This is a genomic window from Cohaesibacter marisflavi, assembly GCF_900115225.1.
Lineage (GTDB): Bacteria > Pseudomonadota > Alphaproteobacteria > Rhizobiales > Cohaesibacteraceae > Cohaesibacter > Cohaesibacter marisflavi.
Genome location: NZ_FOVR01000002.1, coordinates 576,716 through 692,058 on the forward strand (window position 1 = coordinate 576,716; position 115,343 = coordinate 692,058).

General features: G+C 54.8%; 94 protein-coding genes, 2 tRNA genes and 1 riboswitch (2 of these 97 running past the window's edge). Of the genes, 54 read left to right on the forward strand and 42 right to left on the reverse strand.

Going from position 1 to position 115,343, the window contains the following annotated elements:
- Together BM258_RS06015 and BM258_RS06020 are read left to right on the forward strand one after the other, a co-directional pair.
- Positions 1–35 carry the 3' end of a cytochrome-c peroxidase gene (locus BM258_RS06015; RefSeq protein WP_090069992.1) on the forward strand. Its footprint begins 1,021 nt before the window's first position, so the window shows 35 of its 1,056 coding nt (coding positions 1,022–1,056); its start codon lies off the left edge, out of view; the stop codon is at positions 33–35.
- A gap of 249 nt (positions 36–284) precedes the next feature.
- Positions 285–1,811, forward strand: a complete 1,527-nt coding sequence (locus BM258_RS06020) for a sensor domain-containing diguanylate cyclase (RefSeq protein ID WP_090069994.1) — start codon at positions 285–287, stop codon at positions 1,809–1,811.
- Here BM258_RS06020 and BM258_RS06025 read toward each other — a convergent pair.
- The 5 genes from BM258_RS06025 to BM258_RS06045 form a co-directional block, all read right to left on the reverse strand.
- The gene (locus BM258_RS06025; RefSeq protein WP_090070437.1) at positions 1,808–2,152 is read right to left on the reverse strand and encodes a Spx/MgsR family RNA polymerase-binding regulatory protein; all 345 of its coding nucleotides are present in this window, start codon (positions 2,150–2,152) and stop codon (positions 1,808–1,810) included. The genes BM258_RS06020 and BM258_RS06025 overlap by 4 nt on opposite strands.
- Before the next feature lie 108 nt (positions 2,153–2,260).
- A complete protein-coding gene (gene msrA, locus BM258_RS06030; protein WP_090069997.1) occupies positions 2,261–2,884 on the reverse strand; it encodes a peptide-methionine (S)-S-oxide reductase MsrA in 624 nt (207 codons plus the stop codon).
- A 194-nt stretch (positions 2,885–3,078) separates the two neighbouring features.
- Positions 3,079–4,227, reverse strand: a complete 1,149-nt coding sequence (locus tag BM258_RS06035) for a GGDEF domain-containing protein (protein ID WP_090069999.1) — start codon at positions 4,225–4,227, stop codon at positions 3,079–3,081.
- A gap of 116 nt (positions 4,228–4,343) precedes the next feature.
- Entirely contained in the window at positions 4,344–6,272 is a 1,929-nt protein-coding gene (gene recQ, locus BM258_RS06040) for a DNA helicase RecQ (protein ID WP_244544607.1), read from the reverse strand.
- Positions 6,273–6,426: 154 nt separating this feature from the next.
- Complete coding sequence (locus tag BM258_RS06045; protein WP_090070002.1) at positions 6,427–9,573, reverse strand: glycosyltransferase; 3,147 nt, start codon at positions 9,571–9,573, stop codon at positions 6,427–6,429.
- A gap of 148 nt (positions 9,574–9,721) precedes the next feature.
- On the opposite strand from BM258_RS06045, the gene BM258_RS06050 reads away from it, so the two are divergent.
- Positions 9,722–10,735, forward strand: a complete 1,014-nt coding sequence (locus BM258_RS06050) for a transporter substrate-binding domain-containing protein (protein WP_175527943.1) — start codon at positions 9,722–9,724, stop codon at positions 10,733–10,735.
- 45 nt (positions 10,736–10,780) lie between these two features.
- Here the strand turns inward: BM258_RS06050 and BM258_RS06055 are convergent, their stop codons facing one another.
- The gene (locus BM258_RS06055) at positions 10,781–11,599 is read right to left on the reverse strand and encodes a sterol desaturase family protein (protein WP_090070008.1); all 819 of its coding nucleotides are present in this window, start codon (positions 11,597–11,599) and stop codon (positions 10,781–10,783) included.
- Between the two features lie 248 nt (positions 11,600–11,847).
- On the opposite strand from BM258_RS06055, the gene BM258_RS06060 reads away from it, so the two are divergent.
- Entirely contained in the window at positions 11,848–12,621 is a 774-nt protein-coding gene (locus BM258_RS06060; RefSeq protein ID WP_175527944.1) for an alpha/beta family hydrolase, read from the forward strand.
- 24 nt (positions 12,622–12,645) lie between these two features.
- On the opposite strand, the gene BM258_RS06065 is transcribed toward BM258_RS06060, so the two are convergent.
- The 4 genes from BM258_RS06065 to BM258_RS06080 all read right to left on the reverse strand — a co-directional run bounded on the left by BM258_RS06065 (position 12,646) and on the right by BM258_RS06080 (position 15,971).
- On the reverse strand, positions 12,646–13,326 hold the full coding sequence (locus BM258_RS06065) for a DUF930 domain-containing protein (RefSeq protein ID WP_090070011.1): 681 nt from the start codon (positions 13,324–13,326) through the stop codon (positions 12,646–12,648).
- A gap of 131 nt (positions 13,327–13,457) precedes the next feature.
- Positions 13,458–14,093 carry a thymidine kinase gene (locus BM258_RS06070; protein ID WP_090070013.1) on the reverse strand — a complete coding sequence of 212 codons (636 nt, stop codon included), beginning with the start codon at positions 14,091–14,093 and terminating at the stop codon, positions 13,458–13,460.
- Between the two features lie 183 nt (positions 14,094–14,276).
- A complete protein-coding gene (locus tag BM258_RS06075; RefSeq protein WP_175527945.1) occupies positions 14,277–15,227 on the reverse strand; it encodes a 1-acyl-sn-glycerol-3-phosphate acyltransferase in 951 nt (316 codons plus the stop codon).
- Between the two features lie 333 nt (positions 15,228–15,560).
- The gene (locus tag BM258_RS06080) at positions 15,561–15,971 is read right to left on the reverse strand and encodes a tellurite resistance TerB family protein (RefSeq protein ID WP_090070019.1); all 411 of its coding nucleotides are present in this window, start codon (positions 15,969–15,971) and stop codon (positions 15,561–15,563) included.
- Positions 15,972–16,361: 390 nt separating this feature from the next.
- Between BM258_RS06080 and BM258_RS06085 the strand changes: the two genes are divergently transcribed.
- The gene (locus BM258_RS06085) at positions 16,362–17,984 is read left to right on the forward strand and encodes a lysine--tRNA ligase (RefSeq protein ID WP_090070022.1); all 1,623 of its coding nucleotides are present in this window, start codon (positions 16,362–16,364) and stop codon (positions 17,982–17,984) included.
- Positions 17,985–18,019: 35 nt separating this feature from the next.
- Entirely contained in the window at positions 18,020–19,513 is a 1,494-nt protein-coding gene (locus BM258_RS06090) for an alpha/beta fold hydrolase (RefSeq protein WP_090070025.1), read from the forward strand.
- A 53-nt stretch (positions 19,514–19,566) separates the two neighbouring features.
- On the opposite strand, the gene BM258_RS06095 is transcribed toward BM258_RS06090, so the two are convergent.
- A complete protein-coding gene (locus BM258_RS06095; protein ID WP_090070028.1) occupies positions 19,567–20,709 on the reverse strand; it encodes a hypothetical protein in 1,143 nt (380 codons plus the stop codon).
- A 171-nt stretch (positions 20,710–20,880) separates the two neighbouring features.
- Positions 20,881–21,600, reverse strand: coding sequence for a helix-turn-helix domain-containing protein (locus BM258_RS06100; protein WP_139229210.1), 720 nt, complete (start codon positions 21,598–21,600; stop codon positions 20,881–20,883).
- A gap of 299 nt (positions 21,601–21,899) precedes the next feature.
- Here BM258_RS06100 and BM258_RS06105 point away from each other — a divergent pair, with 299 nt between their 5' ends.
- Genes BM258_RS06105 through arsC form a run of 3 tightly spaced genes read left to right on the forward strand, consistent with a single transcriptional unit; the run spans position 21,900 to position 23,739 of the window.
- Positions 21,900–22,259: a DUF952 domain-containing protein gene (locus BM258_RS06105; RefSeq protein ID WP_090070035.1), complete on the forward strand. Its 360-nt coding sequence runs from the start codon at positions 21,900–21,902 to the stop codon at positions 22,257–22,259.
- A 17-nt stretch (positions 22,260–22,276) separates the two neighbouring features.
- A complete protein-coding gene (locus tag BM258_RS06110) occupies positions 22,277–23,377 on the forward strand; it encodes a quinone-dependent dihydroorotate dehydrogenase (protein ID WP_090070038.1) in 1,101 nt (366 codons plus the stop codon).
- A gap of 17 nt (positions 23,378–23,394) precedes the next feature.
- A complete protein-coding gene (gene arsC / locus BM258_RS06115) occupies positions 23,395–23,739 on the forward strand; it encodes an arsenate reductase (glutaredoxin) (protein WP_090070041.1) in 345 nt (114 codons plus the stop codon).
- A gap of 130 nt (positions 23,740–23,869) precedes the next feature.
- Here arsC and BM258_RS06120 read toward each other — a convergent pair whose 3' ends face one another.
- Together BM258_RS06120 and BM258_RS06125 are read right to left on the reverse strand one after the other, a co-directional pair.
- Positions 23,870–25,207 (reverse strand): MATE family efflux transporter, encoded by a 1,338-nt coding sequence (locus BM258_RS06120; protein WP_090070043.1) that lies wholly within the window; start codon positions 25,205–25,207, stop codon positions 23,870–23,872.
- A gap of 535 nt (positions 25,208–25,742) precedes the next feature.
- Positions 25,743–26,021 carry a DUF6460 domain-containing protein gene (locus tag BM258_RS06125; protein ID WP_090070046.1) on the reverse strand — a complete coding sequence of 93 codons (279 nt, stop codon included), beginning with the start codon at positions 26,019–26,021 and terminating at the stop codon, positions 25,743–25,745.
- A 288-nt stretch (positions 26,022–26,309) separates the two neighbouring features.
- Between BM258_RS06125 and BM258_RS06130 the strand changes: the two genes are divergently transcribed.
- From BM258_RS06130 to pdeM, 3 genes are read left to right on the forward strand one after another with little or no spacing between them, the layout of a single operon-like run.
- Positions 26,310–27,158, forward strand: a complete 849-nt coding sequence (locus BM258_RS06130) for a GGDEF domain-containing protein (protein ID WP_090070048.1) — start codon at positions 26,310–26,312, stop codon at positions 27,156–27,158.
- A gap of 54 nt (positions 27,159–27,212) precedes the next feature.
- Positions 27,213–29,825, forward strand: a complete 2,613-nt coding sequence (locus BM258_RS06135) for a ligase-associated DNA damage response DEXH box helicase (RefSeq protein WP_090070441.1) — start codon at positions 27,213–27,215, stop codon at positions 29,823–29,825.
- Positions 29,826–29,869: 44 nt separating this feature from the next.
- A complete protein-coding gene (gene pdeM, locus BM258_RS06140) occupies positions 29,870–30,730 on the forward strand; it encodes a ligase-associated DNA damage response endonuclease PdeM (RefSeq protein ID WP_090070051.1) in 861 nt (286 codons plus the stop codon).
- Between the two features lie 45 nt (positions 30,731–30,775).
- On the opposite strand, the gene BM258_RS06145 is transcribed toward pdeM, so the two are convergent.
- The 3 genes from BM258_RS06145 to BM258_RS06155 all read right to left on the reverse strand — a co-directional run bounded on the left by BM258_RS06145 (position 30,776) and on the right by BM258_RS06155 (position 37,613).
- Positions 30,776–31,579: a TIGR02186 family protein gene (locus BM258_RS06145; protein WP_090070054.1), complete on the reverse strand. Its 804-nt coding sequence runs from the start codon at positions 31,577–31,579 to the stop codon at positions 30,776–30,778.
- A complete protein-coding gene (locus tag BM258_RS06150) occupies positions 31,576–32,499 on the reverse strand; it encodes a sulfite exporter TauE/SafE family protein (RefSeq protein ID WP_090070057.1) in 924 nt (307 codons plus the stop codon). Before BM258_RS06150 ends, BM258_RS06145 begins: the two co-directional genes overlap by 4 nt.
- A 455-nt stretch (positions 32,500–32,954) precedes the next feature.
- On the reverse strand, positions 32,955–37,613 hold the full coding sequence (locus tag BM258_RS06155) for a peptidoglycan-binding protein (RefSeq protein ID WP_090070059.1): 4,659 nt from the start codon (positions 37,611–37,613) through the stop codon (positions 32,955–32,957).
- 338 nt (positions 37,614–37,951) lie between these two features.
- Here BM258_RS06155 and BM258_RS06160 point away from each other — a divergent pair, with 338 nt between their 5' ends.
- A complete protein-coding gene (locus BM258_RS06160; RefSeq protein ID WP_407062700.1) occupies positions 37,952–38,428 on the forward strand; it encodes a MerR family transcriptional regulator in 477 nt (158 codons plus the stop codon).
- A gap of 45 nt (positions 38,429–38,473) precedes the next feature.
- Here BM258_RS06160 and BM258_RS06165 read toward each other — a convergent pair whose 3' ends face one another.
- Complete coding sequence (locus BM258_RS06165) at positions 38,474–39,037, reverse strand: NUDIX domain-containing protein (RefSeq protein ID WP_090070063.1); 564 nt, start codon at positions 39,035–39,037, stop codon at positions 38,474–38,476.
- Between the two features lie 380 nt (positions 39,038–39,417).
- Between BM258_RS06165 and BM258_RS06170 the strand changes: the two genes are divergently transcribed.
- Entirely contained in the window at positions 39,418–40,482 is a 1,065-nt protein-coding gene (locus BM258_RS06170; RefSeq protein WP_175527946.1) for a DUF2336 domain-containing protein, read from the forward strand.
- Positions 40,483–40,720: 238 nt separating this feature from the next.
- Positions 40,721–41,344, forward strand: coding sequence for a hypothetical protein (locus BM258_RS06175; protein ID WP_090070069.1), 624 nt, complete (start codon positions 40,721–40,723; stop codon positions 41,342–41,344).
- 63 nt (positions 41,345–41,407) lie between these two features.
- On the opposite strand, the gene BM258_RS06180 is transcribed toward BM258_RS06175, so the two are convergent.
- The gene (locus BM258_RS06180) at positions 41,408–42,430 is read right to left on the reverse strand and encodes an endonuclease/exonuclease/phosphatase family protein (RefSeq protein WP_090070072.1); all 1,023 of its coding nucleotides are present in this window, start codon (positions 42,428–42,430) and stop codon (positions 41,408–41,410) included.
- A gap of 786 nt (positions 42,431–43,216) precedes the next feature.
- Between BM258_RS06180 and BM258_RS06185 the strand changes: the two genes are divergently transcribed.
- A complete protein-coding gene (locus BM258_RS06185; RefSeq protein ID WP_090070075.1) occupies positions 43,217–43,888 on the forward strand; it encodes a response regulator transcription factor in 672 nt (223 codons plus the stop codon).
- A 169-nt stretch (positions 43,889–44,057) separates the two neighbouring features.
- Here the strand turns inward: BM258_RS06185 and BM258_RS06190 are convergent, their stop codons facing one another.
- Positions 44,058–47,615, reverse strand: a complete 3,558-nt coding sequence (locus BM258_RS06190; RefSeq protein ID WP_090070078.1) for a PAS domain-containing hybrid sensor histidine kinase/response regulator — start codon at positions 47,613–47,615, stop codon at positions 44,058–44,060.
- Between the two features lie 423 nt (positions 47,616–48,038).
- Here BM258_RS06190 and BM258_RS06195 point away from each other — a divergent pair, with 423 nt between their 5' ends.
- The 4 genes from BM258_RS06195 (at position 48,039) to BM258_RS06210 (ending at position 52,486) form a co-directional block, all read left to right on the forward strand.
- Positions 48,039–49,250, forward strand: coding sequence for a pyridoxal phosphate-dependent aminotransferase (locus BM258_RS06195; RefSeq protein WP_090070080.1), 1,212 nt, complete (start codon positions 48,039–48,041; stop codon positions 49,248–49,250).
- 82 nt (positions 49,251–49,332) lie between these two features.
- Positions 49,333–50,637 (forward strand): two-component system sensor histidine kinase NtrB, encoded by a 1,305-nt coding sequence (locus BM258_RS06200; protein ID WP_244544608.1) that lies wholly within the window; start codon positions 49,333–49,335, stop codon positions 50,635–50,637.
- 32 nt (positions 50,638–50,669) lie between these two features.
- Positions 50,670–51,287 (forward strand): response regulator transcription factor, encoded by a 618-nt coding sequence (locus BM258_RS06205; protein WP_090070083.1) that lies wholly within the window; start codon positions 50,670–50,672, stop codon positions 51,285–51,287.
- 470 nt (positions 51,288–51,757) lie between these two features.
- The gene (locus BM258_RS06210; RefSeq protein WP_210186671.1) at positions 51,758–52,486 is read left to right on the forward strand and encodes a Crp/Fnr family transcriptional regulator; all 729 of its coding nucleotides are present in this window, start codon (positions 51,758–51,760) and stop codon (positions 52,484–52,486) included.
- A gap of 253 nt (positions 52,487–52,739) precedes the next feature.
- Here the strand turns inward: BM258_RS06210 and hemN are convergent, their stop codons facing one another.
- Both hemN and BM258_RS06220 read right to left on the reverse strand, forming a co-directional pair.
- The gene (hemN, locus tag BM258_RS06215) at positions 52,740–54,089 is read right to left on the reverse strand and encodes an oxygen-independent coproporphyrinogen III oxidase (RefSeq protein ID WP_090070086.1); all 1,350 of its coding nucleotides are present in this window, start codon (positions 54,087–54,089) and stop codon (positions 52,740–52,742) included.
- 143 nt (positions 54,090–54,232) lie between these two features.
- Positions 54,233–55,408 carry an alpha/beta hydrolase gene (locus BM258_RS06220; protein WP_090070089.1) on the reverse strand — a complete coding sequence of 392 codons (1,176 nt, stop codon included), beginning with the start codon at positions 55,406–55,408 and terminating at the stop codon, positions 54,233–54,235.
- A 398-nt stretch (positions 55,409–55,806) separates the two neighbouring features.
- On the opposite strand from BM258_RS06220, the gene BM258_RS06225 reads away from it, so the two are divergent.
- The 14 genes from BM258_RS06225 (at position 55,807) to BM258_RS06290 (ending at position 70,690) form a co-directional block, all read left to right on the forward strand.
- Positions 55,807–56,928 carry an AbrB family transcriptional regulator gene (locus tag BM258_RS06225; RefSeq protein ID WP_090070091.1) on the forward strand — a complete coding sequence of 374 codons (1,122 nt, stop codon included), beginning with the start codon at positions 55,807–55,809 and terminating at the stop codon, positions 56,926–56,928.
- A gap of 517 nt (positions 56,929–57,445) precedes the next feature.
- Entirely contained in the window at positions 57,446–59,077 is a 1,632-nt protein-coding gene (ccoN, locus tag BM258_RS06230; protein WP_090070094.1) for a cytochrome-c oxidase, cbb3-type subunit I, read from the forward strand.
- 12 nt (positions 59,078–59,089) lie between these two features.
- Positions 59,090–59,848, forward strand: a complete 759-nt coding sequence (ccoO, locus tag BM258_RS06235; RefSeq protein ID WP_090070096.1) for a cytochrome-c oxidase, cbb3-type subunit II — start codon at positions 59,090–59,092, stop codon at positions 59,846–59,848.
- An 11-nt stretch (positions 59,849–59,859) separates the two neighbouring features.
- The gene (locus BM258_RS06240; RefSeq protein WP_090070098.1) at positions 59,860–60,012 is read left to right on the forward strand and encodes a cbb3-type cytochrome c oxidase subunit 3; all 153 of its coding nucleotides are present in this window, start codon (positions 59,860–59,862) and stop codon (positions 60,010–60,012) included.
- 2 nt (positions 60,013–60,014) lie between these two features.
- Positions 60,015–60,890 (forward strand): cytochrome-c oxidase, cbb3-type subunit III, encoded by an 876-nt coding sequence (ccoP, locus tag BM258_RS06245; protein ID WP_090070101.1) that lies wholly within the window; start codon positions 60,015–60,017, stop codon positions 60,888–60,890.
- Positions 60,891–61,330: 440 nt separating this feature from the next.
- The gene (ccoG, locus tag BM258_RS06250; RefSeq protein ID WP_090070104.1) at positions 61,331–62,794 is read left to right on the forward strand and encodes a cytochrome c oxidase accessory protein CcoG; all 1,464 of its coding nucleotides are present in this window, start codon (positions 61,331–61,333) and stop codon (positions 62,792–62,794) included.
- Between the two features lie 127 nt (positions 62,795–62,921).
- Positions 62,922–63,422 (forward strand): FixH family protein, encoded by a 501-nt coding sequence (locus tag BM258_RS06255; protein WP_090070107.1) that lies wholly within the window; start codon positions 62,922–62,924, stop codon positions 63,420–63,422.
- Positions 63,423–63,453: 31 nt separating this feature from the next.
- The gene (locus BM258_RS06260; RefSeq protein WP_090070109.1) at positions 63,454–65,721 is read left to right on the forward strand and encodes a heavy metal translocating P-type ATPase; all 2,268 of its coding nucleotides are present in this window, start codon (positions 63,454–63,456) and stop codon (positions 65,719–65,721) included.
- A gap of 105 nt (positions 65,722–65,826) precedes the next feature.
- A complete protein-coding gene (ccoS, locus tag BM258_RS06265) occupies positions 65,827–66,033 on the forward strand; it encodes a cbb3-type cytochrome oxidase assembly protein CcoS (RefSeq protein WP_090070112.1) in 207 nt (68 codons plus the stop codon).
- Positions 66,034–66,099: 66 nt separating this feature from the next.
- Positions 66,100–66,492 carry a hypothetical protein gene (locus tag BM258_RS06270; RefSeq protein WP_090070115.1) on the forward strand — a complete coding sequence of 131 codons (393 nt, stop codon included), beginning with the start codon at positions 66,100–66,102 and terminating at the stop codon, positions 66,490–66,492.
- Positions 66,489–67,154: a DedA family protein gene (locus BM258_RS06275; RefSeq protein WP_090070118.1), complete on the forward strand. Its 666-nt coding sequence runs from the start codon at positions 66,489–66,491 to the stop codon at positions 67,152–67,154. Before BM258_RS06270 ends, BM258_RS06275 begins: the two co-directional genes overlap by 4 nt.
- A gap of 9 nt (positions 67,155–67,163) precedes the next feature.
- Positions 67,164–67,808 (forward strand): LysE family translocator, encoded by a 645-nt coding sequence (locus BM258_RS06280; RefSeq protein WP_090070121.1) that lies wholly within the window; start codon positions 67,164–67,166, stop codon positions 67,806–67,808.
- A gap of 243 nt (positions 67,809–68,051) precedes the next feature.
- The gene (locus tag BM258_RS06285) at positions 68,052–69,734 is read left to right on the forward strand and encodes a methyl-accepting chemotaxis protein (protein ID WP_210186672.1); all 1,683 of its coding nucleotides are present in this window, start codon (positions 68,052–68,054) and stop codon (positions 69,732–69,734) included.
- A gap of 47 nt (positions 69,735–69,781) precedes the next feature.
- Entirely contained in the window at positions 69,782–70,690 is a 909-nt protein-coding gene (locus BM258_RS06290) for a substrate-binding domain-containing protein (protein WP_090070127.1), read from the forward strand.
- A 229-nt stretch (positions 70,691–70,919) separates the two neighbouring features.
- On the opposite strand, the gene hemA is transcribed toward BM258_RS06290, so the two are convergent.
- Entirely contained in the window at positions 70,920–72,197 is a 1,278-nt protein-coding gene (gene hemA, locus BM258_RS06295) for a 5-aminolevulinate synthase (RefSeq protein WP_090070130.1), read from the reverse strand.
- Positions 72,198–72,734: 537 nt separating this feature from the next.
- Between hemA and BM258_RS06300 the strand changes: the two genes are divergently transcribed.
- Both BM258_RS06300 and BM258_RS06305 read left to right on the forward strand, forming a co-directional pair.
- Positions 72,735–74,402, forward strand: coding sequence for a B12-binding domain-containing radical SAM protein (locus tag BM258_RS06300; protein WP_090070133.1), 1,668 nt, complete (start codon positions 72,735–72,737; stop codon positions 74,400–74,402).
- Positions 74,403–74,588: 186 nt separating this feature from the next.
- Positions 74,589–75,107 (forward strand): response regulator, encoded by a 519-nt coding sequence (locus BM258_RS06305; protein ID WP_175527947.1) that lies wholly within the window; start codon positions 74,589–74,591, stop codon positions 75,105–75,107.
- Positions 75,108–75,125: 18 nt separating this feature from the next.
- Here the strand turns inward: BM258_RS06305 and BM258_RS06310 are convergent, their stop codons facing one another.
- From BM258_RS06310 to BM258_RS06325, 4 genes are all read right to left on the reverse strand, one after another.
- Positions 75,126–76,235 (reverse strand): ATP-dependent DNA helicase, encoded by a 1,110-nt coding sequence (locus BM258_RS06310; RefSeq protein ID WP_090070137.1) that lies wholly within the window; start codon positions 76,233–76,235, stop codon positions 75,126–75,128.
- Positions 76,236–76,596: 361 nt separating this feature from the next.
- The gene (locus tag BM258_RS06315) at positions 76,597–77,259 is read right to left on the reverse strand and encodes a TetR family transcriptional regulator (protein WP_090070139.1); all 663 of its coding nucleotides are present in this window, start codon (positions 77,257–77,259) and stop codon (positions 76,597–76,599) included.
- A 313-nt stretch (positions 77,260–77,572) separates the two neighbouring features.
- Positions 77,573–78,745 (reverse strand): DegT/DnrJ/EryC1/StrS family aminotransferase, encoded by a 1,173-nt coding sequence (locus BM258_RS06320; protein WP_090070142.1) that lies wholly within the window; start codon positions 78,743–78,745, stop codon positions 77,573–77,575.
- A gap of 166 nt (positions 78,746–78,911) precedes the next feature.
- Complete coding sequence (locus BM258_RS06325) at positions 78,912–79,826, reverse strand: MurR/RpiR family transcriptional regulator (RefSeq protein WP_175527949.1); 915 nt, start codon at positions 79,824–79,826, stop codon at positions 78,912–78,914.
- A gap of 279 nt (positions 79,827–80,105) precedes the next feature.
- Between BM258_RS06325 and BM258_RS06330 the strand changes: the two genes are divergently transcribed.
- Positions 80,106–80,960 (forward strand): 3-keto-5-aminohexanoate cleavage protein, encoded by an 855-nt coding sequence (locus tag BM258_RS06330; RefSeq protein ID WP_090070147.1) that lies wholly within the window; start codon positions 80,106–80,108, stop codon positions 80,958–80,960.
- A gap of 107 nt (positions 80,961–81,067) precedes the next feature.
- Positions 81,068–81,685, forward strand: coding sequence for an NUDIX domain-containing protein (locus BM258_RS06335; protein ID WP_090070150.1), 618 nt, complete (start codon positions 81,068–81,070; stop codon positions 81,683–81,685).
- A 128-nt stretch (positions 81,686–81,813) separates the two neighbouring features.
- Here BM258_RS06335 and BM258_RS06340 read toward each other — a convergent pair whose 3' ends face one another.
- Positions 81,814–82,782 carry a threonine dehydratase gene (locus BM258_RS06340; RefSeq protein WP_090070152.1) on the reverse strand — a complete coding sequence of 323 codons (969 nt, stop codon included), beginning with the start codon at positions 82,780–82,782 and terminating at the stop codon, positions 81,814–81,816.
- Between the two features lie 326 nt (positions 82,783–83,108).
- On the opposite strand from BM258_RS06340, the gene BM258_RS06345 reads away from it, so the two are divergent.
- Complete coding sequence (locus tag BM258_RS06345) at positions 83,109–84,509, forward strand: aminotransferase-like domain-containing protein (RefSeq protein WP_090070155.1); 1,401 nt, start codon at positions 83,109–83,111, stop codon at positions 84,507–84,509.
- Positions 84,510–84,561: 52 nt separating this feature from the next.
- On the opposite strand, the gene BM258_RS06350 is transcribed toward BM258_RS06345, so the two are convergent.
- The gene (locus BM258_RS06350; protein ID WP_090070157.1) at positions 84,562–89,037 is read right to left on the reverse strand and encodes an ATP-binding protein; all 4,476 of its coding nucleotides are present in this window, start codon (positions 89,035–89,037) and stop codon (positions 84,562–84,564) included.
- A 396-nt stretch (positions 89,038–89,433) separates the two neighbouring features.
- On the opposite strand from BM258_RS06350, the gene BM258_RS06355 reads away from it, so the two are divergent.
- The 3 genes from BM258_RS06355 (at position 89,434) to BM258_RS06365 (ending at position 91,107) form a co-directional block, all read left to right on the forward strand.
- Positions 89,434–89,820 carry a phasin family protein gene (locus tag BM258_RS06355; RefSeq protein ID WP_090070160.1) on the forward strand — a complete coding sequence of 129 codons (387 nt, stop codon included), beginning with the start codon at positions 89,434–89,436 and terminating at the stop codon, positions 89,818–89,820.
- Positions 89,821–90,431: 611 nt separating this feature from the next.
- A tRNA-His gene (locus tag BM258_RS06360) sits at positions 90,432–90,508 on the forward strand.
- A 272-nt stretch (positions 90,509–90,780) separates the two neighbouring features.
- Positions 90,781–91,107 carry a hypothetical protein gene (locus BM258_RS06365; RefSeq protein WP_090070162.1) on the forward strand — a complete coding sequence of 109 codons (327 nt, stop codon included), beginning with the start codon at positions 90,781–90,783 and terminating at the stop codon, positions 91,105–91,107.
- 129 nt (positions 91,108–91,236) lie between these two features.
- Here the strand turns inward: BM258_RS06365 and BM258_RS06370 are convergent, their stop codons facing one another.
- Both BM258_RS06370 and BM258_RS06375 read right to left on the reverse strand, forming a co-directional pair.
- Positions 91,237–92,946, reverse strand: a complete 1,710-nt coding sequence (locus BM258_RS06370) for a tetratricopeptide repeat protein (protein ID WP_090070164.1) — start codon at positions 92,944–92,946, stop codon at positions 91,237–91,239.
- 105 nt (positions 92,947–93,051) lie between these two features.
- The gene (locus BM258_RS06375) at positions 93,052–94,227 is read right to left on the reverse strand and encodes a hypothetical protein (RefSeq protein ID WP_139229213.1); all 1,176 of its coding nucleotides are present in this window, start codon (positions 94,225–94,227) and stop codon (positions 93,052–93,054) included.
- Between the two features lie 382 nt (positions 94,228–94,609).
- Positions 94,610–94,704: riboswitch (TPP riboswitch) on the forward strand.
- A gap of 64 nt (positions 94,705–94,768) precedes the next feature.
- On the opposite strand from BM258_RS06375, the gene thiM reads away from it, so the two are divergent.
- The 7 genes from thiM to BM258_RS06410 all read left to right on the forward strand — a co-directional run bounded on the left by thiM (position 94,769) and on the right by BM258_RS06410 (position 100,525).
- Positions 94,769–95,557, forward strand: a complete 789-nt coding sequence (gene thiM / locus BM258_RS06380) for a hydroxyethylthiazole kinase (protein WP_090070168.1) — start codon at positions 94,769–94,771, stop codon at positions 95,555–95,557.
- On the forward strand, positions 95,554–96,168 hold the full coding sequence (thiE, locus tag BM258_RS06385) for a thiamine phosphate synthase (RefSeq protein ID WP_090070169.1): 615 nt from the start codon (positions 95,554–95,556) through the stop codon (positions 96,166–96,168). Before thiM ends, thiE begins: the two co-directional genes overlap by 4 nt.
- On the forward strand, positions 96,165–96,962 hold the full coding sequence (gene thiD / locus BM258_RS06390; RefSeq protein ID WP_090070171.1) for a bifunctional hydroxymethylpyrimidine kinase/phosphomethylpyrimidine kinase: 798 nt from the start codon (positions 96,165–96,167) through the stop codon (positions 96,960–96,962). Before thiE ends, thiD begins: the two co-directional genes overlap by 4 nt.
- Before the next feature lie 3 nt (positions 96,963–96,965).
- Positions 96,966–97,919: an ABC transporter substrate-binding protein gene (locus BM258_RS06395; protein ID WP_090070174.1), complete on the forward strand. Its 954-nt coding sequence runs from the start codon at positions 96,966–96,968 to the stop codon at positions 97,917–97,919.
- The gene (locus BM258_RS06400) at positions 97,900–98,625 is read left to right on the forward strand and encodes an ABC transporter ATP-binding protein (RefSeq protein WP_090070177.1); all 726 of its coding nucleotides are present in this window, start codon (positions 97,900–97,902) and stop codon (positions 98,623–98,625) included. The genes BM258_RS06395 and BM258_RS06400 overlap by 20 nt, the downstream gene beginning before the upstream one ends.
- 50 nt (positions 98,626–98,675) lie before the next feature.
- Positions 98,676–99,395: an ABC transporter permease gene (locus BM258_RS06405; protein ID WP_090070180.1), complete on the forward strand. Its 720-nt coding sequence runs from the start codon at positions 98,676–98,678 to the stop codon at positions 99,393–99,395.
- Positions 99,396–99,757: 362 nt separating this feature from the next.
- Positions 99,758–100,525: a GGDEF domain-containing protein gene (locus BM258_RS06410; protein WP_090070183.1), complete on the forward strand. Its 768-nt coding sequence runs from the start codon at positions 99,758–99,760 to the stop codon at positions 100,523–100,525.
- Between the two features lie 115 nt (positions 100,526–100,640).
- Here BM258_RS06410 and BM258_RS06415 read toward each other — a convergent pair whose 3' ends face one another.
- Positions 100,641–101,351, reverse strand: a complete 711-nt coding sequence (locus tag BM258_RS06415) for a glutathione S-transferase family protein (protein ID WP_090070186.1) — start codon at positions 101,349–101,351, stop codon at positions 100,641–100,643.
- Between the two features lie 341 nt (positions 101,352–101,692).
- Positions 101,693–101,905: a hypothetical protein gene (locus BM258_RS06420; protein ID WP_090070188.1), complete on the reverse strand. Its 213-nt coding sequence runs from the start codon at positions 101,903–101,905 to the stop codon at positions 101,693–101,695.
- Between the two features lie 435 nt (positions 101,906–102,340).
- On the opposite strand from BM258_RS06420, the gene BM258_RS06425 reads away from it, so the two are divergent.
- On the forward strand, positions 102,341–102,829 hold the full coding sequence (locus BM258_RS06425) for a bacterioferritin (RefSeq protein WP_090070191.1): 489 nt from the start codon (positions 102,341–102,343) through the stop codon (positions 102,827–102,829).
- A gap of 155 nt (positions 102,830–102,984) precedes the next feature.
- On the opposite strand, the gene acuI is transcribed toward BM258_RS06425, so the two are convergent.
- From acuI to BM258_RS06450, 5 genes are all read right to left on the reverse strand, one after another.
- A complete protein-coding gene (acuI, locus tag BM258_RS06430) occupies positions 102,985–103,977 on the reverse strand; it encodes an acrylyl-CoA reductase (NADPH) (RefSeq protein ID WP_090070194.1) in 993 nt (330 codons plus the stop codon).
- Positions 103,970–104,659: an acrylate utilization transcriptional regulator AcuR gene (gene acuR, locus BM258_RS06435; protein ID WP_090070197.1), complete on the reverse strand. Its 690-nt coding sequence runs from the start codon at positions 104,657–104,659 to the stop codon at positions 103,970–103,972. Before acuR ends, acuI begins: the two co-directional genes overlap by 8 nt.
- Positions 104,660–104,982: 323 nt before the next feature.
- A complete protein-coding gene (locus BM258_RS06440) occupies positions 104,983–105,477 on the reverse strand; it encodes a DUF2948 family protein (RefSeq protein WP_090070200.1) in 495 nt (164 codons plus the stop codon).
- A gap of 217 nt (positions 105,478–105,694) precedes the next feature.
- Positions 105,695–106,984, reverse strand: a complete 1,290-nt coding sequence (murA, locus tag BM258_RS06445; RefSeq protein ID WP_090070203.1) for a UDP-N-acetylglucosamine 1-carboxyvinyltransferase — start codon at positions 106,982–106,984, stop codon at positions 105,695–105,697.
- A gap of 200 nt (positions 106,985–107,184) precedes the next feature.
- Positions 107,185–107,373 carry a hypothetical protein gene (locus BM258_RS06450; protein ID WP_090070206.1) on the reverse strand — a complete coding sequence of 63 codons (189 nt, stop codon included), beginning with the start codon at positions 107,371–107,373 and terminating at the stop codon, positions 107,185–107,187.
- A 321-nt stretch (positions 107,374–107,694) separates the two neighbouring features.
- On the opposite strand from BM258_RS06450, the gene BM258_RS06455 reads away from it, so the two are divergent.
- From BM258_RS06455 to BM258_RS24920, 4 genes are all read left to right on the forward strand, one after another.
- Positions 107,695–107,769 (forward strand) — tRNA-Thr (locus BM258_RS06455).
- A 390-nt stretch (positions 107,770–108,159) separates the two neighbouring features.
- Complete coding sequence (locus BM258_RS06460; protein WP_090070208.1) at positions 108,160–109,608, forward strand: class I adenylate-forming enzyme family protein; 1,449 nt, start codon at positions 108,160–108,162, stop codon at positions 109,606–109,608.
- Positions 109,605–111,854: a lysophospholipid acyltransferase family protein gene (locus tag BM258_RS06465; protein WP_090070211.1), complete on the forward strand. Its 2,250-nt coding sequence runs from the start codon at positions 109,605–109,607 to the stop codon at positions 111,852–111,854. The genes BM258_RS06460 and BM258_RS06465 overlap by 4 nt, the downstream gene beginning before the upstream one ends.
- Before the next feature lie 334 nt (positions 111,855–112,188).
- Positions 112,189–112,323, forward strand: a complete 135-nt coding sequence (locus BM258_RS24920; RefSeq protein ID WP_280141751.1) for a hypothetical protein — start codon at positions 112,189–112,191, stop codon at positions 112,321–112,323.
- 174 nt (positions 112,324–112,497) lie between these two features.
- Here the strand turns inward: BM258_RS24920 and BM258_RS06470 are convergent, their stop codons facing one another.
- The 4 genes from BM258_RS06470 to BM258_RS06485 all read right to left on the reverse strand — a co-directional run.
- The gene (locus tag BM258_RS06470; protein ID WP_090070216.1) at positions 112,498–113,253 is read right to left on the reverse strand and encodes an amino acid ABC transporter ATP-binding protein; all 756 of its coding nucleotides are present in this window, start codon (positions 113,251–113,253) and stop codon (positions 112,498–112,500) included.
- A gap of 123 nt (positions 113,254–113,376) precedes the next feature.
- Positions 113,377–114,171 carry a transporter substrate-binding domain-containing protein gene (locus tag BM258_RS06475; RefSeq protein WP_090070219.1) on the reverse strand — a complete coding sequence of 265 codons (795 nt, stop codon included), beginning with the start codon at positions 114,169–114,171 and terminating at the stop codon, positions 113,377–113,379.
- A 22-nt stretch (positions 114,172–114,193) separates the two neighbouring features.
- Positions 114,194–114,844: an amino acid ABC transporter permease gene (locus BM258_RS06480; protein WP_244544610.1), complete on the reverse strand. Its 651-nt coding sequence runs from the start codon at positions 114,842–114,844 to the stop codon at positions 114,194–114,196.
- Between the two features lie 10 nt (positions 114,845–114,854).
- Positions 114,855–115,343, reverse strand: partial view of an amino acid ABC transporter permease gene (locus BM258_RS06485; protein WP_090070221.1) — the 3' portion only. It continues 183 nt past the right edge of the window; the window shows 489 of its 672 coding nt (coding positions 184–672); the start codon falls outside the window, past its right edge; the stop codon is at positions 114,855–114,857.

The following is a 115,343-nucleotide window of genomic DNA, read 5'->3' on the forward strand; positions in this document are numbered from 1 at the left end:
AAACACCAAAGCCAGAGTTGATGGTTGTAAAATAACTCAGTTTTAGTGTGTTTGCAGTAATAGCCTGACCTTTCCGGAGTATTTCGGGAAGGTTATTTTGTATTTATACCACTTAAGAGTTGTGGGTGTATCTGATGTTTTCCAAACTGAGTTTGGATGTAACGAGAAAAATGTGAATTAATGGATTTATTGTTTCTTAAATACTATATTAACTACGATCTATAACCCGCCCTTTAGGCTTTCTAAATAGAATTAACAGCTATTATCAAAGCAAGGGATGATTTATGGGTGTCGCTTCAGGTCGTCAGAAAGTGAATTTTGGGGCCATTGTCATTGTGGCCTGTGTTGGCGTTTTTCTCGCCCTGACCTTCTCCAATGTCTTTTTGCTGAACCGCTCTGGCGAAATCGCCAATACAGTGCGTCATCAACAGGAGCGCAAGCTTGTTGAGCACGAGCTGAATAATTTCCTGATCCTGTTTGCCCATGCCCAATCGCAGATTTCCGATTGGGATGCCTCCTATGATGCCTTCATGGGAGAGATTGATGACGAGTTTGTCTTTGACAATATCACTGACTGGCTGTGGGGGGACTTCGGCATTCTGATGACCTATGTGGTTACCCCGGCCAACAAAACCAAAGTGGCAGTTCTCAAAGAGACGCGGCTCAAGGCGGGGCAGGGTGAATATATCATTGAGGAAAATATTGATCTGGTAGAAGAAGCGCGGGCGAAATTCCAAAAGGAATTCACCACAGACAAGCCCATGCCGGCAGCTCAATTGCTCAAGGACATTCTGGCTGGTCCTGAGGAAGGACGCTTCGCTTGGTCCATTCGCCCCGTCAATGGTCGCCTGTCCTATGTTATCGCTCAGGCTGTCGCGCCAAACCGGGCCGTTGAGTTGGGTAACTATGAACCGGATGTGCTATTTACAGTCAAGCAGATCAACAAGGATTACATTGCGGCAGCCAGTGAAAAGCTGGTTGTTGAAGACTTTCATTTCGACTATCTCGATAGCGTGAAAAATGAAATCGGATATTTACCGCTTGTTACCTTGCCCGATGGGCGTATCGCCCACGCTCGTTGGACGCCAGACGATCCTTCAAGAGCCATTTGGCAGCAGACACTGCCAGTTCTGGCTGTTCCTTTCTTCATCACCGCGCTTGCGCTTGTTGCCATCGCGTGGCGGTTCAGCTTTATGCTGCGCGCGCTGCAGAAAAGCGAGGAACAGAACCGGTTTCTGGCGCTTCATGATGCCTTGACGGGGTTGCCCAACCGCCTGTTCTTTGATCGGGAGCTGGAAGAAACGATCCTGCAGAGAAAACAGAAGCGGTGTGCCATCATCAGCCTTGATCTGGATCGCTTTAAAGCCGTCAATGACAATTATGGGCATCAGGCGGGTGATATGGTTCTGTCTACCGTCTCTGAGCGTATCTCGGAGCGTCTGGGCTCATCGGGCATGGCGTCGCGGGTAGGGGGCGATGAATTCGGCATTCTGCTTTATGATCATCTGGAGCAGGATAAGTTGGAATGTTTGTGCGAGGATCTCATCGTTGCCGTGAACATTCCGGTTCCTGTGCCCGGTGGTGTTGCTGAAGTTGGCGCGTCGATTGGCGTGGCACGCTGGCCCGAGGATGCCTTTACAGTGAAAGCCATTTTGCGCCGTGCCGACGAAGCACTCTATATTTCAAAGCAAAATGGCCGAGGACGGGTTACATTCGTTTCGCAGCAGGAAAAGGCAACCCCGCGCTCCGATCCCGAGGAGGAAGGCCGGCGCATTCAACAGCTCAAGGCCCTGCTCGCCAAAACCGGTTAGCTCTTGAGAAGAGCGTCCTGCTGTGCCTTGCCAAAGCCGACGATGATGGTGTCCGCCGTTTCAATGACAGGACGCTTGATGAGTGTGGGGGAGGCGAGCATCAGCGCGCGCGCCTTGCCTCCATCCAGATCCTGTTTCTCTGTGTCATCCAGCGCGCGCCAAGATGTGGAGCGTCGATTGAGCAGCGCCTCCCAGCCCAAAACAGAAAGCCAACGATCCAGATCTTCGCCAGTAAAATCGCCGCTGCGAAGATCCATAAACGATACCGGCCTGCCGGCGTTTTCCAGTGCTTTGAGCGCCTTGCGGCAGGTGTCGCATGTCTTGATACCGAATAGCTTCATGGTGTCCATATCCTTCTGCCAAGGAGGGAATCAATCAGTCGTCGGCCAGAGCCTAGGCAAAGCCTGAACAAGAAGAAAGGACTATTCGGACTTTGCGACAGGGTGATGCTATTTCTTCTCGATACCCATCATAGCTTCATCGCCCCAAAGCTCTTCTATCCGTGCATCGCGGCCGCAGGCAAAGCGATAATAGGTGTAGCGAATGGGGTTCTTGTTATAATAGTCCTGATGATAGTCCTCGGCGGCAAAAAATGGTGCTGCGGGACTGATTTCCGTTGCAATCGGAGCTCCAAGCTTCCCGCTTTCCTCCAGCGCTTTCTTCGACGCTTCTGCGATTTTGGCCTGTTCGTCATCAAGTGTATAGATAGCGGTGGTGTAGCTATGGCCGCGGTCGCAGAACTGGCCACCTCCATCCGTCGGATCGACCGAGCGCCAGAAAATGTCCAACAACTTGTCGTAGCTGACCTTGTTGCTGTCATAGGTGATGCGCACAACTTCGCGGTGGCCTGCTGCGCTGTGGTTCTTGTAGGTCACATTGTCGGTCGTGCTTCCGCCCGAATAGCCAGACACTGTTTCCAGCACGCCGGGCACATGGTCAAAATCGCTCTCCACGCACCAGAAGCACCCGCCAGCAAAAATGGCGGTCTTGGGCGCCTGCTGCGCTTGACCTAGAGTTGGGGCTGCGATCACACACAAGGCGAGCAGGGCGGACTTAAAAAGGTGAGCAAACATCATATTCCTCCGAAGACGTGAGACGGGATAGGCCCTGGGGGCCTTCCGCCCGAACGGCAAGGAAAAGCCCTGTTCAGACCAGTGTGGCAGCAGATTGCGGCAATGTCTCGCCGCAATGGGCCGTCTCACGGGAGTTTGAGAGGATGTGATGGAGCTGTGCCTGACTCATGGCGCAAATTTGTCAGGAAGCCGGGTCAGGCCGCAACCTTGAAGTCTTCAATTTCAACACGGTCACGGCCCTGATGCTTGGCCTCATAGAGCTTCTTGTCGGCAGCATTGATCAATTCTTGCAGTGTTTCGCATTGCTGATCGGCAATCGCGGCGCCGATGCTCACCGTAATGGAGATTGTTTCATCGCCAGAGACTATGGGCTCGGAGCCAATGGCGTGGCGAATACGTTCACAAACGACTTCAGCCTGCTGTGCGCCTGTGTTTGGCAACAGCACGATGAACTCTTCGCCGCCATACCGCGCCAGTAGATCTTGTGAGCGCATGCAATGTTTGATCCGGCTCGCTACAGTCTTGAGCACCACATCACCAGCAATATGCCCGAAGCGGTCATTGACCTTTTTGAAATGATCAAGGTCGAGCAGCAGCACCACGTCTCCAGGATTGGGAGTCGCGATGAAATGCATGAAAAAGGACCGACGATTGGAGATGCCTGTGAGGTGATCGGTGTCCGCCTGTCGCCTTAGCTTCGTATGGGCCCTGTCCGAAATCATCACTGCGGTGAAGAGCACCAGCGTAAAGTTAAGCACAATAACAAAGAAGAAGACGGACAGCGGAGTGAGAAGCATCAGGCGCGGATCGATAAAGCCGAGCCCGGCTGCAAGCGCGAGCAATCCGGCAAGACCATTGATCGCAATCATCATTTGCCGTGAGCGCAGAGGGTCGTTCTTGAAGTCGATGGCATATTGCACAGCACTGGCAAGGAAAGCCGTTGCGGCCACCAGATTGAAGGTTGCCGCGCGGTAGGCATTGACCTCTTCAAAATGGGTAACAATCGCAACGATGATGATGAGAGTTGCCGGGGCAAGCGAAAGCATGCTCAACCGAGTGAACCGTCGCTGGCTCAATGCCTTTTGTCCCATCCAGATAAAGGCGTAGCCCCACAGGCCGAGTGAGAGGCTACCCAGCTGCCACATTCTTTCCGATATTCTCCCCCATTCGCCTATGCCGGCCAACGTAGAGCCCACAGCCATAATGGCGAAGCCGATGGCTAAAAGAATGAGGGAAGCTTGCTTCGAAGAGGTAAGCCACAGATAAACAAAGGTAACCACGCCAACAATGTAGGCGGTTTTCTGCAGTAGGATTACCGTCGCAAGGTCAAGGTTGTTTGGCATGTTCACTCTATACACAGCGTGCCGCGAGACCGTAAATTTACGGCCAATTCCGCAGAATATTACCACTGTAACTATTAACAATATATATAGCTGAATTAGAGTGCCTTATAGAGCGGCTATATATTCAGCCACGCCTCGATAACGTCGATAAAGGAATCTGCGAATTTTCGTTGTTTTGAACTGCCGACACCGTGAATGAGCAAAAAATCAGGGCGGGTCGTTGGCTTGTGGATGGCCATTTCGGCCAGCGTCTTGTCCGTGAAAATCACATAGGCGGGCACTTTATGCTCGCGAGCCAAGTCCGAGCGGGCGGCACGGAGTGCTTCATAGAGATCCTTGTCCGCCGCATCCAGCTCCGGCAGGCTGGATTTGGTGCGCTTGGGCCGACTAAGCTCGCTTGGTGCCATGACGTCGGTGCGATAGGAAAAGCGGATGTCCCCCTTTTTCAGCGCTTCCGATTTGGCGGTCAGTTTGAGAGCCCCATGGCCCTGAATGTCGAGCCTGAGCATATTGGCTGCCACCATCTGACGCAGAATGGCGCGCCAGTCTTCCTTGGATGTGCCTTTGCCGGAGCCATGGCAGGGAAGCGTATGGTGATTATATTTCTTGATCTTCTCATGGGTGAGCCCACGCAGAATGTCGATCAGCTGCACTGCGCCGAATATCTCGCCCGTCTGCTCGGCTACATCGATAAGGCTTAGTGCTTCAGCCGTGCCTTCTTTCAGTTCGGGTGGGTCAAGGCAGACGTCGCAATTGTTGCAGGGCTCAATCGTCTCGCCGAAATAGGACAGCAGCGATTGCCGACGACAGGTTGGCGCTTCACAATAGGCTATCAGTGCATCAAGCCGCTTGTGCTCGCGGGCGAGATGATCCTCGTCGCCCCCTTCGTTGTCGATGAAACTGCGGCGCATGCGAATATCATCAAGCCCATAAAGCATCATGGCCTCGGAGGGTTCGCCATCGCGGCCTGCACGCCCGATCTCCTGGGAATAGGCTTCCATATTCGAAGGCAGATTGGTGTGAAACACATAGCGTACATCGGGCTTGTCGATGCCCATGCCAAAGGCGATGGTGGCCACCATCACGGTTCCTGATTCCCGCATGAACAGGGCCTGATGAGCGGCCCGTATGCTGCTATCCATGCCCGCATGATAGGCAAAGGCCTTGATGCCGTGCTCCTTTAGAAACTCGGCAGCTTCCTCGGTCTTGCGGCGCGAGAGGCAATAGACGATGCCTGATTGCTCGGCCCGTGCCTCGACAAATTCCAGCAATTGCTTTTTCCAGTCCTTGCGGAGCTGAACCGACAGGCGGATGTTGGGGCGATCGAAACCGGAAACAATGACCTTGCCGTCGCGCTGGCCATCAAGCGTGCGCGGGAAGAGTTTTTCGGCGATGTCTTCACGCGTCGCTTCGTCAGCCGTTGCCGTAAGGGCCGCAATGGGCGCTCCGGGGAAGAAATCCGTCAGCCGTGTCAGCCCTTCATAATCAGGGCGGAAACTTGGCCCCCAGCGCGAAATGCAGTGGGCTTCATCAATCGCGATTAGGCGGATAGGCAGCTTGGCAAGTGCCGCAAGCATGCGTTCGGTCATCAGCCGTTCCGGCGCAATATAGAGCAGGCTCACCTCACCGGCAGCCACGCGTCGCCAGACGGAGACATTCTCTTCGCGCGAGCGGGAACTGTTGATGCTGTCAGCTGCGATGCCCAGAAGCTTGAGCGCCATCACCTGATCTTCCATCAGGGCTACCAGAGGCGAGATGACCAGCGTCAGGCCACCAAACAGCAGGGCAGGGATCTGGAAGCAGACACTCTTGCCCATCCCCGTCGGCATGACTGCAAGCGTGCTTTTGCCTTCCAGCAGGCTATCGATCACTTCGGCTTGTCTGCCACGAAACTGGTCGTAACCATAAACGGTCTTGAGCATCTCCAGCGCTCGCTCGCCCGGACTGGCTTCGCTATCCATAGGCATGGCCTGTGTCGCAGCAATAAGGTCTTGCTCAAGCGGTTCGACATCACTGGCGAGAAGAGGCTGGGCTGGAGGAGGCATAAAGGCGCTGAATTTTCAGTTGAAGAAAGGGTTAACGGGACCGTATCTGATTTGCAGCGCTTTGGTAAACCGAATTGTTGCGCTTGCCGCGATGCTGTGAAGAGCGTTCCTCATAAAGGGGAGGGGGCGAGCCCCTCAACCCGGTTTCTCTGTCCTATTCCTCAAGAGCCCGCACCAGATAGGGCAGGCAGACATCCATGCGATAATCGATGGAGGAATGGTTGTCGGGGAATTCCTCATAAACGTGGTCAACGCCAGCGGCTTCCAGCTTGCTGTGCAAGCGGCGGGCGCCGTAAAGCAGATTATACTGGTCAACATAGCCACATTCTAGCCAAAGGCCCTTCATGGACTTGAGATTGGCAATCACCTCGGGCTGATCGGCCAGAACCACAGGGTCCCATTCCAGCCAGTTTGCCCAGCGCTCTTGGATGAGCGAGCAATCATGCATATTGACCGGCAGCCGGATGCCGAAATAGGAGTCCGGATCAGGATCGTAGCTAGCAGCCATGGCGAGTGTCATCAAAGCATGGATGTCCTTACCGTCATATTTCGGACCTTCTTCAAATTCGGTCAGGAACCGCTCGATGGAATTGTTCTTCTTGGCCAGCGCGCGCAGCAGGTTCGGCATATCGGGCAGATAGCAAAGCTCGAAGGCCATATCGCCGGAGAGGCAGGCCGCAGCCGACCAGAAATCGGCATGTTTCATGGCATGAAGGATAGAGCCATAGCCGCCGGATGATTTGCCAAACAGTCCGCGCTTGCCCGGTCCACCACAGCCGATCTGTGTTTCGATGGCCGGTGTCATGTCTTCGATCAGGAAATCTTCCCAATTGCCCAAAGCTGCGGAATTGACATACTGATTGCCGCCAAGCCGGGTGAAGCAATCGGGGAATGCCACCACGGCAGGGGGCATCTCTCCTGAAGCGATGAGCCGATCCAGCCGTTCGGGCACATTCTCGCCGAAATTCTTCCAGTTCACATGCGCAGGTCCACCAGCAGTGAAGCCGACGAGATCGACCAGCAAGGGCAATCCCGCTCCATCATGGCCATGGGGCGTGTAGATGATAACCTCGCGTTCGCAGCTATCTCCCAGCAGATTGTTTTCCAGTGCTTTGGAAGAAACAGTGATGGTTTGCAGGGTGCCTTTTGGCGTTGAGGGATCGCGGCGCATGGAAAAAGGTCTCCGTTTGAAATGGCTGCCAAGTTTTGGAAAAATTGCCATATTGGATGGCTTTATACCAGAGCTAACCTTGGCATGGGGCAAACGGCTGCGTGTTGAAGATAGGCCGTGGTCGGTTTTCTCCCAATGATGCGGATCATGTATCAGTTGATAGAGCGCGCGCCAGGCCGCCGGTGTCATCAAAAGCCAATAGAGGGGCATTTCCAATATGGCCCGCCAGCCAAAGCCATAGCGTTTGCCCGCCCATTTGCGCCCCAGCACCATGACGCCGCCATACCCCAGTACCAGATTGATGCTGTTAATGGCCAGCAAGACAAAAAACAGCGAGCCGTTCTGGCTGCCATAGAGGGCCAGATTCCAAGCGGATATGCCAAATGTCAAAAAATAGAGCGGATGCACAAGCGTCGACAAAAGCATGCTGCCGATCATGATATGGAACGAGAAAAATCGGTCGCTGCCCAATTTTCTATAAAGATAGCGAGGCCGGCGCATATGCACGATCCATGTCTGCATCCAGCCCTTGAACCAGCGTGTCCTTTGCTTGAGCCAGACAGCGTAGCTTTCCGGCGCTTCCTCCCATGTGTCGCTTCTGATGGTCTCGATGTCATAGCCTAAGCGGGAAAGGCGCAAGCCAAGATCGGCATCTTCCGTCACATTATAGGGGTCCCAGCCGCCGATCTGCTTCAACACGCGGGTTTTGAAATGGTTTGACGTGCCCCCCAGCGGCACCACCAGCCGGTCAAAGGCCAGAAAGGGCAGAAGACCATCAAAGAGCGCTGAATATTCCACGGCAAACTGACGCGTCAAAAAGTTGGTGCGCGCATTGTCAACGGCCAATTGGGCTTGCAGACAGGCAAGGGAAGGGCGCCCGCTTAACATATGCAGCGCAGCGATTTTCAACTGGTGCGGGTCCGGCCTGTCTTCTGCGTCATAAATGACAGTGAGATCGGATTGCACAAAGGAGAGTGCATAATTGAGCGCCTTGGGCTTGGTTTGTGGTCCGCCTTTGGGAATATCAACCAGTTCGATAAATGCAGGTAACGTGATCTTGGCAAGTGCTGCTCTGGTTTCCTCGTCCTCTTCTTCCAGCAGGAGATAACAGGTGAGACGGTCGCGCGGATAATCCAACCGGCAGAGCGACTGGATCAAATCCGGAACCACGCGTCCCTCCCGAAAGAGTGGCACAAAAACCGAGTAGCTTGGCCAGTCTGAAGACGCTTCGGTTTTCTTGGTTGTATTAAGCAGAGAGAGAACGCGGCTTGCCTGCGTTGTGCGGGTGTGGGGCAAGCGGAAAACGGATATGAGCCGCAAGATACTCATTGTCAGGAAGATCATGATGGTAATCAGATTGATCCCGATGCCAATGGACGAGAAGACAAGGCTGCTGCCGATCAGGGCGATAAGAGTAATTGCGAGATAATAGGAATGGAATGGCTTGAACTTGCCGTGTGCGGACAGATCCGGCATTGTCTGCTTGAGTCGGAACACATGATGGTCCATCGCCGCTTTTGAGGCGGAGGCTCGCTGCAGGCGCCGCAATTGTCGCGGAGTGGTTATCCGCACGCGTTGCCTGAATTGCGGGTCCAGTGCCATTTTCTCAGCCAGAGCGTCAAGCTCTTTGCCATGGGGTGCGCACAGATAGAGGCTGTCGGCCACAGGAGGCGCGTGATCCAGCTTGGCAAATGGCCTGATCAAGATCCACGATAGATCACGCAGTTTCTCTAGCGGCCAGTTATCAGGCAGGGGGTAGAGGCCAGAAGTGGATGGCTGCGCGACAAAGGGAACCCCCAGTCTCTTTGCCGCGCATGCAAAATAAAGTGTTTCATCCAGTTTGCCCTCCCGTGTCCAGCGCTCGATCAGAGGATCGCCCGTTTGCGCGGCACTCTTGAGGGCCTGTTGCAGGGAGGGACTTTTGAAAGCCTGTAAGGAATCCAGAATAGAAAGATGAAACGGCAAACGGGATGAAAACTCGGCTTCAGAAGATAGACCGGGTTGAACGGATTTTGCGGACTGTGGTGTTTCCCGCCATTCTCTGCCATGCTCATCATAGGCGACGGCGGCTTGGTCTAAAGCCGCTGCTTCAAGAGCTGCCGGATCTGGGGCTTTGTTCAGAAAGTTCATGACAAAGGTGGATCAATAATTTTATATCAAATAGATGTCGAAAAATAATCTGTTTAGACTAGATCAAAAAGAGTGATCAATGGATTGTGCAACCGTATTAAATCCACTGTTAATTGTTAAAATTGTACGTAATGCGAGCATTTGCCGCATGCGGACAGGTGGAGTTGCAACCCAAGACCGGCTTTCGCAGGGGGGTGGGCTGAGCTGGACATTCTTTTTGGCGATGCTCTCTGCCTTTTGTCTTTTTCTATTGGCCGTGACGGATGGTCTGGCTCAGACGCTCACAGAAGAGGGCCAGAGCGAGGTCGTCGTTGAACAACCAACGAATGTGGAAGCAACCCGCTCGCCCCGGTCTGGTGAGGGCGATGAGCCTGTAACCAGCGAGGATTGGGCCAAGGCAGATTTTTATGGCTTCATCGATATTCACCAGCGCCTGCGTCAACCCAGCGAGACGGTGATGGACAATGGTCTGCGCCTTCTTACCGCGCCGGACTTCCCACCCTTCAACTACCGCAACAAAGCAGGTGCTCCTGTGGGCTATCATGTGGAGTTGGCACGCGCTTTTTGTGAGCAGCTCAACATCGCCTGCACCATGAAGGTGGTGCCGTTTGATGCCATACCTGACCTGCTGGCAAGCGATGAGGCGGACGCAGCGCTTGCCGGTCTGGTGCGCCATCCGGAATTACAGGGCAGGGTCACTTTCTCAAATGTGTTCCTGAAGCGGCCCGGCCGTTTTCTGCATCTCAAAGACGATGGGGTGTCGACGGATAAGGACGCCCTGCAAGGAAAACCGGTCGCCGTTATCGGTGGCTCTGCGCATGAGGCCTTTTTGCGCGCCTATTTCGATGGGGTCAATCGAGTGCCAGTCAACGATCTGCATGCAGCGCGTGAGCTGTTGGAAGAAGGCAAGGTGGTGGCGATCTTCGGCGATGCGTTCCAGCTTCTGCACATTGCCACTCAGCGCAATGGTATCTTCAGCTTTGCCGGTGAGCCTTATTATGACGATCATTTCTTCGGCGATGGCATGGCCTTCGCCTACAAGGCTGGCCGGACAGATATCGGCAATCTGCTCAATTTCGGCCTTCAAAAGCTCGCCCAGAGCGGACGTCTGGCCGAACTCTATGCGCGGCACTTCGCCTTTGATGTTTACGCTTCCTATTGAGGCTGGCTATTGAGGCTGGCTCATCAGCTAAGCACCAAGCTTGATTTAGCGGCGGAAGAAGGGGAGCAGTAGCGACCAGAAAAACTGGTTTGGCTTCTCGTCCTGATACGGGTCAAGACCGATGGTCATGCCCTCATGCCCGTCCTGTGGCTGGGCCACATAGGTGCGGAACATCCTGTCCCAGATGGAGAGATTGAAACCGAAATTGGAGTGGGTTTCCCGTGGCCGGTTGGAATGATGCACCCGATGCATATCCGGGGTGACCACCAGCAGCCGCAACAGCCGATCCACTTTTTCGGGGAGGCGCACATTGGCGTGATTGAACAGCGCCGCCGCATTGAGCACCACTTCAAACAGGAACACGGCAATTGCCGGCGCGCCAAATACCAACACCCAAACAATCTTGTAGAGAAGCGACAAGAGGATCTCGATTGGATGAAAGCGCAAGGCTGTCGAAACATCGATATCCCGGTCGACATGATGCACCTTGTGCAGTTTCCAGAATATCGGAATTCGGTGTGAGAGCAGATGCTGCAGCCAGATGGCAAAATCAAGAATAAGAAAGGCAATGAGAATGGAGAGCCAGGCAGGCAGCGAAACCCAGTTCAGAAGCCCCCACCCCTGATCGGCAGCATAGATGGCCACGCCGATGGGCAGGATCGGCATGACAAGGCGCGTCACCACGCTATCGAGAATGACAATCCCCCAGTTTGTCACCCAGCGCCGCCCTTGCCCCATGGTGCGATCCCGCTTGGGCAGGGCCCATTCGGCCAGTGCCATGATAACAAAGACAGACAGGAATACCCCAAGGCGCAGGCTGCTTTCGCCAAGCCCGAAAAGGGAAAAGAGATCATTATTCTCCATCTTGCACCTTCAAATGCTACCCGCCTTGCCATAGGTCTTGCTGTCGGCTCGGGACATAGTTTCGCTTTTCTGCATCTATAGCCAGAAGCATAGCTTAGCGCAAATTGCAAGTTGGTCGTAGCCTCTCACTTTGTCGTGACGCCAAAAGCGCTCCTGCACAAGCGGGAGGATCTGCAGATTCCCTTTGCCTTTTGCAATGAAACTGATAGAAAGCCCCTCACGCCACCCGAACCAAAGATGATTGCACCATGTCCAGTCCCGCACCGATCACCGCTGACAGCCCATTTGATTTTCTCATCAACGAGCCGGAAGGAACCCCGCGCGCGGTTCTGATGCTGGCCCATGGCGCAGGCGCTCCGATGGATGCTTCCTTCATGGAGCGGATCGCGGCCATGCTCACCGAGAATGGCATTGTCGTTGTGCGGTTTGAGTTTTCCTACATGGCTCGCCGCCGCGTCGATGGCAAACGCCGCCCGGCAGGTCGTGCAGAACGCTGGACGCACCATTATTTCCGCGCCGTGGAAGAATTGCTGCAGGGCGAGAGTTGGAACAGCGCTTGGGATGGTTTGCCATTGTTGATCGGTGGCAAGAGCATGGGCGGCCGCGTGGCGGCGATGCTCGCTTGCGATGAAGATCTCGATCTGGCGGTCAAGGGCGTTGTGGTTCTGGGCTATCCCTTCCATCCGATCGGAAAATCCGAGCCGGAAAACTGGCGCCTTGAGCCTCTTGAAAAGAGCCTGCTGCCGGTGTTGATCTGTCAGGGTGAGCGCGATGATTTCGGCTGGTGGGATGAAGTGGATGCCATTGAGCTTCCCCCACAAGTGACCCTCGAATGGATCGCCAATGGCAGCCACGATCTCGGTCCGACCGGGAAATCCGAAGCGACCATGAAGAGCAACATGCAGCATGCCGCCCGCCTTGCGGCAGACTTCGCGGCCAATCCGCCGATTCTGGAAATGGATTTCGGCCCGGATCAGCCGATTGACGATTTTGATGATGAGGATGACGACGACGAGGCGTAAAGCCCAAGGCGTGAATTAATCGCTCTACTTATACTGGGTGAGATAATAGTCTTCCCAATCGCTCTTGGGCACGATGGTGCCCACCGCGAAGGCAAGATTGAGCACCGTGCTCTGATCATCAGACAGCTCGCAGTCGAATTTCACGCGGTGCCAATTGTCGTGGCTCCAGAAAACAGCCCCGTCCGCGATCATGTGGTTGCCCTCATAGCGCACCTCTTCAAAGGTGTAGGTGACCATGCGTTCGGGCTTATAGGCATCGCTCCAGGCGGCGATCTGCTCAAGGGCTTCCAGCGAGCAGAGCTGCTCGCGCTGTTCATCACCGGTGAGATTGCGATAGTCGTGGAGGGCCTCTTCGTTGCCCGTTCGCGCGAGAACTTTCCCAGAATAAATCTGGCTGGAGCGGATCATTCCGTCGTCCGGTGCCTTTGCTTCCGGACTGGCTTCGGGCTCGGGTGGAATTTCCTCGATAGGCTCCGAGGTGGCGATCGGCTCGGCTGGTGCATTTTGAGCTACAGTTGGTGGTGGTGGCGGTGGCGGAGGGGACGCGATGATCTCTACCGCAATCGGGTCTTCAGGGGGCAGAGATGGCAGTAGCTTGGGAGCGATGGTCATGAGCGCAAACAGGAAGAGCCCGTGCAGGAGAAGGGAGGCAACAACGCCTCCATAGCCGGGATTCTCGGGTCTGTTTGGCTCACATGGTCGCATGGTCCGGCTCGCTGAAGAAGGACGTTCTCCGCAAGGTAAGCCAGAGCGGTGTGGCAATGTCCACGGCTCTTTCCCTCATGGAAAAACGTATCGGTGTGCCTTTACAATCCACCTGTGGCAACAGCATGGCCTTATGCGTCAAATGGCAGGTCTCCTTGTGGATCAGAGCGGTCTGCATCGCCTAGATCCTTCTCGGCCCAGTGCTTGCGACAAAGGGAAACATAGCTTTCCTCTCCGCCAATCACCACCTGATCGCCTTCATCGATGATCTTGCCGTCATGGTCGATACGCACCACCATGGACGCCTTGCGTCCACACCAGCAGATGGTGCGCGCCTCGCGCAGTTCGTCAGCCCATGCCAGAAGGCATTTCGAACCGGGGAACAGATTGCCCTGAAAATCGGTTCTGAGCCCGTAGCACATGACAGGGATGCGCAAGCTATCGGCCACCCGGCAGAGCTGCCAGACCTGATCTTCCGACAGGAACTGCGCCTCATCGAAAAAGATGCAGTCCGGCTTTTTCTCGCCCGTTTCCACGTTGAACTGCTTTGAAATATGGTCGAACAGATCCGTTTCCAGCGTGAACACGAAGGCCTCGGCCCCAAGCCCGATACGTGAGGAAATCTCACCCACCTTGGTGCGATTGTCGAGCGCTGCGGTATAAAGCAAGGTTCGCATGCCCCGTTCGACATAGTTATAGGATGCCTGCAACAGCAAGGTGGACTTGCCTGCATTCATTGCCGAATAGGTGAAATAGAGCTTGGCCATGCGGGAATCGTCTTTTCGCAAACAAATGGGATTGTCTGTTGCTAAATCCGCTTGTGCCAATATGCAAGGGTGCTGCTCATCCCGCAACGCGATATGTGGATGAGGCGGCATGAGGCAGGCATGAGGAAGGGTAGGGGCAGAGCGTATGCTGGTTCCGGGCGGAAAAGGAGACGGTTGAAGAAATTACGCTTTCGGATCAAAGGCCCGTTCCGGCTGTTTGGGCAGGACTCGCTCCACATAGGTCTGCATCTTTGTCGCCATTTCATCCTGATCGCCCAGCAGGCTGTCCGGATCAATCGGCTCACCAAAGGTGATATGGAACTTGGCGCCATACTTATTCTGCAGCTCGCGTATCGACTGGATATCCCGCAATTCTGTCGAAATCTGGCTGAGGGCATAAAAGGCGAGCGAGTTGCGTGCCCTTATATGTCCCGGAATGATGGGGATCTTGTGCTTTTTGGCCATACGCAGAAAGCTCGAATTCCATGGCCGCTCCTTGAGGCGCACACCATTCCAGTAGGAAAGCCGCCCCGAGGGAAAGATACCCACGCAGCGATCATCCCGAAAGGCCTGAGCCGCGATCGACATCGTGCGCCGCATGGCCGAGCGGTCGCGCAGATTGGGCCGCCATTCGACGGGGATCATCAGATCGGCAGCGTTGGGATTGATCGAAAGCAGATCGGCAAAGACAAACAGGGCTAGATCCTGCCGTACATGGCGCACCTGATCAAACAGTGCCAGTCCATCGGGTAGGCCCGTGGGATGGTTGGTGGCTACCAGGCATCCCCCATTTTGGGGCAGTTTTTCCAAGCCGGTCGTCGTCACCCGAGGCTGCATCAAATCCAGCATGGCTTCGGCCATCTCATAGCCGGATTCATTATAGCGCCAGCCGGAGACCAGCCTGCAGAGATTGTCGTAGCGTACGGCCTTGCGGATCAATGGCGCATAGGCCTTGCCGAAGCGACCGGTTACCAGATGGCGGGCGCGGACTTCGATATACCAGTCCACCAACTCCCTCACATCGTCAGAGATATGGGCTGTGCGTTCCATTTGGCGGCGGGTTTGGCGGTCTGCAAGGGAAGACTGGGCCTTGCTCACCCTGTCATATATGACGCGCATGGACTTCTGTGTCATAGTTTCCCCCATAGCTCATCGTTCCCTTGATACGCTTTTGCGCATCTCTGCTCACCATTTCAGGTCTTGTCAGAGGCCAACCATAAAATGGACAAATCTGTCATCATCAAGGCTGATTGAATTTATCAAGCTTGCAACAAATAGATGACATGGAGGCCAAATTGGCGCCAGATGAACAAAGGTAGTGCCAAAAAGGCCCAGTTATTCAGATCTAATCCAAACAAATGTCGGATAGTGAGCCCGAACGTATCTAGCAAGATTGGGAGCCATCACGCCGCTCGCGCAGAGGCTTGCTGGCGGGCGGAGTGATGTGACCTGTGCCGCAAGGGCCTTCTAGATGCGGCGATAGCGAACGCGAGCGCTGTGTTCGATGGCACCGACATGCAACCGGTCAAGCTCCAGTTCATCGCGCAGCAGCAGCAGAAACTGCAATTCATCCTGCTCTACCTGCAAGTCGGCCGCAGCCACTTCGATGGCCAGCGCATAGGCTGTCTCGCGCAGTTTGATCGGCAGGCTGGCACGGACAACCTTGAGGACGAGATCGACACCGCCCTCGGCAAGCAGGTCCGAGCAATCGCGAGAAACCGTCACGAGGCGTTCATGGTCGAAATCCGAGAAGACAGGCAGCGTCTGCACTTCTTCTCCGATTTTCATGAGTTCTGAGTCCGTCATGGTCCGGTCCGCAGCAGATGTGGACACCATCACATAGATCAGGGCTTCTTCCGGCGAGACGATCTTGGTCATTCTTCTTTTCCTGTTTCGGGCGCAAAAGTTGCGCAAAAGGGCACAGTTGCCCGACTTTTCATCAAGTCATTTGAACTTATGCATCAAAGACGTTCGGATCAAGCTCTGCTTCTGGCCTTTCTTGCGGGATGGGGGCATATGAGCGGGCTTTCATCCCAGCCAATAGCAAACTCCATTGGGAATGGCTGGGTGCGAGGCCAAAAAGTCCCTTTTCTTGGGCTTGTCTATCAGCTAGAACAGCGCTGACGGCCTGCCCGGACGGCGGGCCGTCAGCTGTTTATTGTCGTAACTTCATCTGGCCGCATGGGATGCTGCCAATCTGGGATCTGGCAGAATGCTTGCCGTTGGTGGCGCCTGCCTGATTATCAAGGACACTCAAGGAACCTGACTATGACTTCGCAAACCGCCCTTCCGCTCGCGCTCTCCGATGACCTCGTCGAAGCAGCTGCAACGTCCAAGGCCTGGCCGTTTGAAGAGGCGCGAAAGCTGGTCAAACGGTATCAGAAGTCTGGCATGCCCGATGAGGTGCTGTTCGAAACCGGCTACGGCCCTTCTGGTCTGCCCCATATTGGCACCTTCGGTGAAGTGGCGCGCACGTCCATGGTCCGTACGGCCTTCCGCGCCCTCACCAAGGATGAAGTGAAGACCCGTATGCTGTGCTTCTCTGATGATATGGACGGTTTCCGCAAGGTGCCGACCAATCTGCCCAATCAGGAGATGCTGGCCCAGCATTTGGGCCTGCCGCTTACGCAAGTGCCAGATCCATTCGGCACTCATGAAGGCTTCGCCCAGCATAACAATGCCCGTCTGTGCAATTTCCTTGATCAGTTCGGCTTCGACTATGAGTTCGCGTCCTCGACCGACTATTATACCTCCGGCCGGTTCGATGAGACCCTTTTGAAAATGCTGGACGTCTATGACAAGGTCATGGACATTATCCTGCCGACGCTGGGCAAGGAACGTCAGGCGACCTATTCGCCCTTCCTGCCGGTTTGCCCGCGCACCGGCAAGGTGCTGCAAGTGCCAATGATTGAGCGGAATGTCTCCAAGGGCACCGTGGTCTATGTGGACCCGGAAACCAATGAGAAAGTGGAAGTGCCGGTCACCGGTGGTGCCGTCAAATGCCAGTGGAAGGCCGACTGGGCCATGCGCTGGGCAGCCCTTGATGTGGCCTATGAAATGAGCGGCAAGGATCTGATCGACAGCGTCAAGCTCTCCACCAAGATTTGCCGCGCCCTTGGCAAGCCGCAGCCGGAAAGCCTGTCCTACGAGCTGTTCCTTGACGATGAGGGCGCCAAGATTTCCAAATCCAAGGGCAATGGCCTCACCATTGAGGAATGGCTGACCTATGCCTCGCCGGAAAGCCTGTCGCTTTATATGTATCAGAAGCCCAAGACGGCCAAGAAGCTCTATTTCGATGTGATCCCGAAGGCGGTGGACGAGTATTTCACCTTCCTTGGCAATATCGAAAAGGAAGATCTGCCCAAGCAGCTCAACAACCCGACATGGCATATTCACTCTGGCAATCCGCCAAAAGCCAATATGCCCATCAGCTTTGCTCTGTTGCTCAATCTGGTTAGCGCAGCCAACGCTCAGGACAAGGATGTCCTGTGGGGCTTCATCTCGCGCTATGTGCCCGGCGCCAACGCCGAAACCCATCCAAAACTGGATGAACTGGTCGGCTATGCCATCCGCTATTTCGAGGATTTCGTCAAACCCAAGAAGGTGTTCCGCGCAGCAACCGAGATGGAAGCAACCGCCATGCAGGATCTGGCAACCCGCCTTGCCGGCATGACCGATGTAACCGACGCCGAAGAGTTGCAGACGGAAGTCTTCGCGGTGGGCAATTCCTACGAGTTTGGCAATTTGCGCGACTGGTTCAAGGCGCTCTATCAGGTTCTGCTGGGGCAGGATCAGGGCCCGCGCTTTGGCTCCTTCATCGCCCTTTACGGGGTTGAGAATACCATCGCCCTGATTGAAAAAGGTTTGAAGGGCGAATTGCTGAACGTGTAATCAGCCCTCATTCACCGTGATCGGGAGCCAAATAGATGAAAACCGGCAGCAAGAGACAGAGACGCCTTCTTCTGCCGGTTTTTCTTATGGCTGTGTGGGCTGTGCTGGCTTACGCCAGCAGTTATGTCCTCCCGACTGGGGTGCCTGAAGCACTGGCTGAAGACAGCCATGTGCCGCTTGAACCCATTGATTGTCCCGCCGAGGCCTCTGAAGGGCAGGACGTGGTCTGCTTCCTCTTCCATGTGCCGTCTGACTGGAATGACATAGCCAATCGCCCCATGGAATTGCCGGTCATGCGCTTTGCCCCGTTGGGGCCGGAGGCGAGCAAGCCGCCGCTGCTCATATTGGCTGGCGGGCCGGGGCAATCGGCCATCACCCTTCAGAAAAACATCGTCAAGAATCTCCAATATCTGCGTGAGGACCGTGAGATCATTCTTATGGATCAGCGCGGCACCGGTCCTCTGGCTGAAGATATGCTGTGCCCTGAGGCGCTGGGCGAGGGAGAAGCCATCGATGTTGATGCACTGGTTGCCTGCGTCAAAACCGCAGATGCCGACGGAGTGCGGCTTTCCGATTATCGCACGGCCTTTGCTGTCGAGGATTATCGAGCCCTGCGCTATGCGCTCAGAATAGGCAAATGGGCCATCATCGCCAGCTCCTATGGCGCGCGGGTAGCACAAGGGCTGGTGCGTCGGGATAATGAGGGCATTGACCGTATCCTTTTCAACGGTCCGCTCTTTCTGGCAACCCGCCTGTTTGACTGGAAGCCGGAAGGAAAAATAGACGATCTCATCGACGCATGTAACGAAGATGATGACTGCCGGAATGCCTTTCCAGATCTCTATTGGGACTATCAGCGCCTTCCCTTTGCCATGCGCAAGGTGAAGCTGGCTGAAGATGCGGTTTACCCAGCAGAAGCTCAGCCCTATTTCTATCAGAACAGGCTCAACGCCCTTCTAGCGCGCAACAAGGCCGCGCTCGTTCCTGCTGATATTGCCGCCACAGTGACCAGCGTCGACAAGGCTCTGGCGGAGGATGCCATCTGGACGCCACCTGATCCGTTGCCTCAATCCATGAAGCGCATCAGCCTGTTGATGCATTTCGCGGTTGCTTGCGCCGAAGAGATTGCACCGCTTGCCGACCAGTCGGAGATCGATTTTCAGCAACCTCTGACCATGCGATTTTACCGCAAGGCCTGTGACCGCATCGCGGAGGTGACATCTCACACGGTAAAACTTGAAAAAGGATGGGACAAGGCGAGCAAAACGGCGCGCCCAACGCTCATTCTGAATGGTGCGTTCGACACCATCGTTTATCCGGATGCCGTCGCAGACAGCTTGCCATTCTTCACCGACGCCTCATGGGTGACTTTGCCGTTTGGTGGCCATGATGTGCTTAGCGTCAATCCGTGCGCCCGAACGCTGGCGGGTGCGTTCCTTGCTGGCACCGAGCCTGAAAAGCTGGATACCGCCTGCGCTCAGAATGCGGATCTCTCATTTCTGCTGACCCCGCAACTGGCCAGAAAATAGCGCCTTGCCTATTGGGCGCATCATGACTGCTGGCTAGCTCCCACAACGCAGAATTAGCGCATTTCAAAGCCGGGCGGGAGCGGCAACTCCTTTTCCTCTTCCGGCTCGGAAGGGGGCGTCATGATGGACAGCGCACCGGCATTGGCTCCGGCCAACAGATCCGGCGCGGTAATCGGCCCGATATCCTGTGACTGGGCATTAAGCGAGGAAGAAAGCGCGTCGGCTTCCTTCTGCCTCGCCATGATGTCGCTGCCGCTTGCGGTGGCCTTGGTGGCAAACAGGCCGCGCTTGGCCTGTTTGGCTTCAAAATATTCGTCCTGATAATAGCCCTCTTCGGGTATGGCCCAACCAAGGCGCACAATATAGCTGGCCAGGTCGGTCACATTGACCGGCGGCTCCCCTGCCTTGAACTGCTTGATGCCCGGCCCCAGATAGCAGGTCGCGCTATCCGACCCCTCTTTGGCTTTCTCGTCATTGGTGGCCCCGTCTGCCCCGATCCAGTCACAGCGTACAGAGCGGGCGCGGATGAAGCGTTTGAGCGCCGTGGCACCCAGCTTGTCGCATTTGGCCGCCCTGCCAGCCATCCAGCATTCTTTCGCGCTATCGGAAGCCTGAAGATGGGCGAGATTGACATCCACCTCGCGATATTTGCTGACCATCAAGGTGAGCTTGGTGGGCGCTTGCACGGCAACCCGTCGGAAAATCTCCGGCAGAGGTTCCGGTTCTGGCTCGGGCGGAAGAGGCATGCCTTGCTCGCGCTCGAGGGGAGCGGCCTGATAATAAGGGGAAAGCGCAAAGCCCGGTGTCACATTGCGCTTGGGTGGAGCCACAAGCTTGCCGGCCTGCGGTCCCTGCAACAACACTTGCATGTTGGATGAGGCTTCATCGTCAGACTTGGCGTCACGGGGCGGGGCGGTCTGTTGCTGTCCGGTTTGGGGTCTCTTCGCGGTCTCGGACGCGCTTTGTTCGTCTGCCTTCTTGCGCTCTTGCGTTGAGAGATAGGCATCCTGCGGCGCGGAAGGGGAGCCCTGCCAATACCAGAAAAGATAAAAGACCAGAGCCGTCAACGCAAAGGCTGAGCCGACCAGCATGACATTGCCCAGAAGCCTGTCCAGCCATGAACGCTCGGGAGCCGGTTGCCGAGCGGCATAGTGATCGTCCGCCGGTGTGCCAATTGTTCGCCTTTTTCTGCCCATGACCTGACTATACTCAACACCCTGGTTTTAACTCGGCTTGTTGCCGCGCCTGCAAAGGAGAGCCTCGAACGCAGACATGGGGAGAATATAACCTCAAAAACAGAGAATTAAAGGCAGCAGTTCTGACAAGGGTCTTTTCCCTTGCCACGCATGCTCAAACCCTGCTGGGAGTCATTGGCTGGCCCAAAGGATTTTGGCCAAGCGTACCTTATTGTCGTCTGTCACTGGCAGCGCAGATTGGGCTTGGTCCAGAGGGGCGAGATAAAATGCCCCGTCATGATCGGCAGATATATCACCCACGATGATACTGCTTTCCTGTTCGTCACAACAGAAGAAGACCACGCGATCTCCCTCTGTAATCGGACAACAAAGGCCCAGCAGAAGGGATGCTCCCTCCTTGTAGAAAGGAGTGAAGCGGTCGTCCTCGACTTTGAACAGGAAGACCCGCTCATCTGGTGATAACGCCACATTTTCTGGGGCTGTTTGCGGGGGATCTCCTTGCAGGGAGGAGATCCTATCAAGGGAGGGAGTATGGCGCATGTGAGCGCTTTCACCCCAACAAAATTGGGAAGGAAGGGGAACGGCATGATTAAGAACAGGGATCTCCGCTGCCGCGGTTTGATCAAGGATGTTCTGATAGGACCAGACGACACACCGTCGCTCGCCGAGCAATTCCACGAAAAAGGATTCCACTGACACCTGTGTTGCATCCAGAATGCGGGCGATCGACTCTGTGGATGGCCAGCGGGGACGCCCATTGGGCTGGAACCGCTTGGAGCGGTTGAATATGCTGGCATCCAACCCCGCCATACGAGCCAGGGAGGTGGTTGATACCCCCTCCCTGGCCGCTAGCGCATCTATGGCTTGCCATAGGCGTTTGTGAGATAGCATTGGTGATTCTCAATAAACTCATATGAATGCTTAAACCATAGGGGGAAAAATAATAAATACAATCAATAGTTGTGTTTTGCACAAGGTAATCGGATCTGTTGTTGACAATCCCGCATCCAGACAGAATGCCGTTAAGCCTTTTTCGCATAGCTGCGAGCGACGGGATTTTGCCACTTTCAACCTGGGCGACCGGCTGCTATTAGAAATCCGACGAGTTCGCCTTCAGATATCTGCCAGCAATAAGGGGCGCGAGGCGGTGGCGAGCGGAGCGGACGACCTTTCTCGGAGCATGTTGCCCTATGGCAAAACGGATCTATAAACTGGTTACCAAAGACCAATGGAACGAGGCAAAGGCCAAGGGTGTCTTCGAAGGGGCGCCTGTCGACCTGGCCGATGGCTTCATTCATTTTTCGACCAAAGAGCAGGTGGAAGAGACTGCCAGAAAGCATTTCAAGGGCATTGATGATCTTCTGCTGCTTGGTGTCTCCGTTGAGAAGCTGGAGCGCTGTGCCGGTCCGGTGACATGGGAACCTTCGCGTGGTGGCGCCCTGTTCCCGCATCTATATCACTCCATGCCCCTGGAGGCCGTAAGCGAAGAGAGCGTTTTGCCCATGACGCCTGACGGACATCATCGCTTCCCACAGTTGCAAGAAGAATAGAACAAGAGCAAACGACCATGTCTAACCCCTTTCTCGATACGCTGGCGCGCAAGGCCCTCTTCACCCTGAACCCCGAGCTGGCTCACAAGATAAGCATTCAGTTGCTCAAGACAGGGCTCGTGCGTGGCCCCAGATTGCCGGACGACCCTGCGCTGAAAATCAAGCTTTGGGATCTGGAATTTCCCAACCCGTTGGGGATGGCTGCTGGGTTTGACAAAAATGCCGAGGTACCTGATGCAACCCTCGCTCTCGGTTTTGGTGCAACGGAAATCGGCACCATCACGCCGCTCCCGCAAGGAGGAAATCCCAAGCCGCGTCTCTTTCGTCTGATCGAGGACGATGCGGTCATCAATCGCATGGGCTTCAATAATGAGGGGCATGCTGCAGCCCATGCGCGATTGGCTGCGCGCAAGGCCAAAAATGGCATTATCGGTGTGAATGTGGGCGCCAACAAGGACAGCAAGGATCGTATGCAGGATTATGTGAAGGGCATCGCCGCCTTTGCGGATCTGGCGTCTTTCTTCACAATCAATATTTCTTCGCCCAACACGCCGGGGTTGCGCGACTTGCAGGCGCGGGAAGCGCTGGACACTCTGCTGGCCCGCGTTCTGGAAGAACGCAACACCCAGACCAAATGGGTCGGCCGCTCGGTTCCGGTTCTGCTGAAGATCGCGCCGGATGTGGATGAATTCGGCCTTGATGATATTTGCGCGGTGGCTGTCGCCCGTGGCGTTGATGGCATGGTGGTTTCCAACACCACCCTCGACCGACCCAATCATCTCGCCTGCCAGAAGCAATTGTCAGAAGCCGGTGGGCTATCCGGTAAACCGCTGTTTGACAAGTCGACCATCGCATTGGCCAAAACCCGCAAGCGCGTCGGGCCGACCATGCCTCTGGTGGGCGTTGGCGGCATCACGGACGCCATCTCCGCTATCGAGAAGATCCGGGCTGGTGCCAATCTTGTGCAATTCTACACCTCCATGGTCTATGGCGGTGTTTCCATGGTCAGCCTTATGGTGATGGAAATGTCGGCCATCCTTGCCGAACGTGGTGTTTCACATCTGGATCAAATCCGCGGCGAAAGCTGCGATGACTGGGCCAAGCATCCGTTGGCCTGAAGATTAGGGGAATAATCATGAGCACAACCATCTGGCACAATCCGCGCTGCTCGAAATCGCGTGAGACTCTGTCTCTCATCGAAGAAAAAGGCGAACAGCCAACCATTCGCAAATACCTCGAAGATGCGCCAAGCATCGAGGAAATTCGGGACATTCTGGAGCTCTTGGGCATTGAACCGCGTGCGCTGATGCGCACCAAGGAGGCGCTCTACAAGGAGTTGGGCCTTGCCGATGTGGCCGATGATGAAACGCTGATCAAGGCGATGGCGGACAATCCCAAGCTAATCGAACGCCCGGTTGTGATCAAGAATGGCAAGGCGCGTCTGGGCCGTCCGCCAGAAGCCGTGCTTGAGATTCTCTAAGCTAGCCAGGGTGCCCCTCCTTTTGAGGGGCCGTAGCCTGAAGCCGCAAAGAAATGAGCCAAACCAAAAGGGGGCGCATGGAGTGCGGCCCCGTTTTTGTATCAGGACGGTGCTTAAGGGCGCCTCATTTTCAAGAAAAGGTGCGCGCCATCCGCCGGGGTAGCATCAGACCAAGGCTGATACCGCGCGCCGCCAGAAAGCACATAAGTCCCAGCCACAGCCCGTGATTGCCCAGATGGGGCATTGCCACATATTGCACAACGAAGAAAACGCTGGTGGCAAGAATGGACACATTGCGCATGGTCGACGACCATGTCGCGCCCACATAGATGCCATCCAACTGGAAGGCAAAAGTTGCAATGAAGGGCGTGAGGGCAGCCCAGAATAGATAGACCCTTGCCAACTCGCGCACGGCAGGCGCCGTGGTCAGTGCATCGATGATCATTGGGCCAAGCAGTAGCATGATCAGGCTGAGGCCGATGCCAAGGCCCAATCCCCAGACGAGGGTCAGCTTGACGGTGCGCTCGAAGGCCGGACGATAACGAGCACCGATGGCCCGCCCACCCAGCTGTTCGGCGGCCGTGGCGATGCCATCCAGAAAGAATCCGCCGAACATGAAGAATTTCATCAGCAGTTCGTTGGCGGCCAGAATTGCGTCGGTCTGGCGGGCGCTCAACGCAGTGAATAGGGTGAAAGAAAACAGCATCACCATGGATCGAATGAAGATGTCGCTGTTCACCGCCAGAAAACGGGCAAAGGCTTCTTTATGGAAAAGCCTTGGCAGTGGCACCCGCCAATCGGCCCGCAGATGGTGGGCCATCATGCCAAGCCCGACAAACGTTGCCACAGCCTCTGCGGCAACCGAGCCAAAGGCCGCTCCGGCAACACCCAGATCAAGTCCGAGCACGAACCAGACCGTCAAAATGACATTGATGCTGTTTTGAAGGATCAGCAAGGCCATCCCCTTGCGTGATTTGCCGAGGCCGAAAAGCCAGCCGAAAATGGCAAAGTTGCCCAAGCTGAAGGGCATCGCAAAAAGCCGGATGAGCAGATAGGTTTGCGCCGCTTCATTCACCGCGTCAGATCCGCCCATTGCCGCCAGCGCCCAAGGGGTGACCAATGGGCCAATGACAATCGTCATCAGGCCAAGCAAGAGTGCAATCATCAAAGCGCGATAGGCGACGGCTCGCTGGGAGATCGTGTCTCCTGCTCCGAGCGCCTGCGCGGTGAGCCCTGTGGTTCCCATGCGCAGAAAATTGAACGAGGAGGCCACGATGTCAAACAGCGATGAGCCGATGGCGATGCCGCCCATCAGGGAAGCGCTCCCCAATTGTCCGATGACCGCCATGTCGACGATCCCCACCAAAGGCACCGTGATAAGCCCAAGGGTCATGGGCACAGCAATCCCCAGAACCAGCTTATGGGTGACGGAAAAAGAGCGCTTGTTCTCTGAAGGCGCAATGTCCATTGAAAGCAATCCAGTGAGGCCGGAATGACCGGAAGAGATAGGAAGGGACTACGTCAGGCGTAGCTCGGAGCCTTCTTCCTCTAGCATCGCTCGCCAAGCAAGGAAAGCGCAAAGATACCCCTTGCGTCAGCAGGAAGAGGCCACGCCGGACGCAAACAGAAGAAAAAGAAGGCGACTGAAGGATTGGATCTGACACGGAAGGCATTGGGCAAGGCCATAAAAACAATCAACCGCCGCACGGGGACCATTCGCGCGACGGTTGATTTGCAGTGTCAAATCTCAGGTCCTACCAATAAAAGGTACTGGGGACGGACCGGAGACAGGCACTCTGGCTAGAGAGTTGGTTTGACCGGAGAAACCACCTCTCATTCAATCCCGAAACGCTGCCTGAAAGATCAGTCAGCTTCCTGTGTTTCAGGATCATTGCTGTTGAGTTGAGTATTGCTCAGCCACCTTGTCATGTCATCTTAAACATATGTAATGTCTTGGAAAGGTTTGCCAAGTGGAACGACAAGAGGGGAGGCAAAGGGGCTTGTCAGTCGTCCCGGCGGCCAACCTTGAGAAGGCGCATGATCAACCAGATAGGGAAGACGATCAGCGCGCCAAGCAGGAAATATTCCACCGCCCAATGCACTGCATCAAAGCCCATATAATAAATATGCTGTACAAGACTCGTAAGATACGTAAGCACCTGCCGAGGATGGAGGTTGAGTGCGCTGAGCACAATGCCGACCACGACGGAAAGGCCGATCAACCGTAAGATCACAGGGCCGGGCGAGCCGCCGAAAAAGCGCGAAAGTTTCGAATCGGTCACAATGTTTCTCCCTGTATTCTGAAACCGGCATGATTGACAATTCTTCCAAGGGTATTCGTTCCCGCAAGGACATCATAAACGAGCATGTAGTCAACTTGGAAGGTGGCATCAACCTTTGATTAAGCATATAGCTTGAATTCGGGCGATAAGAGGGCGTATATATGCGTACAAACTACCGCTATACGGGTGTAATTTCCTCTCTCAAGAGTCATAAGGCTGAGCACAGACATCAGCATGAGATCGTTCCGCATCTTTGGAGCGCGCTGAAGAGCAGGGGTACTGGGCACAATGATGAGTGAAGAGTATCTGGATAGCTTTTGCCGCTATCTTGGAAGGATCAAAACCACACGCCACATGTTGCTTGTCGCTGGACTGTTTGCTGCCGTTTGCAGTCTGCTCTCCTTGTTCAGCACGCATTTCATTTTGGTGTTTGTTGGCTCGCCCATTGAGCCTCTGGTCAAATTCTTGTCTTACATCCTGCCATTCTCTCTGGTTTTTGCGTCCAGTTTTCTGCTCATTCGTGGCTTTTCTGCTGTGCATACCAAAAACGAATATCTCTGGGAGATTGCCGAGCGGGATGATTTAACCCGACTGGTCAACCGAGCCGGTTTCCTGCGCAGGGGGCGAAATCTTGCCATGAAAGCTGAACGCGACATGTCTTCCTTGTCCATGATCATGTTCGATGTCGATCATTTCAAGACAATCAATGACACGCGCGGGCATTCCGCTGGCGATATGGCCCTCAGGCATCTGTCGGACCTTTTGCGCCAGATCTGCCGCGATGGCGATGTGGTTGCCCGTTGGGGCGGGGAAGAGTTTGCGATCATCTTGCCCAATGCCAACGCCCAGGGTGCGACCATCTGGGGGGAACGCTTGCGTGAGAAGATCGCCAAGACGCCATTCATCTGGAAAGACAGGGCCATGTGCCTGACCATCAGCGCCGGTGTGACAGAATGGACGCATGAGGGCGATAGTCTGGAAGCCATGGTCGAGCGCGCAGACAAAGGGCTCTATCTGGCCAAGGCCGCCGGGCGCAATCGGGTCCATCTTCTGCGAAACCATCTGGAGACCGTGCCTGCTTTCGAACAGGATGTCATGTTTAGTGATGAACAGGGTACTCCGGGACATGTCGCGTAAAGCAAACGGATAGACAACGCCCGGCCTCTGTCCCATAGTCTTTATATGATTGAGATGCCACCCAACCCAGAAATCTCCAAACATCCAGACGACGACCGACTCTCCAATCCTGCAGGGCGGTTGGTGACGCGCTTTGCCTTTTCTTGCGACGATAAAGACAGCCCGCTTCTTCCTGCCGTCTTTGATGATTGGCTCAAGAACAAGGGCTGGCAATTGCGTCCGCATCAAAGAGCGATGTTGATGGCGCAGGTAGAGGGGCAGCCGACCCTGCTCATCGCGCCCACAGGCGCTGGCAAGACGCTGTCCGGCTTTCTGCCCTCGTTGATCGAGCTGGAAAGGGATCGGCGCGAAGGGGGAGGTGAGCGCTGGCACGAACAGTTACACACCCTCTATATCTCTCCCCTCAAGGCTCTGGCGGTGGATATTGCGCGCAATCTGGAAACGCCCATTGCCGAGATGGGGCTCGATATAACGGTCGAAACCCGCACCGGCGACACGCCTGCTCACAAACGCCAGAGACAAAAACAGCGTCCGCCAAATTTTCTGCTGACAACGCCGGAGCAATTGGCGCTGCTGCTGGCCTCACGGGAGGCCGAAACCCTGTTTGCCTCTCTCAAGACCATCGTGCTGGACGAGCTGCATGCTCTGGTCACCTCCAAAAGGGGGGAGCTACTGAGCCTTGGTTTGTCCCGTCTGCGCAGCCTTGCGCCGGATGCTCGCCCTGTGGGCCTCTCGGCGACGGTGGCCGATCCGCTGGAGCTCGGGCATTGGTTGGTGCCTCATGCTGAAGGGAAACCGCAGCGCGAACCACAGATCATCCAGTTGAAAGGAGGCACAAGCCCGGATATCGAGGTTCTGGAATCTGAAGAACCGATCCCGTGGGCTGGCCATAGTGCCCGCTATTCTCTGCCCGATCTCTATGTCCTGATTAAGGCTCACAAGACCACATTGCTGTTTGTGAATACCCGCTCGCAGGCTGAATTCCTGTTCCAGTCCCTCTGGACCATCAATGAGGATACCCTGCCCATTGCCCTTCATCATGGCTCGCTGGATGTAAGCCAGCGCCGCAAGGTGGAAGCGGCCATGGCGGCGGGCAGCCTGAGGGCTGTGGTCTGTACCTCGACCCTTGATCTGGGTATCGACTGGGGCGATGTGGATCTGGTGATCAATATCGGCGCGCCGAAAGGCGCTAGCCGCCTGGCCCAGCGCATCGGACGGGCAAACCATCGCCTTGATGAGCCTTCCAAAGCCATTCTCGTGCCTTCCAACTGCTTCGAGCTTCTGGAATGCCGTGCAGCACTTGACGCCAACTATATTGGCGATCAGGACACGCCACCGGTGCGCAAGGGCGGGCTTGATGTGCTTGCCCAGCATATTCTAGGCCGCGCCTGTGCCGGTCCCTTTAACCCGCTCGATCTCTATCGTGAGGTTACCGCCTCCTATCCCTATCGGGCCCTGCCGGGGGAGCTGTTTGAGCAGGCTATCGATTTCGTCGCAACGGGTGGCTATGCCATGCGGGCTTATGAGCAATTTGCCAAGCTCAAACCCATGAAGGACAAGGAGACAGGTCAAATCCTCTGGCGCCTGTCTCATCCGAAGCGGGCGCAGCAATATCGGCTCAATATCGGCACCATCGTCGAGGAAGCGATGATCAAGGTGCGTCTTACCTCATGGAAGGGTGGCAGCGGCGAGCAGAAGCGGCTGGGGCGCTTTGGGCGCGTGTTGGGGGAAGTGGAAGAGGGCTTTATCGAGGGGCTTGCGCCGGGGGACAGTTTTCTCTTTGCCGGTCAGGTCTTGCGCTTTGAGCGGTTGGAAGAGAATTCTGCGCTGGTAACAAGAACCCAGCATCGCGAGCCAAAGGTGCCAGCCTATAATGGCGGCAAGTTTCCCCTCTCGACCTATCTGGCCTCGCGGGTCAGGGCCATGTTGGCCGATCCTGAGAGCTGGTCAAGATTACCCGAGCAGGTCCAGCATTGGCTGGCGCTGCAAAAGCAGCATTCGATCATTCCCTCTGCAGATCAGATGCTGATCGAGACCTTCCCGCGATCGGGCAAATTCTATCTCACACTCTATGCCTTCGAGGGTCGGTTGGCGCTGCAGACGCTGGGTATGCTGCTGACGCGCCGTCTGGAAAGGGCAGGGGCACGGCCCCTTGGCTTTGTGGCATCTGATTATGCCCTGATGATCTGGGGCCTGAGGGATCTGGCCAAGTTGGAAGAGGAGCTCGGTTGGAGCTTTGCGCAGCTTTTTGACGAAGACATGCTCGGGGATGATCTGGAAAGCTGGCTGGCCGAATCCGCCATGCTCAAGCGCACCTTCCGCAATTGCGCCGTCATTTCCGGCATGATCGAGCGGCGGCATCCGGGAATGGAAAAGTCTGGTCGCCAGATCACCATGTCCTCTGATCTCATCTATAATGTGCTCAAGGATCACGAGCCCGATCACCTGTTGCTGAAAGCCACATGGGATGATGCAGCCAGTGGTCTGTTGGATATTGCCCGCCTTGGGGCTATGCTCCAGCGCATCAAGGGCCGAATCGTCCACGCGCCTCTGGACAGTCCGTCCCCGCTTGCCATTCCGGTGTTGCTGGAAATCGGCAGAGAGCCCATCTATGGTGAGGCGGAGGACGAAATGCTGCTCGAAGCGGCCGAGGAAATGGGGCTGTGATGTCCCGGATTGAGTGAGCCAACGCGCATCAGGAGGCCCGTATCATGGGGTGGCAAAAACGTCTGCAGCAATGCTCCCTTTCATCAAGCTTGCCCGAGGGCTTTGAAGAGCGACAGCCGGACGGTGAAACCCCGACGTCATCCGATCCTGAGCCTGCCAGCCCAGTCGAATATGCCTTCTCTCATGCCGGTGAAGCCTTTGTTGCCAGCCTTTCCGGCGCGCTTTACTGGCCTGAGCAGAAAACCCTGCTCGTCGCCGATCTGCATCTGGAAAAGGGGTCTTCCTTTGCGAGGCTCGGACAGTTCCTGCCCCCTTATGACAGCCAACGTACACTGGCCCTGTTGGCGCTCGATATTGCCCATTTCAAGCCTGATACCGTCATCTGCCTTGGGGACTCTTTCCATGATGTTGATGGCCCCAAACGGTTGCCTACCAGCGTTGCCGATCGGTTGCAGGCATTGACCTCTGCGCATCAATGGATTTGGCTGACCGGCAACCATGATCCGCTCAGTTCTATCGATCTGGGAGGGGAGATTTGCGATATCCGGCAGATGGAGGGTGCTGGACGCGCCGTCATCCTTTGCCATGAACCCGGAGAGAGTGCCGGTCTTGAGGTGTCAGGGCAACCGGATATGCCCTGTCTGGAGATTTGCGGCCATCTGCATCCGGTGGCCAGAATTCCCGGGCGTGGCCGCACCTTGCGTCGCAAATGTTTCGTGCTGGCCAAGGATCGCATCATCATGCCCGCCTATGGCAGTTATACCGGTGGTTTGGAGCTGTGTGAAGAAGCCTTCGCGCCTTATATGTCCGAGGATGCCAAATTGCTAGTCATCGGCCGCCAGACCCTTGCGATGCATGGCGCAAGCATCTCTGTACCCAGATCCTCTTCAAGACGCAGGCGCTAGCGCTGGCGGCGACAAAAGAGCTCTAAAGGCCGAAAGAGCGAAAGATCAGTTCTTGCGGAAGACCACTCCGGTGAGCCAGCCGGTGAATAGAGCGATCAACACACAGGCCAGACCGTAGAAGAATTCATGATCCCGCGCCAGCGTGAAGGCGTGTTGCTCAAAGCCCGTTTTGGCGACATGCAGCTTTTGCGTTGACGAATGCAGCAATGCGCCGCCACGCAGCAGATGAACCGTCACTTCATATTCTCCCACCTCCACGTTGGAAGGAATGGGGATCGTGCTGCGGAAAAGGGATTTGCTGAGAAATGTAACCGAGGACGGATCGTCCGTATAAAGCCCTTTTTCCCGCATTTGCCTCAAGGCAGCCACGCGGAACGGGTCGTAGGTCGCAAATCTGTCCTGCGGCTTGAAGGTCGGGGGCAACAACAGGTAACGTGTGCCGATCTGCAATTTGGCCAACAGCGAAGGATGGGCGATATCAACCAGCTTTCGCGTTGTCGACATGGCATAGAAATTGGGCGCATTGCTATAGAGCCTGCGGTCCTGATTGATCCAGATGCCAAAGGTGCGCGCCTTGCGACGGGAGACCAGCGTCTGGTCCCAGCCTCTTACGACAACAACCAGATCATAGGGCTCGCCGCGGGACACCGTTGCCCGATCACGCTCAATCGTTCCGAAGATTACGATGTCCGATCCGGTGAAATTGGAAGAGATCTTGATGACCCGCTCGGAAAGATCAGCCACGATGCGTTCACTATGGGCGGCGCTTATGGTTCCTCCCATGCATACGCCAAGCCAGAGCAGCAATCTGGCCCCGAAGATCGCTCTTGAGAGGCGCGACAGGATCATCTGCTCACCTCCATCACCTCGGTGCTGTAATGGTCCGTCGGTTCGAGGATGAGATCCACAGCGAAGCGCATACCAACCATGAGCACGAGAATGCCCAATAGGGCACGCAATTGTTCGCCCTTCATCTTCTGGCCGATCTGGGCGCCAAACTGGGCGCCAATGGTGCCGCCAACCATCAGAATGAGAGCCAGCACGATATCGACGGAATGGTTGGTCGTGGCATGCAGAATGGTAGCAACGCCCATCGTCACCAGAATCTGGTAGAGCGATGTGCCGATCACAACGGCGGTGGGCACGCGCAGCAGATAGATCAGGGCTGGCACCAGCATGAAGCCGCCGCCGATACCCAGAACGGTTCCCAGAAAGCCGATGCTGCCGCCAATGGCAATCACCGGCAGGATGCTGACATAGATTTTGGACTTCTTGAAGCGCATCTTGAGCGGTAGCCCGTGAATCCAGTTATGCTGGCCCGGTTTGCGTGTCGTGACGATGCCTTTGCGGGCCTTGACGATGGCACGGACACTTTCCATGACCATGAGTGTGCCCACGGCACCAAGAAAGGTCACGTAGGAAACGGAGATGATCAGGTCCAACTGCCCAAGCGCGCGCAGCTGCTTGAACACAAAGACCCCGATTGTCGACCCCGTTATGCCAGCGGAAAAGAGCACCGTTCCCAGTTTGAGGTCGAGATTGCCGGTTCGAAGATAGGCCAGGGCGCCGGTCGTGGAAGAAGCCGTGATCTGGGCTGTTACCGAAGCAACAGCAACCGCGGGGGAAATTCCATAGAAGATCAATAGAGGCGTGAGCAAAAAACCGCCGCCAACCCCGAAAATGCCCGAGAGAAACCCGACCGTGCCTCCCATGCCAAGGATGACAAAGATGTTGACAGGCATTTCAGCGATAGGCAGGTAGAGCTCCACGCGCTACTCCTGTTTTCCAGCCGCCAGTTCTGCCGTTTGTCAGGAAACTCACTCCCTGACGACTGCGGCAGCATGCTCAAGAACAAATTGCCTCAAGCCTTGCCCGCTCAAGGTGTGGCCCGATAGGCTATTTGTGATTTGGTCTGTTTCAAAGCGCCGTTCATGCGTCGCTCCAAACACGAGATACATGTCTTCATGCATCCCATATAGAGCGCCCCGGTGTCAACGAAACATCTCGCAAATAACGTTAAATTGCACTGCCTTGCCAGAAAGAGTCGCGTTTGAGGCGCTTGCTCGGTGTTTATCCCGATAAGGGTCTATACGTGCGAGGCGGGCATGCGGATCAGGGCATGCCGCAGCTATAGGCATTCGCAGCCACAATGGGGGTGCGAATGCGTGTCAGGACCAGTTGGTCTCCTCATATGCCGCAGTGCCGGCGGCGTCGCTAGAGCGGATCAGATGACCCGCTGTGCCAGCGCTTCAAGGAGAGGCGCATCGATTTCGCCCGTAACCTTCAATCCTGCAATTTCCTGGAAATTACGGATCGCGGTGCGCGTGCGCGGGCCCATCTGTCCATCTGCCGGTCCGGCATTGTAACCAAGAGCGCCAAGCATTGACTGGGCTTTGGCAATCACTCTCGGGTCTGCACCGAGACGTTTGTTGGCCTTGGCCAGTTGCTCGGGCGTTGTGGCGACCCATTCAGGCGGCAGTGCGGACAGTTGGTTCACGGAGGCCTTGGCCACTTTGGGAACCCAGGCAGCAACCAGCGCTTTGGCGGCCTTCTGCTGTGGCCCCTTGAGCACGCTCAGGATTTCGTCGCGTTTGGCTTCAGCGCCCTTGTCGCCCTGCTTGGCTGCAATGGCAAACCATTTGTAGCTCTGCAGCAGGTCTTGCTTGACGCCCATGCCCCGGGCAAACAGGATGGCGAGATTATACTGGCTATCTTTGAGGCCATGGTCAGCTGCCTTAAGGAACCATTGGACAGCCTGCTTGAAATCGGGCTTGCCCAGACCACCCTCGGCATACAGCACTGCCAGATTATGCATGGACTTCACATTGCCTTGATCAGCTGCGCGTTGATACCAAAGCCGCGCCACTTGCAGGTCTTTTTTGACGCCATGGCCTTTCTCGTACAGATTGGCCAGACTATATTGCGCCTGCGGCATGTTGAGGTTGGCGGCCTTTTCGAACCATTTGGCTGCTTCCTTGAGATCAACCTCTACGCCTTCGCCCACGGTAAAGCGGCGGCCCAGCTCAAACTGCGCCAGTACATTGCCACTGGTCGCAGCCTGCATGATCGGCGTTTGCTCTTGAGTGCCGCTATCGCTGCCCAGATTGGCGCTGGACTGATTATCATCCCCGCCGGAGACGACCGGAGGCATCGGCTGTGACTTCGCTTGCTCTTGCAAGGCGTCATAGTTGCCAAGTTTGGTGTCCTTGGGGATGGAACTTGTTGGCGTCAGGTCAATGCCCTGATTGCCTGGCTGATTGAGCATGGCCTTGGCTTTTGCCATGGCTGCATCATGAGAAAGAGGCTGTGCGGCTGGCTTGCTGACGCGTGGACCAGCCAGCTTGTCCTGAGCTAGGGTCGGCTGCGAGAAGGCAATCGCGCGTGTAGCCTCTTCATCACTCATGCTCGGAGCAACGCTGCCCGAGGACGGCGTGATGCTGGATTGCGGGCCCGCAGATGCCGGCTCGGAAGCAACGGGAGCTTCCGGCAAGTCTGGAGTGCTTTGAGCCGGTGCAGACGAACCAGCCGGGGCCACGGTCTCACCACTGTCTCCAAAGCCTGGTACAGAGTCATCGGATTGCGTTTGTGCCGTATCGGTATTGAACAGGCCATAGAGGCTTGAATCCGGATTTTTCACCAACTGGATCGTCGTGATGGCGAGCAGAATGGCTGCCGCTGCCATGAGCAACGGGCGACTATGGCGCGAGAAGGTCTGACCCAGTTTGGCGAACAGACTGTTGCTGGCCTCTTCATTCTCAAGCAGATGAACCGCGCTTTCCTCAATAGCCGCAGCATCAGCGGAGCCATTTGCGGTCTCCTTCTGCATCTTCTTGGCCATGCGGGCGGCTTCTTTGATGGCTGCCCGGCGCTCTTTGCGGCTCATGCCTTTGGCTTTGTCTTCTTCGTTCGTTACAGGTGCCTGCGCTTCAACCTCGGTCGCAGGCTTTTTGCTGCCCTTGAAGCGGGAGAGGAAGCTTCCGCCTGCTCCCTGTTCCTTTTCGACCTGAGCGCTCTCCTGTGCGGCGGCCTGTGCTGCACGTCGAGCGGCTGCAATGAAGTCGGCTTTGGACTGCCCCTGATCGCGCTGAGAGCCGCTTCTGGCACTCTGGCTGCTCTGTGCTGCCTGTGAGCCCGGTGCGCCTTGCACGATACGGGCGGTTCTCGGCTTGGCTGCAGGGGCTTCCTGCTCGGCATTCTTGAGGGCAACGTTGCCCGTCACCTGCGGCTGCGCCTGAGCGCTTTCGCCAGGCTGGCGCGCTGTTGCGCTATCGGTCTGTGCCTTGGAAACACTGACCGCCTTGCCTGAGAGGTAAATACCCGGCTGTCTGCTTTCACCAGAAGAAACTTGCGGAGCGGAGGATCCGGCTGAGGCTGCGGCGGGCATTCCCTGTTGCGGCCCAACTGATGCACCAGCGCGGCTGCGGGTTGGCGCAGACGTTGCACTGGCGTCGCTCTGTTGCCTGCGCGAAGGCTGTCTACCACGATTTTGCAGCAGCTCGCTGGCGCTGAGGGGCTGGCCCTGTTGCCCTTGCGGGGCTGCCTCGGCTGCATCCGGCGCACTCTTTGCCTTGCGGCGGCGCAGAATATTGCCGAGACCGCGACTTTTCGGCTCTTCAGAGGCAGGCTCTGCGATTGGCTCTAGCGGCGCGTCAGGCAGTGCAGCCTGCTGCGGTTTCAGTTCTTCTGCGCGCACCTGCTCTTCGAGCTTGCCGAGACGATCGACAATTGCATTGAGCATGGAGCTGACGCCATTAAGGCTTTGCTGGGTCGAGGTTTCGCTTGTCTCTGCGAAACGGCGCAAGCCGTGCAGATCGTCCTTGAGCCCATCAATAATGGCTTCAAGCGCGGCGTCGCTGCCACCTCCGGCAATCGGGCCAACCTGTTGGAGAGCCTTGATCGCGGCCTGTTCGGCCACCTGAGCAGCGTTGGCGCCGCCAGAGGCACCAGAGCTGCTGTTCGCAGCGAGCTTGCGAATATCTTCGCCAATACGATCAACGGCGTCAAAGCGGGTCTGCGTGCGCGAAAATTCAGCGGCCAGCGTATCCAGCCGTTCCGTCAGCATCTCGAAAAACTGATGGTCGTCAGAAACCTGACTGGCATTGTCAAGGCGCTGGGCAAGATCGATGATCTGGCGTTCAAGCTGCGAAATCGCACCGCTGGAAAGAGCCGAGCCATCTGTTGCGGAAGCGGTTTGCGGTGCGCTGCGCAAAATATCTTCCTGCGCTTCCATACGGTCGGCAAGACGCGACAGGCTGCGCTCGAGTGCCCCCAGATCAGAGCTTTCCATCTTGTTGGCGAGCATGTCATCGATGCGCGCAAGCGTCTGCTCCACCTGCTCAAAGCGGCGTTCAGAAACGGCCGGGGCTTGTTCCGTGCGGACAAACTGGTCCAGATTGGTTACCCGTTCGGCCAATGTGGCCAGAATATCGAGCTGATCGCGATGGGTGCCCTGATCGGTCAATTCCACAAGGCTTTCCACTTGACGGGCAAGAGCCTCAAGGGGCTTGTGAATGCTGGCGTGGTCGGAGCCATTCTCCAGGCGGTCAGCCAGAGCCGACAGTTGGTTCTCCAGATTGATCAACCGGTCATTCGGATCAAGCCGCTCGATCAGCGCCTGCATTTGGGAAAGGCGCTGCTCAAGGCCATTCTGTTCCGCAAAATTCGGATCAGATGCGTTGGCGCGCTTGACGTCATTCTCCAGCGTGGCAAGCCGCTCGATCAATTCGTTTATCTGACCGGAGATGCTCGAAAGATGCTGCATATCGGGCTGCGTGGCGAGAATTTCGCGCAAATGGTCCATCTGTTCGGACAATTTGGCGAAGTCTTCCTCATGCCCACCGGCATCCATATCATCAAGCTTGGCCAGAATGCGGTCGAACTGTGCGTTGATGGACGGATCCTGCGCGGAACGGTCAAGCAAGGCGCGCACATCGCGCATTGTCTCGAGAATGGCGGGATCTTCACGGGTTTCGGAAATGGCGGTCGACAATTGTTCAATACGACCCGAGAGACTGGCGATCTCGCGCAGAACCTGATCGGAGGCTCCTGTCAGATTGGCTTCTTCAATCAGCTTGCGCAGGGACGTTACATCGTCTCGCAGCATGGCGAGACTGTCGTCCTGAGCTTGCAATTTGGCCAGCTTGTCAAGGGCATCACGATAGGTGCCTTGCGAATCCTGTGCTGCGCTCAAGGCATCCTGCGCTGTGCGCGTTACCTGGGAAACGGAGGCTTCCGCCTTGCGGGCGACCTGTTCATTCAATGTCTGGCTGCGATCGAACATTTGGCGCATCGCCGAATCAAGAGAGACAGACGGGCCTGTCGTTCCTGTCTGGGCAGATAGACGGTCCTGATAGGAGGGCATATGTTCGCGGGCCACAGGATGGTCAGAGACGGTGCCCGTAGAATAGGCTGACCGCGCCGGTGTACGCTCTGGCCGCAGGCTGGAACGGGGCCGCGCCATCTGGCTGCCCCCTTTTCTTTCCAATGCCTGATCCACACGCTGCAACTGGGCTTCAATGCGTTCAAGAGCGTTGCCATAATTGGCCTGATCCAGAGTGGAGGGGACACCACGTGCTCTGCCGCGACGGGGAGACGAGCCAAAGTCTCCTCTTGTGTCCCGTCGGGTACGGGAGGCGCGATAGTCTTGTGGGGTATCTTCGCGTTCAAAGGGCATGTCGGGGGACTGAGCCGCTTCACCCGCCAATGCATGAAGCTGGGCTTCGATATCCTCAATAGCATCCAGAAGAGCCGAATTCTGACGAGGCCGACCTTTGGGCGCGGTTGCACGGAGGCTGTCATGCGCACCTCTGTTACGATCCGTACCTCGAAGACCTTCTATATACTCGCCTACATCGCGATCGGTGTGATATGTGTCATCAATCATAGTACTGGCTCAACTCTTTGCGGTTCTCGGCATCCGCTGCGCAATGCGGGCACCCGACGCCCCGCGAAAACGGTCTTTTCCCAGAGTACTGTGATAAGTTAGGGTAAATAACGCGTTAATCCTGATGCGTATTGCGAAAAATACTGACCGCTTTAATCATTTGCTCACCATATTCTTCCGATTTCTGCTGGTTGTTTAGTGTCTCACCCTTCAATCAAGGGGCGTATATGCGAAGGGAGCGTTGACAGGCGGCATACAGGGTGGTTTACCCACGGGTAAGCTCACGACAGGCAATGGAAATAGACCACATTGCCAACAAACGGTCTGGGGAGACGGTTTTGAAAGAGGAAAAAACGCCCGTACCTGCTGCAGAGGCCGGCAAGGACGAAGGCAACGATGTGCTCAGCGCGGCCACCAACCAGTCTGGCCCGCTCTCCTATTCCATCGGGGATCTTGCCAAGGAATTTGGTGTTACGTTGCGCACTTTGCGCTTTTATGAAGACAAGAACCTGCTTAATCCGCGCCGGGACGGCGTCAATAGGGTGTATAGCCGGCGAGACCGGGCACGCCTGAAGCTAGTTTTGATGGGTAAAAAGGTCGGCTTTTCACTGACCGAAATCAAGGAAATGCTCGATCTGTATGATCTGCGCGATGGACAGGTGCCTCAGTTGCGTTCTGCTCTGGATCGCTTCAGCCTGCATATCACTATCCTGCGCCAACAAAGGGCCGATGTGGATCAGGCCATTGCCGATCTGGAACGGACGGTGGAAGTCGTCTCCGGCATGCTGCGCGAAAAGGAAAAGAAGGAAGGCTAAAAAAGCCCTCAATCGCCTTTAGCCACAAGCAAGGCAGGGACTGGCTTAGTCGCCAAGCCCAGCTTTCAACTTCCAATAGCCCAGAGCGGCCATGGAATTGGCATCCGGCATGGCGCCTTTCTCGAACATGGCCATTATCTCGTCCATGCTGAAGGCAGCTGTTTCCATGTCGGTTTCGGTTGCTTCGCGGCTGGTTGCGCCTTCTGTCAAATCATGCGCCAGAAATATGTGGCACAGTTGGTTGAGAAGGCCGCCTGCGGGGAACATTTCTCCGATCTTTTCCATGCGTCCGGCGCGATAGCCTGTTTCTTCGGCCAGTTCTCCGCGCGCGAGTGTTTCCGGATCGCTATCAGGCGTGTCTTCCCACGTCCCTTGTGGCAACTCCCAGCAGCGCCGGCCGATGGGATAGCGAAATTGCTGAACCATCTGGATGCGGCCGTCGGAATGGACGGGAATGATGATGGCAAAGGGAGGTTTTTCGACTACACCATAAATGCCTTCGAAGCCTGCGGGGAAAAGCACCTTGTCTTCATTCACCTGCATCCAACGGTTCTGATAGACCGTGCGTCGGGAAAGCTGGATGATTTCCTTGTCGTTCTTTATTTCCATCGGATCAGTCAACTCGATTTCTAAAACATTATTGCCAAGTTTATGGCAACCAAAATAAGATTTTCAGTCAGGCTCCAGATCATGATGCTCTAATATGGCAGAAAAACAACCATGTCCAAAAATTGCGAAAATCCGCCATGTCTGATCCCGCCGGACACCGGAGCCAAAGACTTGGAAATATTCTGAAGACCGGAAAAAAGGGCAAAGAGTAACAACAATTTAACTGAATATGGAGATCTCCTTAAGAATTTAATCCTATTCTCAAGTTGCGCGCATTTCTTGCGCGTTGTGTTATTGGTGAAATGGGCAAGTCTGAGCTTCGTGCTTTAACAAAAAAGGGTGCATGCTCTTTGGCTGCAGTCGTGCTTTTTGGGGAATTCATGACGGACGATATCGTCGATCAGTTTCAGTCTCTGGCTCGGGAAAAAGACCCCTCGGCCCGCTCCTTGCTGGTGCGTAAGGTGGCCGCTGAATATGTGCGCCGTACAGGGCACGAGCCGACGGATGCCGAACGGGAACTATTCTCGTCGCTCGTGCTGGATCTGTATGACCAGATCGACCTTTCCGTGCGTCGTGACATCATCACCTTGCTGGCTCGCACCAGGCATATCTCCACGCCGCTCGCCGAAAAGCTTGCAGGCGAGAATGATGAGCTGGTTACGACCCTTTATGAATATTCTCCCATGCTCAGTCAGGAAACATTGCTACAGGCAGCAAGGGAGCGTAGCGAAAGCGTGTTGCGCGCCATTGCTCGCCGCCAGCGGGTGCCAGAGCCGGTGGTGGATGCTCTGATGTCTCGCGGGCAAAATGAAGTGGTGTGCGAATTGCTGCGCAATCTGGGCAGTGACTTCTCCAGTAATGCCCTTTTGCTGTGCGCCATCATTTGCCAGACCTCTCTTGAAATCCAGTCGCTCATGGCAGCTCGTGGTTTGGCTGATCAGGTCTTCCAGCAACGCATGCGTCGCCATGCCGAACAGGGCTGCCCGTTCCTGCCAGATCCGCTCTCTCGCGCCACCCTTGATGGCACGCTTGAACAGCTGGTCGCCGATATGGAAGCAAGGCTTTTCCAAACGGACGAGTTGAGCGACGATCCGACGCGCGATGAACTGCTGGTCAAAATCAATCTCGGTGAACTGACCTTCGACAATCTGCTGGAAACCCTGATCTCCAAGGAAGGCAAGGAGGATGTGATTTGGCTGCTGAAGGATGCCCCGGGCCTGTCGACCAATGCCATGGAGCATCTGCTGGCCAGTGAAACCAACCGTATTCTCACCCGATTGTTGCTAGAGCAGGATGTTTCGGTCAAAACCTTTGCGGCCCTTACCAAATGGCGGGTCGAGCATGTGGGCTTTCCTACCCGGCATGTGCATCGCGAGGTAGAGAATTACCGACAATCGATGTCCCAGAAGCGCAAGAGCGAAAAACAGATGCACGGCGCGATCTGATTTTCATCACAATTTTCCCACCTAATCTGATAAAATTCACCCGGACCGTTGGTTTGCGGGAAGATTCGGCTTTGTGTCAAAAGCCCATGCAGAGGGCCACAAAAGGTTGTTTGACTCCTGTATCTTGATGGTTTGACGCCCAAAAGACTGTGGCTGCCAGTGATGCCCATGGGGAGCGTGTCATGGCGCGTATGTCATGGCCTGCGTAAATTGCCTGCTCCGGATAAAGGATACGCTCATGTGTGATGCCTTCTCTTGCCCGCTTTTCTCAAGGAACGCTGTTTTTGCAGGATTGGGGGCTGTCTGCCTCGTTGGTGGCGTGGTGCCATCCGCGCCGGTGCACGCGCAAAGTGCCACTCCAAATGTTTCTCAACAGCAGACGTCAGACAAAGAGACGGAGGCCCCGACGGTCGTCTCTGAAGATGCGGGCAACTGGCGCGCGCCACTGCTCGCGGAGATGGGGCGCATCGCCAATGATCTTGATGCCCAGCGTCGGCTGAATATTCTGCTTGAAGACAAGGTCGACTATATGACCCAACGTCTCGATACGCTGGAGCAGCGCAGCTTGCTGCAGGCCAAACGCATTGAAAGCCTACAGGACGCCCTGCGTCAGGCATCTGAAGATCAATCCTCCGGCAAGGCCGCGCATGAAAAGTCTTCCGAACAAGCAGAAATGGCTCCGTCCGAAAATGATGTGGCCCCTGAAAGCGAAGGCAAAAGGCCTTCGTCCCCCTCTGCTGACGAAGATGAGGAAATGGCAAGTGACTTTGAACGCTTCCTTGATATGGGGGAAGCCATGATGCGGCGCTTCTTTGGCGTTGTGAAAGAGTTCCGCAAGGATTTTGACGACAATCGCGTTTGAGGACATGTCCGCCGGACATTGATGGGAAACGGGGCGCTGCCGTAATCAGTGTATCTTCGCGCTTTAGGCGCGTTCAAATCGACCCATGATGATTTCATGATCGGAGAGGGAGCTGCCAATGTCATTGACGGCGGGCAGGATATACGCCCCGTGGCAGGAAAAGCCTCTTGTGCAGAACCAGTCCAGCTTGCATGGCGGCCGGGGCTTGTAGGTTAAAAGGCTTGAGCGGGTTGTTGTGCCCTGAGCATTATTCTCCCAGCTGTAGCCATGACGTTCCGCCGCCCTAAAAAGAGGCTCTTGCAGTGCGGCACCATTTTCAGGGGTGAAAGCAGTGTTCAGATCCCCCGCGATGATAGTGGGAAGAGAAGGGGCAAAGACATCCAGCGCTGCGATCAGGCGCTCCATCTGGGCAAGCCGAATGGAGGGATCATCAAGGCTTTCAAGATGCACCGACGCAACACAAACGTCGCCCGCTTGCGTCGGCAGGATCGCCGCAACAGCGCAACGTCCGCCAATGCGCGGTTGTTTTGAAACGCTGCTATTGCTCAAGCCGTCGTCGGGACAGAACCAGAGCCCGGATGCATCAAGGCGGATGAGAGCCTGGGCAACCGGAGGCACTCTGAAGAGGATGGCGTTTCCGTGCCAGCCTTTTTCATTGTGATCATCGGCAGCCAGCCGCCTTTCAAGATCATTGCCTAGCCCAAGCTCGAAAAATTCAAGCCCGAATGCATAGCGCATACCCAGACAGTCAGCGAGCGCGCGTGTTGTGTTGCGCTGATGGGTCCGGGCCATGCCGCAATCCATTTCAGATAGTACGATGACATCGGGCGCATGGGGCCGGAGCAATTCCGCACTCTGTTCGGGATAAAGGCAGCGCTGCATGTTCCAGCCCATGACGCAGAGGGAGTCGGAAAGGGACGTCTCCTCAAGCACCTCGCCCCCTGTTTCGAGCAAATGCAGGGCTTCCACTTTATCAAAGAGCGTCTTATGCATCGGGTATGTGCGCTCTGACTGCAAGATGTCTTGTTTGAGTGTGTCGTCAACCGGGGGTAAATTGGCGCGGGTCGCCATTTCGAACAGTTTCATGATCAGATTTCCCCTCGTCTTGGTCGCTTTGGCGTGCTCATGGCTTGATGACACCCATGACAGCGGACATGGGCAGGCTGCAGGGGAGAAATGACGGCAAGGTGACGGCTAACCGATACACGCCCCAAATGCGCGGGCAATGTAAGGGTGCAATGTTACGACCAGATGTCTTTGTTTCATGACAAGAAAGCGCTGATGCACTGGTGCTTTATGCTGCAGGCCCTCATGGTGGCGCCTCCGATCTCCCAACAAGGGGCAGGTGATTCCTGTGGTGTAAAACAACCTAACCGGGATGCAATACGGCAAAATGCTGCCGCTTGGAACAATTTCCCCAAAGAGCCAACTGATTAGAGCGTTTCCAGCAGAAATATCTGATTAAATGGACTAAATTTTCAATATATCGCAGCTATCACTTGCCAACCGCAATGCAACCGCTCATAGTTTGAACTAAAGTAGCCGAAGTTTATCTTGGCAACTTATTCGTGTGTTGGGTTTTGTGACACTTTGACAAAACTTGACATGAAGACAGGGACTGCTTGCTTGGCAGTATCGTCAACAGGAAACAGGGTGTTGGGCCTTGACTTGTTCTGTTGTCTGTCTTCAAAACCTCTTGTAGAGGGGTCGCTTCATCTGCTGTGAGATGAAGATGACAATAATGGTTGCGCGTATTCAAGCAGACAGAAGGCCAGTGGGCTTGAGGACCTGAGAATACGCATCGTGGAATGATAAAGTCTTGTCCTTTGTGAGGTGCCAATCATTCCGTTCAGTCGCTGGGGAGGACCGAAAGTGCAACAGGCTTCGCTTAACATCATTATCGCGGACGATCACCCTTTGTTTCGTGGGGCGCTACGCCAGACACTGGAAACAATTTTTGATCAGATAGCCATCCATGAAGCCGGAACGCTGGAAGAGGTGGGCGAGAAGCTCGAACAATTCGAAGATATGGACCTTGTGCTCCTGGATCTATCCATGCCGGGCGTACGCGGATTTTCCGGACTGCTCTATTTGAGAGCGCAATATCCGGCCATTCCGGTTGTTATTGTCTCTGCCAGTGAGGATGTGCCGACCATTCGCCGCTGCATGGAGTTCGGCGCGTCGGGCTTCATTCCGAAATCCTTGCCGATTGACGATATCGCCCAAGGCATCCGCGCCGTTCTGAACGGTGAAACCTGGGTCCCTGAAAGCATCGATCTCAGCGCTCCTTATAGCGATGAAATCACCGATCTTGTAGAACGTCTGAATACTTTGACGCCGCAACAGGTTCGCGTTTTGATGATGCTCTCCGAAGGGCTTCTGAACAAGCAGATCGCCTATGAGCTTTCCGTTTCCGAAGCCACCGTCAAGGCGCACGTTTCGGCCATCCTGCAAAAGCTCAATGTAGACAGCCGCACGCAGGCCGTGATTGCTGCCGCCAAGATCGAAGCCGGCCAGTGGCAGGCTATTGGCGCCAAGAGCTAGAGCGCTCTGTTGGCCCTCTTGAAGCCTTGATGAGGCTTCAAGGAAACCTGAATTATAAAACCCGCGCCAGTTCGGCTGCGGGTTTTTTATTGTTGGATATATATCTTACCCATCCTGTGCCACTTCTTGGCTGGCCGACACTCCACACGACTCTATTCAAGCGGTGCTTCTACTGCCCGCGTTTGCGGATGGCGGTCATGTTCCAGGTATTGAGCAGAGCTCGCAGCTGGGCCGGTTTGACCGGCTTGTTGAGAATGGCCATGTCTTTGGATTTGGCTTCATCGCGCACCTCTGTGGTGCGGTCCGCCGTAATCAGACTGGCAGCGATTTCCTGTCCGAATTTGGCGCGGAGCTTTTCGCAAGCCTCAGTACCGAGCATCTCATCAAGATGATAGTCGATGAGAATACCATCCGGCACCTTCTCGCTTTCCTCAAGCACCTTTTCCGCCTCTTCTAGAGACGAGGCGATCATGACATCACATCCCCAGCCTTCCAGCATCACTTTCATGCCATCCTGAATGACCGGTTCGTTATCCACGCACAGAATGCGAAGATCGCTGAGCGGCTGGTTGGCCATGGAACGCGGTGCCTCTGCGCGGCTGGCGCTGTGGAGCAGGCGGAAGGCTGGCAGCTTGATGGCAAAGGCAGAGCCTTGTCCGGGCGTGGACATCAACCGGATCGGATGGTCGAGCACCTTGGAAATACGATCCACGATGGAGAGGCCGAGCCCGAGCCCGCTCGCAATACGAGCGCCTTCATCGAGCCGCTGGAATTCGAGGAAAATTTCTTCCTGCTGTTCGGGCGGAATGCCAACTCCAGTATCATGCACCTGCACTTCAATGGCGCTGTCAAGGCGGCGACAGCCGACCAGAACCGTGCCTTCAGTGGTGTATTTGATGGCGTTGGAAATGAGATTCTGCAAAAGCCGCCGAAGCAGATGCTTGTCGGAGCGCACATGCAGCCCGCAAGAGACGATCCTGAGCTTGAGCCCCTTCTCTTGGGCCAGTGGCTCAAAATCTATACGCATTCGGTCGAGCATCTCGTCTATCGGGAAAGCAGAAAGCTGCGGCTTCATGGCGCCAGAATCCAACCGCGCGATATCGAGCAGGGCGGCCAGAATGTCTTCCACCGCCTCAAGCGAGCTATCGATGTTGGTCGACATGACGGCGCTCTCTGCCAGCCCCGCATTGTCTTCATCGGCTTTTGAGAGTGCTTCAAGGCGGTTGACTAGTGCCGTCGTATAAAGGCGCGCCGCATTCATGGGCTGCATGATGTCGTGCCCAGCTGCGGCAAGGAAGCGGGTCTTGGAGACGCTGGCTTCTTCTGCGGCCTGTTTGGCGCTGCGCAAGGCATCGTTCAGATGCATCAGCTCGCGGGTGCGATCCTTCACGCGTCGTTCAAGGGATTCATTGGCCGCTTCCAGCGCCCGCTCGGCGCGCACCCGCTCGGAAACATCGGTGAAGGTGATGACGATACCGCCATCGGGCATGGAATTGGCCCGAATATCCAGCGTCAGGCCCGAACTTGCCATGCTTTCCTGATAGGGGGCTTGCTGCACAACGATCAGGTCAAGGCGATGGCTGACAAGATCTTCCACCGAGCCTTCGCCCAGATCGCCACGCGCCGCAATATGGCTAAGGACCGAAGAGAGTGGCGTGCCGACCTGCCCAAAATCGGCAGGAATGCGCAACAGGTCACGGAACGGGCGGTTCCAGAGAGTGAGCCGCAAGTCCGCATCAAACACGGCGATGCCCTGACGCACATGGTTGAGCGCCGTTTGCAGCAGGTCGCGGTTATAATGCAGCGCTTCGGACGCATCATCCAGCAGCTTCATCGTGCCCTTGGGGGCACTTTCCCGCTTCTTGATCAACAGGCTCATCAAAAGTCGGGAGGAGGCCGCCCCAATGGCGCTGGCCAGCAACTGCTCGGCAAAGCGCATGAAGAGCGGGTCCACCTCCATATTGCGGTCATAGAGGATGTCCCGCTGCTGGGCATGGGAGCGGAAGCTGCGCTGCGTGCGCTCGGCCCCCAGATAGCGCGCGACCATGTCTTCCAGGTCGCCGACAGACAGCATGGAGCGCCAAAGACGCAAGCTTGGGGAGGGGCGCAATTCATCCGGCACGAACAGGTTCGCCTGCAAACGCTCGATCAATTCTGGCCGACGGGAAACCGAGCCAGCCGAATAGGCGATGATGTTGAACAGGATGCTCCAGAAAACACCATGCAGCAAAGGCGGCAGATCCGTCCCCAACAGCGCCTGCGGCTTGAGAAATTCGATCCCGAAGGGGCCTTGGGTCATGAAGCTGGTCGGGAACAGCCCCGACTGGGCAAACATTGGCAGAAGCAATGTATAGCCCCAGATAATGAAGCCCGTCACCAGACCGGCAATCGCGCCGCGCGCATTGGCCCGCTTCCAGATGAGCCCTCCGGCAAGGGCCGGCAGAAACTGCGCCATGGCGGCAAAGGCAATCAGCCCTATCTGAGCCAGAGAGCTGTTGTTGACCGCCAGTCGATAGAAGGCATAGGCCAGAGTGAACAGCACAAGAATCGAGATACGTCTCACATTGAGGAGCAATCGTCCCATATCTGGTGCATCGATGGCGGTATCAGCATGCCGCCTCAGAATGAACGGAATAACCAGATCATTGGAGATCATGATGGCTAGCGCAACCGAGGATATGATGACCATCGCGGTGGCAGCCGAAAGGCCGCCCAGAAAGGCGATCAGCGTGATCGCATCCGCATTGACGGCCATCGGCAGGCTCAGCACATAGCTATCTGCATCCACCCCGGGCCCAAGTACAAGCTGGCCAGCCAGTGTAATGGGAATGACAAACAGGTTGATGCCGACCAGATAAAGCGGAAACAGCCATGTGGCCCGAACCAGAGATTTCTTGGAGGTATTCTCGACTACGGCGACATGAAATTGGCGCGGCAGAAGCAGCGCCGCGCTGGCCGAGAGCATGGACAACACAATCCAGTGGATCGCATCCGGCCCATCTTCCACCCCATGGATGGAGATGCCCGCTTCGGCAGCCTTGGCAAACAGGTCAAACGGTCCATCGAAAATCCAGAAGGTGACAAACAGTCCAACGGTCAGAAAGGCAAACAGTTTGACGACGCTTTCCGCCGCAACGGCCAAAATCAGCCCGCCCTGATGCTCGGTGGCATCCGCATGGCGCGTGCCGAACAGAATGGCAAAGACAGCCATGGCAAGGGCGACAAAGAAGGCAATATCGGCCAACACGGGCACGGACCCGGTGGGGAAGGCGATATTCATATGCTGGATTAGCGTGGCAACCGAGGTGGCGACAGCTTTGAGCTGCAGTGCGATATAGGGCATTGTGCCCACCACCGCGATAATGGTTGCAACGGCTGCGACTTGCTGGTTCTTGCCATAGCGGGCGCCCAGAAAGTCGGCGATCGAGGTGATGCGCTCGGTTTTGGAAAGCCGGATGATGCGCCAGACAAGGGGATAGCCCAGCGTGAAGACGATGACAGGGCCGATATAGATCGTTAGGAAATCAAGCCCGCTGGCCTTTGCCATGCCAACAGACCCGAAGAAGGTCCAGCTGGTGCAATAGACCGCCAGAGAGAGCGCATAAAGGCTAGGATGGCGTTGAGCCGCTGTCTTGTTTCGCGCCCGATGGTCTCCGTATGACGCAATGGCAAACAGAAGCCCGATATAGAGAAGGGTTGTGAGAACAACCATCCAGCCCTGAAGCATGAAGCCTGCTCCTTGTTTAGAGTCTTCAAAGATATAGCATAAGAAATTTCAAAGGCACCAGAAAGAGCGCCTTGGCCGCAGAAATTTAGACCAATTTTTAAGGACAGATCTGAACAATTGGGGGTAACAAGTGCAAGCGACTGGCCGAAAGGCCCGGATTGGCGCGACTTGTCGCCATCGCGGGAGGCCGTGCCCGAGCTGTGCTGCGGGGTCATTTTGGTGGAAAACCGTCCCCCTGACAGCAAACATGGGACGGAAAAGCGCACCCTCTTTGTTGCACTCTTGGGGGAAAAACCGCAAAGATATTTATTCTTTATACTTAGATCCCCGATAGCACTATTCGGGACAGTAAACTTTTGCGCGCCGTTCCATTCCCTTTGCTGAATAAAACCAAAAACAGCACCAGTCCTTTCAGAGCAGACCATGACCGATCCAATGTCGACCCCATCTTCCTTACCCGCAAGCACCGACCTGTTGGCGCATCTCAGTCCGGAAGCCCGTAACGCCCCTGACAGTGGCATTACCGGCATCAGATCTTACGCGGCAGGTCGGGAAGACGTCATTCCCCTCTGGATCGGGGAAGGCGCTCTGCCTACGCCGGATTTCATCTGCAAGGCGGCTGAAGATGCTCTGAAGGCGGGCGAAACCTTCTACACCTATGATAATGGTATCCCCGAGCTGCGCGAAGCCATCGCACGCTATCATGAGCGCCTCTATGGGCGCCCCTTCGATGCCAACCGCTTTTCGGTGACCGGTTCGGGCATGCAGGCAATCCAACTGGCGGTGCGCCTGGTCATGAGTGCTGGCGAGGAGGTCATTGTCCCGTCTCCGGCCTGGCCGAATATCGGCTCTGCTGTGCTCGTCGCGGGGGGCAAGCCCGTCGATCTGCCGCTGCATTTCCACCCCGAAGGCTGGAAGCTGGATATTGACGAGCTGTTTGATGCCTGCACGGACAAGACACGGGCCCTTTTTATCAACACCCCGAACAACCCGACCGGCTGGGTGGCGACGCTTGATGAGTTGAAGGCGATTCTTGATTTTGCGCGTGAACGAGACATCTGGATCATCGCCGACGAAATCTACACCCGCTTCTATTTCGGCGACGACAGGGAGACAGCGCCGTCCTTTTATGAGATCGCGGAAGAGGACGACAAGATCCTTTATGTGAACAGCATGTCGAAAAACTGGGCCATGACCGGCTGGCGCGTCGGCTGGCTGGCGGCGCCGGTTTCCTTGATTCCCACTATCGGCAACCTGACGCAATGCTCTACGTCCGGCGTAGCACCATTCATGCAGAAGGCTGCGAGCGTTGCGCTCAATGATGGTGAATTGTTCATTGCAGAGCAAATAGAGCGAGCCCGTTCTGGCCGCGAGAAGCTGCTTGCCGCCTTTCAGGGACATAATGCCATTCGCTTTGCTCCGCCCATGGGCAGTTTCTATTTCTTTTTCGGGCTCGAAGGGGAGGCAGACGCTTCCATCATTGCAAAACGGCTGGTTGATGAAGCAAATGTTGGTTTGGCGCCCGGGTTTGCGTTTGGTCAAAGCGGGTCCGCATTTATGCGACTATGTTTCGCGACAAATCCGGACAAATTGGATCAGGCAATTTACCGACTGAACCAATGGCTAAGCCGGTGAAATACGCTATACTTCGGAAAAACACCTAGAATCAGCAGGACTTCCTTTTCAGGTCAGACTCTTGTCAACAGAAGAAGAAAGAATGAACGGATCTGTGACCATCAATGGCCCCAAAAGAATGCAAACGCGAGCCTATGACGGGCCAGAGCGTCCATTCCGACCGATCGGTGAACTCGATTCGCGCCTCACATCCTTGCTGGATGTGGCGGCTGATTCGGTCTGCCTCATTGACGAGCAGTCCCGTATCCTTCTGTTTAACAAGGCTTCAGAAGTCATGTTTGGATATAGCGCAGATGAGGTGATCGGAAAATCCGTTGATATCCTGATGCCCGAGCAATATGCCCAGCATCATGATGGCTGGGTCGGACGCTACTTGCGCACAGGCGAGCATTCGATCATCGGTATCGGGCGCGAAGTCGTCGGTCGTCACAAGGATGGATCAACATTTCCGTTTGATCTCTCCGTTGGCGTTGCGGAAACCGAAGATGGAAAGCAGTTCATCGGCGTGATGCGCGATTTGCGCGGTCGCAAGCAGGCTGAAGAGCATTTGCGCAATCTTCAGACCGAACTCAATCAGCTCACGCGGATCAACGCGATGGACGAGATGGGCGCAACCGTTGCCCACGAGCTCAACCAGCCGCTGACCGCGATCATCCTCTATTTGCAGGCCATCGAGCGCAAGCTGCAATCCTATGATGAGCAGAAGCCTTGTAGCCGTGAGGAAATCGATAAACTTGTTGATCTCTGCGGTCGGTGCGTGCGCGAAGCCCAGCGTTCGTCTTCTCTGCTTCAGCGCATCCGCTCCATCATCGAGAAGAAGGAACCGGAGCGTAGCGCCTGCGACATCGTGGATATCATCCGCAAATCCCACGAACTGGCTCTGGTCGGGTTCGCAGCAACGGATGTGCAGGTGGATCTCATCGCCCCTGATGACGTGCCCGTGGTCTGGGTAGATCCGGTTCAGATCGAACAGATTTTCCTCAATCTCCTGCGCAATGCCTTTCAGGCTCTGCACGAAATCGAGAATAAGGCGATCACGATTACCCTATCCCTTGAGAGGACCTCTGATTCCGAGGAAAAGGAACGGCTGGTCGTACGCTTCAAGGATAACGGCCCGGGTGTGCCGGAAACACACCGCAGCAATCTTTTCAAAGCCTTCGATTCGGAACGGCGCAATGGTATGGGCCTCGGCCTGGCGATTGCTCGCTCCATTGCTCAGAGCCATGGCGGCAGCCTGGAACTGGCACCCTTTGATGACAAGCAGCCGGGAGCCTGCTTTGTTTTGACCCTGCCCATCGCTTCCCGGTCTTCTATTCGAACTTCCCCGCAAGCTGGAAATGAAGAAGAACCCTCGGGCAGTCACCAACAAAGTTCACCGGCCCCTTAAGAGCGTGAATAGAGCCAAGAGGCGAAGACAACATGACAACTGACTTACATCCTTCTATCCATATTGTTGATGACGATCCCGCTGTGAGGGACGCTTTGTCGGTTCTGTTTGAACTGGAAGGGTATCACGTCGAGACATTCTCGAATGGAGAGGATTTCCTTGCAAACCTGCGCGATTCCATCCCGTCGATCATTTTGCTCGACGTTCATATGCCGGGCCGCTCCGGTATGGAAGTGCTCGAAGAGCTGGCCGCCCGCCATATCTCTGCTCCGGTCATGATCATTTCCGGTCAAGGCGACATTCAGATGGCCGTCGCAGCCATCAAACAGGGCGCGCACGACTTTATCGAAAAACCTTTCGATGGCACGCAGGTCGTTGATCGTATCGAGAAAATTCTGGCAACCGCCAACAAGGCTCCGGATCCGGGTCAGTCGGCACTAACCAACTGGAGCTTCCCGCGTGCAGAAACCTTGACGCCGCGCGAACGTGATGTATTGTTGCAGATAACGCAAGGGGCTTCCAACAAGGAAGCTGGCCAGCATCTGGCGATTTCGCCCCGCACAATTGAAGTGCATCGGGCGCGCATCATGGAAAAACTGAAAGCACGCAATACGGCTGACCTCGTTCGTATTGTACTGACCGGCCATTGATAGGCCAACCTGCCGCCGTCGAGCATCTATTTGTAGAGAGCCGAAGGGTGGACAGGGGCCAAACAGGAGGACACTCTCTCCCGCAGGCACACAGGATGTGCAGCAGGATGAGGGGCAATGGCCAATGGGACCGGGAGTAATCCCGGTCCTTTTATTTTGTTCCCACGTCGGTTTGTAAATGACGGCGTCTGATTTTCGAAACCGTCTTAAAATGCCTCTTTCCCACGCTATCTTTGTCTGATCGCATAGCTTTGAGCGCCCCGGCGCATGCTCTCCAGCTGTCAAGCGTCATCGTTTCACCATGTTTTGATTGCATTTATTGATGCGGTAAGTGAAAATACGTGTAATAAGTATTTTCAGTTGGACAGATTGCTACGGCGGTCAACATGTCGTATAGCTGCTGACAGTCTTCTGAAAATAATTATATTGGTTCAAAGGCCGTGGCGGTCTGAATCGGGAGAAAACGAGTGATGCCGGAAGAACGAATTGTCAGAATGCCAAAAGCCGAGTTTGATACCGGTGCGGCGCGTTGTCGATCCAACTTCCCCATCGAATCTGAATTTAAAGGCATTATGTCAAGCGATCAGAGCCGACACAAAACCTTCCCCGCACATGGCGTCGTCTTCTTTGAAGGCGATCCTGCCAACAACATCTATGAAGTCGCGGACGGCTCAGTGATGCTTTACAAGCTCCTGCCGGATGGCCGCAGACAGGTTGTTGAAATTCTCGGTCCCGGTGACCTGTTTGGCGTTCCAGCCGGTGAAGTTTATGATACTTCAGCAGAAACCCTGACAGAAACCCTCGTGCACATGATCTCGCGCAAGGATGCCGAAGGGTCTGACGAAATCCAGCAGCACATGAAGAAATGCCTGATTTCCCAGGTTCAGAATTTGCATGACCATGCAGTTCTGCTTGGCCGGAAATCCGCACATGAGCGCGTTGCATCCTTCCTCATGCGCTTTGTTCCCAACCGCGGCGGCTTTGCCTGCTCCGGCCCGCAGTCTGAAACCGAAGACGAGTCCGTGGTTACATTATATATGACGCGTCAGGAAATCGCCGACTATCTGGGCCTGACCATTGAGACCGTGAGCCGTGTTCTTTCCGATATGAAGAGACGCAAGGTCATCACGATGGAGAAACAGGACCGCATTCGCGTGATGAATGTGTGTGGCCTATGCCATTTGACTGGCAAATTCTAGTTAGGTGAAACTAACTACTCTCTGAGAGATATCCACAAAACAAGCGCTAGGTTATGCGTGTTAAAACCTATCCGAATGGGTAGGTTTTTGTGTTTGGGACGGACATTCGGCAGATTTTCAAACCAATGTCGTATGCGTTTTCGCGTGCGTGTTTCGCGGTATGGTCGCAAGTTGAAAACGCCCCTTCTTTTGATTGATTCAAAGAAGGATGGCTCCCAAACCGGTCGGTGGATCGGGAGCCGGAATTGGGCATCTAGACGGCGACGGAGTGTCTGGCCTTGCCGGTCTGTAGATACGCGTCGAAGACGGCTGACACCAACCGCACAAGCGGGCGACCCGTTTGTGTTACGTGCACAATGTCTCCTTTGCGCTCGGCGATGCCATCTGCTTCCAGTTCTTCCAGATGCGGATAGCAGGCACGCAAGGGCGCAAGATCAACATCAAACGCTTCGGCCACAGCAGCCACATCGACCTCATAGGCGGTCATCAGGCTCATGATGATCGCGGCGCGTGCCCGGTCATCCTGATCCAGTTCAATACCGCGTGCGATGGGCAGGGTGCCTGCATCAACAGCCCGCTCCCAGCCGCCGAAGTCAGGACTGTTCTGGATATAGCCTTGGGGCATCTTGCCGATAGATGATGCGCCAATGCCAATCAGGATCTCGGCTTCATCGGTGGTATAGCCCTGGAAATTGCGCCGCATGGTGCCTGCGCGGGCCGCCACGGCCAACGGGTCATCCGCCTTGGCAAAATGATCCAGTCCGATTTTTTCATAGCCATTCTGTTCCAGTGCATGGGTTGCCGCGTCAAACAGCGCAATGCGTTCTTCCGCATCCGGTAGCTTGTCTTCCGGAATGAGGCGCTGATGCTTTTTCATCCATGGCACATGGGCATAGCCAAACAGTGCCAACCGGGAGGGATCAAGGCTTACGGTCAACGCGACCGCCTCTCGGACGGTCTCCAGCGTCTGGAAGGGCAGTCCATACATCAGATCAAGGTTGATCTTCTCGATGCCGACGGCCCTCAAAGCGTCCACCGATGCCCTGACCTGCTCATAGGGTTGGACGCGTCCGACCGTTTCCTGCACCTTGAGATCAAAATCCTGCACACCGAGGCTGGCGCGCGTAATGCCCGCCAGTTGCAAGGTTTCTGCCAGCTCTGGCGTCACCGTGCGTGGGTCTAGCTCGATGGCATGCTCCATATCGTCTATGAAGCTGAAATGTGATCGGACCGCATTCACGACCTTTAGAAAACAATCGTGCGGCAAAATGGATGGTGTGCCGCCACCCCAGTGAATATGGCTGACGGGTTGGTTGGCTGGCAGCTTGCTGGCCACGAGCGCCACTTCCTTCACCAGATGATCAGTATAGTCCCGAAGCGGCTTTTCCTGCTTGGTCACCTTGGTGTAGCAGCCACAATAATGGCACATGGAATCGCAGAAGGGCACATGCAGATAGAGAGAGATCGGCGTTTGTGGATCAACCGCCTGCAGCCATTGCTCGTAGGTCTCGGCTCCCACGGCATTGGAAAAATGCGGGGCGGTGGGATAGGAGGTATAACGCGGCACTGAGCGCGTTGCGTATTTCAAGGTCACATTGGTCATTGTGGCATTTAGATCTCTGGTCAGGGAAAGTACTTTGAGCCTTGTCAATTCTTACCAAATTGTCATCACAGGCTTTCGTATAGAGTCAGACGGCGAGGCAGACGTCGGCTTCGGTCAAAACAGCTTTGCGCGGCAACGCGGGACTATTGGTTCAAGATAGCACTTGTCGTTTTCACTACAAGGGTCAATGGCAAGGTGGCTGTGTCGACGACAACATCGGAGAAGGTCTGGGTTTGCCCCGGCGCGTTGAGGAATACCTGCTGGTTGCTTGCTGTCATGCCCTTGAGCAGCGCAACGAGGCTGGGTGAGGTAACAGCCGTCATATGGTTCATACCGTCTCCACCGGTAAATTCGGACACGTCGATCACCGTGATGCCTTCCCGGCGGATCTTGGTTTCATCGATATTGTTGCCAACCCTGTTCCGGTCACCTGCAAGGAAACTGGAGAGTTGCAACGCCCTGTCTTTTTGTGAAGCAAAAATGGCAAATTCTCTCGGCAGCACCTTGATGGCACTTAGCTGTGCATTGAACACATCGATGTCCAGATCCGGCGAAATCAGAATGATGGAATGGATCTTGGAGGGCAGGGCGCCATGATTGGCCAGTGCTATCTGCCGCAGGGTTTCCATCAGCAATTCCGAACCCAGAGAATGGGCAATTAAGACGATGTCATCAAGCTGCGAGGAAGCCATTAATTTGATCACTGAGGCCAGTTGATCGCGTGATGTCTTCACGCTGTCTCGATCATAAATATAAAGGCCCGCTTCGCCAGCGGATGGCCAGCTAAACAGCGTCAACGGCATGGCCAGATCAAAATCGTGGCGCAACTGAGCAGCGCGATAGAGGCTTTCGGAAAAATCGGTGTTATAGCCATGCACGAACAAGGCGGCCGAACGAGGGGCGTTTTCCAGTTTAGCGCTGGCCTCAGCAGCCATTGTGCCAAGTCGGGCCTGATAGGCTTTGGGATCATCGAATGGATCAACCGAGGCGACGGCAAAATGACGCTTGGGATCAGGCTTGTTGCGCGGCCATTCTATCTGTCCCACCTTGTGACTTTTGGGAATGGATACCTGATAGGAGGCCAAGTGCAATTTAGCATCACGATCGCCACTATAGTCAGCATTCTGCATCGGTGAGCGACTGGTTGCGACCAGAACCGGCTCGATGCTCTGGACATCCGTGGGCGATGGCGTGAATTTGACGCCCGTTGGCGTGGAGCAGGCAGCAAGAAGCGCTGTGGCAAAAACAATGGCCACACCACGATGCGCGCTGATCATGCGCGGCATCCGGGGCTGAATTTGGCTCCAAATGATTTTCATGGGTGTTCTTGCTCTTTATCTGTCAACGCAACCTGCGAGTGGTGCAGGCTCGATATTTAGCAGTTTTTGCGCCAATAGCAAAGCGGGCGAATTCTGCCAGCTTGTGCAATGGATATAGCACGGGGTGTGTGGCGCCCTTATGTCGGCTCGGACCATAAACCTGTCTTGACGGGGGCTGCCCTTCCGGGCGGATTGCAGGGACTGACAGCTTGCCAAGAGAATATAGGGATGCTACCTGATAATGCCCCGCTTGCCTTGGTCCCTCCAGGTTGGTACAGCACATCAAAGCCCAGTATTTATCTCTCTATTGCCAACGCTCCAGCCGGGTCGGCCGCTTCTGGTCGGCATAGTGATCTGGCTCTTTTACTCCCCTGATATCCTGTTTGCGGTGATCGCCAATGCCTTCGGAAAAAGATGACAAAGCTTCAAGCAAGGGAGGCGTGCACGGATTGGGCAAAGGCTTTGGCACAAAGGTGCTTCATGTCATCGGACTCTATCTGATTGCAATGGCAGGGGGCGCGCTTGCTCATTGGGTGCAGTTTCCTGCCGCCTGGCTGACCGGTTCTCTTCTGGCTGTCGCCATCACGTCGTTGGCGGGGGTACATCTGAACCTTCCAACACTTTTGCGGGATCTGGGCTTCGCGCAAGTGGGGCTCATTCTCGGGTCCGGCTTTTCTCCCGAAATGCTGCATGCCATCGCCGCCTGGCCCCTCAGCATTCTCATGCTGGCCGTGACTGTGGTGGTCATTGCGGCCTCGGCCTACTGGGTCTTGCGCAAGGTGGGCGGATGGGACCATGCCACGGCCCTCTTTTCCTCGCTGCCCGGGGCGCTCAGCTACATCATGGTCATCGCCGAAGAATCCAAAGCAGACATGACCAGGGTGGCAATCGCCCAGAGCTTGCGCGTGTTTGTGCTGGTCTCGATTCTGCCAATCATTCTGATGCCCTTTACCGATGGCGTGACCAGTCGCGTGACCGCAGATACCGTGACGCTTGATGTCTTGCATTTGGCAATGATGGTGGCAGGCGTCGCATTGCTGGTGCCCATCATGCTGCGTTTGCGCGTTCCTTCAGGCCTCATGTTGTCAGGCATTGCCGTTTCGGGAACGCTCTATCTGACAGGTTTTTATCATGAGCCTTTTCCGAACTGGTTCACCATACCGGGCTATCTGACCGTCGGCATCAATATCGGCGGACGCTTTGCTGCCATTTCTGTCAGGGATCTTGTCCGCTTGTCGGGTATCTCTATGTTATCCTTGATGGTTTCCGCTGGCGTTTCGGGGGCGGCGGCTGTTCTGTGCGCCACTTTGCTCGATTTCCCCATGGGGCAGGTGATCCTTGCCTTCGCGCCGGGTGGGTTTGACACGATGGTGCTGCTATCTTTCCTGATCAATCTCAACCCAGCCTATGTCACCGGTCACCATCTGGTGCGCTATCTCGGGTTGGTCTTGCTCACCCCGATGATTACCTCGCGCCTGACCCGATCAAAGCGGGCAAAAGACGACCGGATCCATCCGTGAACGCAGGTGATTGCGTTTAAAAGAAGTATTTTATCTGCTGTTTATCTATTTGAGACTAAACGGAAATCGTGATTCTACATAAGTCTTTAGAGGCGCGTGGCGGGGCAATTTTCTCTGTATAGACAAAATCGCTTGGTCAGCCTTTGGGATATCCGTGTATAAAGTGCATCGGGCATGAATATTTTTGTGCCACTTAAGCAGCATGCGACCATAGAGATCTGGATCAGGGTGGAACATTAAGGCATTGTAATGATTGGCAGATATGCTGATTTTGCAGATCTGTAAGTCTTTTGACTGCGACAACCAGTCGCACAATCGATAGGGTGCCCCCCCTTTTCGTTGACATGAGTCAAAGCGTAAAAATAGGGCGATCCCTAGGGTTTCTGGACCCGTTTGGGGGAAGTGTGCTCAAAGATCAACCTGAAATTGTCGGCATCCGGGTGTCGATAGGGTGACTTTACAATGGTGCTGTAGCCCGACTTCATGGGGAGGTTCGGGCCACAGATGGGACTGAAAGATGGCTCACACAGCGAAACGACTTTCTTTAGAAGAAGGCCTGTTTGCAGGATTCCTGACTGCATTGGCTTTCATTTGCCTCGTTATCGCCGGCAAAGCGGTAGATGGCGTCATGGCATTTCACGCAGGGCTCGGATTGCTGTTCTCGGCAATCGGGGTTTTCCTGATTTTCAATTCATACTTCAAGCGTCCTGCGGATGCCGTGGAGAGCGGATATAACCTAGGACCGATCAAATTCGGTGCCGTTGCCGCCGTCTTCTGGGGTATCGCAGGGTTTCTTGTCGGCGACATCATCGCCTGGCAGTTGACCTTCCCGATCCTGAACTTCGATCTGGAATGGACCAGCTTCGGCCGTTTGCGTCCGCTGCATACGTCTGCAGTGATTTTCGCTTTCGGTGGCAACGTGCTGCTTGCGACATCCTTCTATGTCGTGCAGCGCACCAGCCACGCGCGGCTGCCGGGGCGTGTTGCGCCATGGTTCGTTATTCTTGGCTATAACGCCTTCATCGTGATTGCCGGGACCGGCTATCTTTTTGGCGCGACCCAGTCCAAGGAATATGCCGAACCGGAATGGTATGCAGACCTTTGGCTGACCATCGTATGGGTGGCCTATCTGCTTGTCTTTCTGGCAACCCTCTGGCGACGCAAGGAACCCCACATCTATGTGGCAAACTGGTTCTATCTTGCCTTTATCGTCACCATTGCCATGCTGCATATCGGTAACAACCTGTCGATCCCCGTTTCCATCTTCGGCATCAAATCCTATCAGGTCTTCTCCGGCGTGCAGGATGCGATGGTGCAGTGGTGGTATGGCCATAACGCAGTGGGCTTCTTCCTGACGGCAGGCTTCCTGGCCATCATGTATTATTTCATCCCCAAACGTGCAGAGCGCCCGGTTTATTCCTACCGGTTGTCCATCGTGCACTTCTGGGCGCTGATCTTTATCTACATCTGGGCTGGCCCGCACCATCTGCACTATACGGCTCTGCCGGATTGGGCGCAGACGCTGGGCATGACCTTCTCGGTCATTCTCTGGATGCCGTCCTGGGGTGGCATGATCAACGGTCTGATGACGCTTTCGGGCGCATGGGACAAGCTGCGCACTGACCCGGTTCTGCGCATGATGGTTGTTTCCGTTGCTTTCTATGGCATGTCGACCTTCGAAGGGCCACTGATGTCTGTCAAGTCCGTGAACTCCCTCTCGCACTATACCGATTGGACCATCGGTCACGTGCATTCAGGCGCTCTGGGCTGGGTTGGCTACATCTCGTTTGGCGCAATCTACTGCCTCATCCCGTGGCTTTGGAACCGCAAGAGCCTTTATTCAACCAAGCTGGTTGAATGGCACTTCTGGATTTCCACGCTGGGTATCGTGCTCTACATCACCTCGATGTGGGTATCCGGTATCATGCAGGGCCTGATGTGGCGTGCTTATGACAAGCTCGGCTTCCTTGAATATTCCTTCATCGAAACCGTAGAAGCCATGCACCCCTTCTATATGATCCGTGCAATTGGTGGCCTTCTCTTCGTCACCGGCGCCGTGATCATGGCCTATAATATCTGGATGACCATTCGCGCGGGCGAGAAAGCGGAACAAGATGCCGCCGATCCTGCGCTGGTACCGGCAGAATAAGGAGCGTTTGGCATGTCTTTGATGAATAAACACGGCATTCTCGAACGCCACTCCATGCTTCTGCTCGTTGGCATCCTGATTGTGGTTGCCATCGGTGGTATGGTCGAGATCATCCCGCTCTTCTATCTCAAGAGCACCATCGAGAAGGTTGAGGGCATGCGCCCTTATACCCCGCTCGAACTCGCTGGCCGCAACATCTATATCCGCGAAGGCTGCTATCTGTGTCACTCACAGATGATCCGCCCGATGCGCGACGAAATCGAGCGTTACGGCCATTATTCTCTCGCAGCCGAGTCCATGTACGATCACCCATTCCAGTGGGGCTCAAAGCGTACTGGTCCTGATCTCGCGCGCGTGGGCAACAAATATTCTGATCTGTGGCACGTCAATCACCTGACAGATCCGCGTTCGGTCGTTCCCGAATCCGTCATGCCCGGCTATCCATTCCTGGCCAAGACGGATCTCAAGGTGCCTGACATTTCTGCTGACCTGAAGGTCAACAGGATTGTGGGTGTGCCTTACACCGACGAACAGATCGCCAATGCCAAGGCCGATATGATGGCTCAGGCAAATCCTGATGACGACAATGTCGACGACTTCCTCGATCGCTATACCCAGACTCTGGGGGAAGAGGACAGAGAACCGACCATTCGGGATTTCGATGGCAATCCGGACCGGGTGACGGAAATGGACGCGCTTGTTGCCTATTTGCAGATGCTTGGCACCTTGGTCGATTTCTCGATCTATGATGACAAGGCGGACCTTCGCTAGGGAGCAGGCTCATGTCGACCTATGAAACTTTGGCTAACTTCGCGCAGACCTGGGGCTTGCTCTATTTCGTGCTGATTTTTGCTGGTGTGCTGGTTTATACCTTCTGGCCCACCAACAAGAAGCGGTTCGATGATGCAGCCCGGATGCCACTGCGGGAGGACTGAGAATGAGTGACCACAAAAAAGAAATAGACCACATTACCGGGGTAGAAACGACCGGTCATGAATGGGATGGCCTGAAGGAACTCAACAACCCGCTGCCGCGCTGGTGGCTGTGGACCTGGTATGCCTGTATCGTCTGGGCGATTGGCTATTGGGTGTTGTTTCCGGCTTGGCCAATGGTATCCAGCTACACCAAGGGGTATCTGGGCCATACAAACCGTGAAGACGGCATCAAGGCTTATGAAAGCCTGATTGCTCAGCGTATGGAGCAGGGTGCTGGCCTGCAGACCGCATCCGTCGAGGAAATCCTCGGCAATGACGACCTGCGTCAGTTCGCCGTTGCGCAAGGGTCTGCGGCCTTTGGTGACAACTGTGCGGCTTGCCATGGATCTGGCGCAGCCGGAGCCACGGGTTACCCGAACCTGCTCGACGACGATTGGCTCTGGGGTGGTACCATCGAGGATATCCATACGACCTTGCTCTATGGCATCCGCTCTACCCATGAGGATACCAGACTGAACAACATGACCGCATTTGGTCGTGACGAGATTCTGGAATCAGACGAGATCGAAACGCTGGCAGATTATGTCCTGTCCATTTCCGGTCAGGAGCCTTCTGAAGGCGCCGATCTGGAAGCAGGGGCAACCCTGTTTGCAGACAATTGTACCTCCTGTCATGGTGAAGATGCCAAGGGTATGCAGGAACTGGGGGCGCCCAACTTGACAGATGCCATCTGGCTTTATGGTGGAGATCGGGAGACAATCATCGAAACCATCACCAATGGTCGCCAGGGCGTCATGCCGAGCTGGGAAGCGCGTCTTGACCCGGTAACGATCAAATCGCTCGCGGTTTATGTGCATACCCGTGGTGGTGGCCAGTAAGCAGCTTATGCATCAGGGGCGGGGAAGGCGTATGCTTTCTCCGCTTCTTCTCTGGTCGAGGCTATATGTCTCGACGTGGTTTCGATTTGGCGTGAAGATGATTGCGTCAATATGTCTCAGTAAAATTCCTAAAAATCGACGCCGCTCTTCTGTAAACAGGAATGACTGGCGATTTTTTTGACCCAATACTGGTAAATAATATGCGGATTACTGCGAGCTCGTCAGACTAGAAAGTTTGCTTGCAGTATTGCGCCGCCATTTCGGACGGCGGTAAAGAATTGGAGAGTTTTTCCTGAGACTCTTGCTACACCTATGCTCAGGAACATGTTGCCTCAAGTCCTTCCACTTGTGGGCAATCGGGATGATCAAGAGAGGACACCGGCTTTACTGGGCTGGATCGTGATGCGATCATCTTAGGGACCATTTCGAGGAGACGATAGATGACGGTTGATGCCCCGCAGACCAGCTCGGACAACAACCCCGGCGATTTGCAGCTCTATGCCAAGGCCAAGAAGGTCTACCCGCAAAGCGTCAAGGGCCGGTTCAGGAATTTCAAATGGGCATTTATGATCTTTGCCCTCGGGCTTTACTATTTTCTGCCTTTCGTGAGATGGGATCGTGGCCCCAATGCGCCTGATCAGGCCGTTCTGATCGACTTTCCCGCGCGCCGTTTCTACTTCTTCTTTATCGAGATCTGGCCGCAGGAGATCTATTATCTCACCGGTCTATTGATCCTTGCTGCGCTGACTCTGTTTCTAATGAATGCGTTGGCAGGGCGCGTCTGGTGTGGCTATATGTGCTTCCAGACAGTCTGGACGGATCTTTTCATGCTGGTCGAGCGCTGGATTGAGGGCGATCGCCGCGAACGCATCAAGGCCGACAAGCAACCCATGACATTACCGCGCGTGGGTAAACTGATTTCAAAACATATCGTATGGCTTCTTATCGCTTGGTGGACCGGCGGTGCCTGGGTTCTCTATTTCGCCGATGCGCCGACGCTGGTTGAAGAGCTGGCCTTCGGACAAGCTCCCATGGTGGCCTATGTCTGGATTGGCATCCTCACGGCAACGACCTACATCATGGCCGGTCACATGCGCGAGCAGGTCTGCGTCTATATGTGCCCATGGCCGCGCATTCAGGCGGCTCTTACAGATGAATGGGCGCTCAACGTCACCTACCGCAAGGACCGGGGTGAGCCGCGTGGGTCGCTCAAGAAAATGAAGGCCCGCGCCGAAGAGGGCCTGCCTGCGGGTGACTGCGTTGATTGCGGCCAGTGCGTGGCGGTGTGCCCCACCGGCATCGATATTCGCGACGGGGCGCAGCTGGCCTGCATCCAGTGTGGTCTTTGCATCGATGCCTGCGACAATGTCATGGAGAAGATCGGCAAGCCTCGTGGTTTGGTTGACTATGATACAGACATCAACATCCAGCGTCATCTGGAAGGCAAGGACAGCGTCTATCGCTTCATCCGCCCACGCACGATCATCTATATCGTCATGATCTCGCTGGTCAGTGGCCTGATGCTCTATACGCTGGCCAACCGTCAGCTGGTGGACCTCAATGTGCTGCATGATCGCAATCCATTGTTCGTCACCTTGTCAGATGGTTCTATCCGCAATGGCTACACCATCCGCCTGATCAACAAGGCATCGACCCATCGGGATTTCGAAATGTCGCTGGTCGGCGTGCCGGAAGGCTTCTCGATGAAAGCGGTGGGCATTGAAAGCGATGATCCTCGCTCAATGGTCATCCCGATTGATCAGGACATCACCAAGGAACTGCGTGTTCAGGTCTTCGCACCGCCACAGGCAGATCTGGATAAGTCTCAGTCAATCGGCTTCAACGTCAGAGACACTGAAACGGGTGAAGCTCAGTTGGTGACGGATTATTTCAAGGCCCCTTGAGAGCTTTGGAAAGAAAGACACCGGGAGGCTTTGGATCTCGCTCTAAAGCCTCTCTTTATTTCTGGCAAGATACGCGCATAATGGCGAAGGGTTACCCCGAAGCCAGAGGGATCAAAAGGCAGGATAAATGGCAGTTACGACCGACAAGGCAGAGAAGAAATTCACCGGCAAGCATATGCTTTTATGGTTGTTTGGCTTCTTTGGCGTGATGTTCATCGCCAACGGCTTTTTCGTATACTATGCCCGCACGTCATGGCCCGGCGTTGTGGAAGAAAGCCCTTATCAGGCAAGCCAGAATTACAACAAGACATTGGCCGAAGCCGCCGCGCAAAATGAACGCGACTGGCATATGCAACTGGCGCTCAAGCGCAGCCAGCAGAAGGCTTTTCTGGTGATCGATGCCAAGGATAAAGACGGGCAGCCGCTGACGGATTTGACCATTAACGCCACCGTGGGGCGGCAGGTTACCGAAGAGTTCGACCATGTATTGACTCTTTCTCCTTCGGGGGATGGCATCTATCAGGGGGAAATCGGAATGCTTGATCCGGGCCGCTGGCGCGTCGAATTCGAAGCATTGCAGCAAGGGCAGAAACTGTTCCAGACCCATGAAGTCATCGCTTTGAAGTGATCAACACAGCGCTTGGCAGTGGGGCTTCATTATGACCGCACATCAACCGATTGAACGGGATTGGTCCGCTTTCTCCGAAAGCTTGCCCGATGGCAGCGAAAAGCTGGCGCTGGCAGTGGAGGGGATCTATTGCCCTGCCTGCATGACGCGCATCGAAAAGGGTCTGATGGATCTTGAGGGCGTCTGCAACGCACGCGTCAATCTCTCTTCTCACAGGCTTGCGGTGACATGGAAGCCGGAGGAGACCGACCCCGAACATTTGCTCAAGCGTTTGGCTGATCTGGGCTATGGTGCGCATCCCTTTGACCCCGGACGGGTAAAGACGGAAGAAAAGAAAGAGAGCCAACGCCTGTTGCGCGCGCTGGCAGTGGCCGGCTTTGCCTCCATGAATGTGATGCTGCTCTCCATCTCTGTCTGGTCGGGCAATGTCTCCGACATAACGCCGGAAACCCGTGACTTCTTCCACTGGCTGTCGGCTGTGATCACGCTGCCCGCCGCCGCCTATGCAGGGCAACCTTTCTTTAGTTCTGCATGGCGCGTTTTGCGCAAGGGGCATCTTAATATGGATGTGCCTATCTCCATCGGGGTCATTCTGGCGCTGTTCCTGTCGGTGCTGCAAACCGTGCAGCATCAAGCCGAGGCCTATTTCGAGAGCGCCCTGATGCTGCTCTTCTTCCTGCTAGTCGGGCGCTGGCTTGACCAGATGATGCGGCTGAAGACCCGTTCCTTTGCTGAGAATCTGACTGCGCTCAAGGCTGAGACGGCCATGAAACTATTTGCCGATGGTTCCTTGCGCGAAGTGCCACTCTCCAAGGTCGAGCCCGGCGACAGGGTACTGGTGCGCCCCGGCGAGCGGGTGTCTGTGGATGGTACGGTATTGTCAGGAAGCTCGCAGATTGATCAAAGTCTGGTGACGGGCGAAACACTTCTGGTCGAGGTGACCGACGGAGACCCTGTCTATGCCGGCACCCTTAATGGCGAGAATGCGCTGACCATCTCGGTCACGGCAGCGGCCAAAGGCACCTTGCTTGATGAAGTCAACCGCCTCATTGATGAGGCTATGGAAGCCAAGTCCCGCTATCGCCACTTGGCCGATCGCGCCGCCGAATGGTACGCGCCCATCGTTCATACCGCCTCGGCGGTAACCTTTGCGGGCTGGTGGCTCTATGGCATCGGCTGGCAACCGTCACTGGTGATTGCCATCTCGGTGCTGATCATCACATGCCCCTGCGCCTTGGGGCTGGCGATCCCTGCTGTGCAGGTGGTCGCTTCCGGGTCTCTTTTCCGCAATCAGGTTTTGCTCAACCGATCCGACGCACTGGAACGCTTTGCCAAGGTGGATACCGTGGTGTTCGACAAGACCGGCACCTTGACGCGCCCCGCCGTCGGGCTGGTCAATCCTGATGCTTGTGACGCAGAAAGCCTAAGGCTTGCCATCGCCCTAGCCAAGGCATCGAGCCATCCATTGTCTGCCGCGCTGGCGGGTATGGACCGGCGTGTCCAGCCTCTTGAAGAAGCCGCAGAGCAAAAGGGCAAGGGGCTCGAGGTGCTTCACGCTGGCGAGCGGTTACGGCTGGGGTCCATCGATTTTTGCAATGCGCATGAAGAAGCGGAGATCATCCGGCAGGCCCATCCAACGGCATCGCTTATCGCCTTCCGGCGTGAGGAAAAGCACCCAGTGGTCTTTGCGCTGGAGCAGCAATTGCGCTCTGACGCAAAAGACGTGATTGATAGCCTCAAGGCACGCGGGCTGTCCCTGATGATCCTCTCCGGCGATCAGCCGCGCGCGGTTGAAACCATCGCGCAAGAGCTTGGCATCGACCAGTTTCATGCGGGCATTTCCCCCACCGACAAGATCGCTCTGATCGAAGCGGAAAAAGCCAAGGGCAACCGTGTGATGATGGTGGGCGATGGCCTCAACGATGCCCCTGCGCTCGCCAGTGCTCATGTGTCTCTCTCACCTGTGACTGCGGCCCATGTCAGTCAGGCGGCTGCGGACGCTCTGTTCCTTGGTGAAAAGCTCGCACCGGTGCTGCATATTCTGGATATAAGCAAACGTGCACGCCGCATCATGGAGCAGAATCTGTCGCTGGCGACCCTCTATAATGTCGTCGCCGTTCCTTTTGCTATTGCGGGCTTCGTTACGCCATTGATTGCGGCTCTGGCCATGTCTGGCTCTTCTCTCGTGGTGACCATCAATGCCTTGCGCGCCCGTGCCAAAAGTGACCCCTGGTTTACTGACAATGGCGGATTTGAGGAAAACCTTGCCGACAGGAGCCCATCACAGGCTGAGGGATAAGGTTCGTTACAAAAATCTCGTTTCATTGGATCTGCCCCTTTGCTACCAATTAAAAATCGCAAATCATCGACGTCCGGGCAGGCATAAGACAGGAGCTGGCACAGCATGAACGTTCTGTTCTTCCTTATTCCCATCGCACTGGGGCTTGGTGCGCTTGGCCTGATTGCTTTTCTTTGGTCTTTGAAAAGCAATCAGTATGAAGATTTGCAGGGCGCTGCCTATCGTATTCTGGATGATTCCGATCTGGAGCCCGAGGAGCAGGCCAAAATCCACGCCGGTCCTCAGGATCAGGCCAAAAAAGCCAGCCGATAACAAGACAGATTGAACAGGTGCTGGCGGGTATAGCAGCCAGCGAAGATACAGATAAAAGGCAAAAGCATGCGCAAGGCTCTGAGATATTTCTGGAAGGAACAGCCGATTGCCTTGTCGGTTTTTGCCTTGGCGCTTGTGTTGCTTGTCTTTTTCGGTATCCGCTTCGTGGACCGCTTTATGTATTTTCATGATCCTGCCCACCGCAATCAGGCGCTAGAGCCATGGATGACGCCGCGCTATGTTGGCATGAGCTATAAGCTGCCACGGGATGTCATCTTCGACGTCATGGATCTTGAAAATACGGAAGGGCGCCGGATGCGCGTTGGCGAGATCGCTGACCGCATGGGCATTTCTCTCTCCGAGTTGGAGGCTCGGGTTCGCAAGGCCAAGGTTGCCTTCATGGCGCAGGGAGAGGGAGCGAAAAGCCCCCTGGGGCAAAAAGGCGGGTCGGACAAATGACCGAAACGATCCTTGCGCTTATCCCTTCCTATGGCCTCTGGGTTATCTTCCTTACACTGCTTCTGTGTGCATTGGCAGTTCCCTTGCCTGGTTCTATGCTCATGATCGCGGCTGGCTCCTTTGCGTCCACTGGCGACATTGATCTGTATCTGGCCATGACTGTTGCCTATGCTGGCTTTATCGCAGGGGACCAGACCGCCTATGGCATCGCGCATGCCCTCGGGCCAAGACTGATGGACCGCTTTCGTAAATCCAACAAGGTAGCCCCCATGGTTGGGCGCGCCGAGCGCCTGCTGGACAGGCGCGGTGTTCTGGCCGTTTTCCTGTCGCACACGATTGTCAGCCCGGTTGGGCCTTGGGTGAATTATCTATGTGGCGCGGCACGCATGAAATGGGTGCATTTCTCCGCAGCTTCAGTTGTCGGTGCGGCCTGTTGGGTTGCTGCTTATGGTCTGGTTGGCTATTACTTTGCTGACCGTTTGGCAGAGCTTGCCCAGCTCGCCAATGATGGTATGGGCTTCATTGCCGCATTTGCCGTAGCTGCAGGCGCAGGTTGGTGGCTCTGGGCCAGTTGGCGGCGCTATCGCGAACGGATTGTTGCCGAGGAAACGGCTGAAGGCCGGCCACTGCAAGAGATGGAAGAAAAAGGGCAGAAGATCTGAGGAGCTGAAATGTTGTTTTCGCTGGATACCATGGGCTTGTTCATAATGACTTCTGTTGTGCTTGGTCTGGCTCCCGGCCCGGACAATATATTCATCCTCACCCAATCGGCTCTGACTGGGCGCAAGACAGGTCTTGTTGTTACGTTGGGGCTGTGCACCGGCATTCTCGTTCACACCGTGCTTGTGGCCGTGGGCGTGTCGGTCATTTTCCGCACCTCGGAAATCGCCTTCACTCTGCTCAAGCTGGCCGGGGCGAGCTATCTGGCCTATCTGGCCTGGCAGGCTTTCAGGTCCAAGGCCAGCTCTCTTGACGAGAAGGATGCTTCCGCGCCCAAACTGAAGATGCATCGTCTTTATATGCGTGGCATCATCATGAATGTGACCAACCCAAAGGTGGCCATCTTCTTTCTGGCCTTCCTGCCGCAGTTTGCTGATCCGGCGCATGGCTCCATGACCCTGCAGCTGCTTCTGCTCGGCTTCATTTTTGATATCGTCACGCTGTTTGTTTTTGCATTGATTGCGCTCGGAGCCGGATATCTGGGAGACTGGCTGAGAAAAAGACGGTTCGCACAACGTATGATCAACTATATCGCCGGCACCATTTTTCTGGCGCTTGCTGTTCGCCTCGTTACGACGAAATTCGCCAACAGCTAAGAATACAATCAAAAATATAGATAGTATTAGACAAAACAAAGTATATATAATTTTTGCATTTGTTATGTTCAATTGTGTTTAAAATTATATATACTTTTGGTATTGGTTGAATATGTAAAGTCTAGGAAAAAACAAATAAGGACATAGTGAAGAAATACTAATTTAATACATTGAGTGGAGGCTGTTGACCTGAGAGTTTAGGTATTTGCGTTCGAAAGGTCCCCCCCCGTGATGTCCCTCGGAATGAACAGTCTTTCCATCAGGATCCGTCTTTTCCTCACATTTGGTGTCATACTGGCATTCTCTGCTGTGCTGGGCTTGTTTGCGCTCGATCGCATCAACAATATGAGCGCAATGACACAGGACCTGGCTGAAGAGTTGACCGGGGTTGAGACGCTGGGCGAGATGGCCAAACTCAGCCAGCATCTTCGGGCTCATGATCTCTTGCGCCAATTCACAGAAAGTGAGACCGAGCGTGCCACCCTGACGGTGGAAATTCGCGAGGCTCAGGTGGCTTTCTCGCGCGCATGGAGCAGCTTTGCCCCGACCATCCAACCCGGCGAAGACGAAACTCGCGCCAATGAACTCTTCTCCGCATGGCAACATTTTCTTGCTGTTGAAGAAGAAGTCTCCGGCCTTCAAGCCGTCGGGCAGAATGAGCTGGCAGAAGAAGTCTTGCTCAATGACCTCAAGAATGACGCCGAGATCTTCAACACGGCGGTCAGCCGCATGTTGCAATATCGCAACGAGCAGGCAGCCGCAACCGCTGCTCTGGCTGAAGACATGAGCGACAGTTCCAGCCTGAGCGTAACCATCGCATTGGCGGTCATCATTCTGGTTGGCATGATCGTTGTCTGGCTGATCGTGCGCAATGTATCCGGACCGATCGTCAATCTGGCTCAGGTCATGCGCTCTCTTGCGGATAACCACATGGACACCGATGTGCCCGGCGTGGAGCGTAAGGATGAAATTGGCCGAATGGCGTCTGCTGTGCTGGTGTTCAAGAAAAATATGATTGCGGCAACCAATATGCGGCAGGAAAAGGAAGAGCAGGAGCGCCTGTCGGCCCAGAAACGCCATCAGGAAATGATGGACCTGGCAGACCGCTTCGAAACCGCCGTCGGGCAGGTCGTCGAACGCGTGGCCTCCGAGGCCCAGGAGCTGCAAACCAACGTGGGCACCCTGACCGCAGCATCGGAAGAAACCAATGCCCAGTGTGCGGCAGTGGCCGCCGCTGCCGAACAGGCCTCCAGCAATGTCGAAACCGTCGCAGCGGCCATTGAAGAGCTGTCGGCCTCCTCACAGGAAATCGGCCAGCAAGTGTCGCATTCCACGCAGGTGGCAAATCGCGCCGTGTCCGAAGCCCAACAGACCAACACCCGCATGTCCGGTCTGCAGACAGATGCCGAGCGGATTGGCACCATTATCGGCCTGATCGACGAAATTGCCTCCCAGACCAACCTTCTGGCGCTCAATGCCACCATCGAAGCGGCGCGTGCAGGCGAAGCCGGCAAGGGCTTTGCTGTCGTGGCCTCCGAGGTTAAGGGTCTCGCCGAGCAAACGGCCAAGGCCACCGCCGAGATTGCCGCGCAAATCAAGAGCATGCAGACCTCCAGTACCGATGCCAGCAATGCCATCAACGCGATTGGTGATACGATTGGCGAGATGAGCGATATCTCTACCTCCATCGTCGATGCCGTGCAGGAGCAGGGCCAGACAACGTCTGAAGTGGCGACCAACGTGCAGCAGGCGTCGGTGGGCACCAGAGAAGTGACTGCTAACATTGAAGGTGTTTCACACGCGGCTCAGGAATCAGCCAGTGCGTCTGCTCAGGTGCTGTCCTCTGCCCAGCAGCTTGCTAATCAGGCCGAGACCCTCAGAACGGAAATGCAGAATTTCCTCCAAACTGTCCGCGCAGCCTCATAACGGGCATAGGTGACACACATATTTCGGGATTGAAGAAAGGTCCTAACATGAAACGCTTTTCGATCTTTTTGATGTCAACCGCGTTGATGGTTAATGCAGCCGCCGCGGTTACAATCGGCACCACCATGTCCAAGAAAGATGCGTTCGTCTCCATTCTGACGGACAACATCAAGGCCGCCGCCAGCGGGACCAGCGGTGTAGACCTCGAACTTGTCATTGCCAACATGGACAAGGACACCCAGATCAATCAGGTAAAGACATTCATCGAGAAAAAGGTGGATGCGATTATCATCAACGCCGTCGCGGATGAGCATAACGAAGCGATGCAAAAGATGGCCGCCGAAGCCAATATCCCTCTGGTTTATGTCAACCGACAGCCACCGCAAAGCCGATTCCCCGGCCCGGTTTCCGTCGTTTCCTGCAATGAACTGGTTGCCGGTCGCCTTCAGATGCGCCTGATGGCAAATGAGGTCGGTGGCAAGGGCAATGTGGTCATTCTCAACGGGGCACTCTCGCATCCGGCAGCCAAGGCGCGGACCGAGGGTGTTAAGGAAGTGCTTAAACAGTATCCGGGCCTGTCAGTTGTTCATGAAGAAGATGCGGACTGGAACAGAGACAACGCAGAACAGATTATAACCGGCCTGCTGAACAAGGGCACCAAGATCGACATTATCGCTGCCAACAATGACGAAATGGCCATCGGCGCCGTACGTGCAATTGAGAAGGCAGGCCTTAGCTTTGATGATGTGATGATTGGCGGCGTGGACGCCACTCCGAGCGCCATTGCAGAGATGGAAGCTGGCAAGATCAAGGTCACCGTATTGCAGAACGCAGCGGCGCAAGGTCAGCAATCCATCAAGAATGCCATCGCCATGGCCGAAGGTGGCTATGCGCAGGAGTTTGATTGGATTCCGTGGGAAGTGGTCGTGCCTTCTAATATGGAAAAATACAAGTAAGCGCCTTTCTATCTCCCAAGCGGCTTGCCCTCTCCGAGCCGCTCCGACCGCCACCTCTTCTCCTGGCGGTAAAAAGGAAACCCCGCCACTGGCGGGGTTTTGTTTGTCTCATCACAAGGAGCCATTTACGGGGCCGGGTCTAAGCTGGAGGCTGGGTAAAAAAAGGCACCAACCGCATGACTGCGGAAGGTGCTCTAGGAACCAAGCTGAAAAAAGCTTGCAAAATAACTTAGCCGCCGACGGCTTGGAAAACCTGCTGCTCGGGCTGCTTGGTCAGGTCGTGAAAGGTGCCCGGCTCGATATGGGGCAGCTTCAAACGCTCCCAAACATCCTTGAGCGCTTCGCACAGACCGTCAACCAGCGTGTCATCATGGAAAGGCGTCGGCGTGATGCGCAGACGCTCCGTGCCGCGAGGTACGGTCGGATAGTTGATCGGCTGTATATAGATACCGTGGGTATCCAGAAGAATATCTGAAGCCTGTTTGCACAGATCTGGATCGCCCACGAAAAGCGGCACGATGTGTGTATCAGATGGCATCACGGGCAAGCCGGCGTTGGACAGCACTTCTTTGGTGCGTGCTGCTTGACGCTGCTGTCCATCGCGCTCGCTCTGGCTTTCTTTTAGATGGCGAACGGAACAGCAGGCGGCAGCCGCAATGGCTGGCGGCATAGCGGTGGTGAAAATGAAGCCCGGCGCATAAGACCGCACAGCATCCACAATGGGAGCCTTGGCGGTGATATAGCCGCCAAGCGTACCAAAGGCCTTGGCTAGGGTGCCCTCGATGATATCGATGCGATCCATTAGCCCTTCGCGCTCGGCAATGCCAGCTCCGCGTGGGCCATACATGCCAACCGCATGTACTTCGTCGATATAGGTCATCGCGCTATATTTGTCGGCCAGATCACAGATTTCCTTGATCGGCGCCACGTCGCCATCCATGGAATAGACGGATTCAAACACGATCAGCTTGGCGCGATCCTTACCAGCTGCGGCCAGCAATTCTTCTAGATGCTCCATGTCATTGTGGCGGAAGACCTGCTTCTGCATGCCGGAATTCTTGACGCCGGCAATCATGGACGCATGGTTGAGTTCATCGGACAGGATAAGGCAGTTTGGCAGCAGCTTGGCAATGGTGGAAATGGCAGCTTCATTCGACACAAACCCGGAGGTAAAGACCAGAGATGCCTCCTTGTGGTGCAGATCGGCCAGTTCGGCTTCAAGCTGGACCAGCGGATGGTTGGTGCCGGAAATGTTGCGTGTGCCGCCAGCGCCAGTGCCCATCTTCTGGGCAGTGTCGCTCATGGCTTCGATTACGTCGGGATGCTGCCCCATGCCTAGATAGTCATTGGAGCACCAGACGAGGATTTCGCGTTCCAATCCATTGTCGGCGCGCCAGATGGCGTGCGGAAATCGTCCTGCCTGCCGCTCCAAGTCGGCAAAGATACGGTAGCGTTTCTCTTCCTTGAGGGAAGATACGGCGCTTTCGAAAAAATCAAGATACTGCATTATCACTGATATCCGCTTGTTTCTGGTCCAAAGTAAGCGAACCGGTCGGTCTTTTAGAGCTTGGCATTGCTTGCTGGTCGGAATGGGCCATTTGTTGGGTCTTGTATCAGGCCCTGATCCTCATTTCTACAGGTCTGACTTAGAACGACACTTTGCGCTGAGACGTTGAGATTTGTCAATTGTTGCGCAGCTTACAAATTGTTAAGGCGTCCGTAAGCTAACGGTCATCTTGGTCTTTGCTTTGAGAGCGCCTAGGGCCTTGGTATGACTTACCATCTTTACGATCCTTTGAATGGCTCCAAAGATCACTTTTCCCTTATCCAAAAGAGGTAAACAAATAGATTGCGGCCTCCCCGGTGAGGCAGGCCCCAAGACTCAGTTCTTAAAATGTTATGTAATACGAACGTATAATATCAAAAATATTTTGCAGAATTTGACAATGATTGGATTTGATGAACAATAGGCATAGGTATTATCATCTATTTTGATAATATAAGTATGTAAAATTCTTGTTTTATCTTTCTTGGGGGGAAGTAAATGGCGCTTCACATCGCTCTTATAACGCCTTCGCGCTACGATACCGACGGCTATGTTCAGCAATGGAAGCGTCCGGTGATGGTCACTCAGGCGCAGGCCGCCATCAAGGCCCTTCTGAAGAATTGCAATGATCGCGAGGTGCTGGGCGAAGACAAAGAGATATCTTGCGAAGACCATTACGAGATTTTCGGCCCTGTGCCGATTGAGGGCATTGTCGCCCGGATCAGGGAGGCAGGCAACGGTGCGGTCTTTTTGACCGGTGTCCTGAGTGCCTTTTTCCCGCGAGCGCTTGATCTGGCCCGCATGTTCCGCGCCCATGATATTCCGGTGGTCATCGGCGGCGTGCATATCAACGGCATCAAGGCCCTTTTCAAGGACAATGACTATGGCTTGCAGGATGCTCTGGATATGGGAGCTTCGCTCTTTGTCGGGCAAGCTGAAGGGCACCTGGATGATCTCTTGAAAGACCTCAACGCCAATGAGCTCAAACCGGTTTACGACTATCTCAGGGATCTGCCGGATCTGAGCTCGGCGCCGATGCCAGCCTATGATGTCGACACGATCAAGAAGAGTTTTACTGGCGTCGTGCCGATCGAAACCAGCCGAGGCTGTCCGTTCCGCTGCACCTTCTGCTGCATTCCCAACACGCAAGGGGTGGAAATGCAGATGCGAGACCCGCAGGTGATTGCGGACTATGTGCTCGAATATGCGCGCAAGGGCGTGAAGACGTTTTTCCTGTCCGATGACAACATCGCCCGCAACAAGCGTTGGGAAGAGGTCTTTGACAAACTGATCGAAATGCGCCGCAAGCACAAAGTGGGCTATGAACTCATTATCGAAGCCGACACCGTCGCCTACAAGATTCCCCGTTTCATCGAAAAGGCAACCGCTGCCGGGGTAACGGATGTATTCCTTGGTTTGGAATCTATCGATCCGGAAACCATCAAGGCCGCAGGCAAGAAGCACAATCGTGCTGCCAATGTGCGGGACATGTTCGGTTCATGGTATCAGGCCGGAGCTGTCACTATTTCGGGCTTCATCATCGGATTCCCCGGCGAAACGGAAGACAGAATATTGAGCAATGTTGACACGCTTGTAAGCGAATATTCAGGCGAAATCTTCACGCTCTCGGTGCTGACGCCGTTGCCGGGCTCGGTGGATCACAAGCGCCTGCACGAGAAGGGGACCTATATGGACCCTGACCTGAATAATTATGATCTGGGCCATTTCGTTTTCAATCACGATACTCTGGATGAAACGTCGGTCGAGCGCCTGACGCCACGCATCGTGCCCAAGGTCTATTCCTTGCGCCGCGCCTGGACCATCATGCTGCAGGGCTTGCGCAATCCAACCAAGGCGGTTACCAATTTTGCTTGGACGGTCGGCCTCACCCTTGGTTATCGCGTAGGCGGCACCGGCGTTTACGAGGTCGGGTCGGGACGTTACCGCAACCGACATCTGCGCCGTCCGGGGTTGCCCAAGGAGCCTTTGCTAATCTTTTACCCGAAATATTTCTTAAAGGATGTTTGGGGTATCTTGCATGCCGGTTTCTATCTGGCTGCGCTGCGGAGCATGCTGTTTGTTGCCAAACGTAAAGTGGCGCGAGAGCGGGCTGCAGCTGAGAAGGCGCAGGGCAGTATCGCCGCAGGGGCCAAGCAGACGGTTTGAGAACCCGCTGCCCGACTGGTCTAGAGGCTATCGTGCTATCATGCCGTTCTCCATGCGACAAAATCGCATATGGGTATATGCGCATGTGCGCCCTAGTAAAGATTCATAAACGCTTTGCATTTACACTTTTAGCACTGTTGATCTATCCACATATCCATGCGGAAGGTCGCTGGTGCGGAGTTGTGTATGCCTGTAACTGTTCTTTCGGCTTTGAGAGTACTGGTCATCGAAGATAGTGCGTATATGCGCACGATCATTCGTACCATTTTGCAGGGGCTTGGAGTCCGCGAAATCTTCGAAGCAGAAGATGGTGGTGTCGGCCTTGAAAAGCTCGAGCAGCTCTCTCCTGATCTGTTGATCATCGATTGGGTCCTGCCCATTCTGGATGGGCCGGAACTGGTGCGCCTTGTGCGCAACCCGAACCACCCCATGGGAACCGTTCCGATTATCATGATTTCGTCCTACGCCGAGAAGCATCGCATCATGGAGGCCAAGCAGCTTGGGGTGCATGAATTCCTGCGCAAGCCATTCTCTGCCAAGGATATGTATCTCAGGATCGTGGCCGCCACATCGATGGATCGTCCCTTTGTGCGCACCGACAATTATTACGGACCTGCACCACGGGAATCCGTCACGCGACGGGCTGGCGATGGAACCACCGATCTTGGACAGTCCGGAGTTTCCGTACCAACTGCCTTTGCTTGAAGCGGCGCTACATCCAGCTTATCGAACGATTGTCAGACTTTCTGCTGCGCGTGTCACGCCGGTATAGAGCCAACGTGTCCTATGGTCACGAAAGGCCCAGCTTTCGTCAAACAGCATCACATTGTTCCATTGGGAGCCCTGTGCCTTGTGAACGGTCAGCGCATAGCCATAGTCAAAGGCATCGCCCTTCTTGCGCACGGTCCAGGGGATTTCCCCCTCATGGTCTTCAAACAGCATCTTGGGAATCTTCAGCGGGACACGGCCGGACAACTCATGCCCCAGCTCGGGTGAGACACGCAGCTTGAGATCTTTGCCCGTGCGGCTCGTGACCTTGTCGACAATCCAGATGCCGCCATTCAAAAGGCCCTTCTGGTGATTGTTGCGCAAGCATACAAGCTTGTCGCCAACGCGAGGATAGGGCCCCTCGAATTCCTTCAGCTCGCGCAGGCGTTTGTTATATTTCTGACGGGTCAGATTGCGCCCGACGAGCACCTGATCGGCTTCCAGCACTTGTTCGGTTTCAAGGCCGCGGCGACCGATCACTTGCACGGCACCATAGTCGCCATAGTCCGGCGTCTTGCCTTCGCGCACGTCCTGCGCCAGACGGATAATCGGATTGTCTCGTGCCTGCCGGTGAATTTCCGTCAGCATGATATCTGGCTCGTCTTCGGTGAAGTAGCCGCCGCCCGAAACCGGTGGCAGCTGTGCCGGATCGCCCAACACGAGCACGGGCTTGCCGAAGGAAAGCAGGTCCGAACCGAGCATTTCATCGACCATGGAGCATTCATCAATGATAATCAGATCGGCATCATGGGCCGGACTGTCGCGATTGATAACAAAGGCAGGCACGTCTTCATCGCGCTCCTCGTCATCGCTGGTGTCCGGTCGGTAGATCATCGCATGAATGGTGCTGGCGCCTGCGCATCCCTTCTGGCGCAAAACCTGCGCAGCCTTGCCCGTAAAGGCTCCAAACAGAACGCTGCCGTCGATCCCCTCTGCAAGATGGCGTGCCAGCGTGGTCTTGCCTGTTCCTGCGTAACCAAAGAGGCGAAAGATCGGTTCATCGCCGCGCTTGATCCAGTTGTCGACTGCTTTGAGCGCCGCATCCTGCTGTGGTGACCAGTCCATTCTTGCCTCGCAACAAACGCAAAGCTGCCGCTGGTGCCTGTTCTCCGGCGCGGCAGCTTCGTTCTTCATGGAATCCGATGATGGAATCACTTTGACGGATTCGTGTTTGGTTGGGCCAAGACTGTCCAAGCACGGCCAAAATATCAAGTCGATTGCTCGACTTTGTATTGATCTATGGAAAGATTGCCATGGAGACACGGCCCAGAAGACACGGCCCAGAAGAGACGAGAAGGGCGTTGCTCAAGGAACATGGTACCTGAAACGTGCAGAGGGATCTTATAGGGCTGGCAATGTCAAAAGCCCCTTGGCGCTCACTTGGCGTACAAGGGGCGTTTGGTTGTGACTAGAAACCGGTTCTGTATCAGGCTCTTAGGCGCATGCGATCTTCTGTATCCCTGGAGCGGACCTCTCGGTCGATCAGGGTGGCAAAGTGAGGTGACAAACCCGACAACTGGTCAAGCCCGATTGTCGCAAGCCGGTTTTCTGAAGGATCCAGTTTGGAATAGTGGGCAAGGCCTGTCAGGATGGTCATCACATGATGCAGGCTCAACCGTCCCAGATCTTCTTCACTGGCGCTTTCCTGTTTGATGCGCTCGATCAGCCGAGAGAGACCTGCCGTCAGGCTGGCATATTGATCCTGAAAGATTTCGTAGGATTGTGCGTCCTCTGCATTCAGTTCACTCAGACCGTTAAAAATCAAGCAGCCGCGCCCCCGACCTTGGTCGGCAAGAAAATGGCTGAAATCGAGAATGAGGTCCACCAACACAAGGTCTGGTTGCTGATCATCCTCAACCGGACCGCTCTTCATCAGTTCTTTCAATGGAGAGCTTTCAAGATATCTTTCAAGCACAGTGGTAAGAATACCTTCGCGCGATCCGAAGCTATTGTAGAAGCTGGATCGTTGTATTTTCATCGCGTCTACCAAAGAACTGATAGATGTACGCACGATGCCGTCGGCCCAAAAGCAATTAGTTGCCGCTTCAAGTACAGTTTCTGAGTCGAATTCTTTAGGTCGGCCCATCATACCCCCCTAGGTCATGCGTTTCGACAGATTGGAACTACTATAACTATAAAAGTTACCTCTCAATTCGAGATCTAGCAATGATATTGACCAATAAAATGTAAAATCTGTCGTACTAATACATTAGTAGACGATGGATGATAGGAAAATTTGTCAGGTCAAAAATTAGATTAATCCTATGCATAATATTATTAAATCTATGCAATTGGATTGACATGTCCAGAATGGAGGAATGCTAAAATGTCTGCCAGACATTTGAAGTTATTGATACATTACAGAGTAAAAGTTTTTCGTTAAGTATATTCACTTAGCACTTTTAGGCTGGTCCTGTTGCAGCGATCATAAAACGCTCAATTGTGGCGATCATTTGTTTTTGCTCGCGACCAGACAAGTGGTTGCCTGTGGGTAAACTGATTGCACCGTCGCTCCAGCTCGCTGCATTCGGGAAATTACCAACTGATTCTTGTGAAAAAAAGAATTTCAACTGACCAAGGTGGCGGTAACTCTGGCATATCTGGAACCCCTCATTATAGAGACTATCGAATAAGGATGTTTTTTGGAACGGCTCCAGACATATCGGATAACTCTGCAATATTCGAACACATTCTTCAGAAGTGGTGAGTATCTGAAGCCCCATCTGGATGAGGGCAACATCATAATTTGCCACCTGCTTTTCGATCGCAGATCGTGTGTTGAGGCTATAACTAATGCAATTTTGAAAATACTGATCCTGATCGTCTGTGAGCTGCCCCACCAGATCGACATAAGGGGCCTCTTCGGCTTCTGGTGAGACGGTCTGGAACAGCCGTTCAGCGATGTCATGCTGTGCAGTCCAGTAGGATAGGCGTGCATGATGATCCTGATTGCGTGTGGCAATGAAAGCCGGAAGCTCTCCCTCGACATCGCGCCAGCCTGGCAGGCAGGCAACCAACAGATCGCAGTGGGATGCCGGGCTGTTGCTTTGCCCAAGAGAAAGAAAGGCGTCTGATCCATCTTCGATCAAGGCAATGGAGCGGGCTCTCAATTGCTCGTGCAAGGCCTGATGGGAGGCAACTTGTCCATAGAGATGGCACAGGACGACACAGCGTGTCCGCTCGGTTATTGCCTCCATCACCGCATCATGGTCAATGAGATAGGAACCCGCACGCACATCAACCAGAACGGGGCTGGCCTTGGCAAGCAGAATGGCGTGAATGATGCCCGCCGGAGCCAATGCAGGAAGAATGACTTCGTCACCTGGCGCAACATGGCAAGAGAGCAGGGCCGTATAGAACGCACTGGACCAACCGACGCCGTAATGAATATGAGCATCCTTGAAATGGCGCTGCAACATTGTGCGCGCCGTCTCGCTGTTGCTGGTCTCCATTCGGGTTGACCGGCTGGTCTCTCGAATCGCATCGGTGGAGACATGTGTCTGCCCTGCCATCAGGGGAGCTTCACGGTGGGGAGAGGACGTCTGTTCATCCTGCGAGGGTATCTTGTTCATCATGTCGGCGCCTGACTTTTGCTTCTATCCCTTCAGACTAAGAGACAGGCGGGCAACAAGCGGTTAATCGGGTTCCGGAAGGCGGATGGAGTCCACCCTCTAACCCCAGTCTTTTTCCTGTTTGGTTAAGAAAATATTGTTTGCCGAAAGGGACTAGCCCTGCGCACCCTCAGGTGTCAAAAAGTGCGTCGTCTTCGATATCTTCAGCAGTCTCCAGTGGACTGAGATAGCCTTCCACCGCGTGCACCTGATCGCGGAAACGGCGCAGATTGTCCACCACCACAGACCCTCCAAGGCGGGTGCATTCGGCCAGAATAAGCTCGCAAGCCGATGCTGCAGGCACCAGCGAGGGCAGCAACTGCGGCCCCGTCATGGGAACAAACAGCCCCATATTGGCGAAGGGCACTGCAGGAGAGGACATGGTGTCGGTTATGGCAACGATCTTACAGCCGCGTTTCTTGGCGACCGTCAGCAAGCGCCCACCCTCGGATGCATAAGGGGCAAAGGTGAAGAGGATGATGAGATCCTTTTCGTTCGCCTGTCCCAGAACATCAAAATGCGAGCCGTCAGGGCTTTCCAGAAGCTGGATCTTGGGCATGGCGATCTGCCCTGCATAAGCAAGATAATGGGCAAAGGCGAAGGATGAGCGATAGCCGGACACATAAACACGGTTGGCATCCAGAATGGCCTTGGCGATGCGTTGCACAGCCTTTTGCGTGTCTGGCTGGAACAGGCTGGTCAGGTTGCCAAGAGTCGCTTTGCCGATTTCAAAGAAGATGTCAGACTCTCCGTCCCAGCGGCCGTCTTTCTGAAGCGCAGCAGCACGGTCTTCAAAGCGCACGTCACGCGCTTGCACACCCTGCTGGAACACGGCGCGGAAAGGCTCGAAGGTGGAGAAGCCGACCACCTGTGCCAGACGCACCACCGTCGAGGGATGGACATCGGCAGCCTTTGCCAACTGGCGCACCGACTTGAAGGCAACGTCGGCCGGATTTTCCAAAATATAGGAGGCTGCAACCTTCATCTGGGGAGAGAGGTCTGCATAGGACTCCCAAATCTCTTGGCGAAGGTCATCCAGTGTCATGGTGGCTCTCATCATTCGGCATCATGGGCAGGCGAGGCAGGGCCGGATCAGGATATCCGGGCTCGCCGAGTGGGTCTCTGGCTTCTTATTACATAAGATGGCCCGGTTTGGCAAAAACAGCAGCGTTCCTCTTTTAAGCAGCAGAAGAGTTGGGGTGCAAGCCTTCGCTTGTTAATAGTTAAAAATGGTTTCTCATTTGCTGCATTCTGGTGTTAAGCTTCTGATATTTAATAATGGTTTGAAGACATGTTTCTTCGTTGATTGCTGGAACACCCCTTAATGCTCGGAATACCGAAACCCCTGATTATCGCGATGTCTGCCAATGGTCCGAAACGGACAAAGCGCGACCATCTTTTCCTGCCTGTTAAATTGGCTGAACTGAAGGCTTCTGCCCTTGAGGCACGCGCGTCCGGTGCAGCCCTTTTTTCCTGTGCGCCACGCGATGAGCGTGGACTGGCATCTCTGGACAAGGCCGTTTGTAAAGAGACAGTCGCAGCGCTGCGAGAAACTCTGGAGGAGAGCGCCCTTGTTCAGTTGGAGTTGGATTTGAGTGACATTGGTGCAGTGGAGAGCTGCGCGCGCCTTTTGAGCGATGTGAAGCCTGACGCCTGCCTCTTGCCTTTCAGCCAGCTTTTTCCGCGTGATGGCGACGAAAATGATGAGGACAGCGCAAGGGATCTGCTTGATGTGTGTGAAGAATTGGGGATCGGCGTCCAGTTCTCCATGACAGATCCGACCGATGTCGATTGGTATTATGCATTTCGCCAATATGGCGTTATCCCGGAAAGCCAGCGGGCTCTTTTGTTCATTCTGGGCGAAGATGGCGAGGAGCCGACCAGCAATGTGCATGGCTTGCGCCAATATCTTGCCGGGCTGGACAAGCTTCACTTGCTGGAGACCGTCCGCTGGTCGGTGGCTGCATACGGCTCTCAAGAGGCGGTGTCTCTGGCCGCTGCCATAGCCATGGGTGGACAGATTGCTCCGGGTTGGGCATATAATGTCCACACAGTGGATGGAGAACCCTATAGCAGCCAACAGCAGCAGGTTGCCTTGTTCGGACAGTTGGGCATGAGTCTTGGTCGTCCTCAGGCCAGCGCCTTTGAAGCCCGCACCTTGCTGTTTGGTCCCCGCTGAAAGCTGCCAGTCTGTCCATACCAGGGCTGTCAGAGAACAACCGCCCAAACAATCACTGCCCACACAAAAGCTGGCAGAGCAACCCAAATTCAATAAAGGCACATGAAATGTCGGATCGCTTCCTTCCTCGGCGTGACAAGACGGACGCTGAGCTCACCAACTGCGAACTCCAATATGATGGTTTCATCAAGCTTTCCACCTGTACGCTCTCCTTCACCAAGAGCGATGGCGAAAAGGTAACGCTCACGCGGGAAATTCATGACCATGGTGAGGCGATTTGCGTGTTGCCCGTCGATCGCGAGCGCCGTGTCGCCCTGTTAGTGCGCCAGCTGCGCGCCGGTGCGCTCTATAACAAAGAAAAGGATCCCATGATCCTCGAGGTTGCTGCCGGTCTGATCGATCCAGGCGAAGAGCCCGAACAGGCGACGTTGCGCGAAGCCGAGGAAGAGCTGGGCTTTCGCATTTCCGATCTTCAGAAAGTGTCCAGTTTCTATATTTCGCCGGGCACGCTGACCGAACGCCTCTATGCCTATCTGGCTTCCTACAGCCTCACGGATCGCGTCAGCGAAGGCGGCGGGCTGGCCGAAGAGGGAGAGGATATCATCGTTGAGGAAATCGCGCTGGACGAGCTGGGCGAAGCGGTACTGCAAGGCAATCTCAGGGACGCCAAGACCATCCTTCTCATCCAGCATCTGATGTTGAGTGAGCCCGAGTTGTTCTTCTAACGCTCTGTCTGGCTTCAGGGGTGAGACATGAAAAGGCCGGCGATGCATCATCGTCGGCCCTTGGTCTTTGAGGCTTGTGAAATTCTTTGAAGATCTTCTATTCAGATGGTCAGGCCAAACAGTTGGCGTCAAACCGTCGGAGTCTGTCCGGCAAGGATGGAAGCCATCCAGTCGGTATCGATATTCTGGCCGCTAAGGACCACACCGACCTTCTTTCCGGCCATCTTGTCTTTTTCGCTCATCAGCGCGGCCAGCGCAGCAGCACCGGCGCCTTCGGCAATATTGTGCGTTGCGCGGTAAATGAGCCGGATTGCGTCGGCAACGGTGTCTTCTTCAACCCGCACGATGCGCTCTGCATTCTTCATGATGATATCCAGAGAGTCTGGATCAGGTACGCGCACGGCGAGGCCATCAGCAAAGGTATCGCTGCGGTCGGCGGGTGTCAGAATGCCTGACTCAAAGGACTTGGCATAGCCATCGACGCGGGCTGTAACAACGCCAACAATCTTGGTCTTGAGGTTCAAGGCATTGCGCGCTTCGATCATGCCACAAATACCAGAGCCCTTGCCGATTGGCACATAGACCGTATCCAGATCCGGATTCTGCTGCAGCATTTCATAGGAATAGGTGCCAACGCCTGCAACAAGATCTTCATGGTAGGAGGGAACCATGTGGAGGTCTTCTTCTGCGGCCATTGCTTTTGCCTTGGCAACAGCTTCGTCAAAATCCTCACCCGCTTCAATAACAGTCGCCCCGAATGCGCGCATGGCGGCGTTTTTCTCAGGCGAATTGCCCTTGGGAACGATGATGGTGGCCTTCAGCCCTTCAATGCGTGCGGCAAAGGCAAGGCTCTGGCCATGGTTGCCGCGCGTAGCAGAAATGAGGCCTGCGCCACCGGGAAAGCGCTTTTTATAGCGATTGGCATAGACCAGACCACCGCGCACCTTGAAAGCGCCAGTCGGCGTGTGGTTCTCATGCTTCATCCAGACGTCAACGCCAAGCTCGTCGGCCAAGAGGGGCCAGTTGTAACAGGGGGTCGGGGCGAGAACCTTGTAAATGAGTTCTTCGGCTTTTTCAAAATCGAGACAGCTAAGCATTGCAGGTATCCTTCGGTTATCAAAAATGGATCAGCAGTCATCTGGTTTTGGCGGTCTGGGCACCGGGCTCCAAGACGCCCTCCTTCAAACCGGTTTCCAGAGGGGGCTATGGAACGGGCGGGAGAAGGCGGGTTTGCTGATTGCGTAAAATTCTGTTGTGAAAAATCATGGCAAAGGATATTGTATGGTTCAAATCTTATATTGTATGGGATGCAAGATTATTGCCTTCCATACAATTTTTTGAGCCCGTTTTTTCGCTGTTTGATCCATAAAGAGGGCGAGGGTGGAATGGCTGGTCTTTTTGCAAGACGGTGCGGAAGGGTAAAATGAAAGACAAAAAGGTAAGTTGGTGTCCGGATCTGACCGGATATACCGGTCCGCTCTACCGTGCCATCGTAGATGCCATGCAGACGGATATCCGCAGCGGAGCCTTGCCTGTGGGGGCTCGGTTGCCCACTCAACGTGATCTTGCATGGGCTCTTCAGGTCAATCTCTCCACGGTGACGGAAGCCTTCAAGGAGGCCACGCGTCTGCGTCTCATCGCCGGGGAAGTGGGGCGCGGAACCTATGTTCTACCCGTCAATACGGCCACCCAGCTTTACGCCATTGATCGACCCCATGCGGAAAATGCCATCGACTTGTCCACCATCAAGCCCGCGCATGCCTTTTCCAATGAGGATGTTCGCAGCCTCTTTTCCGCGATGCTGGAGCGAGAGGATCTGGCCGAGGTCATGGAATATCACGCGCCGAGCCTGATTGCGCGCTGTCGGGATGCTGTGGTCACATTGTGCAGGGCGCGCGGGTTCCATCCGCGTCAGAGCAACATCTTTCCTTGTGCCGGAGCGCAGGCGGCGCTGTTTGCTGCCTTGCAGATGATCGCCAAACCCGATCTGCCGGTGCTGGTTGAGGAATTGACCTTTCCGGGCATGAAGGTTGCCGCCAAGCAAATGGGGTTGCGGCTGGTTCCCGTGGCCATGGACAAACATGGCATCTTGCCCGAAGATCTGGACAGGGCCTCCAGGGCCAGTGGTGCCAAGACACTCGTGGTCAGCCCGATCCTGCAAAACCCGACCGGGGCCACCATGGATCGCAAGCGCCGCGCCGATATTGTCGAAATGGCCGAAAAGCTTGATCTGCTGGTGATTGAAGAGGATGTCTATGGCGGTTTTTCCAACCAGCCCCCGCTCAGCCTTCAGCTGGCCGGGCGGTCGATACTGGTCGGTGGCCTCTCCAAACTCGTCGCGCCGGGGCTGCGCTTTGGCTATATCGTCGTGACCTTTGATGAGGCTAGATCCAAGGCGCTCAATCTCAATTTCGCCGCCGACGAACTGGTGCATGTGACAAGCTGGATGACTGCGCCGGTCATGCTTGAACTTGCGTGCGACTGGATCGAAAGTGGCGCTGTGCAGCAGCATATGGATTGGCAACGGCAGGAAGCGCGTGCCCGCCAGTCACTCGTCCGTCGACGCCTTAACCTGCCCGCACTGGGGCGAGACCCCGCAGCGCCGCATCTCTGGATTTCAACAGCAGAAGGAAGCCCCTATAGCAACAAAACCGGTGAACAGCTCGCTTCGCTGGCGCGAGCTGCCGGGGTGGATCTGGTGCCAGCATCCACCTTTTGTGCCGGACGCATGTTGTCAGACGGTGTCCGCATATGCGTTACAGCCCCGCGCGATCGCGCAGATCTGACGGAAGCCTGCAAGCGCCTGTTGCAGGTTTGGGAGTAGCCCAGCCTCTTCGTGGACAAGGAGCAGGACGAGCAAACCGGGGCGGGCTTGCCTAACTGGCTGGTTCCGCTTCCACTGGATTTTCCGGCTCTGGCTCCACCACACGCTCTTCAGGGAAAGTGATTTCCACCAACGTGCCATGATCACTCTCGCTTGAGATGCTCAAACGGGCCCGGTTTGCTTCGGTCAGTGCCTTGGTTAGCGGCAAGCCAAGACCTGTGCCTTCAGCGGCAGTGCGGGTTGTCGAAGAAATCTGCCGGAACGGTTCGAGCGCCCGTTTCATTTCCTCTTTGCTCATTCCGATGCCCGTGTCGCGGATGCGCAGCACCACGTCGCCATTTTCCTGCTCTGTCGTGGAAACAATGACCTGACCTCCGGCATGGTTGAACTTCACCGCATTGGAAAGCACATTGAGAATGATCTGGCGCAGCGAGCGGCAATCAGCCACCACATCGGGCAGTCTGGATGCCGTGGATGTGCGAATAATGATCTGGCTACGATTGGCCTGTGGCTGCATGATGCCGACGCATTCGGCGACAAGGCCATTGAGCCCGACTGCCTCAAACTGCAGATCCATCTTACCGGCCTCGACCTTGGAGAGGTCCAGCAGATCATTCAGCAAGCTCATGATATGCGTGCCTGAAAGCTTGATATCCTTGAGATAGTCCTTGTAGCGCTCCTGTCCAATAGAGCCGAACCGCTCTTCCATCATCACTTCGGAAAACCCGATAATTGCGTTGAGCGGGGTGCGAATCTCGTGGCTGACCTTGGCCAGAAACTCCGACTTCTTCTTGCTGGCATCTTCTGCGCGCAGCTTCTGGGTCAGAAGCTCTTCCTGCGTGCGCTTCCAGTCGGTGACATCACGCAGCACGGCGCAGAAACGGTTCGTTCCGGGAATGGAGACCCGCCCCATGGTCATGACCAGCGGGATGAGACCGCCCGAGCGCAATTGCCCGATGACTTCCTGTCCGCCATTGAGCAGGCTGGCAAGGCCGCTGTTGCGTAGCCGTTCCAGATAGGCGAGGGCATCTTTGTGGCTCTCGTCGGCCAGCAGCGAGACGAAGCGCTCACCGGCCACCTTGTGACGATCCACTTCAAACAGCGCCTCGGCGGAATGGTTCATCCGCAGGATGCAGCCATCGCGGTCCAGCACCAGAACTCCGTCTGTTGCCGTATCCAGAATGGCTTCCAGTTCGGCAATCTTCTCGTCTTCCTCAGAGACACCAACAGAAGGCGGTGTTGCCGGTGTCTCTTCAAAGCAGAGCATGGCAGCGGGCTGCTCGCCCCAATTGATGGACGAGATATTGGCCTCAACGGAAATCGGGCTGCCATCTTCGGTGCGCAAGGTTGTGCGGCCATTGGTCTTGGTCAGCCAATCTCCGGGACGACCTGAAAAGAGCCCTTCCATGCCCCCCATCGCCTGCAAGGCTTCAGGGCTTTCATAACCAAGAAGCGTGAGCGCGGTTTTCGACGCAAACAGAACTGTTCCCTGCGCAGACACAATGATTGCCGTGGGCAACTTGTTCAGCATATCGATGAGCGGGGAAGATTTATCCCCCTTGTCCCAGAGGGTTCCAATGCTGAGGGCAGCCACGCCGGCAACGGTTGCCGCTGTCAAATCAGCAGAACTCTCGGATGGAGTCTCTCCGTCTTCAGGGATGTCATTTCCCAGAGACGGAAGAGCAGGGGGCTCGGGCAGGCTATCCTCGTCATCGCCAGACGCAGAAATGACAAAGTGGCTCGACGATACCACAGGCTCCTCGAAAGGGTCATCCTGCAGAGCATTGTCAACATCCTGAGAACCATCTTCTACCCAGGCTTGCGATATATCCTCCTGCGAAGCGTCCAACTGCTTGGCAGCATCTGGTGTGAGACTATCCTCTGGCTTAGACTGCTCAAGGCTTGCGTCCTGCTCTGAGGCGAATGCTTCGCCGTCACTCGTCACGTCGGCTTCCTTGAGAGGCTCGGCCAAAGTATCCCCTTGAGAGGGCTGCTGCGCAAGACCGGCCTGCTCATGCAAGGATTTCAGCTTTGGATCGATAGAGAAAATATCAAGCAAAGCTTTGCTGGTGGCTGACTTGTGAGCATCATCCTTGCGTTCTCGCGCAGCCAGCAAGTCACCCAGTGAGCCTTCTGATGAACGCCATGGCAGAGCAGGTTCTTCTTCATTCTTTAGGCGCTTCTTGATGAGAGCAGCAAGAGGCCGTCGCGTGATGGTCGGACGCGCAGGTTTGTCCTCGGCCGCGTCAGAGGTTTCGACAGGCTTGCTTGGCGCAGCTTCGCGGTCAGCTTTTTCTACCTCGCTGGCGATCTGCTGCACGATCTCGTCGGTTGGGAAAATGGAGGCTTGTGGTGCGGCTTTAAGCGCATCGCTCTCTTCTTCGTCCTCCAGCTCTTCTTCACCGAAGGCTTCAAATTCCTCGTAATCGTCATCGAGATCTTCCGCAGGCAAACGGCTTTCGAAGCTTTCGTCAGACAAGGCCTCGGCGATCTCCTGAAAGGCATGCTCCTCGCCTGCACTCAGTTTGGCTTCACGCGCAGTTTCTTCCTTGATGGATGCATCCTGCGTCGTTTCCTTCACTCCGTCCGGATTGCCGCTGAGCAGCGAGCCCACAAGCTCGAAAGTCTGTTTATGCGCAATGGTTTCTGTGTCTTCATTCGGTTGAGATGCCTCAACAGATGGGTTCTCAGGCTCGCTCTGGTTGTTATTGTTATTTTCGTAGCTCTGGTCTTCCGTTCCCTTCTTGCTATCGTCACACACGGCGATTACCCCGCTCGTTTCGTCAGTGTCCTGAGGAGACTGTCCCCTGTCCCCTGCGGTTTCTGGCGAAATCAGTTCTGTCGTGGATGCTACGGCATTTTGCGCCGCTTTGAGTAGGTCTGCAGATATTAGCTCTTCAATTTGTGCAATCTGAAGCTGAAGCCCGTGGCTTTCGCTCCGCTCTTGCTCTGTGTCTTGCGTCTGGTCTTCTGGCTTAGTCTGGTCTGCGTCAAGTGCACCCTGATGGGCTAGTGAGCCGGGCATATCCTGTCGCTCATCCGGCTTGCACAGCCCGAATCCCCGAAAGCCCTGAAAACCATGCAGGTGGCCATAAATAGGAAGCCCGGTCAGTTCCACTGCGATGCGGTAGGGTTTGTCCGCAACCGGCCACCAGACATCAAGGCTCGCCCATGTATCGCGGGAGTCAAAGCCACTTGCGACAGCCCCGTCTTCATCCATTTCGAAGCGGGCGGCTACGTCACTCCAAGTCAAACCGCCAATATCGGCGTTTCTAGGGCCGACACCGTTTGCCAATTCTTCCGAGACAAACTTGAAGCGGCCTGTTTCATCGCTCTCCCAAACGAAATGGTAAGCGCCTTTGGCATGAAAATCATCGGACATGCCATTCAACGCGGACTGATCTGATGATCCGTTGCCCCGCTGCGGAAATTGTAGGCGATAGACATTATCGTCTTTGGCCTGCTGCTTTTGGCGAAGATGCGAATCAAGAACCGTGATGGATGCTTCCGAAGTGGGCCGATCCTTGCCGTCCTTTATCAGGTCTTCTCTGGACAGCTCCCGCCCGGTGACAGGGTCTGTGAAAGGCAAGGAAGAGTAGGGTCGGCCTTCGTCGGTAAGGAAGGGCTGCAAGTCCCGATCCTTGAGTCGGTCCGGTCCCTTGATGAGGCGCTCTTCCAACTCTGACAATTCGTTGATGCCAAAAGGATCTTCAAAAATGTCAGCCTCTTCTTCAGCCAGAGCTCTCTCGATCTCGTCCTGATTGTCGTCTTCCAGTTCGGCAAACGGATTGTCCGACCCAGTGGGCGCATTATCGACTGCGATGGCAGGATTGTGCACGAGGAGAAGATAGCCGATATCAGGCTCATCTGAAATACGGGCCACGGCTGCGCTGGTCTGGCTATCGAAAAAGGGCAAAGACCCCTCGGCATAGCGCGCATCATCAGCCAGCTTTGCGAGCAACTTGTCGAGTGCAACAGCATTGTTGCCAAAGGGCACAAACCCATCGGAGGCGGCGATCACCTTTCCATGATCATCCAATAGCGCTGAGTGCAAGGTTCCATCGCAGGAAAGGGCGGAAAGCAGGGATGTCTTCGGGTCGGCATTTTCTGGCCAGTCCGGCGTCTGATCAGGCGCTTCGATGGCGTCCAAAGGCTCTGAAGAGAGCACCAGAAGCACCGTCTCGCCCTCAACCTTGATTTTCTTGCATAGGCACGAAAGCGTCACAAAAGAGAGCCCGAGAAAGAATCGCAAGGTATCCAGTGTTGGCGAATCCGGACGCGCATTGCGGGCTAGGCGCGCCAAATGACGGCGTGCCGGATGGACATCGCCAAAACTGCGCTCCAGCAAGGAGTCCATGCTTGTTTCGCCAAAGAAGGCCAATCCGGCTGCGTTGGCCCACAGAATGCGGTTCCCCTCATCATTCCATACCCAGGCCGGGCGGGAATCCAGCAATACGGCGCCGATGGTCGGATGGGCCGACAGCGTCAGATAGGGGCTCGCCAAAGAGGCAGGTTGGAATGAGGGCATGGGGTCTCAAATATCTTGCTTTATGGGTGTATCGGATTTCAAACCCGGTTTGAAGAACCGCTTTTGTTAATAAAGTGTTATTACATTTTTCGTCCCACGAGGTCCAATAATTCGAGACATTTCGACCCGTCAAAGAGGTAGCATGGTTAATCTACCCAAGCTGGACCCGTTAACGAATTATAAATCAATCGCCCCGTTCCTGCATAGTTGTTTCTACAAATAAAAATGTCCGATTTGGCGGCCTACGGAGGCGGATTTCTGGGATGCCGAGATAACTTTCTCAGGACAATTCATGCTAAATAGAGGGCTATAAGCTGATGTTGCGTTGCGAAGAGTTTGTTGATATGTTGCGGTGCACAATATTTGTTCCAATCCCCCAAATCAGGAGACAGACCCATGAGCTCAGCCTCTGGCTTCTTTGAGATCCCCGAAGAATTCCGTACCCTGACAGAACGGGGCATTGAACACTCCTTTCAGGCCTACGAGAGCTTTCGGGATGCTGCAAGTGACACTGCCGAGCGATTTGAGAAACCGGCAAGAGCCATTAATAGTGCACTGGTTGACGCCAACAAAAAGGCATTTTCCGCGGCTGATGAGGGCATGAAGGCCTCATTCGAGCTGGCCACAGACCTGGCGCGGGCAACATCTGTTCAGGAAGCCATGATGTTACAGACCAAATATATGCAATCCCAGATGATGCGTTTTGGCGAAGTGGCAAGCGCCATGGCAGAGATGGCAACCAGAATGTCTGTAGGTGCGACACCGCAGAACAAGAGCGAATAGGCTCTGATGCCCTCAGGGAGCACTCGCTGCCAAGAGGGGGAGGAAAACTGTGCATTGCAAAATATTCGAGGCAGAGGCGCGAAACGTGAAATAGGTGCCATGCTAATGAGTGTCGGTGCTTTTGCGGGCTGGCTCAGACCATGTGCTTTGGTGAGTTTCTGATCACTGAATTTTGAGAGGACTGTTGCATTTTGCAAGACCGATCATGGGCACAAAATCACCCGCATTTTCGAGGGAATCGGAAGGGCTAAGTCTCCACTTTGGCCCAAATCCCGGTTTGCGGGCCTTGTGTCAGAATGGGACGCCCCTCTGAAAGCTTTACGGCCGATTACCTGATGAATAGAGCCCGGAGTTTTAGGAGGCTGTCTAGGCTCTGAACCATGGGGGCTGGGGCAAGAGACTCACGCCAAGAAGCTGAAACGGGGCTGGCTGAACCGTCATGCAGAGCCTTTTCAAACAGGAATCCACAAGCAACGGTCGCATAAAGGCGTGAAAAGGGCGTGAAACGGCTTCTGATGACGTTTTTTTGACAAGCTGTGGGAAGTCTCTACATCTGCTCTTGCATTTTGCGCCAAGCTTCCCTAAAAAACAGCGCACTACAGGGAACCCATGCAGTCGTAGCTCAGTTGGTTAGAGCGTCGGATTGTGGCTCCGAAGGCCGGTGGTTCAAATCCACCCGACTGTACCACCTGTAAGCTTTAAAACTCCCCGAAAATATAATGAAAAGAACACATTGTTAGATGTGTCGGATTTTCATGTTGTTCGTTCTCCGGACAGCACTATGCAGGTTCTCACCGGAGGCATTCGATTTATGGGATTGGGCTCGGATACCTTAATTGAGCTTGAATGTGAACATTTTTTAAGGGGTAAATCAGGGATCTCTTAGTGAATATGACTAAGTCAGGTGATATGAGATGGTAAGTTAAAGCCAAATTTTGGCACCCAATAGAGGAAGGTATAATGAAACAAATCAGCAAACTCCTTCTGACCTCTGCGTTCTTATTCAGCACGCAAGCCGCTTTCGCTGCTGAACGCGTATGGAGCCCCCAATATAGCTGTCAAACCATGAAACAAATGGTCATTGATCGTGGATCTCTTCTTGTTAGCTATCCTTTGAGAATCAACCGTGGATTTGAGCTTGTATTCAGCAAAAATCAACGTCAGCAATGCGAAGAGAATGCGAGCTATAACGATTGCAAGCTTTTCCGTGTGCAAACATCTGACGTGGATGAATGCCCCGTTGGCTATATTGAATCTCAGCCGCCAGAGATAAAACGCTTTCGTTGATAAAAGGCTTTCAGCGCTTTAACGCAGTGGTTCATCCGATCGTTAGGGCGCCAAGAGTTTCGGAAACAGAAAACCCCGCTTACTGGCGGGGTTTTCTGTTTTCTTAAGCCAAATGATTACAAGCCCTTTCTATGTGCCGCTGCTCTGAGCCGCGCCCCAGTGGCTTGATGGGCTGGGGTGTATCTTCATTGCTCGCTCGAGCGTTGTCTGCAGTTTGCCTTTTTGCATCAGGTGCAACACGCTGTGGTGGACGCGACAGCCCGGCAATGCTTCAAGGGTTACACAATCCAGCTTGGCCAGAAGTTGAGCGAACTGTAAATCTCTCTCTTTATCAGCTCCGTAGAAGAGCTTCACGTCAGGCGGTTTCTGTGCCCTGGCGAGTGCCTGTTTGGCGTCCAGAAGGGACGGATCGATCGTCTTGGCCAATCTGTGGGCAAGTGCAGTCGGTCTGCGACCCGTATAGAGCTTGGCAACGGTGGGTACTTCAAAATTGGTGATCGCGCTGAAGCCAACAACAATATCTGCTTCAAGAGCAATGCCATATTGAATGGCAGTCAGGCCATAGCCGGAAAAACCCACCACTATGAGTCGCTTTGCGCCGAGCTGATCGATGATAGGGCGTAACAAGGCAATGGACTCGTCAAAGGAATTGGAAAAGCCATTGATTCCCGAAAGTCCCCAGTTCAATCCTTCCTGAGCGGGGACATGGATGTGCGAGCAGGGATACTGGGCCAGCAATGCATCAAGAACAGGAAGCTCCATACCTGTCCGGAACGTAAGGATCACATTTTCGGCGTTAGGGGTTTCTGCGACGAACAGTTTGCTTTCGCTCGACCAGATCTTGCGATCTTGCCGGTTGGTCCCATCTTTTAGTGTTTCAACGAATGACAACACATTCCCGATGTCCCTTCCTCCAATGGAGCGGCTGGCCGTGTGGGCATAGGTGGTACAGATTGCATCCAGACGCTCTTCGAGCTTCTCATTCCCCTGCTCAAGCGCTTCTGTGACTTTCTGGAGGATCTCTTCGCTCAGCGCCATCTTGCATTCATCATAGTCTTCTATATGCGCCTCAAAGGCAGCGGGTAGAGTGCGCCGGAGCTTGCTGAAACGCTTGAGCGCCAGTACGTGATTGCCTTTTCTGCTCGGGATCATGGCGAGTATGGCGTGAGCGCGCACATTGTTGGCGTCTTCTTGCAGGATCGCGCGACACACGGTTGCCGATCCGGCATAGCGCTTCAGGTCCATGAGTGACGTGGCTATTTCTACACGGACTTCCAGACTGTCTGGATGAGCCTTTCTGGCTCTGCGCAGCCATTCAAGGGCTTGCCGGTGGATGTTCTTGCTGCGGGCGATTAAGCCAAGCGTCATGAGAGCCTGATAGTTCTTGGCGTCCCACCCGATAACATCCTTGCACAAGGCCTCAGCTTCATCATTTCTTTTAAGAGCAAATAGCTCGGATGCGAGAGCCGTGCGGGCGTGGGAGAAAAACGGATGGCCCTCTGTTGCCTGCAGAAACCATGATGCAGCCTGTTCGTGGTCGCCAAGTTGACTGGCGACATGCCCAAGTGTCATCAGGGCCTGTTTATCTTCAGGGTGCGTGGATAGCACCTTACGCGACAAGGATAGGGCGTCATCCATGACTCCTTCTGCAAAAAGGGCCCGGAGCAAGCTGTTGCGAGCCGGTCGGAATTCCGGCCAGACATCCAGAATGGCACGAAATGTCTCAATGGTTTGTTTCTGGTCACCATTCCGGAGAGCCTTGATTCCCTGCCGATAGAGGGCGAGGGGTCTGGAGCCCTTGTCGAAGACAAATGCGCTCAGTCGTCGTATGTGACGCATGATTGGATTCACTGGCGCTCCTCCCGGCTATGGTGCAGGAATAAAGCAGGAGCGACAGTGCGTTGGTGCGAGACCGTCGTTCGGAGGGGAAGACGTGACTTCATTTCAGTAGACAAATATATCAGACAGAACACTGATCATTTCCATCCAGTCGCAAAAGCTGTTTCTGGATTGCAGGTCTTTCAAGCTTGGTTCGAATTTGCTTGACCAGCCTGCGGAATACATGCGGCAGTGCTGACAATCGATTTCATGTGTGCAGCATTTCACGCCGACCTTTTCAAGGGCTGATGTATAATAGTTCATAGGGTCTCTGATGCGTGAGTGACAATCCTCAGCGATGCCTGTTCGCTCATCAATGCTGTATAATGGCCCCGGTGATGTGGACCATTTGTTGTAGGCGTGGGAGTAAACGACGGTCTCCGGATAAGCATCGATCAGGCGGGCCAGGGTATTCCTTATCGGCTTGAGATGTTCGGCCTCGATACATGGGTTCTTCTCCGGTCGGCTGACTCTGAAAAACTCATTGTCATTGGGAGCCGCCTCGCCCAGTTTGTGGAGCAGAGACTTGGTTGGCGAAAACAGATTGAAGGTAATGGGAACACCGGCATCCTGACATAATTGGACTGCGGTTTCACATTGATCGAAATTCCATGCATTCACTGTAAATAAAAAAATTGCGCGCGGGTCTTCGGCATAATTTTTCAGAGCCTTGCGAAAGACGCTGGCTCCCCGCATGCGACGGTCCATAGCGTCGTCGCTTCCCCACAGGGCAATACCGATCTTGAAGGGGATCTCGCGGGAGATGAACACGCTTCCGTTTGTCCCCACATTGCCATATCTGATGTAACGCGCGGCCACTTTCAGGCGTTCTTGCTCAAGGGAAGGTTCTGCCCCCACGAAGTAGCCCATGGAGACGCCTCGCTCTGCTTCTGCTGCGAAAAAACTGTCCCAGACCGAAAGATCTTGTTCTTCATCATGTGGGTTCTGCTGTTCTCTGTCGAAGAAATAACATCCCTCGCAGCGCAAGTTACAGCGTGTCGACATTTCATAGAAAGCGGGTCGTCGAAAGACTCGTACAATTTTCTTGGCCTGCTCATACTGTTCGACAAGATCAGGATTTTGCGTCAAAAGCTGCTTGAGCACGCGAATCTTGGTGCGTTGCATATCGTCTAGGGGAATTTTATCGGTATGCTTCATGCGTGTGTTTTGCCTTGCAAAAATAAATAGTGTTACGAGTGAATAGTATTTTTTTACCCGTAAAATATTCTTGAGTACTTTCAAAAATTTCCGTCAATATTTTAAAAAACAGAATTATTATAAAGTAGCGAAGTATAAAGACAACATTATTTTGTTATTGATGATATGGAAAGTGGCTTGGTACATTTATTTCGGAAATCTCACAGAGCCTGTAACTCTCGTCAAATAAACAGAAGGGTGCATGCTCATAGCTCACCTCCCCTGAGAGAGCTTGTACACAAGAGAGATTTTATTGAACGGTAAGTCGTCTCATAAATGAATTTATATTTTATTTCAATACGATGGGTGGTGGAAAATCCGGTTTTTGCAGTGTGTCTGGGCCTCTGGTACGCAGGTTTTTCTTGCTGGCATAAGGGGGAATGTGCAGGTGGCCACTGGTAATCGATCGCAAATTACGTTTAAATCGAGCGTGTAACAGGGGCGTCCGGGAGACCGGGCTGAGATGAACCCTTCGAACCTGAACCAGATCATACTGGCGGAGGAAGTTGCGCTTTAGGTCCCAAGGGAGCCCGATGGTTTCCACTCAGACCCGATGTCAATTCTTCCGCCTCAGTAGGAGCGAAGAATGACCGACTGGGGCCACTATCTCTCTCATATGCGCGCCAATGCGCCGCTTATCCAGAATATCACCAACTATGTCGCCATGAATGTCATGGCCAACGCGCTGCTCGCGTCGGGTGCGTCACCGGCCATGCTTCATGCAGAAGAGGAGGCAGGGGAGTTCGCTGCGCTTGCGTCCGCTTTGACGATCAATATCGGCACGCTCTCCACTGACTGGGTGCGCGGGATGATCGTTGCCGCTGAAAGCGCCAATGAAAACGATACCCCTTGGGTGCTTGACCCGGTCGCGGCGGGCGCAACGGCCTTTCGCCGGGAAACCTCCTCGGCTCTTCTGGCACTGAAACCCTCCGTCATTCGCGGCAATGCCTCTGAGATTCTCGCCGTTTGTGGCGAAATGACCAAAGGCAAAGGCGCCGATAGCGCTGACAGCGTAACCGAAGCAGAAGCCGGTGCCCGTGCACTGGCCGCGTCTACCGGTGGCATCGTGGCCGTAACCGGCCCACAAGATTTGATCACCGATGGTACACGCGCCTATCGAGTGGACAATGGCCATGCCATGATGCCACTCGTCACCGCGCTTGGCTGCACGCTCAATGGCGTGATCGCCTCCTTCATTGTGGGCAAGCCTCATCTGGAAGCCACGACTGCGGCCATCGCCTATTACGGGCTCGCCGGACAGCTCGCCGCAGAAACCACCTCCGCGCCGGGGTCTTTTGCCACTGCCTTCATTGACGCGCTTTACACCATCACCCCCGATCAGCTTTCCGATGCTGCAAGGATACAGGAATCATGAATCTCTCCGTCTATTTCGTAACCCCTCACAATCCTGACGATTCCCTCGTGCTCGCTGCGTTAAAGGGTGGGGCGTCCATCATTCAGCTGCGCGACAAGACTGCGCCTGATGACGTTTTGATCGCGCAGGCTACGCGCCTTAACAAGCTGGCTCAAGACTATGGCGTGCCCTTCATCATCAATGATCGCATCAATGTGGCGCTCGAGAGCGGAGCCGCTGGCCTGCATATGGGCCAGTCCGACGGTGATCCTGTCGCCATGCGCAAGGCGCTGGGGCCGGACAAGATTTTGGGGCTGTCCATCGAGAATGAAGACCAGCTGGCCATCGCGGCAGCACTACCTGAAGGCACGCTCGATTATATCGGCTGCGGGCCGGTTCGTGCGACGCTTTCCAAGAAAAACCATGCCACTCCGATCGGGCTGGAAACCATGGGGCGGATTGCGCGCGCCGCACCATTCCCATGTGTTGGCATCGGTGGCGTCAAACTGGCAGACATTCCTCGCGTCAAGGCGGAAGGCTGCGCCGGTCTTGCCATCGTCTCAGCTATTTCGCAAGCGCCAGACCCTGAAGCGGCAACTCTTGAACTGGTCGACGCCTGGGAGGCCGCATGATCCCGAATATTCTCTCGATTGCCGGTTCCGATCCGTCGGGCGGGGCGGGCATTCAGGCTGACCTTAAGGCCATATCGGCCAATGGTGGCTATGCCATGGCGGTGATCGCCGCCATGACGGCACAAAATACCCAAGGGGTGAGCGGCTGGGTGCCGAGCGAGCCGGATTTCATCGTCGCGCAGATCGAGGCCATTCTGTCAGATATTCGCGTCGATGCCATCAAGATCGGCATGCTGGGCACGTCCAAGGCGGTCGAGGCCGTTGGTCAAGTCCTCAAGGATTGTTCCGCGCCCATCGTGCTCGATCCCGTGATGGTCGCCAAGGGCGGCTCTCGCCTGCTCAATGAGGAAGCCGTTGACGCTGTGCGACGTGTTCTCGTGCCCATGGCAACGCTCATCACGCCGAATTTGCCTGAAGCGGCGGATCTTCTGGGCACGATGGAGGCGCGCAATGCTGATGACATGCAGGATCAGGCAGAAGCGCTCATCGCTCTCGGACCTAAGGTGGTTTACCTCAAGGGCGGTCATTTGATGGCCAAAGACAGCCCGGATCTGTTCTTGTCTGCCGATCAGCGCGAATGGATTTCTGCCCCGCGCATCGAAACCAAAAACACCCACGGCACTGGCTGCTCCCTGTCCTCTGCGCTGGCCACCCAACTGGCGCTCACCGGGGATAGTTTTGCTGCTGCCAAAGCCGCCAAAGCCTACATCTCCAAAGCGATTGAAGGCAGTGCCAATCTCGATGTCGGATCAGGTCATGGCCCGACAGATCACTTTTTCATGCTGAGGACGTAACCCATGTCTCGTTTTCCGATCAAAAGCTTCGCAGCGGCCCTTATGCTTGCTGGCCTCACTCTGCCCGCATCCGCCGGTACTCCTTTCTCGGTTATGCTCGACTGGTTTGTAAACCCCGATCACGGCCCGATCATCGTTGCCAAGCAACGGGGATATTTCAAGGAAGCCGGGCTGGATGTTGAAATCATCGCCCCCGCCGATCCGTCTGATCCTCCAAAGATGGCTGCAGCCGGTGAAGTTGATCTGGGGGTCTCCTACCAGCCCCAGCTCTATCTGCAGCATAAGGAAGGCCTGCCTGTGGTGCGGGTTGGTTCGCTGATCGATAGCCCGCTCTACTGCATCATGGTGGATGCAGATGGGCCGGTTAAAAGCCTTGCCGATCTCAAGGGGGGGCGTGTCGGCTTTTCCGTTCCCGGCATCGAGGAAGCCCTGATGCATCGCATGTTGCGCACCAACGGTGTCGAGCCCGATGAGGTGGAACAGGTCAATGTCAATTTCGCCCTGACGTCTGCGTTGGCCGCAGGCAAGGTGGACGCCGTTGGCGGTGCCTTCCGCAATTTCGAACTGCACCAGATGGCCATGGTCGGGCGCAAGGGAAAATGCTTCTTCCCAGAGGAGCATGGCGTACCGGTCTATGAAGAGCTGATCTATGAAACCGCTGCAGACCGCACGGATTTCAGCGCGATCAAGACCTTCCTCAAGGTGACGGCCCGTGCTGCTGAAGAGATCGCCAAAGACCCCGAAGGCACCTGGGAAGAATTCAAAGGCTATGCGGCCGAGTTGGATGATCAGCTCAATCATGATGCATGGTTTGATACCTATCCCAAATTCTCGGTCAAGCCGATGGCGTTGGACAAGGCTCGGTATGAAGCCTTTGGCGCTTATCTCAATGAAATCGGTATGATTGAGGCCACTCCACCGCTCGATGGCATCACCCATGATCTATCCGGCGAATAGTGTGGCCGAAGTGGATCCTTACGGCCTGTCTGGAACGATCCTGCTGGATGGGGAAACGTTGATTGCCCCTTTCACGCTGTCGCTTCAGGCAGGCTGGACAGCCTTGCTCGGCCCTTCCGGGTCGGGCAAGTCGACGCTTTTGCGGCTTCTGGGTGGGCTCGACTGTGAAGCCGAGCTTAAAGGTACCCGAAGGGGAGCCGAGCGTATCGGCTGGATGGCGCAATCCGATCTCATGCAGCCGCGCCTCTCGGTTCTGCAGAATGTCATGCTGATTGAAATGCTGGCAGGACGCAAGCCAGATCGCAATCGCGCCCGCGACCTGCTGGCCGCCGTTGGGCTTTCGGGCTTGGAGAGCCGCAAGCCATCGGCCCTTTCCGGCGGACAGAGACAGCGGGTTGCCCTTGCGCGCACGCTGATGAGCGATGCCGAATTGATTCTGCTGGATGAACCCTTCTCGGCGCTTGACCCGGCCACGCGGGCGACTATGCAGGATCTGGCCTTCGATCAGTTTGCTGGACGCACGGTTGTGCTTGTCACCCACGATCCGGCAGAGGCCCTGCGTCTTTGCCAGACCATCTGGGGTCTTGAAGACCACCAGTTGCAGCCGCTCGAGCCCTTGGCAGGAACCAAACCTCATGATCTGGCTGATCCTGCTCTGCTGGCAACAACAGCCCGCCTTCTGGACGACATCAGGGAAAGCGCCTGACCATGAATTGGTTCACCTGCACAAATGTCAGCAAGAGAGAGAATGTGTGAATGAGAAAGCTGATGATTCCTCTGGCGCTGATTGCACTCTGGCAGGGGGGCGTCTCTGCCGGGTTGCAGCCTGCCTTTATCCTGCCCGGTCCACTCGAAGTCGCTGGTACCCTATGGACCGATCGGGCCTTACTGCTCACTCACAGTCTGATAACGCTGGAAGAGGTGGCCTATGGCTTTGTCATAGGAGCGCTTCTCGGTGTTGGCACTGCGATACTCATGATGCTGTCGCCGATTGTGCGCCTTAATCTCAGGCCGGTGCTCAATGCTTCTCAGGCCATTCCGGTGTTTGTGCTGGCCCCCATTCTGACCCTGTGGTTCGGCTACGGGTTGGCGCCCAAGATCATCATGACCATTCTGCTGGTGTTCTTCCCGATTGCCTCGGGCCTGCTGGACGGGATGCTGGCAACACCACAGCAAAGCCTTGATATGGCCCGCATAGCCAAGGCAAGCCGCTGGCGTGAACTCATCTGGTTGCGCTTCCCCCATGCTTTGCCGCAGCTCGCAGCAAGCATACGCATTGCCATAACCTATGCCCCCACGGGAGCCGTGATCGGAGAGTGGATCGGCGCATCCAAGGGACTGGGCTATCTGATGCTCATGGCAAATGCGCGCTCGCGCATCGCCCTGATGTTCGCTGCTCTGGTTGTCATCGTAGCCATGACATTGCTATTGCATCGCCTTGCGGACCGCCTGCTGCGTCGATGGCTATCAGCCTAGCTATCTTTCCCGCTTTTCATTGCTGCATAATCTGACATTTCCGATGCGTTCCCCAAAACAGCATTTTATGTGGCTTCTTAATAACCTTTGATTCACGGCCTCGGGTTAGAAGTTTAGAACAAATATAAAAACGATAGTTTTTATAAATGAATTATCCAGTTGTCTATATAGGTATGGTTTTGAGTTTCTAAGCTTGCATCTTGCAACCTGTCGGCGAGTGCGCATCTTACGGATACTGTCAGAGTTTAGGGTCATCGTGAATATTTATGGTTCTGGACGGTTTTGTTCGTTTGCGTTAATACGTCTTTATACCAATTTGCTTAAAATAGCGCGCAATAGTTCTTGGGGGAACTCTGTTTGAAATGAAAAAGCGTCTGTTGCGTCTGTGCGTTATTACACTTGCTTCGATCGTGGTTTCCGTGCTTTCAACCGCCATCCTGATGCATTTCATGTTTGGCAATATACCGCGCGCCGGTTTGATTATCGCAGCGCTTGTTCCCATTCTCGCCGGTCTGCCGATTACCTTCTTCATTGATAGCCAGAGGCGTAAGCTCAACGTGGCCCTGGCTGATCTCAAAGAGGCGCACGGCCAGCTTGAAACGCTGAATGGAGAATTGGAAAAGCAGGCGCGTTTCGATTTCATGACCGGGTTCCTGAACCGACGCTATTTTGTGCAGGCGGTCAACGAGCAATGCGAACGGACCGATAAAGGGGCCATCCTGTGCATCGACGTCGATAATTTCAAACAAATCAATGACAGCTTTGGGCATCTGGTCGGGGATGAAGCCCTTAAGATGATTGCCGAAACCATCTCTAGCGCCACGCCGCAAGATGCCTTGCTTGCACGCATGGGGGGCGAGGAATTCTCGGTCTTTCTTCAGCCGACAGATCTCAAAACGGCCCGCTCGGTTGCGGAATGTATCCGCACTGCCGTTGAAGCGATGACCTTTAAGCCCCGAGAAGGCGTTACCCATGACCTATCGGTGAGCATCGGGCTAGCCTTCACCAGCAGTGCTCATGATTTTCAGGCCCTGTTCGGTCAGGCGGATCTGCATATGTATGCAGCCAAGCAGCAGGGCAAGAACCGGGTTATCCTGCCAGACAATGACGATCTGGAGCAGGTCGCCTAACCCTGAGCGGGCCTCTCTTAAACAGGAAAAATCCGCCAGACCCAAAAGACCTAAGGTCTATGAGAGCTGGCGGATAGAAAAAATGGACGTGGGCCAAAAGCCCTCGCGGCGCGGGTTAGTCCCGAGACGGAATATTGATGCCTTTTTGCACTGCCGGACGATCCATGAAACGCTTGAGATAATCAACCACATTGGTGTAGCTGTCGAAATCGACCAGATCTGTAGCTTCATAAATGCCGCCGATCGGGCGCAGCCAAGGGGCAATCGCGATGTCGGCAATGGAATAGTCACCAGCGATCCAGTCGCGGTCAGCCAGCACACCATCGAGGACATTCAACAGGCGTTTGGTTTCTGCAATATAGCGCTCGCGCGGGCGTGGATCTTCAATTTCGGCGCCCTTGAACTTCACGAAGAAACCGAGCTGGCCGAACATTGGGCCAATACCGCCCATCTGGAACATCAGCCACTGGATGATCTTGGCGCGATCCCGCTCTGTTGCGCCGATGAACTTACCTGTCTTGTCTGATAGATAAAGCAGAATGGCGCCTGTTTCGAACAGGCCGATGGGATCACCGTCCGGGCCGACCGGATCGATGATGGCCGGGATCTTGTTGTTGGGGTTCAGAGACAGGAATTCTTCGCTTTTCACATCCGCGTCTGAAAGCGTCACCTTGTGCGCTTCATAGGGCAATCCCATTTCTTCCAGCGCAATGGATACTTTCACGCCGTTGGGAGTCGGGTAGGAATAAAGCTGGATCACATCCGGATTCTGCGCTGGCCACCGCTTCGTAATGGGATAATCAGACAGTTTCTTTGGGTCGATCATATGAATTTCTCCGAAAAATTGCCCCGTTTCACACGCAACAAGAGCGGAAACGAACTGAGATTGCAAACGTCACCTTAAGGTAAGATCAATGAAGGATTTTTGCAGGCCGCACAACGAAAGAATTTTTCTTATTGCAGCAGGCTGGCGGAAAGGATTTTTAAGGGGAGGAGCCATCAAGGGGAAGGGCGCGTATGCGAGTAGGCGGGGAGAACTGCTCGCAGCGCAAGAGGTCTGATGCTTGAAGGCAAGAAGCAATGCGGAAAATTCAGCGCGCTAAATCCAAACGTCCACGCTATGGCGATGGGCTTGATAAAGGCAAAGAAAAGGACCGTCGGGTCGTGTCAGGCAGCTTCCTGCATGGGGATGGATTGAAGACTGTCACACTCGAAATGTGAGAAAACAGATGCCAGAAGGTCCAGATCAACAGCATAATTCTCAACGAGGAAGTCGACAATGAGGCCTCTGTCATGCGGGTCCATGCCGGAATGCAGGATAACGGATTCGATTTCGGTTTCGTTCAGTAGATGTGGCCGGATTGAAATATATTTGGGCATCCTATCTCCCCAGATGTTGTCTGTTAAGAATTCCACCTATCTCTAAAACATAGAAAAGAGGCAAAGAGGCCTACAATGGCAGAAAAGCTACATTTTATGGTTAATCAAGATGGTTAACAAAAGGTTAAATAAACCGTTTGATGGGCCAGAATGTGACGCCTATCAGAAAAGTTGTATCTGGTTGTGTAAAGGTCAGAAAACGCAATTGGCAGGTCTAACAAGGGAACGCAATAAGGGTCAGAAATTTAGAAATAAGAATTTAAGGGAGTTTATCTAAGTATTTTGTAGTATTAATTTTTGATAATTAAATAACTAAGAAAATTAATCAGTGAGAATTTGATTGAAACCATTTTAGAGACCTTGAAAGCGGCGCTATCTATCTCAAATAGAAGTTAGGATTGACGCAATCGCGCCTGTAAATGAAAGGATCACAATATGTCAAACGACAAGACCATTGAGAATCTCAACACAGCCCTGCAAATGGAAATGAGCGCCGCTCATCAGTATCAGCTCAATGCGCAACGTCTGGACGATTGGGGTCTGGGCAAACTTGCCAATCAGATGCGCGAAGAAATGCGCGAAGAATGGGGTCATTCCGATCGCTTCATTGAACGGGTCCTGTTTTTGAAAGGCACGCCTGAGTTGGCGTTTGAAAAATCTCCTGTGCTACATGACTCGCTGGTTGAGCTGTTCAAGGCAGACCTCGCCGATGAGGAAAATGCGATCCAGACCTACACCAAGGCATCCAAGGAAGCTTATGAAGTGGGCGACATTGGCTCCAAGGCCCTGTTCGAAGAAATCGTCATTGACGAAGAAGGCCATAAGGCATGGCTTGAGCTGCAGCTCGACCTGATTGAACGCCTTGGCGAGAAAACCTACAGCGCCAAATTCATGTCTACCGGCGAAGAAGAAGGCGAAGAATAACCCTCTTTTGCATCCCTCTGGATATTAAACAAAGCAAAAAAGCAATGAAAAGCCCCGCATCAGGCATATGATGCGGGGCTATTTTTTGTCTGTCTGCGATCAGATAAGATCAAACCGGATAGCTCAACGGCGACCCGCTGTGCAGACGACTTTGCTTAGACCAGTTCGGGGGAAACCGGAACGACGACGCGTCCGCGGATCTTGCCTTCAAGGAACTGTGGAGCCACGTCGATGACATCTTCAAACTCCACCGTCTTGATGATGGCTTCAAGTTTTTCCTTGTCGAGATCGGTTGCAAGCTGCGCCCATGCCGCCTGACGGGCCGCCTTTGGTGCCATGACGCTGTCGACGCCTTTAAGCGTTACGCCGCGCAGGATGAATGGCGCCACCGTAGTGGGCAGATCCATGCTGTTTGCCAGACCGCAAGCAGCGACGGTGCCGCCATATTTGATCATGGAGAGCAGGTTGGCCAGAACCTGTCCGCCTGCCACGTCAATGGCAGCTGCCCAGCGTTCCTTGTTGAGTGGACGTGGCTTGCCGCTAAGCTCTTCACGATCCAGAATAGAGCTTGCGCCCAGGCCCTTGAGATAGTCACTTTCGCTGGCCCGCCCCGTTACGGCGACCACATTGTAGCCCTTGGCGGCCAGCAGAGCGACGGCAACGCTGCCCACGCCGCCAGTTGCGCCGGTGACCAGCACTTCGCCCACATCAGGGGTCACACCGTTAGTTTCCAGTGCCAGCACGCACAGCATCGCTGTGTAGCCAGCGGTGCCGATGGCCATGGCCTGCCGCATGGAAATGCCGGCTGGCAGCGGGATCAGGAAATCGCCATTGACCTGTGCCCGCTTGGCAAGGCCGCCCCAATATTTTTCACCCACAGACCAGCCATTGAGAATGACCTTGTCGCCGGGTTTGTAGTCCGGATGACGGCTCTCGCTGACGATACCGGAAAAGTCGATGCCGGGCACCATCGGGAAGCTGCGCACGACAGGCGAAGAGCCGGTGATGGCAAGAGCATCCTTGTAGTTGAGGGTTGACCAGGCGACGTCCACTGCCACTTCACCTTCGGCCAGGGGCTCAAAAGTGACCTGGCTTTTGCTAACGGTCTGGCCGCTGTCGTCTTTTTCGATCAGAATGGCATCAAACATTGTGTTTTCCTTCAGTTTGAAATGGAGGATTGGAAAAGGGTGTGTTGGTAAGAAGTGAGAAGAAGCCGCGCGCAAAATGCCTCAGGGGCTCCGGGCGGCGTTCAAGTTTGGCGCGCAACACCGCGCCCTCCCAACCGATCCAGAAGAACTCTGCAAGAGCTTCAGGAGCTTGATCAGGAGCAATTTGGCCCTCGGACTGGGCAAGCGTCAGGCAATCCGCCGTAAGCTTCTGCCAGCCCTTGAGGACCGAAATGAGATGGGCACACATATCCGGCGTAAGAGCCGCCATTTCCTGACCGAGATTGCCCACCAGACAACCACGCCGGAAGTCATGTTTGGCCATGCCGGCCTCGGCGCCATCGACAAATTTGCGCAGACGATCCAGTGGTGACAGGCTCTCATCGGAAAAGCAGCTTTGAAGTTTGGCGGCGAAATAGGCATTGTAGGCCTCTATCAGCGCTTCGCCATAATCGGCCTTTGATTTGAAGTGATGATAGAAAGTGCCCTTGGTCTTGCCCGATGCCTTGAGGATTTCATCAACGCTGACATCGGTGAAGCCACGCTCGGTGAGGCAGACCAGACCAACCCGGATAAGATCCTTGCGCGCAAGTTGATCATCGGGCGCCCTGCGTGGGCGACCCCGTGGTCTTCTTGTCTGTGCAGGCATCGGTTGATTGGTCATCGTGACGGCTTCCCCTTGGTTTTTGATTTAATAGACTAAGTAGTCTGTTAAATGCCATGGATGAAAGCGAATAGCTGCGATGCGATTTCTCCCGATATGGGAAAACGCGCATATGCAATGGATTGAGAGCGCCAGATTAACCGAGGTAGGTGCGTTGGCGTTTGCCAGTCTGGACGATCCCTAGCCTGGCAGATGGATGCAACAAAGCCGTCGATAGGGGAGGCCCCAACCAACTTGAGAAGTGGTGATTTCATCGAAGGCTTTCGAGCCACTTTAAACGGCTCTCAAGGCACCCGCTTTAAGGAGATGCTGTAACCGCTCGCCTAATTTCCCTGCGAGGCTGCCTGCTGTTCGAAAGTTTCTGCAGCTTCATGCTCGGGCAGATTCTCGGTTTCCCAAGCTGCGCCTGTGTCTGCCAACTGGGCTTCAATGCATTCCACGCTGAGGCGTATTTCTGCATCGCCTGCAAAGATCAGGGAAATGAAGCCGTCCGGACCTTCACCATTGGGCTCGAAGGTTAGCGCAAGCAGATTGAGGATGGCATCTTTGGCCGCCACGCGAATATTGCGGCTTTGTACACCGGTCACCCGGTCGAAATGCAAAACGGCCTGATGGCGCTCATAGGATGGTTTGGAACCGAACACGCGGCGCTGTTGTCGGATTGCCTCTTCCCAAGCAAAGCGGTGCATGGCGACCACGAGTCGGCCCTCATCCTTGAGCCAATTGATGTCACCAACCTTGACCACAGCATCCTGCGTCTGGCTGGAAAGCACATTCAGGTCGTCTGAATCCAGAGCGGCGAGTTTCAGCATGGTCATGGCACTCTCCTTACAACATAGTTCTCAAAGCAGTTTTGCTTCTCTTCTTGATCGCGTGAGCGCCAAGGCCCGACGCGTGTGACAGTGCCCAAGTCGCATTCGAGCCCTGTCGGGGATAGGAGCGGACGGGTCAGTCATCCGCTCTGGGATTCACATAGGCAGGAAAGGTGCCAAATGCAAGAGAGGCGCACCCTTGTGCGCCCCTAAAGATATGACTTTATGCAGAAATACGCTCAATCGTGGCGCCGCAAGCGGCCAGTTTGTCTTCCAGCCGTTCAAACCCGCGATCAAGGTGATAAACGCGGTTCACCTTGGTTTCGCCCTCGGCGACCAGTCCGGCAATCACCAACGAGACCGACGCACGCAAATCGGTGGCCATGACCTGAGCGCCCTTCAGCGTATCCACGCCCGTGACATAGGCTTTCTGGCCGTCTAGGGAGATTTTGGCACCCAGACGCGCCAGTTCCTGCACATGCATGAAGCGATTCTCGAAAATGGTTTCCGTGATGGTCGAGGTGCCCTCGGCCATGGTCATCAGCGCCATGAACTGGGCCTGCAGATCAGTCGGGAAGCCGGGGAACGGATCGGTTGCAACACTGACCGCCTTCAGGGCGGCGCTGTTGCGGGCAATCCGGATGCCCTTGTCGTTCACTTCCACTGTGGTGCCTGTCTGAGTCAAAACGTCAAGCGCAGACTGCAACAGGTCAGCACGGGCGCCTGTGAGCAAAACATCGCCGCCCGTCATCGCCACGGCCATGGCGTAGGTGCCGGTCTCGATGCGGTCTGGCAAAACGCTGTGGCGTGCTCCGTGCAGTTTCTCGACACCCTCGATGGTGATGGTGTCGGTGCCTGCGCCGGAAATCTTTGCACCCATGGCAATCAGGCATTCGGCCAGATCCACCACTTCGGGCTCCTTGGCGGCCTGTTTCAGGGTTGTGGTGCCCTTGGCAAGGGTCGCCGCCATCATCAGCGTATGGGTTGCACCAACGGAAATACGCGGGAAGGTGTATTCGCCGCCTGCCAGCCCGTCGGGCGCATCGGCAACCACATAGCCATTCTCGATTTCGATCTTGGCCCCAAGCGCGGCCAGTCCGTCGATAAAAAAGTCGACCGGACGGGTGCCGATGGCGCAGCCTCCCGGGAGAGAAACCGAGCAATGGCCCATGCGGGCCAGAAGCGGGCCGATGACCCAAAAGCTGGCACGCATCTTGGAAACCAGATCATAAGGGGCGCAGGTATCGATGATTTCCTCGGCCTGAAGATGAACGGTCTGGCCTGCCATGGTGTCCTGACCTGGGCGCTTGCCTTCGATCATGTAGCTGACGCCATGGTTGGAAAGAATCTGCTGGAGCTGCTGCACATCGCGAAGGCGCGGCAGGTTATCCAGAATCAACGCCTCATCGGTCAGAAGCGAGGCAATCATCAAGGGAAGAGCCGCATTCTTTGCTCCGGAAATGGGAATCTCCCCGTTTAATACTGCGCCGCCTACAATGCGAATTGCGTCCATTTCAAACTCTTTCTGTTGTCGGCCTGTTGGGCAATCCTGTTGTGCCTGCCTGACCGATAATTCTTGTAAAACCCGATAAGGGACTGATTCTGTTTTCCTGATCCTGCCTCATGAGCAAAAGGCTATCGTTGAACTGGCACGGTGATCCAAACTGGATATATTCGGATGGCCCGAACAGCCAAGCCGCAGCTCAAAGCCCTCTAGTCTTCGCTCCCCGCAGACGTTGGTGCCTGAGGCGCACTTTCCGTCCGTCTGGCGCGGGTCTGTGCCTTGCGGCGTTTCAGATTGTCACGCAGGGCTTGCGACAGGCGCGCCTTGCGTTCATCGCCCTTGCCCTTGGCGGGGCCGGAGGACTGTTTGCCAGAGGTGTTGATATCTTTAGAGGACATGGTTTCTGCTATGCGTGCGCAATGAAAGGATCATTGAATTTGTCTGTTGGCAGGTTCTATACCAAAAGTGTGCGCCAAGAAAGCCCACAATGAGGCCATTTAAGGGCTGAAATGCGCTTTTTATGAAGCCATGGTCTATTGCCACATGGCAAGGCACTCACACACTATGGAAGATGTTTTTTGCGGGTAGGATTTTCACAGGTGTCATCAAATTCACAAAATTGTTGCCTTTTTTCAAAATCGCGCTTGCATATTCGAAATCTGTATGCAAAAAACCGCCCCGCATCAGGTGGTCAACATCTGGTCAAAACACCTAGGAACGCTGCAGTAGCTCAGTGGTAGAGCACTCCCTTGGTAAGGGAGAGGTCGAGAGTTCAATTCTCTCTTGCAGCACCATCTCCCTTTTATAATTTGTCTTGAATTCGCCCTCGCGTTGACGCTGGCTCGAAGGGGGTGTTGACCCTGTCTCACTCTTGTGGCCTTCAGTAAGAACCCCTTATTACGCACATGCAGCGATATATGCCGGGTATAATGTTTCTCTGTGTTGATGATATCTTGCTGTTTTTAGCGCATTTGGCGGGGCTCACTCAAATGTGTTGACCCGGCAGTGAGAAGCCGTTGCTCTGTCACTTGAAAATTGTAAAATGCACCGTTCGAATATCGCCTTGGTGATTTGATAAACGCTATTGCTCCTCGGTCAAATTTTGCAATAGATTTTTGAAAAACAGAGTCTTTTTATTCAAGGATCAATCGATCCAGAGTTTCATCTATAAGAGTGCCGTCTATATGTCAGTTCAAGATCTTTCTGCATGCCCCCCGCAAATTCGTTGTCCATCTGTCATCGAGGGGGAGACGAGAGTTTCATCTTCAGACCTGTCATGGCGCGCCGCCGCTATACGCAATGCCATTCTTGCCCGGGGCTATCAATCCGGCGCCCGCATCGTGCTGCTGGCCAGCAACTGTGCCAATGCTGTCGCTGCGCTTTTGGGGGGACTGGAAACCGGCCTGATTATCGTGCCGGTCAACACAGCGCTGCCTGACCCGGAAAAGAAGCGCATCTTTGAGGACGCGCTGCCTGTTGCGATTCTGACAGATAAGCAGAATGTTCGCGAAACCGGTGGCGTTGATGCAACGGTCGATATTTTAAGCTTGGATGATCTTCTCAAGGAAGACGCTCCAGAAGCATTTGCTGAGATCAAGCCTGAGGTCCCGGCGTTGGTTCTTTACACCTCTGGTTCAACGGGCAATCCCAAGGGTGTCGTTTTCCCTCGATCTTATCTCGATGGCAACGGCAAACAGTTTGGCGAAGAGTTGTTTGGTCTGAATGAAACGGATGTCATTCTGCTGCCCATGGAAGTATCGAGCATCATTTCCATCACGCTGGTGACCGCAACGCGCCATGTCGGGGCAACGCTGGTCATCACACGCTCCCATCGTCCTGACGCGATCATAGAGACTTTGCAACGCGCTAAGGTTACCATGATGATGACGGTGACGACCGTTGCCGAATTCGTCCTGAAAATGACCGAAGGCATGGACGATCCGTTTCCTGATCTGAGGATCATGACCATCGGGGGCAACTATGTTTCGGCTGCTCTGTCAGACCGTCTGGCCGAGGCATTCGGTGTGCGTATCGACGTTATTTATGCGTCCACTGAAGTGGCGCCCACAACCTATCTTATTGATCGCAAGAGTGCCCCGGATGGCGCAGCCGGACCTGCCGCTCCGGGCGTGGATATTGAGATTGTAGACCCGGATGGACAGCCCGTGCCCCAAGGCGAACCCGGAGAGCTGGTGGTTTCTGGCCCGAGAGTAGCCATCGGCTACTGGACCGGCGAGAATGACGATTCCATGCATTTCAACGGGCGCTTTGCCACGGGAGATCTGGGCTATCGCGATGAAGCCGGAAACTATTTCATTATCGGTCGCTCCAAGGAAGTCATAAAGACGGGCGGGCTGTCTGTTTATCCGCCAGAGGTCGAGAAGGTTTTGTCGCAACATCCCGGTATTCACTGTGTTGCCGTGCTTGGGAAGCCAAACGCCACTCTGGGGGAAGTGGTTGTTGCCTTCGTTGTGCCCAAAAAGGGACATACACTGACCTCGGTTGAACTCATTGCATGGAGCAAGAAAAATCTCGCTTCGGGCAAATGCCCGCGGGGTATCAAATTTGTTGAAACCCTGCCGCAGACCACCACAGGCAAGGTGGCGAAAAACGAATTGAGGAAGCAATTGTGACTGTAACCTCTGGCGAAGGGGCCAAGAGCATCAAGGCCATGCGCGAAGCCCTTGGCTCCGCCGCAAGGGCAGGTGACTTCGAAACCATATTCCAAATGCTTGATGCTCAGGGTGATTGTCTGCCCTTGCGCCTGCAAGTCTATTTCGGGGCTCTGGCGCTCGTGCGCACCGGTCGTCCGGCCGAGGCGTTGGAGGTGTTGAAAAAAGGACCCAGAAACAGGCTGTTTCTGCTTTTGCGGTTTGATGCTCTCATTGATGCGGGGGAGATCAGAATGGCCAATCAGCTCCTCCCCACTCTGGGCTTGGCATCGCAAAAGCATAGAGTTTGTCTAGGTCGATTAACGAATGCTGCGTTCGCGGCAGGAAATTATCGGGCAGCAGCGAATTGGGGTTTCAAACTGCGACAGGCCTCGCCCCGGCCAATGCCCCGGTTCAATGCCGATTTATCCAGTTTGATCCTGCTAGGCGATGTGGAGGCCGTGCGTGAGCGATTGCCTCTGTGCGGCTCAAATCAGGCCGCAATATTGGGGCATGCGCTGCGAGAGGCTGCAGTGGTACTTGATCGTCGGGCAGTCGAGGGCAAAAAAGTCCAGTACGCCCTTCTTCGGCCTTTTCTGGATCTCATGCCGGATCCTCAGTCTCTCAAGATTATGCAGAATGCGGCGCGGCAGGGCACGCCCGTATCCCGCAGGCTTCTTTCGATGATCAGGCGCATGCCTGCCAAACAGGCGCGAAAGCCAGGCAGGGTAAAAGCGGTTCGCGAGCAATTGGAGAAGGCGACAAAAGCGCAGGATTATGAGGCCGTATTTGCCATCCTCGACAAGGAAGGAGCGCAAGTCCCGGTCCCTATTCAGACTTACTTCAGAGCACATGCTCTTTTGAGAACCGATCGCCCTGATGAGGCATTGCAGCTGCTGGAGAAGGCCCCCGAAACGGGGCGCTTGCAAAGGCTGCGCCTTGGAGCGTTGATTGGCGTAGGTCGACTGGCCGAGGCGGGCCAGCTTTTTTCTGTCTTGCGGGACTCTTTGAAGCCTCAGCATTTGCCAGACTTCTTCAGGCGTCTGTCGCTTGCGGCCTTCGTCGCTGGTGACTATCACGCAGCAGCGCAATGGGGGCTGGAACTGAGAAACTCCTCACTTCAGCCGATACGCTATTTCAGAACAGATCTGTCAGCGCTGATCCTGCTCAACGATGTAGGGGCTGTACGTGAGCGGCTTAAGCTTTGCAAGCCGGTACCTGTGCGCATTCTGGGTGTTGCGCTTAGAGAAGCAGCACTTGTGCTTGATCACAGGGCGGAGCAAGGGGAAGCGGTCGACTATTCCTTTTTGGAAGTCTACTTTGCGCTCGCGTCCAATTTTTCCGAGCTTTGGGAAATAAAGCAGAGTATCGTCACAGGATTACCGCAATCGCCAAAACTGAGCGCCATGATTTGGGACAGGCTGTGTAGTCAGCTCTCTCCAGACGAAATTGACCCAAATGCCTTTCAATCTGGAGAAGGGCCCTCTCGCCCCATCGGCCCAAGTATTTCTCTGGTGGCTGACTGGCTGGGTGTGCCAGATGATGAACGTCCGGACTGGCTTGCGCGTGTCGCATCCGCACAGGAGGCTAACAACAAGCTTGCCACTGCCATCTTGGGCGTGCCTGCCTATCGGGAAAAACTGGCCCGCAGCTTGCCGTCAGTGGACTGGAGCGCAGTGAAACAAAGCCTGTCTGATGGACATCCTGTAATCCTGGCCTCAAGCCATGCAAGCTTCAGATTTGCGATGCCGTTGGAATTTCACCGCAGTGGTATTGATGTGCGCATCATCTCCTCCAAGCATGCTTTCGCAACCGTGCCGGAATATGTTGACATGCATTATGCATCGCTGGATGCGCGTCCGGTCAACCTTATGGCGCGCAGGCTGATAGAAGTCCTCAAAGGGGGCGGGTGCACATTCGTCACCGCAGATGGTCAGTCCGGTGCACAAACAAAATCCTTCCCGGAATTCGGGGTTGACGCCAGATTGCCTGCGGGGGCTTTTGCCCTTGCCCTGCGTTATGATGCGCATGTCTACTGGATGGATACCAGTTGGCAGGATGGTCAGCTGTCCACCAGTCTGGAACGCCTGATGCTTCCTGATGGCATCACTGACAAAAATGCTCTGAGTGATGCCTGGCAGCGAGAGACATTAAAGCGCGTGCGGGATGCATGGGCCCGCGATGTGCGCAATATCCATATGAACCGCGCCATTGTTCGGGTCTACTGAAGCGTTAGTCACTAAGATCAGCAGGAGTATGGAAGCCTCGCAATTCTCACTGCGGGGCTTTTTTGTTTTTACCCAATGCCTCACGTCGGCGTGTTGAAGGTTTTTTAGCTCCGTTTTGACATTGGAAAACAAAGATGTGAGTGCTGTTAATCTGCAGAATCCTGCACTTTTCTGATGCTATATTGCGTGAATTAGATAGCTAAAAATTTTGATATGCATTTAACGCATATCAAGCTTGAGCAATTGGATCTTTTCTAATCGTGTGAAAAGGATCATATTCATTCCCGTAAGAACAAGAAGAAATACACCGAACAGAAACAAAAAGGAAATTATCATGAACTTCTTTAACCGTGCATTTGAAAAAGTTGTCGCAGCTCGTGAAGAACAGGCTCAGCGTTTTGTTGACGAATTCATGTCTGACCGTGGTCTTGACGTAATGATCGACATGTCGAACGATCTTCGCGGCTAATAGCTGCGAAGCTTCTCTTCTGATTATCTTGGTTTTACTTGATGGCAGAAAGAGAAGACCCGACGGGCGGAGCAAAACCGTCACAAATATAGCTCCACCAAAAACAAGCGGGTCTCAAGCCCGCTTTTTTCGTTTTGTGCTTATGCTTGCCGCTTTTGATCGGTGCCTGATGCGCTAGTGCAGAATTTGAGCCAGAAACTCCTTGGCCCGCTCATGCTGCGGATTGGTGAAGAAGTCGTCCGGCTTCGCGATTTCCAAAATGCTTCCTTGATCCATGAACACCACTTTGTTTGCCACCTTGCGAGCGAAGTTCATTTCGTGGGTCACGCAGATCATGGTGCTGCCCTCGCGAGCGAGCTCAACCATCGTCTCCAGAACCTCGCGCACCATTTCAGGGTCCAGCGCCGAGGTCGGCTCATCGAACAGCATCACTTCAGGGCTCATGCACAGAGCTCTGGCAATGGCCACGCGCTGCTGTTGCCCACCGGAGAGCTGAGCTGGATATTTGCCTGCCTGCTCGGGAATATGAACGCGGGCAAGAAAACGCTCTGCGACCTTTCTGGCATCTTCCTTCGATGTCTTCTTGACGCGCATCTGCGCAATCATGCAATTCTCAAGCACCGTCATATGCGGGAATAGATTGAAGCTCTGGAAGACCATGCCGGTTTTCCGGCGCACCATGTCAATTTCCCGCCGCTTGCCGGTCAATTGAACGCCCGCCACTTCCAGCTCACCTTTCTGGTGATTTTCAAGGGCATTGAGACAGCGGATCAGTGTCGATTTGCCCGATCCGGACGGCCCGCAAAGCACCACCGTTTCCCCTCTTGCGACGGTCAGGTCGATATCTTTTAGCGCATGGAAGACACCAAAAAACTTGTTCATCTTGTTGGCGCGGATGATCGGGGTTGCTTCTTGTTGTGAGCTCGTCATTGTTTCCACCTTCGAGAAAAGGTCTTTAACACAGGAATGGTCTTGTTTTATCTGGGGACGTCTGGCGATCCCGAAGGCCCTGACGATGCGGGGCCTTCGGCAGGTCTGCTGCTTAAAAGAGCCTCAGAAGCGTGGCAATTCTTCGTTTACAACGCCGAGCCATTCTTTCTGGGCAGCCTGCAATTCACCCGAGTTCCACAGCATCAAGAGGTCGGTGTTGAGCCATTGGCGCAGATTGAACTCGCCATGACGTACCCCGATTGCCATTGGTGACTGGCGAACGGCAAATTTGCGGTCGAATTTATCGGTATGCTTGCTGATGGCGATGGCGGCTGCAACGCCCGAAACAATGGCGTCTACCTTGCCGGTGAAGAGTGCCTGGTTGGTGGCGGCATCATCTTCAAAGCGCTGGATGATCGTGCCTTCTACAGCCCGTTCGGTGATCAGGGTATCATTCGTCGTCGAGCGGGTAACGCCAACGCGTTTGCCTACGAGATCTTTGAGGCTTTCCATGTCAGACTGGGCCGGAGCCAGAATCATCTGTTCGTCAACATAGATTGAATTGGTATACATGACGGTCTTGGCGCGTTCGGCAGTTACCCCGAAGGACGAAATCAGAATGTCGACCTTGCCGCTTGTCAGGTTCGGAATGCGGGCCTGCGATACCTGATCAACGATTTCCAGCTCCACCCCCATGTCGCGTGAAATCAGTTTGGCCATGGCAACGTCAAAACCGGCTGGCTTCATGTTTGCGTCGGTCATGCCATAGGGTGGCGTAGAGAGCGAAATGCCGACAATCAGCTTGCCGCGCTGAATGATTTTCTGCAGGGATTCGTCGGTTGTCTGAGCCAACCCGGCGGTGCAAAGCAGCGCGGTGGCGACCACACTTGCCATTGCGGTTTTCAGTAATTTGATCATCTTTAAACTCCTCCTACGATAATCAAGATTTATGAAGTCTTTTTTCTAGCCTGCGACTGACGATCGTCAGCGGAAAACACACGAGAAAATAGAATAGGGCCGCCAGAAGATAGACCTGCAGCGGCTTGAAGGTCGCGTTGCTGACAATCTGGGACGTGCGCGTCAGTTCGGTGATGCTCACAACAGAAGCGAGCGATGTATTCTTGATGAGCATCACGAAAAAGCCGACCGTTGGCGGGGTCGCAATCTTCACCGCCTGCGGAATGATGATGAAGCGCATGGAATCAACGCGGCTGAGCCCCAGTGCGTGCGATCCTTCGCTTTGCCCCATGGGCACGGAATTGATGGAGCCTCGCCAGATTTCGCCCAGAAAGGCAGCGGCATAAAAGGAAAAGGCTATTGAAATGGCCACCAGCGGCGGCACGTCAACGCCGACATAGTTGGCGCCGAAATAGGCGATGAACAATGTGACCAGCAGGGGCGTGCCCTGCACCACGAAGATGTAGAGCTTGGCGATGCGGCGTGCCAGCTTGTTGCGCGAAACTGCCATCAGCGCCAGAACAGATCCGGCGATGGAGCCGCCCGTAAGGGCGATCAGGGCAAGGCCAATCGTCCAGAGAAGGCCATTGAGCATGTAATAGACATGCGCCATGGTAAAGTCTTGAAACATCATGACTGTGCCTTCATCCTCTTAGAAACTTGAAGGGAAAGACCTTGCGTTCCAGCAGGGTCAGTCCGCCCTTGAGCAAGGCCACAAGCCCTACATACATGGCTGCAATCACCAGATAGACCTCCATGTTACGCAAGGTCATGCCCTGAATGTCGTTACCGATGCCCGTCAATTCGGGAACGGAAATGGCAGAGACAACACTGGAAGACAGCAAAAGCAGAATGAACTGGGACACCATCGAGGGGAACACCGCAGCAAGCGCAGGCTTGATGATGATGTAGCGGAAGATATCAAGAGGCGACATCCCCAGAGACCGACCCGCTTCCACCTGACCTCTGTCGATAGACTGGATACCCGCACGGATAATCTCGGACGTGTAGGCCCCGCCGTAGAAGGTCATGGCCAACACCGCCGAAGGCAGGGGCTCCAGACTTAACCCGATGGCGGGTAAGCCGAAATAGATAACGAAAAGCTGGACGATGAACGGCGTATTCCGAATGGC

Coding starts and splice junctions, on each gene's coding strand:
- BM258_RS06020 (WP_090069994.1), top strand. CDS start 285: ATGGGTGTCGCTTCAGGTCGTCAGAAAGTGAATTTTGGGGCCATTGTC.
- BM258_RS06025 (WP_090070437.1), bottom strand. CDS start 2,152: ATGAAGCTATTCGGTATCAAGACATGCGACACCTGCCGCAAGGCGCTC.
- msrA (WP_090069997.1), bottom strand. CDS start 2,884: ATGTTTGCTCACCTTTTTAAGTCCGCCCTGCTCGCCTTGTGTGTGATC.
- BM258_RS06035 (WP_090069999.1), bottom strand. CDS start 4,227: ATGCCAAACAACCTTGACCTTGCGACGGTAATCCTACTGCAGAAAACC.
- recQ (WP_244544607.1), bottom strand. CDS start 6,272: ATGCCTCCTCCAGCCCAGCCTCTTCTCGCCAGTGATGTCGAACCGCTT.
- BM258_RS06045 (WP_090070002.1), bottom strand. CDS start 9,573: ATGAACTTTCTGAACAAAGCCCCAGATCCGGCAGCTCTTGAAGCAGCG.
- BM258_RS06050 (WP_175527943.1), top strand. CDS start 9,722: ATGCGGACAGGTGGAGTTGCAACCCAAGACCGGCTTTCGCAGGGGGGT.
- BM258_RS06055 (WP_090070008.1), bottom strand. CDS start 11,599: ATGGAGAATAATGATCTCTTTTCCCTTTTCGGGCTTGGCGAAAGCAGC.
- BM258_RS06060 (WP_175527944.1), top strand. CDS start 11,848: ATGTCCAGTCCCGCACCGATCACCGCTGACAGCCCATTTGATTTTCTC.
- BM258_RS06065 (WP_090070011.1), bottom strand. CDS start 13,326: ATGCGACCATGTGAGCCAAACAGACCCGAGAATCCCGGCTATGGAGGC.
- BM258_RS06070 (WP_090070013.1), bottom strand. CDS start 14,093: ATGGCCAAGCTCTATTTCACCTATTCGGCAATGAATGCAGGCAAGTCC.
- BM258_RS06075 (WP_175527945.1), bottom strand. CDS start 15,227: ATGACACAGAAGTCCATGCGCGTCATATATGACAGGGTGAGCAAGGCC.
- BM258_RS06080 (WP_090070019.1), bottom strand. CDS start 15,971: ATGACCAAGATCGTCTCGCCGGAAGAAGCCCTGATCTATGTGATGGTG.
- BM258_RS06085 (WP_090070022.1), top strand. CDS start 16,362: ATGACTTCGCAAACCGCCCTTCCGCTCGCGCTCTCCGATGACCTCGTC.
- BM258_RS06090 (WP_090070025.1), top strand. CDS start 18,020: ATGAAAACCGGCAGCAAGAGACAGAGACGCCTTCTTCTGCCGGTTTTT.
- BM258_RS06095 (WP_090070028.1), bottom strand. CDS start 20,709: ATGGGCAGAAAAAGGCGAACAATTGGCACACCGGCGGACGATCACTAT.
- BM258_RS06100 (WP_139229210.1), bottom strand. CDS start 21,600: ATGCTATCTCACAAACGCCTATGGCAAGCCATAGATGCGCTAGCGGCC.
- BM258_RS06105 (WP_090070035.1), top strand. CDS start 21,900: ATGGCAAAACGGATCTATAAACTGGTTACCAAAGACCAATGGAACGAG.
- BM258_RS06110 (WP_090070038.1), top strand. CDS start 22,277: ATGTCTAACCCCTTTCTCGATACGCTGGCGCGCAAGGCCCTCTTCACC.
- arsC (WP_090070041.1), top strand. CDS start 23,395: ATGAGCACAACCATCTGGCACAATCCGCGCTGCTCGAAATCGCGTGAG.
- BM258_RS06120 (WP_090070043.1), bottom strand. CDS start 25,207: ATGGACATTGCGCCTTCAGAGAACAAGCGCTCTTTTTCCGTCACCCAT.
- BM258_RS06130 (WP_090070048.1), top strand. CDS start 26,310: ATGATGAGTGAAGAGTATCTGGATAGCTTTTGCCGCTATCTTGGAAGG.
- BM258_RS06135 (WP_090070441.1), top strand. CDS start 27,213: ATGCCACCCAACCCAGAAATCTCCAAACATCCAGACGACGACCGACTC.
- pdeM (WP_090070051.1), top strand. CDS start 29,870: ATGGGGTGGCAAAAACGTCTGCAGCAATGCTCCCTTTCATCAAGCTTG.
- BM258_RS06145 (WP_090070054.1), bottom strand. CDS start 31,579: ATGATCCTGTCGCGCCTCTCAAGAGCGATCTTCGGGGCCAGATTGCTG.
- BM258_RS06155 (WP_090070059.1), bottom strand. CDS start 37,613: ATGATTGATGACACATATCACACCGATCGCGATGTAGGCGAGTATATA.
- BM258_RS06165 (WP_090070063.1), bottom strand. CDS start 39,037: ATGGAAATAAAGAACGACAAGGAAATCATCCAGCTTTCCCGACGCACG.
- BM258_RS06170 (WP_175527946.1), top strand. CDS start 39,418: ATGACGGACGATATCGTCGATCAGTTTCAGTCTCTGGCTCGGGAAAAA.
- BM258_RS06175 (WP_090070069.1), top strand. CDS start 40,721: ATGTGTGATGCCTTCTCTTGCCCGCTTTTCTCAAGGAACGCTGTTTTT.
- BM258_RS06180 (WP_090070072.1), bottom strand. CDS start 42,430: ATGAAACTGTTCGAAATGGCGACCCGCGCCAATTTACCCCCGGTTGAC.
- BM258_RS06190 (WP_090070078.1), bottom strand. CDS start 47,615: ATGCTTCAGGGCTGGATGGTTGTTCTCACAACCCTTCTCTATATCGGG.
- BM258_RS06195 (WP_090070080.1), top strand. CDS start 48,039: ATGACCGATCCAATGTCGACCCCATCTTCCTTACCCGCAAGCACCGAC.
- BM258_RS06200 (WP_244544608.1), top strand. CDS start 49,333: ATGAACGGATCTGTGACCATCAATGGCCCCAAAAGAATGCAAACGCGA.
- BM258_RS06205 (WP_090070083.1), top strand. CDS start 50,670: ATGACAACTGACTTACATCCTTCTATCCATATTGTTGATGACGATCCC.
- BM258_RS06210 (WP_210186671.1), top strand. CDS start 51,758: ATGCCGGAAGAACGAATTGTCAGAATGCCAAAAGCCGAGTTTGATACC.
- hemN (WP_090070086.1), bottom strand. CDS start 54,089: ATGACCAATGTGACCTTGAAATACGCAACGCGCTCAGTGCCGCGTTAT.
- BM258_RS06220 (WP_090070089.1), bottom strand. CDS start 55,408: ATGAAAATCATTTGGAGCCAAATTCAGCCCCGGATGCCGCGCATGATC.
- BM258_RS06225 (WP_090070091.1), top strand. CDS start 55,807: ATGCCTTCGGAAAAAGATGACAAAGCTTCAAGCAAGGGAGGCGTGCAC.
- ccoN (WP_090070094.1), top strand. CDS start 57,446: ATGGCTCACACAGCGAAACGACTTTCTTTAGAAGAAGGCCTGTTTGCA.
- ccoO (WP_090070096.1), top strand. CDS start 59,090: ATGTCTTTGATGAATAAACACGGCATTCTCGAACGCCACTCCATGCTT.
- BM258_RS06240 (WP_090070098.1), top strand. CDS start 59,860: ATGTCGACCTATGAAACTTTGGCTAACTTCGCGCAGACCTGGGGCTTG.
- ccoP (WP_090070101.1), top strand. CDS start 60,015: ATGAGTGACCACAAAAAAGAAATAGACCACATTACCGGGGTAGAAACG.
- ccoG (WP_090070104.1), top strand. CDS start 61,331: ATGACGGTTGATGCCCCGCAGACCAGCTCGGACAACAACCCCGGCGAT.
- BM258_RS06255 (WP_090070107.1), top strand. CDS start 62,922: ATGGCAGTTACGACCGACAAGGCAGAGAAGAAATTCACCGGCAAGCAT.
- BM258_RS06260 (WP_090070109.1), top strand. CDS start 63,454: ATGACCGCACATCAACCGATTGAACGGGATTGGTCCGCTTTCTCCGAA.
- ccoS (WP_090070112.1), top strand. CDS start 65,827: ATGAACGTTCTGTTCTTCCTTATTCCCATCGCACTGGGGCTTGGTGCG.
- BM258_RS06270 (WP_090070115.1), top strand. CDS start 66,100: ATGCGCAAGGCTCTGAGATATTTCTGGAAGGAACAGCCGATTGCCTTG.
- BM258_RS06275 (WP_090070118.1), top strand. CDS start 66,489: ATGACCGAAACGATCCTTGCGCTTATCCCTTCCTATGGCCTCTGGGTT.
- BM258_RS06280 (WP_090070121.1), top strand. CDS start 67,164: ATGTTGTTTTCGCTGGATACCATGGGCTTGTTCATAATGACTTCTGTT.
- BM258_RS06285 (WP_210186672.1), top strand. CDS start 68,052: ATGAACAGTCTTTCCATCAGGATCCGTCTTTTCCTCACATTTGGTGTC.
- BM258_RS06290 (WP_090070127.1), top strand. CDS start 69,782: ATGAAACGCTTTTCGATCTTTTTGATGTCAACCGCGTTGATGGTTAAT.
- hemA (WP_090070130.1), bottom strand. CDS start 72,197: ATGCAGTATCTTGATTTTTTCGAAAGCGCCGTATCTTCCCTCAAGGAA.
- BM258_RS06300 (WP_090070133.1), top strand. CDS start 72,735: ATGGCGCTTCACATCGCTCTTATAACGCCTTCGCGCTACGATACCGAC.
- BM258_RS06305 (WP_175527947.1), top strand. CDS start 74,589: ATGCCTGTAACTGTTCTTTCGGCTTTGAGAGTACTGGTCATCGAAGAT.
- BM258_RS06310 (WP_090070137.1), bottom strand. CDS start 76,235: ATGGACTGGTCACCACAGCAGGATGCGGCGCTCAAAGCAGTCGACAAC.
- BM258_RS06315 (WP_090070139.1), bottom strand. CDS start 77,259: ATGATGGGCCGACCTAAAGAATTCGACTCAGAAACTGTACTTGAAGCG.
- BM258_RS06320 (WP_090070142.1), bottom strand. CDS start 78,745: ATGATGAACAAGATACCCTCGCAGGATGAACAGACGTCCTCTCCCCAC.
- BM258_RS06325 (WP_175527949.1), bottom strand. CDS start 79,826: ATGACACTGGATGACCTTCGCCAAGAGATTTGGGAGTCCTATGCAGAC.
- BM258_RS06330 (WP_090070147.1), top strand. CDS start 80,106: ATGCTCGGAATACCGAAACCCCTGATTATCGCGATGTCTGCCAATGGT.
- BM258_RS06335 (WP_090070150.1), top strand. CDS start 81,068: ATGTCGGATCGCTTCCTTCCTCGGCGTGACAAGACGGACGCTGAGCTC.
- BM258_RS06340 (WP_090070152.1), bottom strand. CDS start 82,782: ATGCTTAGCTGTCTCGATTTTGAAAAAGCCGAAGAACTCATTTACAAG.
- BM258_RS06345 (WP_090070155.1), top strand. CDS start 83,109: ATGAAAGACAAAAAGGTAAGTTGGTGTCCGGATCTGACCGGATATACC.
- BM258_RS06350 (WP_090070157.1), bottom strand. CDS start 89,037: ATGCCCTCATTCCAACCTGCCTCTTTGGCGAGCCCCTATCTGACGCTG.
- BM258_RS06355 (WP_090070160.1), top strand. CDS start 89,434: ATGAGCTCAGCCTCTGGCTTCTTTGAGATCCCCGAAGAATTCCGTACC.
- BM258_RS06365 (WP_090070162.1), top strand. CDS start 90,781: ATGAAACAAATCAGCAAACTCCTTCTGACCTCTGCGTTCTTATTCAGC.
- BM258_RS06370 (WP_090070164.1), bottom strand. CDS start 92,946: ATGCGTCACATACGACGACTGAGCGCATTTGTCTTCGACAAGGGCTCC.
- thiM (WP_090070168.1), top strand. CDS start 94,769: ATGACCGACTGGGGCCACTATCTCTCTCATATGCGCGCCAATGCGCCG.
- thiE (WP_090070169.1), top strand. CDS start 95,554: ATGAATCTCTCCGTCTATTTCGTAACCCCTCACAATCCTGACGATTCC.
- thiD (WP_090070171.1), top strand. CDS start 96,165: ATGATCCCGAATATTCTCTCGATTGCCGGTTCCGATCCGTCGGGCGGG.
- BM258_RS06395 (WP_090070174.1), top strand. CDS start 96,966: ATGTCTCGTTTTCCGATCAAAAGCTTCGCAGCGGCCCTTATGCTTGCT.
- BM258_RS06400 (WP_090070177.1), top strand. CDS start 97,900: ATGATCTATCCGGCGAATAGTGTGGCCGAAGTGGATCCTTACGGCCTG.
- BM258_RS06405 (WP_090070180.1), top strand. CDS start 98,676: ATGAGAAAGCTGATGATTCCTCTGGCGCTGATTGCACTCTGGCAGGGG.
- BM258_RS06410 (WP_090070183.1), top strand. CDS start 99,758: ATGAAAAAGCGTCTGTTGCGTCTGTGCGTTATTACACTTGCTTCGATC.
- BM258_RS06415 (WP_090070186.1), bottom strand. CDS start 101,351: ATGATCGACCCAAAGAAACTGTCTGATTATCCCATTACGAAGCGGTGG.
- BM258_RS06420 (WP_090070188.1), bottom strand. CDS start 101,905: ATGCCCAAATATATTTCAATCCGGCCACATCTACTGAACGAAACCGAA.
- BM258_RS06425 (WP_090070191.1), top strand. CDS start 102,341: ATGTCAAACGACAAGACCATTGAGAATCTCAACACAGCCCTGCAAATG.
- acuI (WP_090070194.1), bottom strand. CDS start 103,977: ATGTTTGATGCCATTCTGATCGAAAAAGACGACAGCGGCCAGACCGTT.
- acuR (WP_090070197.1), bottom strand. CDS start 104,659: ATGACCAATCAACCGATGCCTGCACAGACAAGAAGACCACGGGGTCGC.
- BM258_RS06440 (WP_090070200.1), bottom strand. CDS start 105,477: ATGACCATGCTGAAACTCGCCGCTCTGGATTCAGACGACCTGAATGTG.
- murA (WP_090070203.1), bottom strand. CDS start 106,984: ATGGACGCAATTCGCATTGTAGGCGGCGCAGTATTAAACGGGGAGATT.
- BM258_RS06450 (WP_090070206.1), bottom strand. CDS start 107,373: ATGTCCTCTAAAGATATCAACACCTCTGGCAAACAGTCCTCCGGCCCC.
- BM258_RS06460 (WP_090070208.1), top strand. CDS start 108,160: ATGTCAGTTCAAGATCTTTCTGCATGCCCCCCGCAAATTCGTTGTCCA.
- BM258_RS24920 (WP_280141751.1), top strand. CDS start 112,189: ATGAACTTCTTTAACCGTGCATTTGAAAAAGTTGTCGCAGCTCGTGAA.
- BM258_RS06470 (WP_090070216.1), bottom strand. CDS start 113,253: ATGACGAGCTCACAACAAGAAGCAACCCCGATCATCCGCGCCAACAAG.
- BM258_RS06475 (WP_090070219.1), bottom strand. CDS start 114,171: ATGATCAAATTACTGAAAACCGCAATGGCAAGTGTGGTCGCCACCGCG.
- BM258_RS06480 (WP_244544610.1), bottom strand. CDS start 114,844: ATGATGTTTCAAGACTTTACCATGGCGCATGTCTATTACATGCTCAAT.